The organism is Escherichia sp. E14S1 (assembly GCF_004211995.1).
Lineage (GTDB): Bacteria > Pseudomonadota > Gammaproteobacteria > Enterobacterales > Enterobacteriaceae > Escherichia.
In genome coordinates this window covers 1-115,343 of record NZ_RHJQ01000003.1, presented here as the reverse complement: position 1 = coordinate 115,343, position 115,343 = coordinate 1, and the positions used below count along the sequence as shown (strand labels likewise).

The 115,343-nt window shown below is 50.8% G+C and carries 110 protein-coding genes, 3 pseudogenes and 1 riboswitch (1 of these 114 running past the window's edge); of the genes and pseudogenes, 51 read left to right on the top strand and 62 right to left on the bottom strand.

Features of this window, described 5'->3' with window-relative positions:
- Both D9734_RS02845 and D9734_RS02840 read left to right on the top strand, forming a co-directional pair.
- Positions 1 to 1,134 carry the 3' portion of an SDR family oxidoreductase gene (locus tag D9734_RS02845; RefSeq protein ID WP_130205235.1) on the top strand. 297 nt of this gene lie to the left of the window's left edge, so the window shows 1,134 of its 1,431 coding nt (coding positions 298-1,431); its start codon lies off the left edge, out of view; the stop codon is at positions 1,132 to 1,134.
- Positions 1,135 to 1,233: 99 nt separating this feature from the next.
- Positions 1,234 to 2,247, top strand: coding sequence for an NAD(P)-dependent oxidoreductase (locus D9734_RS02840; RefSeq protein ID WP_130205719.1), 1,014 nt, complete (start codon positions 1,234 to 1,236; stop codon positions 2,245 to 2,247).
- On the opposite strand, the gene D9734_RS02835 is transcribed toward D9734_RS02840, so the two are convergent.
- Both D9734_RS02835 and D9734_RS02830 read right to left on the bottom strand, forming a co-directional pair.
- Positions 2,244 to 3,074, bottom strand: a complete 831-nt coding sequence (locus tag D9734_RS02835; RefSeq protein WP_130205233.1) for an N-acetylmuramoyl-L-alanine amidase — start codon at positions 3,072 to 3,074, stop codon at positions 2,244 to 2,246. The two genes, D9734_RS02840 and D9734_RS02835, sit on opposite strands and share 4 nt — an antisense overlap.
- Positions 3,071 to 3,394 carry a heavy metal-binding domain-containing protein gene (locus D9734_RS02830; protein WP_001160732.1) on the bottom strand — a complete coding sequence of 108 codons (324 nt, stop codon included), beginning with the start codon at positions 3,392 to 3,394 and terminating at the stop codon, positions 3,071 to 3,073. The genes D9734_RS02835 and D9734_RS02830 overlap by 4 nt, the downstream gene beginning before the upstream one ends.
- Positions 3,395 to 3,519: 125 nt before the next feature.
- On the opposite strand from D9734_RS02830, the gene D9734_RS02825 reads away from it, so the two are divergent.
- The 6 genes from D9734_RS02825 to artJ all read left to right on the top strand — a co-directional run bounded on the left by D9734_RS02825 (position 3,520) and on the right by artJ (position 8,129).
- Positions 3,520 to 4,035, top strand: coding sequence for a lipoprotein (locus D9734_RS02825; protein WP_130205231.1), 516 nt, complete (start codon positions 3,520 to 3,522; stop codon positions 4,033 to 4,035).
- 217 nt (positions 4,036 to 4,252) lie between these two features.
- Positions 4,253 to 4,981: an arginine ABC transporter ATP-binding protein ArtP gene (artP, locus tag D9734_RS02820; RefSeq protein ID WP_000027211.1), complete on the top strand. Its 729-nt coding sequence runs from the start codon at positions 4,253 to 4,255 to the stop codon at positions 4,979 to 4,981.
- A 17-nt stretch (positions 4,982 to 4,998) separates the two neighbouring features.
- Entirely contained in the window at positions 4,999 to 5,730 is a 732-nt protein-coding gene (gene artI / locus D9734_RS02815) for an arginine ABC transporter substrate-binding protein ArtI (protein WP_105454365.1), read from the top strand.
- 6 nt (positions 5,731 to 5,736) lie between these two features.
- On the top strand, positions 5,737 to 6,453 hold the full coding sequence (gene artQ / locus D9734_RS02810; RefSeq protein ID WP_130205229.1) for an arginine ABC transporter permease ArtQ: 717 nt from the start codon (positions 5,737 to 5,739) through the stop codon (positions 6,451 to 6,453).
- The gene (artM, locus tag D9734_RS02805; protein ID WP_130205227.1) at positions 6,453 to 7,121 is read left to right on the top strand and encodes an arginine ABC transporter permease ArtM; all 669 of its coding nucleotides are present in this window, start codon (positions 6,453 to 6,455) and stop codon (positions 7,119 to 7,121) included. The genes artQ and artM overlap by 1 nt, the downstream gene beginning before the upstream one ends.
- A 276-nt stretch (positions 7,122 to 7,397) precedes the next feature.
- Positions 7,398 to 8,129, top strand: coding sequence for an arginine ABC transporter substrate-binding protein ArtJ (artJ, locus tag D9734_RS02800; RefSeq protein ID WP_130205225.1), 732 nt, complete (start codon positions 7,398 to 7,400; stop codon positions 8,127 to 8,129).
- Positions 8,130 to 8,303: 174 nt separating this feature from the next.
- Here artJ and rlmC read toward each other — a convergent pair whose 3' ends face one another.
- The 10 genes from rlmC to D9734_RS02750 form a co-directional block, all read right to left on the bottom strand.
- Positions 8,304 to 9,431 carry a 23S rRNA (uracil(747)-C(5))-methyltransferase RlmC gene (gene rlmC / locus D9734_RS02795; protein WP_130205223.1) on the bottom strand — a complete coding sequence of 376 codons (1,128 nt, stop codon included), beginning with the start codon at positions 9,429 to 9,431 and terminating at the stop codon, positions 8,304 to 8,306.
- A 40-nt stretch (positions 9,432 to 9,471) separates the two neighbouring features.
- Entirely contained in the window at positions 9,472 to 9,960 is a 489-nt protein-coding gene (locus D9734_RS02790) for a YbjO family protein (RefSeq protein WP_130205221.1), read from the bottom strand.
- A gap of 59 nt (positions 9,961 to 10,019) precedes the next feature.
- Entirely contained in the window at positions 10,020 to 10,865 is an 846-nt protein-coding gene (potI, locus tag D9734_RS02785; protein ID WP_130205219.1) for a putrescine ABC transporter permease PotI, read from the bottom strand.
- On the bottom strand, positions 10,862 to 11,806 hold the full coding sequence (gene potH / locus D9734_RS02780; RefSeq protein ID WP_130205217.1) for a putrescine ABC transporter permease PotH: 945 nt from the start codon (positions 11,804 to 11,806) through the stop codon (positions 10,862 to 10,864). The genes potI and potH overlap by 4 nt, the downstream gene beginning before the upstream one ends.
- Positions 11,807 to 11,815: 9 nt before the next feature.
- Positions 11,816 to 12,949 (bottom strand): putrescine ABC transporter ATP-binding subunit PotG, encoded by a 1,134-nt coding sequence (gene potG / locus D9734_RS02775; protein ID WP_130205215.1) that lies wholly within the window; start codon positions 12,947 to 12,949, stop codon positions 11,816 to 11,818.
- 94 nt (positions 12,950 to 13,043) lie between these two features.
- On the bottom strand, positions 13,044 to 14,156 hold the full coding sequence (potF, locus tag D9734_RS02770) for a spermidine/putrescine ABC transporter substrate-binding protein PotF (RefSeq protein ID WP_130205213.1): 1,113 nt from the start codon (positions 14,154 to 14,156) through the stop codon (positions 13,044 to 13,046).
- 350 nt (positions 14,157 to 14,506) lie between these two features.
- Positions 14,507 to 14,983, bottom strand: a complete 477-nt coding sequence (locus tag D9734_RS02765; RefSeq protein WP_000203025.1) for a YbjN domain-containing protein — start codon at positions 14,981 to 14,983, stop codon at positions 14,507 to 14,509.
- Between the two features lie 87 nt (positions 14,984 to 15,070).
- Positions 15,071 to 15,973 carry a 30S ribosomal protein S6--L-glutamate ligase gene (gene rimK, locus D9734_RS02760; protein WP_130205211.1) on the bottom strand — a complete coding sequence of 301 codons (903 nt, stop codon included), beginning with the start codon at positions 15,971 to 15,973 and terminating at the stop codon, positions 15,071 to 15,073.
- Between the two features lie 60 nt (positions 15,974 to 16,033).
- The gene (gene nfsA / locus D9734_RS02755) at positions 16,034 to 16,756 is read right to left on the bottom strand and encodes a nitroreductase NfsA (protein ID WP_130205209.1); all 723 of its coding nucleotides are present in this window, start codon (positions 16,754 to 16,756) and stop codon (positions 16,034 to 16,036) included.
- The gene (locus tag D9734_RS02750; RefSeq protein ID WP_130205207.1) at positions 16,740 to 17,027 is read right to left on the bottom strand and encodes a DUF1418 family protein; all 288 of its coding nucleotides are present in this window, start codon (positions 17,025 to 17,027) and stop codon (positions 16,740 to 16,742) included. The genes nfsA and D9734_RS02750 overlap by 17 nt, the downstream gene beginning before the upstream one ends.
- A gap of 157 nt (positions 17,028 to 17,184) precedes the next feature.
- Here D9734_RS02750 and D9734_RS02745 point away from each other — a divergent pair, with 157 nt between their 5' ends.
- A complete protein-coding gene (locus tag D9734_RS02745; protein ID WP_130205205.1) occupies positions 17,185 to 17,442 on the top strand; it encodes a GrxA family glutaredoxin in 258 nt (85 codons plus the stop codon).
- A 31-nt stretch (positions 17,443 to 17,473) separates the two neighbouring features.
- Here D9734_RS02745 and D9734_RS02740 read toward each other — a convergent pair whose 3' ends face one another.
- Positions 17,474 to 17,851 (bottom strand): inner membrane protein YbjM, encoded by a 378-nt coding sequence (locus D9734_RS02740; protein WP_130205203.1) that lies wholly within the window; start codon positions 17,849 to 17,851, stop codon positions 17,474 to 17,476.
- A gap of 267 nt (positions 17,852 to 18,118) precedes the next feature.
- Here D9734_RS02740 and D9734_RS02735 point away from each other — a divergent pair, with 267 nt between their 5' ends.
- Entirely contained in the window at positions 18,119 to 19,804 is a 1,686-nt protein-coding gene (locus D9734_RS02735) for an aspartate:alanine antiporter (RefSeq protein ID WP_130205201.1), read from the top strand.
- Between the two features lie 135 nt (positions 19,805 to 19,939).
- Here the strand turns inward: D9734_RS02735 and rcdA are convergent, their stop codons facing one another.
- The gene (rcdA, locus tag D9734_RS02730) at positions 19,940 to 20,515 is read right to left on the bottom strand and encodes a DNA-binding transcriptional regulator RcdA (protein ID WP_130205199.1); all 576 of its coding nucleotides are present in this window, start codon (positions 20,513 to 20,515) and stop codon (positions 19,940 to 19,942) included.
- 83 nt (positions 20,516 to 20,598) lie between these two features.
- Here rcdA and D9734_RS02725 point away from each other — a divergent pair, with 83 nt between their 5' ends.
- The 3 genes from D9734_RS02725 (at position 20,599) to ybjH (ending at position 22,985) form a co-directional block, all read left to right on the top strand.
- A complete protein-coding gene (locus D9734_RS02725) occupies positions 20,599 to 21,807 on the top strand; it encodes an MFS transporter (RefSeq protein WP_130205197.1) in 1,209 nt (402 codons plus the stop codon).
- Positions 21,807 to 22,622, top strand: a complete 816-nt coding sequence (gene ybjI, locus D9734_RS02720) for a 5-amino-6-(5-phospho-D-ribitylamino)uracil phosphatase (protein WP_130205195.1) — start codon at positions 21,807 to 21,809, stop codon at positions 22,620 to 22,622. The genes D9734_RS02725 and ybjI overlap by 1 nt, the downstream gene beginning before the upstream one ends.
- A gap of 84 nt (positions 22,623 to 22,706) precedes the next feature.
- Positions 22,707 to 22,985 carry a protein YbjH gene (ybjH, locus tag D9734_RS02715; RefSeq protein ID WP_130205193.1) on the top strand — a complete coding sequence of 93 codons (279 nt, stop codon included), beginning with the start codon at positions 22,707 to 22,709 and terminating at the stop codon, positions 22,983 to 22,985.
- 41 nt (positions 22,986 to 23,026) lie between these two features.
- Here the strand turns inward: ybjH and mdfA are convergent, their stop codons facing one another.
- The gene (gene mdfA / locus D9734_RS02710; RefSeq protein ID WP_130205191.1) at positions 23,027 to 24,259 is read right to left on the bottom strand and encodes a multidrug efflux MFS transporter MdfA; all 1,233 of its coding nucleotides are present in this window, start codon (positions 24,257 to 24,259) and stop codon (positions 23,027 to 23,029) included.
- Between the two features lie 273 nt (positions 24,260 to 24,532).
- Here mdfA and ybjG point away from each other — a divergent pair, with 273 nt between their 5' ends.
- Both ybjG and deoR read left to right on the top strand, forming a co-directional pair.
- On the top strand, positions 24,533 to 25,129 hold the full coding sequence (ybjG, locus tag D9734_RS02705) for an undecaprenyl-diphosphate phosphatase (RefSeq protein ID WP_130205717.1): 597 nt from the start codon (positions 24,533 to 24,535) through the stop codon (positions 25,127 to 25,129).
- Between the two features lie 57 nt (positions 25,130 to 25,186).
- The gene (gene deoR, locus D9734_RS02700) at positions 25,187 to 25,945 is read left to right on the top strand and encodes a DNA-binding transcriptional repressor DeoR (RefSeq protein WP_130205189.1); all 759 of its coding nucleotides are present in this window, start codon (positions 25,187 to 25,189) and stop codon (positions 25,943 to 25,945) included.
- Positions 25,946 to 25,992: 47 nt separating this feature from the next.
- On the opposite strand, the gene dacC is transcribed toward deoR, so the two are convergent.
- Positions 25,993 to 27,195, bottom strand: a complete 1,203-nt coding sequence (dacC, locus tag D9734_RS02695; protein WP_130205187.1) for a serine-type D-Ala-D-Ala carboxypeptidase — start codon at positions 27,193 to 27,195, stop codon at positions 25,993 to 25,995.
- A gap of 246 nt (positions 27,196 to 27,441) precedes the next feature.
- On the opposite strand from dacC, the gene gstB reads away from it, so the two are divergent.
- Positions 27,442 to 28,068, top strand: a complete 627-nt coding sequence (gstB, locus tag D9734_RS02690) for a glutathione S-transferase GstB (protein WP_130205185.1) — start codon at positions 27,442 to 27,444, stop codon at positions 28,066 to 28,068.
- On the opposite strand, the gene D9734_RS02685 is transcribed toward gstB, so the two are convergent.
- The 3 genes from D9734_RS02685 to D9734_RS02675 all read right to left on the bottom strand — a co-directional run bounded on the left by D9734_RS02685 (position 28,065) and on the right by D9734_RS02675 (position 31,839).
- A complete protein-coding gene (locus tag D9734_RS02685) occupies positions 28,065 to 29,186 on the bottom strand; it encodes a PQQ-dependent sugar dehydrogenase (protein WP_130205183.1) in 1,122 nt (373 codons plus the stop codon). The genes gstB and D9734_RS02685 overlap by 4 nt on opposite strands.
- Positions 29,187 to 29,296: 110 nt before the next feature.
- Positions 29,297 to 29,680: a biofilm formation regulator BssR gene (gene bssR, locus D9734_RS02680; RefSeq protein ID WP_130205181.1), complete on the bottom strand. Its 384-nt coding sequence runs from the start codon at positions 29,678 to 29,680 to the stop codon at positions 29,297 to 29,299.
- Positions 29,681 to 29,784: 104 nt separating this feature from the next.
- Positions 29,785 to 31,839 carry a beta-galactosidase gene (locus D9734_RS02675; RefSeq protein WP_130205179.1) on the bottom strand — a complete coding sequence of 685 codons (2,055 nt, stop codon included), beginning with the start codon at positions 31,837 to 31,839 and terminating at the stop codon, positions 29,785 to 29,787.
- A gap of 233 nt (positions 31,840 to 32,072) precedes the next feature.
- Between D9734_RS02675 and D9734_RS02670 the strand changes: the two genes are divergently transcribed.
- From D9734_RS02670 to rimO, 3 genes are all read left to right on the top strand, one after another.
- On the top strand, positions 32,073 to 33,155 hold the full coding sequence (locus D9734_RS02670; RefSeq protein WP_130205177.1) for a LacI family DNA-binding transcriptional regulator: 1,083 nt from the start codon (positions 32,073 to 32,075) through the stop codon (positions 33,153 to 33,155).
- Between the two features lie 253 nt (positions 33,156 to 33,408).
- Positions 33,409 to 34,644: an oligosaccharide MFS transporter gene (locus D9734_RS02665; RefSeq protein WP_130205715.1), complete on the top strand. Its 1,236-nt coding sequence runs from the start codon at positions 33,409 to 33,411 to the stop codon at positions 34,642 to 34,644.
- Between the two features lie 127 nt (positions 34,645 to 34,771).
- A complete protein-coding gene (rimO, locus tag D9734_RS02660; RefSeq protein WP_130205175.1) occupies positions 34,772 to 36,097 on the top strand; it encodes a 30S ribosomal protein S12 methylthiotransferase RimO in 1,326 nt (441 codons plus the stop codon).
- 47 nt (positions 36,098 to 36,144) lie between these two features.
- Here rimO and D9734_RS02655 read toward each other — a convergent pair whose 3' ends face one another.
- The 7 genes and pseudogenes from D9734_RS02655 to iaaA form a co-directional block, all read right to left on the bottom strand.
- Positions 36,145 to 37,473: a GGDEF domain-containing protein gene (locus D9734_RS02655; RefSeq protein WP_130205173.1), complete on the bottom strand. Its 1,329-nt coding sequence runs from the start codon at positions 37,471 to 37,473 to the stop codon at positions 36,145 to 36,147.
- A gap of 7 nt (positions 37,474 to 37,480) precedes the next feature.
- Positions 37,481 to 39,828 (bottom strand): annotated as a pseudogene (locus D9734_RS02650) (EAL domain-containing protein).
- Positions 39,829 to 40,005: 177 nt separating this feature from the next.
- Positions 40,006 to 40,917, bottom strand: a complete 912-nt coding sequence (gsiD, locus tag D9734_RS02645; protein WP_130205171.1) for a glutathione ABC transporter permease GsiD — start codon at positions 40,915 to 40,917, stop codon at positions 40,006 to 40,008.
- A gap of 2 nt (positions 40,918 to 40,919) precedes the next feature.
- Positions 40,920 to 41,840, bottom strand: coding sequence for a glutathione ABC transporter permease GsiC (gene gsiC, locus D9734_RS02640; RefSeq protein ID WP_130205169.1), 921 nt, complete (start codon positions 41,838 to 41,840; stop codon positions 40,920 to 40,922).
- Positions 41,841 to 41,857: 17 nt separating this feature from the next.
- Positions 41,858 to 43,396, bottom strand: a complete 1,539-nt coding sequence (gsiB, locus tag D9734_RS02635) for a glutathione ABC transporter substrate-binding protein GsiB (RefSeq protein ID WP_130205167.1) — start codon at positions 43,394 to 43,396, stop codon at positions 41,858 to 41,860.
- A gap of 19 nt (positions 43,397 to 43,415) precedes the next feature.
- On the bottom strand, positions 43,416 to 45,287 hold the full coding sequence (gene gsiA / locus D9734_RS02630) for a glutathione ABC transporter ATP-binding protein GsiA (RefSeq protein ID WP_130205713.1): 1,872 nt from the start codon (positions 45,285 to 45,287) through the stop codon (positions 43,416 to 43,418).
- A complete protein-coding gene (gene iaaA, locus D9734_RS02625; RefSeq protein WP_130205165.1) occupies positions 45,274 to 46,239 on the bottom strand; it encodes a beta-aspartyl-peptidase in 966 nt (321 codons plus the stop codon). Before iaaA ends, gsiA begins: the two co-directional genes overlap by 14 nt.
- A gap of 203 nt (positions 46,240 to 46,442) precedes the next feature.
- On the opposite strand from iaaA, the gene moeA reads away from it, so the two are divergent.
- Both moeA and moeB read left to right on the top strand, forming a co-directional pair.
- A complete protein-coding gene (gene moeA, locus D9734_RS02620) occupies positions 46,443 to 47,678 on the top strand; it encodes a molybdopterin molybdotransferase MoeA (RefSeq protein ID WP_130205163.1) in 1,236 nt (411 codons plus the stop codon).
- Positions 47,678 to 48,427, top strand: coding sequence for a molybdopterin-synthase adenylyltransferase MoeB (gene moeB / locus D9734_RS02615; protein ID WP_130205161.1), 750 nt, complete (start codon positions 47,678 to 47,680; stop codon positions 48,425 to 48,427). Before moeA ends, moeB begins: the two co-directional genes overlap by 1 nt.
- Positions 48,428 to 48,615: 188 nt before the next feature.
- On the opposite strand, the gene fsa is transcribed toward moeB, so the two are convergent.
- Positions 48,616 to 49,278: a fructose-6-phosphate aldolase gene (gene fsa / locus D9734_RS02610; protein ID WP_130205159.1), complete on the bottom strand. Its 663-nt coding sequence runs from the start codon at positions 49,276 to 49,278 to the stop codon at positions 48,616 to 48,618.
- A gap of 129 nt (positions 49,279 to 49,407) precedes the next feature.
- On the opposite strand from fsa, the gene D9734_RS02605 reads away from it, so the two are divergent.
- From D9734_RS02605 to D9734_RS02590, 4 genes are all read left to right on the top strand, one after another.
- Positions 49,408 to 50,307 carry a glycyl-radical enzyme activating protein gene (locus tag D9734_RS02605; RefSeq protein ID WP_130205157.1) on the top strand — a complete coding sequence of 300 codons (900 nt, stop codon included), beginning with the start codon at positions 49,408 to 49,410 and terminating at the stop codon, positions 50,305 to 50,307.
- Between the two features lie 5 nt (positions 50,308 to 50,312).
- Positions 50,313 to 52,745: a glycyl radical protein gene (locus D9734_RS02600; RefSeq protein WP_130205155.1), complete on the top strand. Its 2,433-nt coding sequence runs from the start codon at positions 50,313 to 50,315 to the stop codon at positions 52,743 to 52,745.
- A 145-nt stretch (positions 52,746 to 52,890) separates the two neighbouring features.
- Positions 52,891 to 53,706 (top strand): sugar-phosphatase YbiV, encoded by an 816-nt coding sequence (gene ybiV / locus D9734_RS02595; RefSeq protein WP_130205153.1) that lies wholly within the window; start codon positions 52,891 to 52,893, stop codon positions 53,704 to 53,706.
- A 151-nt stretch (positions 53,707 to 53,857) separates the two neighbouring features.
- Positions 53,858 to 55,117, top strand: coding sequence for a DUF1479 domain-containing protein (locus tag D9734_RS02590; RefSeq protein ID WP_130205151.1), 1,260 nt, complete (start codon positions 53,858 to 53,860; stop codon positions 55,115 to 55,117).
- A 239-nt stretch (positions 55,118 to 55,356) separates the two neighbouring features.
- Here D9734_RS02590 and D9734_RS02585 read toward each other — a convergent pair whose 3' ends face one another.
- Complete coding sequence (locus D9734_RS02585) at positions 55,357 to 56,949, bottom strand: ABC-F family ATPase (RefSeq protein WP_130205149.1); 1,593 nt, start codon at positions 56,947 to 56,949, stop codon at positions 55,357 to 55,359.
- A gap of 218 nt (positions 56,950 to 57,167) precedes the next feature.
- Between D9734_RS02585 and ldtB the strand changes: the two genes are divergently transcribed.
- Positions 57,168 to 58,088: a L,D-transpeptidase gene (gene ldtB, locus D9734_RS02580; protein ID WP_001056384.1), complete on the top strand. Its 921-nt coding sequence runs from the start codon at positions 57,168 to 57,170 to the stop codon at positions 58,086 to 58,088.
- A 214-nt stretch (positions 58,089 to 58,302) separates the two neighbouring features.
- Here ldtB and D9734_RS02575 read toward each other — a convergent pair whose 3' ends face one another.
- On the bottom strand, positions 58,303 to 59,421 hold the full coding sequence (locus tag D9734_RS02575; RefSeq protein ID WP_130205147.1) for an anion transporter: 1,119 nt from the start codon (positions 59,419 to 59,421) through the stop codon (positions 58,303 to 58,305).
- Positions 59,418 to 59,885: a manganese-binding transcriptional regulator MntR gene (mntR, locus tag D9734_RS02570; protein ID WP_130205145.1), complete on the bottom strand. Its 468-nt coding sequence runs from the start codon at positions 59,883 to 59,885 to the stop codon at positions 59,418 to 59,420. Before mntR ends, D9734_RS02575 begins: the two co-directional genes overlap by 4 nt.
- 185 nt (positions 59,886 to 60,070) lie before the next feature.
- Here mntR and mntS point away from each other — a divergent pair, with 185 nt between their 5' ends.
- Together mntS and opgE are read left to right on the top strand one after the other, a co-directional pair.
- Positions 60,071 to 60,199, top strand: coding sequence for a manganase accumulation protein MntS (mntS, locus tag D9734_RS02565; RefSeq protein ID WP_001001761.1), 129 nt, complete (start codon positions 60,071 to 60,073; stop codon positions 60,197 to 60,199).
- Between the two features lie 268 nt (positions 60,200 to 60,467).
- Entirely contained in the window at positions 60,468 to 62,051 is a 1,584-nt protein-coding gene (gene opgE, locus D9734_RS02560; protein ID WP_130205143.1) for a phosphoethanolamine transferase, read from the top strand.
- Positions 62,052 to 62,100: 49 nt separating this feature from the next.
- Here opgE and ompX read toward each other — a convergent pair whose 3' ends face one another.
- Both ompX and D9734_RS02550 read right to left on the bottom strand, forming a co-directional pair.
- Positions 62,101 to 62,616, bottom strand: a complete 516-nt coding sequence (gene ompX / locus D9734_RS02555) for an outer membrane protein OmpX (RefSeq protein WP_105289445.1) — start codon at positions 62,614 to 62,616, stop codon at positions 62,101 to 62,103.
- Positions 62,617 to 62,668: 52 nt separating this feature from the next.
- Positions 62,669 to 62,734, bottom strand: a complete 66-nt coding sequence (locus D9734_RS02550) for a protein YliM (RefSeq protein WP_120795379.1) — start codon at positions 62,732 to 62,734, stop codon at positions 62,669 to 62,671.
- Positions 62,735 to 62,967: 233 nt separating this feature from the next.
- Between D9734_RS02550 and rhtA the strand changes: the two genes are divergently transcribed.
- The 6 genes from rhtA (at position 62,968) to ybiO (ending at position 69,779) form a co-directional block, all read left to right on the top strand.
- Positions 62,968 to 63,855 carry a threonine/homoserine exporter RhtA gene (gene rhtA, locus D9734_RS02545; protein WP_130205141.1) on the top strand — a complete coding sequence of 296 codons (888 nt, stop codon included), beginning with the start codon at positions 62,968 to 62,970 and terminating at the stop codon, positions 63,853 to 63,855.
- Between the two features lie 298 nt (positions 63,856 to 64,153).
- Positions 64,154 to 64,657, top strand: coding sequence for a DNA starvation/stationary phase protection protein Dps (gene dps / locus D9734_RS02540; RefSeq protein WP_064530112.1), 504 nt, complete (start codon positions 64,154 to 64,156; stop codon positions 64,655 to 64,657).
- Between the two features lie 403 nt (positions 64,658 to 65,060).
- Positions 65,061 to 65,807, top strand: coding sequence for a glutamine ABC transporter substrate-binding protein GlnH (gene glnH / locus D9734_RS02530; RefSeq protein WP_130205139.1), 747 nt, complete (start codon positions 65,061 to 65,063; stop codon positions 65,805 to 65,807).
- A gap of 107 nt (positions 65,808 to 65,914) precedes the next feature.
- Positions 65,915 to 66,574 carry a glutamine ABC transporter permease GlnP gene (gene glnP / locus D9734_RS02525; RefSeq protein WP_061090926.1) on the top strand — a complete coding sequence of 220 codons (660 nt, stop codon included), beginning with the start codon at positions 65,915 to 65,917 and terminating at the stop codon, positions 66,572 to 66,574.
- A complete protein-coding gene (gene glnQ / locus D9734_RS02520) occupies positions 66,571 to 67,293 on the top strand; it encodes a glutamine ABC transporter ATP-binding protein GlnQ (RefSeq protein WP_032302757.1) in 723 nt (240 codons plus the stop codon). Before glnP ends, glnQ begins: the two co-directional genes overlap by 4 nt.
- A gap of 260 nt (positions 67,294 to 67,553) precedes the next feature.
- Entirely contained in the window at positions 67,554 to 69,779 is a 2,226-nt protein-coding gene (gene ybiO / locus D9734_RS02515; RefSeq protein WP_130205138.1) for a mechanosensitive channel protein, read from the top strand.
- On the opposite strand, the gene rlmF is transcribed toward ybiO, so the two are convergent.
- Positions 69,776 to 70,702, bottom strand: coding sequence for a 23S rRNA (adenine(1618)-N(6))-methyltransferase RlmF (rlmF, locus tag D9734_RS02510; RefSeq protein ID WP_069913319.1), 927 nt, complete (start codon positions 70,700 to 70,702; stop codon positions 69,776 to 69,778). The two genes, ybiO and rlmF, sit on opposite strands and share 4 nt — an antisense overlap.
- Positions 70,703 to 70,977: 275 nt before the next feature.
- Between rlmF and mcbA the strand changes: the two genes are divergently transcribed.
- The 5 genes from mcbA to ybiJ all read left to right on the top strand — a co-directional run bounded on the left by mcbA (position 70,978) and on the right by ybiJ (position 75,370).
- The gene (gene mcbA / locus D9734_RS02505) at positions 70,978 to 71,238 is read left to right on the top strand and encodes a DUF1471 family periplasmic protein McbA (protein ID WP_130205133.1); all 261 of its coding nucleotides are present in this window, start codon (positions 70,978 to 70,980) and stop codon (positions 71,236 to 71,238) included.
- Between the two features lie 264 nt (positions 71,239 to 71,502).
- Positions 71,503 to 73,785 carry a catecholate siderophore receptor Fiu gene (locus D9734_RS02500; protein ID WP_130205131.1) on the top strand — a complete coding sequence of 761 codons (2,283 nt, stop codon included), beginning with the start codon at positions 71,503 to 71,505 and terminating at the stop codon, positions 73,783 to 73,785.
- 42 nt (positions 73,786 to 73,827) lie between these two features.
- The gene (ybiX, locus tag D9734_RS02495) at positions 73,828 to 74,505 is read left to right on the top strand and encodes a PKHD-type hydroxylase YbiX (RefSeq protein WP_130205129.1); all 678 of its coding nucleotides are present in this window, start codon (positions 73,828 to 73,830) and stop codon (positions 74,503 to 74,505) included.
- 73 nt (positions 74,506 to 74,578) lie between these two features.
- Positions 74,579 to 74,845, top strand: a complete 267-nt coding sequence (gene ybiI / locus D9734_RS02490; RefSeq protein ID WP_130205127.1) for a C4-type zinc finger protein YbiI — start codon at positions 74,579 to 74,581, stop codon at positions 74,843 to 74,845.
- Between the two features lie 264 nt (positions 74,846 to 75,109).
- On the top strand, positions 75,110 to 75,370 hold the full coding sequence (gene ybiJ / locus D9734_RS02485; protein ID WP_130205125.1) for a DUF1471 family protein YbiJ: 261 nt from the start codon (positions 75,110 to 75,112) through the stop codon (positions 75,368 to 75,370).
- A gap of 13 nt (positions 75,371 to 75,383) precedes the next feature.
- On the opposite strand, the gene ybiE is transcribed toward ybiJ, so the two are convergent.
- The 7 genes from ybiE to rhlE form a co-directional block, all read right to left on the bottom strand.
- The gene (ybiE, locus tag D9734_RS23460) at positions 75,384 to 75,443 is read right to left on the bottom strand and encodes a protein YbiE (protein WP_211180490.1); all 60 of its coding nucleotides are present in this window, start codon (positions 75,441 to 75,443) and stop codon (positions 75,384 to 75,386) included.
- Positions 75,444 to 75,523: 80 nt separating this feature from the next.
- The gene (gene hcxB / locus D9734_RS02480) at positions 75,524 to 76,594 is read right to left on the bottom strand and encodes a hydroxycarboxylate dehydrogenase HcXB (protein ID WP_130205123.1); all 1,071 of its coding nucleotides are present in this window, start codon (positions 76,592 to 76,594) and stop codon (positions 75,524 to 75,526) included.
- A gap of 140 nt (positions 76,595 to 76,734) precedes the next feature.
- Positions 76,735 to 77,697, bottom strand: coding sequence for a DNA-binding protein YbiB (gene ybiB, locus D9734_RS02475; protein WP_130205121.1), 963 nt, complete (start codon positions 77,695 to 77,697; stop codon positions 76,735 to 76,737).
- A 27-nt stretch (positions 77,698 to 77,724) separates the two neighbouring features.
- Entirely contained in the window at positions 77,725 to 79,875 is a 2,151-nt protein-coding gene (gene dinG / locus D9734_RS02470) for an ATP-dependent DNA helicase DinG (protein WP_130205119.1), read from the bottom strand.
- A gap of 170 nt (positions 79,876 to 80,045) precedes the next feature.
- The gene (locus tag D9734_RS02465; protein ID WP_130205117.1) at positions 80,046 to 80,327 is read right to left on the bottom strand and encodes a type II toxin-antitoxin system RelE/ParE family toxin; all 282 of its coding nucleotides are present in this window, start codon (positions 80,325 to 80,327) and stop codon (positions 80,046 to 80,048) included.
- Positions 80,327 to 80,767: a hypothetical protein gene (locus tag D9734_RS02460; RefSeq protein WP_001522657.1), complete on the bottom strand. Its 441-nt coding sequence runs from the start codon at positions 80,765 to 80,767 to the stop codon at positions 80,327 to 80,329. The genes D9734_RS02465 and D9734_RS02460 overlap by 1 nt, the downstream gene beginning before the upstream one ends.
- Before the next feature lie 155 nt (positions 80,768 to 80,922).
- Positions 80,923 to 82,287 carry an ATP-dependent RNA helicase RhlE gene (gene rhlE / locus D9734_RS02455; protein WP_130205115.1) on the bottom strand — a complete coding sequence of 455 codons (1,365 nt, stop codon included), beginning with the start codon at positions 82,285 to 82,287 and terminating at the stop codon, positions 80,923 to 80,925.
- Between the two features lie 228 nt (positions 82,288 to 82,515).
- Between rhlE and cecR the strand changes: the two genes are divergently transcribed.
- Genes cecR through D9734_RS02430 form a run of 5 tightly spaced genes read left to right on the top strand, consistent with a single transcriptional unit; the run spans position 82,516 to position 88,157 of the window.
- A complete protein-coding gene (cecR, locus tag D9734_RS02450; protein ID WP_024191852.1) occupies positions 82,516 to 83,187 on the top strand; it encodes a DNA-binding transcriptional regulator CecR in 672 nt (223 codons plus the stop codon).
- 2 nt (positions 83,188 to 83,189) lie between these two features.
- On the top strand, positions 83,190 to 84,185 hold the full coding sequence (hlyD, locus tag D9734_RS02445) for a secretion protein HlyD (protein WP_130205709.1): 996 nt from the start codon (positions 83,190 to 83,192) through the stop codon (positions 84,183 to 84,185).
- Complete coding sequence (locus D9734_RS02440) at positions 84,178 to 85,914, top strand: ATP-binding cassette domain-containing protein (protein ID WP_130205113.1); 1,737 nt, start codon at positions 84,178 to 84,180, stop codon at positions 85,912 to 85,914. Before hlyD ends, D9734_RS02440 begins: the two co-directional genes overlap by 8 nt.
- Complete coding sequence (locus D9734_RS02435; RefSeq protein WP_000070131.1) at positions 85,907 to 87,040, top strand: ABC transporter permease; 1,134 nt, start codon at positions 85,907 to 85,909, stop codon at positions 87,038 to 87,040. The genes D9734_RS02440 and D9734_RS02435 overlap by 8 nt, the downstream gene beginning before the upstream one ends.
- A 10-nt stretch (positions 87,041 to 87,050) precedes the next feature.
- Positions 87,051 to 88,157: an ABC transporter permease gene (locus D9734_RS02430; protein ID WP_000469031.1), complete on the top strand. Its 1,107-nt coding sequence runs from the start codon at positions 87,051 to 87,053 to the stop codon at positions 88,155 to 88,157.
- Here D9734_RS02430 and D9734_RS02425 read toward each other — a convergent pair.
- Positions 88,119 to 88,529 (bottom strand): YbhQ family protein, encoded by a 411-nt coding sequence (locus tag D9734_RS02425; RefSeq protein ID WP_077737778.1) that lies wholly within the window; start codon positions 88,527 to 88,529, stop codon positions 88,119 to 88,121. The two genes, D9734_RS02430 and D9734_RS02425, sit on opposite strands and share 39 nt — an antisense overlap.
- A gap of 132 nt (positions 88,530 to 88,661) precedes the next feature.
- On the opposite strand from D9734_RS02425, the gene D9734_RS02420 reads away from it, so the two are divergent.
- From D9734_RS02420 to D9734_RS02410, 3 genes are read left to right on the top strand one after another with little or no spacing between them, the layout of a single operon-like run.
- Positions 88,662 to 89,423: an endonuclease/exonuclease/phosphatase family protein gene (locus D9734_RS02420; protein WP_130205111.1), complete on the top strand. Its 762-nt coding sequence runs from the start codon at positions 88,662 to 88,664 to the stop codon at positions 89,421 to 89,423.
- Positions 89,420 to 90,661, top strand: coding sequence for a cardiolipin synthase ClsB (gene clsB, locus D9734_RS02415; RefSeq protein WP_130205109.1), 1,242 nt, complete (start codon positions 89,420 to 89,422; stop codon positions 90,659 to 90,661). Before D9734_RS02420 ends, clsB begins: the two co-directional genes overlap by 4 nt.
- Positions 90,661 to 91,617, top strand: a complete 957-nt coding sequence (locus tag D9734_RS02410; protein WP_130205107.1) for a YbhN family protein — start codon at positions 90,661 to 90,663, stop codon at positions 91,615 to 91,617. The genes clsB and D9734_RS02410 overlap by 1 nt, the downstream gene beginning before the upstream one ends.
- A gap of 35 nt (positions 91,618 to 91,652) precedes the next feature.
- Here D9734_RS02410 and D9734_RS02405 read toward each other — a convergent pair.
- From D9734_RS02405 to moaA, 7 genes and pseudogenes are all read right to left on the bottom strand, one after another.
- Positions 91,653 to 91,862, bottom strand: a pseudogene (locus D9734_RS02405) (BAX inhibitor (BI)-1/YccA family protein); the annotation flags it as partial.
- A gap of 98 nt (positions 91,863 to 91,960) precedes the next feature.
- Positions 91,961 to 92,665 (bottom strand): Bax inhibitor-1/YccA family protein, encoded by a 705-nt coding sequence (locus D9734_RS02400; RefSeq protein WP_130205105.1) that lies wholly within the window; start codon positions 92,663 to 92,665, stop codon positions 91,961 to 91,963.
- A gap of 135 nt (positions 92,666 to 92,800) precedes the next feature.
- Positions 92,801 to 93,253 carry a molybdopterin synthase catalytic subunit MoaE gene (gene moaE / locus D9734_RS02395; RefSeq protein ID WP_130205103.1) on the bottom strand — a complete coding sequence of 151 codons (453 nt, stop codon included), beginning with the start codon at positions 93,251 to 93,253 and terminating at the stop codon, positions 92,801 to 92,803.
- Position 93,254: 1 nt separating this feature from the next.
- Positions 93,255 to 93,500: a molybdopterin synthase sulfur carrier subunit gene (moaD, locus tag D9734_RS02390; protein ID WP_000598612.1), complete on the bottom strand. Its 246-nt coding sequence runs from the start codon at positions 93,498 to 93,500 to the stop codon at positions 93,255 to 93,257.
- Positions 93,493 to 93,978 (bottom strand): cyclic pyranopterin monophosphate synthase MoaC, encoded by a 486-nt coding sequence (moaC, locus tag D9734_RS02385; protein ID WP_000080885.1) that lies wholly within the window; start codon positions 93,976 to 93,978, stop codon positions 93,493 to 93,495. Before moaC ends, moaD begins: the two co-directional genes overlap by 8 nt.
- A 2-nt stretch (positions 93,979 to 93,980) precedes the next feature.
- A complete protein-coding gene (gene moaB / locus D9734_RS02380) occupies positions 93,981 to 94,493 on the bottom strand; it encodes a molybdenum cofactor biosynthesis protein B (protein WP_130205101.1) in 513 nt (170 codons plus the stop codon).
- 21 nt (positions 94,494 to 94,514) lie between these two features.
- Positions 94,515 to 95,504 carry a GTP 3',8-cyclase MoaA gene (gene moaA / locus D9734_RS02375; protein WP_001295301.1) on the bottom strand — a complete coding sequence of 330 codons (990 nt, stop codon included), beginning with the start codon at positions 95,502 to 95,504 and terminating at the stop codon, positions 94,515 to 94,517.
- A riboswitch (molybdenum cofactor riboswitch) is annotated at positions 95,492 to 95,636 on the bottom strand. It overlaps the preceding gene by 13 nt.
- Positions 95,637 to 95,901: 265 nt before the next feature.
- Between moaA and yvcK the strand changes: the two genes are divergently transcribed.
- Positions 95,902 to 96,810, top strand: a complete 909-nt coding sequence (gene yvcK, locus D9734_RS02370; protein WP_130205099.1) for a uridine diphosphate-N-acetylglucosamine-binding protein YvcK — start codon at positions 95,902 to 95,904, stop codon at positions 96,808 to 96,810.
- A 191-nt stretch (positions 96,811 to 97,001) separates the two neighbouring features.
- Here the strand turns inward: yvcK and uvrB are convergent, their stop codons facing one another.
- The 5 genes from uvrB to bioB all read right to left on the bottom strand — a co-directional run bounded on the left by uvrB (position 97,002) and on the right by bioB (position 103,204).
- Positions 97,002 to 99,023, bottom strand: coding sequence for an excinuclease ABC subunit UvrB (gene uvrB, locus D9734_RS02365; RefSeq protein ID WP_130205097.1), 2,022 nt, complete (start codon positions 99,021 to 99,023; stop codon positions 97,002 to 97,004).
- Between the two features lie 574 nt (positions 99,024 to 99,597).
- Positions 99,598 to 100,278 carry a dethiobiotin synthase gene (gene bioD, locus D9734_RS02360; protein ID WP_130205095.1) on the bottom strand — a complete coding sequence of 227 codons (681 nt, stop codon included), beginning with the start codon at positions 100,276 to 100,278 and terminating at the stop codon, positions 99,598 to 99,600.
- Positions 100,271 to 101,026: a malonyl-ACP O-methyltransferase BioC gene (bioC, locus tag D9734_RS02355; protein WP_130205093.1), complete on the bottom strand. Its 756-nt coding sequence runs from the start codon at positions 101,024 to 101,026 to the stop codon at positions 100,271 to 100,273. The genes bioD and bioC overlap by 8 nt, the downstream gene beginning before the upstream one ends.
- Positions 101,010 to 102,167 carry an 8-amino-7-oxononanoate synthase gene (gene bioF / locus D9734_RS02350; protein ID WP_130205091.1) on the bottom strand — a complete coding sequence of 386 codons (1,158 nt, stop codon included), beginning with the start codon at positions 102,165 to 102,167 and terminating at the stop codon, positions 101,010 to 101,012. Before bioF ends, bioC begins: the two co-directional genes overlap by 17 nt.
- Positions 102,164 to 103,204: a biotin synthase BioB gene (gene bioB, locus D9734_RS02345; RefSeq protein ID WP_000951213.1), complete on the bottom strand. Its 1,041-nt coding sequence runs from the start codon at positions 103,202 to 103,204 to the stop codon at positions 102,164 to 102,166. Before bioB ends, bioF begins: the two co-directional genes overlap by 4 nt.
- Before the next feature lie 86 nt (positions 103,205 to 103,290).
- Here bioB and bioA point away from each other — a divergent pair, with 86 nt between their 5' ends.
- The 3 genes from bioA to D9734_RS02330 all read left to right on the top strand — a co-directional run bounded on the left by bioA (position 103,291) and on the right by D9734_RS02330 (position 106,954).
- Complete coding sequence (bioA, locus tag D9734_RS02340) at positions 103,291 to 104,580, top strand: adenosylmethionine--8-amino-7-oxononanoate transaminase (protein WP_130205089.1); 1,290 nt, start codon at positions 103,291 to 103,293, stop codon at positions 104,578 to 104,580.
- A gap of 58 nt (positions 104,581 to 104,638) precedes the next feature.
- Entirely contained in the window at positions 104,639 to 105,115 is a 477-nt protein-coding gene (locus D9734_RS02335) for a kinase inhibitor (protein ID WP_000767391.1), read from the top strand.
- Between the two features lie 717 nt (positions 105,116 to 105,832).
- The gene (locus tag D9734_RS02330) at positions 105,833 to 106,954 is read left to right on the top strand and encodes a hypothetical protein (RefSeq protein WP_130205087.1); all 1,122 of its coding nucleotides are present in this window, start codon (positions 105,833 to 105,835) and stop codon (positions 106,952 to 106,954) included.
- A 58-nt stretch (positions 106,955 to 107,012) separates the two neighbouring features.
- Here D9734_RS02330 and D9734_RS02325 read toward each other — a convergent pair whose 3' ends face one another.
- The 9 genes and pseudogenes from D9734_RS02325 to D9734_RS02290 form a co-directional block, all read right to left on the bottom strand.
- Complete coding sequence (locus tag D9734_RS02325) at positions 107,013 to 107,762, bottom strand: HipA family kinase (RefSeq protein ID WP_130205084.1); 750 nt, start codon at positions 107,760 to 107,762, stop codon at positions 107,013 to 107,015.
- Between the two features lie 299 nt (positions 107,763 to 108,061).
- Positions 108,062 to 109,054, bottom strand: a complete 993-nt coding sequence (locus D9734_RS02320) for a zinc-dependent alcohol dehydrogenase family protein (RefSeq protein WP_016248370.1) — start codon at positions 109,052 to 109,054, stop codon at positions 108,062 to 108,064.
- A gap of 149 nt (positions 109,055 to 109,203) precedes the next feature.
- On the bottom strand, positions 109,204 to 110,094 hold the full coding sequence (locus D9734_RS02315) for a LysR family transcriptional regulator (protein WP_130205707.1): 891 nt from the start codon (positions 110,092 to 110,094) through the stop codon (positions 109,204 to 109,206).
- 218 nt (positions 110,095 to 110,312) lie between these two features.
- Positions 110,313 to 110,375: pseudogene (locus D9734_RS23770) on the bottom strand (capsid protein); the annotation flags it as partial.
- 27 nt (positions 110,376 to 110,402) lie between these two features.
- Complete coding sequence (locus D9734_RS02310; RefSeq protein ID WP_130205082.1) at positions 110,403 to 110,696, bottom strand: hypothetical protein; 294 nt, start codon at positions 110,694 to 110,696, stop codon at positions 110,403 to 110,405.
- Positions 110,697 to 110,738: 42 nt separating this feature from the next.
- Entirely contained in the window at positions 110,739 to 111,779 is a 1,041-nt protein-coding gene (locus tag D9734_RS02305) for a tail fiber domain-containing protein (RefSeq protein WP_130205080.1), read from the bottom strand.
- A 9-nt stretch (positions 111,780 to 111,788) separates the two neighbouring features.
- Positions 111,789 to 112,070: a hypothetical protein gene (locus D9734_RS02300; protein WP_130205078.1), complete on the bottom strand. Its 282-nt coding sequence runs from the start codon at positions 112,068 to 112,070 to the stop codon at positions 111,789 to 111,791.
- A complete protein-coding gene (locus D9734_RS02295) occupies positions 112,070 to 114,445 on the bottom strand; it encodes a prophage tail fiber N-terminal domain-containing protein (RefSeq protein ID WP_130205076.1) in 2,376 nt (791 codons plus the stop codon). The genes D9734_RS02300 and D9734_RS02295 overlap by 1 nt, the downstream gene beginning before the upstream one ends.
- 60 nt (positions 114,446 to 114,505) lie before the next feature.
- On the bottom strand, positions 114,506 to 115,343 hold an 838-nt coding region (locus D9734_RS02290; RefSeq protein ID WP_130205074.1), incomplete at its 5' end, for a DUF1983 domain-containing protein.

Below are 115,343 nucleotides of genomic sequence, written 5' to 3'. Positions count from 1 at the left end.
GAAGTGCCAGTTAAGCAATTAATCTTTCTCAGCTCGTTGCAGGCTCCGCCACATGAGCAGTCGGATCATCTGCGCGCCCGTCAGGCCACTGCGGATATTTTGCGTGAAGCCGGTGTGCCGATTACTGAATTGCGCGCCGGAATTATCGTTGGCGCAGGTTCAGCGGCGTTTGAAGTGATGCGCGATATGGTCTACAACCTGCCGGTATTAACGCCGCCACGCTGGGTCCGTTCACGCACCACGCCCATCGCGCTGGAAAACCTGCTGCACTATCTGGTGGCACTGTTAGATCATCCGGCCTGCGAACATCGGGTCTTCGAAGCCGCCGGGCCAGAGGTGCTCAGTTATCAACAACAATTTGAACATTTTATGACCGTGAGCGGTAAGCGCCGCTGGTTGATCCCCATCCCCTTTCCGACCCGCTGGATTTCGGTGTGGTTTCTCAATGTGATTACTTCCGTACCGCCCACCACCGCCAAAGCGTTGATTCAGGGGCTGAAACACGATCTGCTGGCAGATGACACCGCATTACGTGCACTCATTCCACAACCGCTGATCGCTTTCGATGATGCGGTACGTCGCACATTGAAAGAGGAAGAAAAACTGGTCAACTCCAGCGACTGGGGATATGACGCGCAGGCTTTTGCTCGCTGGCGACCAGAATACGGTTACTTCGCCAAACAAGCCGGTTTTACGGTTAAAACGTCCGCCAGCCTTCACGCGCTATGGCGGGTAGTCAATCAAATCGGCGGTAAAGAACGTTATTTCTTTGGCAATATTTTGTGGCAGACCCGGGCGCTAATGGACCGCGCGATCGGTCATAAACTGGCGAAAGGTCGCCCTGAGCGGGAATATTTGCAGACGGGAGATGCGGTAGATAGCTGGAAAGTGATTGTCGTTGAAGCGGAAAAACAACTTACGTTGTTATTTGGTATGAAAGCACCGGGACTGGGGCGGCTTTGTTTTACGCTGGAGGATAAAGGCAACTACTGCACCATAGACGTTCGCGCTTTCTGGCATCCGCACGGCATGCCAGGCCTGTTTTACTGGCTTTTCATGATCCCTGCGCATCTGTTTATTTTTCGCGGTATGGCAAAACGAATCGCCAGACTTGCAGAACAAATCACAGATTAATCGAAAAAAACCTGCGTGATTCTTTCATGTTTCCCATTGCATCAAGGGGGAAATCACGAAAGAATGCGCACGTCGTCTTATCAACAACAGTGGAATGATATGAAGGTACTGGTTACCGGCGCTACCAGCGGCTTAGGTCGAAACGCGGTTGAATTTTTATGCCAGAAAGGCATCAGCGTGAGAGCGACCGGTCGCAACGAAGCGATGGGCAAATTGCTGGAAAAACTGGGCGCAGAGTTTGTCCGGGCGGATCTGACCGAACTTGTCTCATCGCAGGCTAAAGTGATGCTCGCAGGCATTGATACGCTGTGGCACTGCTCCAGCTTTACTTCGCCGTGGGGAACGCAGCAGGCTTTCGATCTGGCCAACGTTCGCGCTACGCGTCGCCTGGGCGAATGGGCTGTTGCCTGGGGAGTGCGTAACTTTATTCATATTTCTTCGCCTTCACTGTACTTCGACTATCATCACCACCGGGATATCAAAGAAGATTTTCGCCCTCACCGCTTCGCTAACGAGTTTGCCCGCAGCAAAGCTGCCAGCGAAGAAGTGATTAATATGCTTTCGCAGGCGAATCCACAAACACGCTTTACTATTCTGCGTCCACAAAGTCTGTTCGGACCGCACGATAAAGTGTTCATCCCCCGCCTGGCGCATATGATGCACCACTACGGCAGCATTCTGTTACCGCACGGCGGCAGTGCGCTGGTCGATATGACCTACTACGAAAATGCCGTGCATGCCATGTGGCTGGCGAGCCAGGAAAACTGCGACAAACTGCCGTCCGGCAGGGCATACAACATTACCAATGGTGAGCATCGTACACTGCGCAGCATCGTGCAGAAGCTCATCGACGAACTGAATATTGATTGTCGTATTCGTTCAATTCCCTACCCGATGCTGGATATGATCGCCCGCAGCATGGAGCGTTTAGGCCGCAAATCAGCGAAAGAGCCGCCGCTAACCCACTACGGCGTCTCCAAGTTGAATTTTGACTTTACGCTGGATATTACGCGTGCACAGGAAGAGTTAGGTTATCAGCCTGTCATCACGCTGGATGAAGGGATCGAGAAAACTGCCGCCTGGTTACGCGACCACGGAAAACTGCCGCGCTAATCCTGACCGTATTTCTCCAGCAACGCTTGTGCAATTGCCAGAGTTTCTGCATCCGCTTCGCCGTTATATAACGTCGGGCGGAAGTGCATCTGGAACGCCATAATCACTCGTTGCTGTTCGCCAGGAGTCATTTCTGGTTTCACGTCATAGCCATAACGGGCCAACAGTTCCAGCAATGAGACGGTATCTACCGGTGTGTGCGGCGCGCGCCCGGCAAGATAAAAATTCACCCGCTGCGCATCAGGCCAGGCACCAATCCCCTCTTGTGCCAGTTGCTGCCAGGGAAATAATGGACCGGGATCATCTTTGCGCTGCGGCGCAATATCTGCATGAGCCACTACGTTTTCCGGTTTGATGTGATAGCGGGCGATAATATCCTTCGCCAGTGGAATGAGCGCCTGAATTTGTGTCGGTTCAAATGGCGCAAAATATTTCACCCCCGCTGATGTTTTCCAGCCGCGATTCTCCAGCTCAATACCTATAGAGATGTCGTTAAGGCGCGTTGCCCCGCGCCAGGCGCTAATCCCCGCATGCCAGGCCAGTTCCTGTTCCGGTACCAGTTGCCAGATACGCGGCTTGCCGTTGTAAAGTGGTGGCTCGGCAGGAACCAGGTAATGCGAACTTACGTGCTTATCGGTCAGTGTCGCCAGTGACGTATCAAAGTCCTCTGCGGTGTAGTGGATCACCAGCACTTTAATGCGCGGATACGCCGCCTGCGCCTGGCGTCGGGTATCAAGCTGGTATCCCTCTTTCTCGACAATGCCTTTTTCGCCTGCACACCCAGCCAGGAATAAAGCGGCGGCAACCAGCCAGAAGACTCTGCTCATCGACGCGTTTTCACCGCCGTTCCGCTGACGCTAACCATCAGCATACTGCCGTTTTGCCCGACCGTTTCGTAGTCGATATCAATGCCGACCACGGCGTCAGCCCCCAGCGCTCGCGCCTGCTCACCAAGTTCCTCAAAGGCTATCTCCCGCGCTTTACGCAGTTCTTTTTCATACGCACCGGAACGTCCGCCAACGATATCGCGGATCCCCGCAAAGAAATCGCGAAAAATGTTAGCGCCTAAAATCGCTTCGCCGGTCACCACACCGCAATATTCAACGATGGTCTGGCCTTCAAGTGTTGGGGTTGTGGAAAATTGCATGATCGATCTCCTTGTTTGCTAAGCCTTCGATCTTCAAAGCATTATCGGACTGATACGCTATTATTGAAAGGATATCATTATTATCGTAGAACGCTTTCAAGGTGTTCGCTTATAAGGAAATCATTATGCGCTACAGCAAATTGACTATGCTTATCCCTTGCGCACTGTTACTCAGTGCTTGTACCACCGTCACGCCTGCCTATAAAGATAATGGCCCCCGTACGGGATCTTGCGTTCAGGGCGGACCTGACAGCGTGGCCCAGCAGTTTTATGACTACCGCATTTCGCACCGCAGTAACGACATTACCGCTCTGCGTCCATATTTAAGTGACAAACTGGCAACTTTGCTGAGTAATGCCAGCCGCGATAACAGCCATCGTGAATTATTAAGCAGCGATCCGTTCTCCAGTCGCACCACTTTGCCTGACAGCGCACAAGTTGCCAGCGCCTCGACCATCCCAAATCGCGATGCGCGCAATATTCCGCTGCGGGTGAATCTGAAACAAGGCGACCAGAGCTGGCAGGATGAAGTGCTGATGATTCAGGAAGGACAGTGTTGGGTGATCGACGATGTGCGCTATTTAGGTGGCAGCGTACACGCACCTGCCGGCACTCTGCGCCAGTCCGTTGAGAACCGCTAAAACCTTGATTAAACGATAACCCCCATAAATTGTCTGGCATTCTGTGAAGAATGCCGACATTTATGCTCGCCGCCCTTCGCCGCCGTTATTTTGTGCTATGTTTATTGAATAATGCGCTTTGCTTTTAACTTTTAAAGCAGAAATATTGCATAATTATTCTGTCAAAGGTACTATCTTCGACTTCAATAGCTATCCGACTGCCAGTATACGAGTGTCAATGAGTATTCAATTAAACGGCATTAATTGCTTCTACGGCGCGCATCAGGCGCTGTTCGATATCACGCTGGATTGCCCGCAAGGCGAAACGCTGGTGTTACTTGGCCCCAGCGGCGCGGGGAAAAGCTCGCTGCTGCGTGTACTCAATCTGCTAGAGATGCCGCGCTCCGGTACGCTCAACATCGCAGGCAACCATTTCGATTTCACTAAAACGCCATCTGACAAAGCGATCCGCGAGCTGCGTCGTAACGTCGGGATGGTGTTTCAGCAATACAACCTATGGCCGCATCTGACGGTACAGCAAAACCTGATTGAAGCGCCCTGCCGCGTGCTGGGGTTGAGTAAAGATCAGGCACTGGCCCGTGCAGAAAAACTGCTGGAACGTCTGCGTCTCAAACCTTATAGCGATCGTTACCCGCTGCACCTGTCTGGTGGTCAGCAACAACGTGTCGCTATCGCCCGCGCGCTGATGATGGAACCGCAGGTACTGCTGTTTGATGAACCGACCGCCGCGCTGGATCCGGAAATTACCGCACAAATCGTCAGCATTATTCGTGAGCTGGCGGAAACGAATATTACCCAGGTGATCGTCACCCACGAAGTTGAAGTGGCGCGTAAAACCGCCAGCCGTGTGGTGTATATGGAAAACGGTCACATCGTAGAACAAGGCGACGCGAGCTGCTTTACCGAGCCGCAAACCGAAGCATTTAAAAACTATCTCTCTCACTAAGATTCGGGATAACAACAATGAAAAAAGTTCTGATTGCCGCGCTAATTGCAGGTTTTAGTCTTTCCGCCACAGCTGCCGAAACCATTCGTTTTGCTACCGAAGCCTCTTATCCTCCGTTTGAATCGATGGATGCGAATAACCAGATCGTCGGTTTTGACGTCGACCTGGCGCAGGCGCTGTGTAAAGAAATTGATGCGACCTGCACTTTCTCTAACCAGGCGTTTGACAGCCTGATCCCAAGCCTGAAATTCCGTCGCGTAGAAGCGGTGATGGCCGGGATGGATATCACCCCGGAGCGTGAAAAGCAGGTACTGTTTACCACCCCGTACTATGACAACTCCGCACTGTTTGTTGGTCAGCAGGGTAAATACACCAGCGTTGATCAGCTGAAAGGCAAAAAAGTCGGCGTTCAGAACGGGACGACGCACCAGAAGTTCATTATGGATAAGCATCCGGAAATCACCACAGTTCCGTATGACAGCTACCAGAACGCAAAACTGGATCTGCAAAACGGTCGTATCGACGGCGTATTCGGTGACACCGCTGTGGTCACCGAATGGCTGAAAGATAACCCGAAACTGGCGGCAGTGGGCGACAAAGTGACCGACAAAGATTACTTCGGTACTGGCCTCGGCATTGCGGTACGTCAGGGCAACACTGAACTGCAGCAGAAATTCAACACTGCGCTGGAAAAAGTGAAGAAAGATGGCACTTACGAAACCATCTACAACAAATGGTTCCAGAAGTAATTCCTGATGAATGAATTTTTCCCTTTAGCAAGCGCCGCCGGGATGACCGTCGGCCTTGCCGTTTGTGCATTGATTGTCGGGCTGGCGCTGGCGATGTTCTTTGCGGTGTGGGAGTCGGCAAAATGGCGTCCTGTCGCGTGGGCAGGTTCTGCGCTAGTGACGGTTCTGCGCGGCCTGCCAGAAATTCTGGTGGTGCTGTTTATCTATTTTGGCTCCTCACAGCTGCTGCTGACGCTTTCGGATGGCTTCACCATCAATCTTGGGATCGTACAGATCCCGGTGCAGATGGACATCGAGAACTTCGACGTTAGCCCGTTCCTTTGTGGTGTCATCGCTCTGTCGCTGTTGTATGCCGCCTATGCCTCGCAAACGCTACGCGGTGCTTTAAAAGCGGTGCCAGTTGGCCAGTGGGAATCCGGTCAGGCGCTGGGGCTGTCGAAATCGGCTATTTTTTTCCGCCTGGTGATGCCGCAGATGTGGCGTCATGCGTTGCCTGGCCTCGGTAACCAGTGGCTGGTGCTGCTGAAAGATACCGCGCTGGTCAGTTTGATTAGTGTGAATGATTTAATGCTACAAACCAAAAGCATCGCTACCCGTACCCAGGAACCATTTACCTGGTACATTGTGGCGGCGGCGATTTACCTGGTGATTACTCTATTGAGTCAGTACATTCTCAAACGCATTGACCTGCGCGCGACACGTTTTGAGCGGAGGCCCAGCTAATGTTTGAGTATTTACCCGAACTGATGAAAGGGCTGCACACCGGCCTGACGCTAACCGTTGCCTCGCTGATTGTAGCGCTGATTCTGGCGTTAATTTTTACCATCATTCTGACGCTGAAAACGCCAGTGCTGGTATGGCTGGTGCGGGGTTATATCACGCTGTTTACCGGTACGCCGCTGTTAGTGCAGATCTTCCTGATTTATTACGGGCCGGGCCAGTTCCCGACGTTGCAGGAATATCCGGCACTGTGGCATTTACTGTCAGAACCGTGGCTGTGTGCACTGATTGCGTTGTCGCTGAACAGTGCGGCGTATACCACGCAACTGTTTTACGGCGCGATCCGCGCGATCCCGGAAGGTCAATGGCAATCCTGTAGCGCCCTGGGAATGAGCAAAAAAGACACGCTGGCGATCCTGCTGCCGTATGCCTTTAAACGCTCACTCTCTTCGTATTCCAACGAAGTGGTGCTGGTGTTCAAAAGTACCTCTCTGGCTTACACCATTACGCTGATGGAAGTGATGGGTTACAGCCAGTTGTTGTACGGGCGCACCTACGATGTGATGGTATTTGGCGCGGCGGGGATTATTTACCTGATCGTTAACGGCCTGCTGACGCTGATGATGCGCCTGATCGAGCGTAAAGCGCTGGCGTTTGAGCGACGGAATTAATATGGCTGCGTGCTGATGCCGGATGCGGCGTACATTAGCTGGATGATTTGTAGGTCTGATAAGACGCGTCAGCGTCGCATCAAACACCAGCACATACCCCACATACTGCATAAATTCTTATAATGAAGACGGGCAACCCACTAAGTTGTCCGTCTTTTTTTATTCCATTTAAATTATTTAATCATATTTATTGCATATAAATTCACTTAATGGCATTGTTATCCCATGCCGCAGACACGGCCAAAAATCATAAGATTGACAGACGGGAGTTCCATCATGAAAAAGTTAGTTCTTGCCGCATTACTTGCATCCTGTGCGTTCGGCGCTTCTGCCGCGGAGAAAATCAATTTTGGCGTATCAGCGACCTATCCTCCGTTCGAGTCGATGGATGCCAATAACCAGATTGTCGGCTTTGATATCGACCTGGCAAAAGCCTTGTGCAAACAGATGCAGGCAGAATGTACTTTTACTAATCACGCGTTCGACAGCCTGATCCCGTCACTGAAATTCAGGAAATATGACGCCGTTATCTCCGGTATGGATATCACGCCAGAGCGTAGCAAGCAGGTATCGTTTACCACGCCCTACTATGAAAACTCAGCTGTCGTAATTGCCAAAAAAGATACCTACAAAACGTTTGCCGATCTGAAAGGTAAACGTATTGGGATGGAAAACGGCACCACGCACCAGAAATATATTCAGGATCAGCACCCGGAAGTGAAAACTGTCTCCTATGACAGTTATCAGAATGCCTTTATCGATCTGAAAAATGGCCGTATTGATGGGGTATTTGGTGATACAGCGGTGGTGAACGAATGGCTGAAAACCAATCCGCAACTGGGCGTTGCGACTGAGAAAGTGACCGATCCGCAATACTTCGGCACCGGCCTGGGTATCGCTGTACGTCCTGATAACAAAGCTCTGCTGGAAAAACTGAATAACGCACTGGCGGCAATTAAAGCGGATGGCACGTATAAGAAAATCAGCGATCAGTGGTTCCCGCAGTAATTGAGACTGATGACAAAAGTAAGATTGCCTGATGCACTACGCTTATCAGGCCCGCATCAACTCTACAATGTATTGATTTAGCATGATTTTGTAGGCCGGATAAGGCGTTCACGCCGCATCCGACATGAACAAATCGCACCTGATCAGTAATCTGAAGCCGCACCTGCGGCTTTTTTATTGCTTCACCAGCAGCGTCAGCACTTCATAGTGCGCGGTGTGCGGGAACATATCAAAAAGCTGTACCCGTTCAATGCGATAACCAGGCAGTTCGCGAATATCTTTCGCCATGGTTTGAGCGTTACAGCTGGAGTAAATGATAAAACGTGGTGCCATCGTTGAGAGATAATCACACAGCGGTTTACCAATGCCCCGGCGCGGCGGGTTAACCAGCACCAGCTCCGGCACCGCCCCCTGAGCGGTGGCAAATTGAGTGGAGTCCAGCGCCTGAAATTGCAGACGCGTTAAGCCCAGTTCAGAGGCTGACTGCTTCGCACAGGCAATGGCTTCTGGCGCAATTTCGATCCCGGTTAACTGCATGTCAGCCGTCGCGCAGTGTAAACCAAAGCCCCCCACGCCGCAGAACAGATCCCACATATGTTTGACCGGCAGCTGCCGTACCCAGTCGCGCGCGGTGGCATACAGCTGGCTGGCGACCGCCGGATTAGTCTGGAAGAAACTTTGCGGGCGGATCCACAGCGGCACATCGTTAAAACGCTCTGCCAGCGACTGTTGTTCCGTCAGGTAGATCTCCGTCTCCCCTTCCATAATCGCCATATGTACCGGCTGAATATTGACGGTAATGACTTTCAGCTGCGGCAATTGTGCCTGTAACCACGGCAATGCCTTACGCAGTTGTGCCAGTTTGGTTTCAGAACGCAGTACAAAGCGCAGCATCATGCCGCCATCACTCTGGCTTTCAGTCAGCAGAATGTATTTCAGTTCGCCACGCTTACGCGCCACGTTGTAGGGCGTTAACCCCGCACGGGCGATAAACGGTTTTAGCACCGCAAAAACGGGCGCAAATGAGGCAGGATAAAGCGGGCAATCGCAAAGATCTTCCGGCGTGCCGTCACGATGCAGCATTCCGAGCCGTGGTTTTTCAACACTGCCACTCACCACCATTTTGGCTTTATTACGAAACCCTTGTTCCGGGCCAGACACCGGCGCGCACCATTCCTCAACCGGAAAATCGGCCAGCAGATTCTTAAGATCGGCGGTTTTAGCGGAGAGTTGCTGTGGTATCGGCTGCGTTATCCACTGACAGGAACGACAGCGACCCGCGTCGTAAAGTGCGCACTGCATACATTGACCTTCACATCATCAGGGGCGACGATTATACACATTATTGCAACTGGAAGAACCGCCGACTGGTCGAGGGAACGAACAGCAGCATCAGGATGAGCATATCCGGCAGCTTCTGCAGCATCAGGCTATGGAAGATTTCACGTTTTGATTCACCGGGAATGCTGAACAACTCCGGATAACCATAACCCAGCGAAGCAGCCCACAAATAACTGGCGGCCGTGATTTGTGTCAGCAGATACAGCCAGCGCGCCCAGCGACGCCCTTTCACCAGCGAAAACGCACACCAGATCTCAATAAAAACCAGCGCCAGACTGCTTAAAAAGACCAGTGTTAAACTCCAGGTTTGTACGCTGCGATGAATGAACTCGCCAATACCGCGCACGCCTAATGTATTGAAAATCATCAACACGTCGAGGCCACGGATCATAATAATGGCGAGCGCCGCCACCTGCACCAGCGCAGGCACATTCAGGCGAGCATGTGATGAAGATGTTTTCTTAAAAAATCCCAACGGTTCGTCTTCCATGAAAACAATGCCGCGACATGCGCGGCATTATGTAGCCAGGTTGGCAAATTTTAGTGTCTTCAGCCACGTCTTGCACGCTGGATATCGCGTATCCGCTGCTTTTCTGCGCGAGCCATCAGATACCAGGCGATTAATCCGACAATTCCGACCGCACCGAGAATTAACGTTGCAAGTGCGTTAATTTCTGGATTCACCCCCATCCGCACGCTGGAGAAGACCAGCATCGGTAACGTGGTGGCTCCCGGCCCGGAAACAAAGCTGGCAATCACCAGATCATCAAGCGACAGGGTAAAAGCCAGTAACCAACCAGAAATGATCGCCGGCATGATCATCGGTAGCGTAATGACGAAAAACACTTTCAGCGGCATCGCACCGAGATCCATCGCTGCTTCTTCTATCGATCGATCCAGTTCCCGCAGACGCGACGAAATAACGACTGCCACATAAGCCGTACAGAAAGTGACATGCGCCAGCCAGATGGTGAGCATACCGCGGTCCGCAGGCCAGCCAATGGCATGAGCAAGCGCGACGAATAACAACAACAGCGACAAGCCCGTGATGACATCTGGCATCACCAGCGGCGCGGTGATCATAAAGGCAAAACCATTTGATCCGCGAAACCTGCCAAAGCGCACCAGCACCACCGCCGCAATTGTCCCGAGGATCGCCGCCGCCGTCGCCGCACAGGCCGCAATTGTCAGGCTTAAACCAACCGCACTCATCATTGCGTCATCGCGCAATAACTCACCGTACCAACGCGTTGACCAGCCCGCCCACACCGTCACCAGCTTCGAGCTGTTAAATGAATAGATAACCAGCATCAGCATTGGCGCATAAAGAAAGGTGAAGCCCAGCAGCAAAATCACAATCCGCCAGGGCGAACGAACGACCGGTAAATTATTCATCCGTGTTCTCCCACACTTTTTTGCTGATACTTGTGGAACCACATAATAGGCACGATTAGCAGCAACAACATGATAATCGCCACTGCCGAGGCGACAGGCCAGTCACGGTTATTGAAGAACTCCTGCCACAGCACGCGCCCGATCATGATGCTATCCGGACCGCCGAGCAGTTCCGGGATCACAAACTCGCCAACCGCAGGAATAAAGACCAACATCGATCCGGCAATAATTCCGCCTTTGGTGAGTGGCACGATCACGGTAAAGAACGTTTTCAGCGGTCGTGCACCGAGATCCAGTGCCGCTTCCACCAGCGAATAATCAATACGCATCAACGCGGTGTAGATTGGCAGCACCATAAACGGCACATAGGCGTAAACAATGCCAATATAGACCGCCAGGTTGGTATGCAGAATGGTCAGCGGTTGATCGATAACACCCAGCCACAGCAGGAAGTTATTCAGAACGCCATTGTTTTTTAATATTCCCATCCAGGCATAAACGCGGATCAGAAACGAGGTCCACGACGGCAGGATCACCAGCAGCAATAAGATATTGCGGGTCGAGGGTTTACTGTGCGCCACCGCCCACGCCAGCGGGTAGCCAAGCAATAAGCAGCAGATGGTCGAAATCGCTGCCACCTGTAACGACTGGAGATAAGCATCGAAATAGAGCGGATCGTCGGTAAGTTGCAGAAAATTACCGAGATTAAGAGTGATTGACAGTTGCCCGTCGGCCCACTCCATCAGTTCGGTATAAGGCGGAATAGCTCGCGCCATCTCTGCAAGACTTATTTTAAAGACAATCAGAAATGGCAGCAGGAATAGCAAAATTAACCAGATATACGGCAGGGCAATCACCAGTTTGCGCCCGTGCTTCATCTGCCACTGCGTAAGCCACTGTTTTAACCCGCCCGGCTGGACAGGAGGTTCAAGTGTACTCATCTTTGCTCCTTAAACCGTCAGCACCACACAACTGTCCACTTCCCAACATAAACGAACTTCATCACCCCAGGTCGGTAGCCCTTTGCGGTGACGGTGCGCGTTTTGTAGCTGGGCGCTAATCATCTGCCCGCTTTTCAGACGAACGTGATACACCGAAAGATCGCCGAGATAGGCAATGTGTATCACCTCCCCCACCGCGAAGTTACAACCATTGGCGGGCGGCTCCTCGCAAAGCATGATTTTTTCCGGTCGCAGCGCCACATGTACCGGCACGTTATCGACCACTGACGCCAGCGGATCGACTTTCAGCGGATGGACCAGCCCCGGTGAATCGAGCAACAGGCCGTCTTCCTGACGCTCTTTTAGTAGCCCTTCAAAGACGTTGACTGAACCAATAAACTCGGCGCTGTAGCGGGTAGTCGGATGCTCGTAAATCTCTTCCGGCTCGCCAATCTGAACAAATTTCCCGCGATTCATAATGGCGATACGCCCCGCCATGGTCATCGCCTCTTCCTGATCGTGAGTAACCATTACGCAGGTCACGCCGACACGCGCCAGAATATCCACCACTTCAAGCTGCATCCGGTCACGCAATTTTTTATCCAGCGCGCCCATCGGCTCATCGAGCAGTAATAGTTTCGGGCGCTTGGCAAGGCTTCGGGCCAGGGCTACACGCTGGCGTTGGCCACCGGAAAGCTGGTGCGGTTTGCGTTTGGCGAACTCCTGCATATGTACCAGTCCGAGCATCTCGTTGACCCGGCTGGCAATTTCCGCTTTTGGCAATTTGTCCTGCTTCAGGCCAAAGGCGATGTTCTGTTCCACGGTCATATGGGGAAACAACGCGTAAGACTGAAACATCATATTGATGGGGCGTAGATAAGGAGGAACCCGTGACAGGTCGACGCCATCAAGCATAATCTGCCCGGCAGAAGGTTGTTCAAAACCTGCCAGCATACGTAGCAGCGTGGATTTACCACAGCCGGATGCGCCCAGCAGTGCAAAGATTTCGCCTTTATAAATGGTCAGACTGACATCATCGACCGCATGTTGACCATCGTAGGATTTGGTCAAATTACGGATTTCTAATAGTGGTGTCAGCGACTTACGACTTTTCGCCTGCGGGCGAGGGATAGCGTCATTCACGGCTGCTCTCCGGCATTGAATGTGTGCAAGCGCACCATGATGGTGCGAATTGCCGGCGGGTGTGGTGCACCCGTCCGGCATCTACAACAGCAGATTATTTTCCGCTCTTCACTTTGGTCCAGGCGCGAGTGCGCACTCGATCGATTTTTGGATCCTGCACTTGTAGTGTGAACATTTTGGCGCGAACGTCCGCAGGCGGGTAAATTCCAGGGTTATCACGGACTTCCGCACTCACCAGCGGCGTGGCTGCTTTATTGGCGTTAGCATAGAACACATGGTCGGAGATATGCGCGACCACATCCGGACGCAGCAGGTAATTCAGGAACTGATAAGCTTCGTCTTTATTTTTGGCATCCGCAGGCATGGCGAATACATCAAAGAATGCCATCGCCCCTTCTTTCGGAATCGAGAAAGAGACATTCACACCGTTTTTCGCTTCTTTCGCGCGGTTTGACGCCTGCCACACATCGCCCGCCCAGCCAATAGCGACGCAAATATCGCCGTTTGCCAGATCGTTAATGTATTGAGATGAATGGAAATAACGAATATTTGGACGCAGCTTTAACAGCAGATCGGTTGCAGGGCCAGTGTAATCATCCGCTTTGGTGCTGTTGGGATCTTTGCCGAGATAATTCAGCACTGTGGCAAAAACTTCTTCCGGCGCATCGAGGAACGAGACTCCGCAGCTTTTCAGTTTTTCCAGATTTTCAGGTTTGAGGATCAAGTCCCAGCTATCGACGGGCGCGTTTTCGCCCAATACCGCTTTGACTTTATCGACGTTATAGCCAATTCCGGTGGTCGCCCACATATACGGCATGGCAAATTTATTGTCGGGATCGTGTTTTGCTACCAGCTTCAGCAGTTCTGGATCGAGATTCTTCCATTCTGGCAATTTGCTTTTATCCAACGGCTGGAATACACCAGCAGTCAACTGGCGTTCAAGAAAACTGGCTGATGGAACGACAAGATCAAAGCCGGTGCTCCCCGCCATTAACTTGCCTTCCAATACTTCGTTGGAATCGAAAACATCGTAGACGACTTTTATACCCGTCTCTTTTTCAAAATTTGCCACTGTATCCGGGGCGATATAATCAGACCAGTTATAGATGTGGAGTGTTTTTTGTTCAGCCGCGAGCGTGCCGACAGAGACGGCCATCAGAGCACCTGCAACCAGACCCGATAGCCATTTTTTATTTAAGGCGGTCATATCTCTTTCCTTCTGAAAGTTCGTTAACAAACGAACAAAAGTTGTCACACTGAAAGATATGCAATAAACGTGCATATTTTTTATCGGCGCGGCGCAAGAAAAGAGAACTCTCTCCCGGCCAGCATTGCTCGCTATATAAAAGCCTTGCAAGAATAACTTTAGCCAGGGTTTGAAACTATAGCTGTAATTAAAAAACAGTATTTAACAAATTTTTATGCGCATTTGCTCTATGTGATAAAGCAAATTCGGCATAAGACAAGTGAAAAAATCTTTAATGGAAGGTTAAATTTAGCAGGAAATATTATAATGCGCAGTCACTGCGGCAGCGACTGCGTGCTCAAAAAGAATTATCAGTGAAGGAAATAGTTTTCGGTAACGTTATTTTGCCCTTCATCGTCAGTCGGCAACAGCAGTTGATGGGCATTGGCTTCAAGGATGACCATCGAAATCTGCTCTTCACTCTGGCGTACGAACCATGCAAATTGTTCATAGGTTACGCCCTGCATAACGGATAAAGACTGGCAAACCACCAGCTTTGGCAGATTATCATCCTGCATATCAAGAAATGCTTTCACAGTCAGCGAACTGGCATTGATGGCCGACAAATCCGCCGCCAGCGGCAACACGGCTGAAGGTCTGACTTCCGCCATGGCAGAAAACAGGATCGTGTTATCAATCAGGTCGATTTTGGCATCAAAGACACCGTCAAAATTCTGCATATGCGGCAGATGTAGCGCCTGACAGTTATCACATTCAAAAAAACTCATCCCCAGGTCATCGAGCCATTGACGCAACGTATCCAGACCAGGAACGACCAGCGATGTCATAATTTTGTACAACCTCTTCCGATAAAAAGACTGGCACAGCTTACGCAAAAAGCGCAGGCAAAACCATGATCAGTCACGTTATTGCGACTAACCACCGGTTTTTAAGCAATATTCTGCCGTGGCGTGGCGCTCAATCCAGCGGATCATTTTACCCGCGATGTCGATACCGGTGGTTTTCTCTATCCCTTCCAGACCAGGCGACGCATTCACCTCCATCACTAACGGTCCGCGATTTGCACGCAGAATATCCACACCAGCAACATCCAGTGCCATCGTTCGTGCGGCTTTTATGGCGATTTCACGCTCCTGCGGCGTAATACTGGCAATGCTTGCCGCACCGCCACGATGCAAATTGGAACGAAAATCGCCCTCCTTCGCCTGCCGTTCAATTGCCGCGACCACTTCATCGCCAACGACCAGACAACGAATATCACGGCCTTTTGCTTCTTTTATATATTCCTGCACCAGAATATGCGCATTAAGACCGCGAAAAGCGTCAATTACGCTTTCTGCTGCCTGACGCGTCTCTGCCAGCACCACTCCAATCCCCTGCGTGCCTTCGACCAACTTGACCACCAGCGGCGCACCACCGACCATCTCGATTAAGTCGCTGGTATCATCCGGCGAATGCGCCATGCCTGTTACAGGCAGGTCAATGCCCTGTCGCGCTAACAGTTGCATGGAACGCAATTTGTCACGCGCACGGGCAATCGCGACCGATTCATTCAACGGATAGCTCCCCAGCATTTCGAACTGGCGTAACGCCGCCGTCCCATAAAAGGTAATGGCGGTGCCAATGCGCGGGATCACCGCGTCAAAATGGGGTAGCTTGCGGCCTTTATAATGAATAGAAGACGCCGCAGGATTAATGTTCATATAGCAAGAAAGCGGATCGAGAATTTCAACCAGGTGACCGCGCTGTATGGCGGCTTCACGCAACCGCTTACACGAATAGAGCGTTCCATCCCGGGACAATATGGCAATTTTCACCCTGCACCTCTCTGTCAGACCTGGTCAAAAGCCCGCGTATCATACATCGGCGTTACGGTTTTAGCGCGTCGCCCAACCTTGTTTATGCAAATAATCGAGAATAAAAGGACGGCTTTCTTTGATAATCGTCCGACGAATATGATCGCTCCAGGTATCCCGACGATTATTGCTGCCACGGGTGAGATAATATTCCGCCAGTTGCTCGTCATACTGCGCCAGAGCGTCTTTATCCAGCGGTTGATAGCTGTTTTCATGCACCACAATAGAGGCGGGTAAACGCGGTTTGAGATCCGGTTTATCCGCAGGCCAGCCAAGACACAGACCAAATAGCGGCAAAACATGCTTCGGTAACTTCAGCAGTTCCGTCACCGCTTCGATATTATTGCGTAGGCCACCAATATATACTCCGCCCAATCCCAGAGATTCCGCTGCAGTTAACGCATTTTGCGCCATCATCGCCGTATCAACGACACCGAGCAACAGTTGTTCCGCCAGGCCAAGTTGTGCATCCGGACAGATCTGTAAATGACGGTTAAAGTCGGCACAGAACACCCAGAACTCCGCCGCTTGCGCCACATGTTTTTGCCCGCCGGTCAGCGTTACCAGTTCTTCACGCAGCGTTCTATCGGTAATGCGAATAATGCTACTGCATTGCAAAAAACTAGAACTGGAAGTCGCTCGGGCGCTGTTGATAATCGCCTCACGCTGCGCCTCAGAAATGGGGTCATCAGTGAAATGGCGAATGGAGCGATGGCCACAAATAAGTTCAATGGTTGGCGTCATTATCTTTTTCTCTTTCTGAACGTGAAGATTCCAGTGGACGGTTCATCAGTTGTGGGGCAAGCCGTTTTGCCACCTGAAGAATAACCACCACCGCAGCGGGAAGCATGAGCAAAACACCGAGAAAAATCATCAGAATTTGTATCTCTGGCGTCGAAAACGGCACCGGAAGCGAAAGGTAATGGCTTAACGACAGCAGCGCCGTCACCAGTAACATCATGCCGATGAATTCCAGTATCAACACGCTTTTAGGTAATTTACCGATCGCGCGCATAAGCTTCCCTCTGCAAAGTGAATTGCTATTTTAAAACCTTTCGTTGCGTTGTGCTTCAGTTATAGCTTTAAGCAATCAATGCAACAGGTTAAACCTACTTTCAGCGAGTAAATTTTGGCGTAATCATGGCGGACATAAACAGATGAGGAGAGAAACAATGCAAACCGTTATTTTTGGTCGTCCGGGTTGCCCTTACTGCGTGCGTGCTAAAGAGTTGGCAGACAAACTAAGTAATGAACGCGATGACTTTGAATATCAGTATGTTGATATTCGTGCAGAAGGGATTAGCAAAGAAGATTTACAACAGAAAGCAGGTAAACCAGTAGAAACCGTACCGCAGATTTTTGTCGATCAGCAACACATCGGCGGCTATACCGATTTTGCTGCCTGGGTGAAAGAGAATCTTGAAGCCTGATTGCCGGATAAGCCCTCTCTGTTTGAGGGCTTTATTGATTTTTTCTGTGCTGTGACTTGAACAAACTACTAATAAACAAGAAACACAACGCCCCCAACGCACACCAGAATACGGCGCTCAATAACCATGCCAGCTCTTGCCAGAATGAGCGTGTTGGTGAAAAAAACAGACGCATAATTAACATAGAACACGGTGCCGCCAGCATTGCGCCAAACAGCGGTTTAAGGACTTCTCTACGCTGCGAAAAAAAGCTGGCAACCGCTCCAGGAAGAATGAAAAACAGCAAGCCGATTTCAGGATGCCCGGCAGCCCGAAAAGCGCCTTTCATTTGCGTCGCCAGGAACAGGCACACTACAATGAAGAGGACAAAACAGCAGATTGCCCCCGCCCAACGTTGTTTATGTTTCACTCGCTCCTCCTGACACTGCCTCTATCGAACACATTTTCGCCACTATGGCGTTCAGTAAGATAAAGCCGCTTCGCATTCCATGCTAATATAGGCCAACGCAATTTTTATAGCCGTTGGTACTTAATGTGATTACACTAGTAAAATATATTGTTTCTTTACTATTGCTTAAGTGCGCTGAATGAATTCGCGCCCTGATTTCAGGTAAAAACATTATCTTAAATTACCATTTCTTTCAACAGCTTACTCGTAAACAAGAAGTTAGTCTCCGTGAATATAAACGTCGCCGAATTGTTAAATGGGAATTACATTCTGTTATTATTTGTAGTCCTTGCGCTTGGACTATGTCTAGGAAAATTACGACTTGGTTCAATCCAACTGGGTAATTCCATTGGCGTTTTAGTCGTATCGTTACTATTAGGGCAACAACATTTCAGCATTAACACCGACGCGCTTAATCTTGGCTTTATGTTGTTTATTTTCTGCGTCGGGGTCGAAGCCGGACCCAACTTTTTTTCCATTTTTTTCCGCGATGGGAAAAATTACCTAATGTTAGCTCTGGTGATGGTTAGCAGTGCGCTGGCGATCGCCTTAGGGTTGGGTAAGCTGTTTGGCTGGGATATCGGTCTGACGGCCGGTATGTTGGCTGGCTCCATGACATCGACACCGGTTCTGGTCGGTGCTGGCGACACATTACGCCATTCCGGTATGGAAAGCGGACAGCTCTCCACAGCACTGGATAATCTAAGCCTTGGGTATGCGTTAACTTATTTAATTGGCCTGGTGAGTTTAATTGTCGGCGCACGTTATTTACCGAAGTTGCAACATCAGGATTTACAGACCAGCGCCCAACAAATCGCTCGCGAACGTGGCCTGGACACCGATGCCAGCCGAAAAGTTTATTTGCCGGTGATCCGCGCCTACCGTGTCGGCCCGGAGCTGGTGGCCTGGACCGACGGCAAAAATCTGCGTGAATTGGGTATTTATCGTCAAACCGGTTGCTACATTGAACGTATTCGTCGTAACGGGATTCTGGCAAATCCAGATGGCGACGCCGTACTGCAAATGGGCGATGAGATAGCGTTAGTGGGATATCCAGACGCCCATGCCCGCCTCGATCCCAGCTTCCGTAACGGTAAAGAAGTTTTTGATCGTGACCTTCTCGACATGCGTATCGTCACTGAAGAGGTAGTCGTCAAAAACCATAACGCGGTAGGTAAACGTCTGGCACAACTAAAGTTGACCGATCACGGTTGCTTCCTTAACCGCGTCATCCGCAGCCAGATTGAGATGCCAATTGATGACAACGTTGTGCTTAATAAAGGTGATGTTTTACAGGTGAGCGGCGATGCCCGTCGCGTGAAAACCATTGCTGACCGCATCGGCTTTATCTCGATTCACAGCCAGGTCACAGACCTGCTGGCATTCTGCGCGTTCTTTGTTATTGGCCTGATGATCGGGATGATTACCTTCCAGTTCAGTACATTTAGCTTCGGCATGGGTAACGCTGCTGGCTTGTTATTCGCCGGCATTATGTTGGGCTTTATGCGCGCTAACCACCCGACCTTCGGTTACATTCCGCAGGGGGCGTTAAGCATGGTGAAAGAGTTCGGCTTGATGGTGTTTATGGCAGGCGTTGGTTTAAGCGCCGGTAGCGGCATTAATAACGGCCTGGGCGCGATCGGTGGTCAGATGTTAATTGCCGGATTGATTGTCAGTCTGGTGCCGGTGGTTATCTGCTTCCTGTTCGGCGCTTATGTACTGCGTATGAACCGCGCACTCCTGTTCGGCGCGATGATGGGCGCGCGTACTTGTGCGCCGGCAATGGAGATCATCAGCGACACCGCACGCAGTAACATCCCAGCCTTAGGTTATGCGGGCACTTATGCAATAGCTAACGTACTGCTAACGCTGGCTGGGACAATCATTGTCATGGTATGGCCAGGACTCGGATAAAACTGAAGTTGCCCTGAAAATGAAATTTTTTTGTACAATCGGCGAACTTTTCTTTGGGGCATCAGTCTTAATTAGTGCCACTGCTTTTCTTTGATGTCCCCATTTTGTGGAGCCCATCAACCCCGCCATTTTGGTTCAAGGTTGATGGGTTTTTTGTTGCCTGAAATTTATCTCCTGCCCCGCCACTCGTGCCACCATCCGTAAAATCTCCTCGCGCGATAGCGGCTTACGGTCAGTGACAAAATGCAGCGTCATCCCTTCAATAAAAGCATCCAGAGCCCGGGCCGTTCCAGGTTCAAACCATTGTTCGAGTGTTTGCTGACTGCGCTGCATCCAGTTTTGCATCACTGTTTTTAATAACGGTTTTCGACTGGCCAGCGCGTAGAGTTGATACATCAGTTCCATGTTGTCCGGCGTTGCAACCTGCGAGCTGTAGATCATTTCTGTGATGGCCTGGCAGGCACTGGGGGCATCTCTGACATCGAGAAAAAATGCCTGATATTGCAGTGACATAGTCTGCGTAAAGCTACTGAACGCTTCCAGTAATAGCTCATCAATTCCTGAAAAATAGTAGGTCATCGACCCTAACGGTACCCCGGCAAGGGTAGCTATTTTACGGTGCGTCACGGCATGTATTCCGTAAAGTTTCACCGCCTCGAGAGTGGCCTGGATGATTTTTTCTCGCCGTTGTGGATCGTTAGCGCGACGCATGTCATTTCCTCTCTCTGCAATTGTGTACAAATGTACACAACCTTGCTAAGGTTGTCTTCTCTCTTCTTTTTTTGACGTGATCTATGACAGTAAATTCTTCACGTAATACATTGAAACGCCGTACCTGGGCGCTGTTCATGTTCTTCTTTTTGCCGGGCCTTCTAATGGCTTCCTGGGCAACCAGAACGCCCGCTATCCGCGACATTCTTTCTGTCTCTATCGCCGAAATGGGCGGAGTGCTCTTTGGTCTGTCAATCGGTTCGATGAGCGGCATTCTCTCCTCGGCGTGGTTAGTAAAACGCTTTGGGACGCGTAATGTCATCCTGGTCACGATGTCCTGCGCATTGATCGGGATGATGATATTAAGTCTGGCGCTCTGGCTGACATCTCCTGTGCTCTTTGCCGTTGGTCTTGGCGTTTTTGGCGCCAGTTTTGGTTCCGCAGAAGTGGCGATAAACGTTGAAGGTGCTGCCGTTGAGCGAGAAATGAATAAAACGGTTTTGCCGATGATGCATGGCTTCTACAGTCTCGGTACGCTGGCGGGGGCTGGTGTAGGGATGGCGCTGACGGCCTTTGGAGTTCCGGCAACTGTTCACATTTTGCTGGCGGCGCTGGTGGGCATCGCGCCTATTTATATCGCTATTCAGGCAATCCCTGACGGTACGGGAAAAAATGCTGCCGATGGCACGCAGCATAGTGAAAAAGGGGTTCCTTTTTATCGCGATATTCAGTTGCTATTAATTGGTGTCGTGGTGCTGGCAATGGCTTTTGCAGAAGGTTCTGCCAACGACTGGTTACCCTTATTAATGGTTGATGGCCACGGATTTAGCCCAACATCCGGCTCATTGATATACGCAGGTTTCACATTGGGGATGACCGTTGGACGTTTTACCGGCGGCTGGTTTATTGATCGCTACAGCCGCGTTGCCGTGGTACGTGCCAGTGCACTAATGGGTGCGTTGGGTATCGGGCTAATTATTTTTGTTGATAGCGCCTGGGTCGCCGGGGTATCTGTCGTTCTTTGGGGACTGGGTGCCTCGCTGGGCTTCCCGCTGACCATTTCAGCCGCCAGTGATACCGGCCCCGATGCGCCAACCCGTGTCAGCGTAGTGGCCACGACCGGTTATCTGGCTTTCCTCGTCGGGCCGCCACTGCTGGGCTATCTCGGCGAACATTATGGATTACGTAGTGCAATGCTGGTTGTACTGGCGCTGGTTATTCTCGCGGCTATCGTCGCAAAAGCCGTCGCCAAACCCAATACAAAAACGCAGACTGCGATGGAGAATAGTTGATGGGCATTAAATTAATTGCGGTAGACATGGACGGTACTTTCTTAAGCGATCAAAAAACCTATAACCGCGAGCGGTTTATGGCCCAATATCAGCAGATGAAAGCACAAGGTATTCGCTTTGTGGTTGCCAGCGGGAATCAATATTATCAGTTGATCTCATTCTTCCCCGAAATTGCCGATGAAATTGCTTTTGTGGCGGAAAATGGTGGCTGGGTAGTGAGCGAAGGCAAAGATGTTTTTAATGGTGAGCTATCGAAAGATGCTTTTGCCACTGTCGTGGCGCATTTGCTGACGCGCCCGGAAGTGGAGATTATTGCCTGCGGAAAAAATAGCGCCTATACCCTCAAAAAATATGACGATGCCATGAAAACCGTGGCGGAAATGTATTATCACCGTCTGGAATACGTCGATAACTTTGACAACCTAGAAGATATCTTCTTCAAGTTTGGCCTGAATCTTTCCGATGAACTGATTCCACAAGTGCAGAAAGCATTACATGAAGCCATCGGCGATATTATGGTGCCAGTGCATACCGGCAACGGCAGCATCGATTTAATCATCCCCGGCGTGCATAAAGCCAATGGCCTGCGTCAACTCCAGAAATTATGGGGAATAGACGACAGCGAAGTCGTGGTCTTTGGCGATGGCGGTAATGATATTGAGATGCTGCGTCAGGCAGGGTACAGCTTCGCAATGGAAAATGCCGGCAGCGCGGTTGTTGCAGCGGCGAAATATCGTGCAGGTTCCAATAACCGTGAAGGCGTACTGGACGTGATTGATAAAGTTCTTAAACACGAAGCGCCATTTAATCAATAAAACGGCAGCACGCCCGGCAACACAACGCCTGAATGAAGGCTGCATAATTCGCAGAAATTAACTCACCGGATTATTTCAGGCGAAATGATTATGAAGAATTATGTTTTGCTGGGCGCGTTTCTCATGAGCTTTGCCGGTGCAACGATGGCGCAAAGCGTTACCGTCGATGTGCCAAGTGGATACAAAGTGGTAGTGGTCCCTGATTCTGTCAGCGTTCCACAAGCCGTCAGTGTCGCTACTGTGCCGCAAACCGTCTATGTGGCTCCTGCTCCGGCTTACCGTCCACATCCGTATGTTCGTCACCTTGCCAGCGTTGGCGAAGGAATGGTTATCGAACATCAGATCGATGACCATCACCATTAATACGAAAATGCCTGATTGCATTGTGCAATCAGGCATTTTTTTTACCCTTCATGCGAATTTCCTACCTGTTTATCTTTTAAAAAGATAAACATCAGCAGCAGCCACAAAATTCCGTTGGCAAGGTTGAAGAGATTAAACAGACCATTGCCGCCGTTCAGATACGCGTGTTTACTGATCTCAATACCGACAGTGAAAATCAGCATTTGCAACATACCCATCGCCGCAGAAACCGTACCTTTACTCATATCGCTGGCAAACAACGTCAGACGCACCAGTCCTGCATTCGCCAGACCAATACCAAAAGCATAAATACTTAACCCAGCGGTCATCCACAAATACGCGTGCGATGAGATGACCGTTGCAGCAGCGGCGACCAACAGACCAATCATAATCGGCCAACCGCCCATAATGATCAGCGAACGTACGGTGCGACGCGAGGTCAGTCGCGCCAGCAGTAGGTTCCCCGCAATTAATGCGCCGAAAATGGGAACTTGCAGCAAACCATATTCATAGCTGCTCAACTGCTCGCCGGTTATGATAATAATCGGCGACTGGGCAATCCACGCCAGCAACGGCAGACTAACAAACCCCAGTGCCAGCGCCCCCGCAACAAAGCGACCATTCTTCAGCACCAGCTTGTAGTCACGCCCGAGCTCTTTCAGCGACAGTTTCTCACCTATACGCGTGGCGGTTTCTGGCATGGCACGTTGCAGACCGAAGAAGGAGATCGTTGCCAATGCGGCAAATAATACAAACATCCCTTCCCAGGGCAGCACATGGATCCACGCCGCCCCCACCAACGGGCCGAGTAGCGGAGCAATCAGCGCCACGTTCGCCATCAGCGCGGTGATCTTGATACAAACCGCCTCTTCGAAGGATTCCTGAATTGCGGCGTAACCCACAGCGCCAATGAAACAGAGGCTTATGCCCTGCAAGAAGCGCAACAGCGTGAATTGTTCAATGTTTTGCGCCAGTAATATCGCCAGACAAGTGATGATAAACCACACTACGCCCGCCAGCATCACCGGACGGCGACCAATACGATCCGACAATGGCCCCAGCAGCCACTGTAAAAACATCCCACCCGCAAGGTACGCGGTCATCGAGGTAGGAACCCAATCAATGCCCGCCTGGTACTGTTCCACCACGGCCAACATACCGGGCTGAATCATATCGTTACCGATATAGGTTGAGAATTCGTAGAGCACCAGACAGAGAGGGAAAAGTAATGCCTGACGTCCAAGTCTGGCACCATTAGCTAATCTATTTTGCATGCAATTTCTTCGCCAAGAATAATCGCGCAAAGTTTAATAAAAGCGTGGCTAACGAGAAAGCAATTTTTGCTCCTTAAGCACATTCTTACATTAATCGGCGATTAGATTCTCTTTTTTAAGCTTTATTTAACTACCGCGCGTTACCATTACTTCACGTAATACGGGCCGCTTATGAGAAATAAGACGATGCCGCTTTACCCTGTTTAACATGCACCTTATTCTCACCGCCTTGCCTGACGGCTCCCCATTAAACACCTTATGAGTCTGGAAGTTATGCTGGAAAATCTCAATTACTCATTATTCTCTCTAATTAATGCCACGCCAGATTCTTCTCCGTGGATGATCTCGTTGGCGATTTTTATTGCCAAAGATTTGATTACTGTGGTGCCGCTACTGGTCGGGGTACTTTGGCTGTGGGGACGTACGGCGCAACGGCAGATAGTGATAAAAATAGCGATCGCACTGGCTGTAAGTCTGTTTGTTTCCTGGTGGATGGGTCATTTATTTCCACATGACCGCCCGTTTGTCGAGAATATCGGCTATAACTTCCTGCACCATGCGGCGGATGACTCTTTCCCGAGCGATCACGGCACGGTGATCTTCACCTTCGCTCTGGCATTTTTAATCTGGCATCGTTTGTGGTCCGGATCGCTTCTCATGGTGCTGGCCGTAATTATTGCCTGGTCGCGGGTCTACCTTGGCGTCCACTGGCCACTGGATATGCTTGGTGGGTTGTTGGCGGGAATGATTGGTTGCCTTAGCGCGCAGATTATCTGGCAAGCTGCGGGGGCGATGCTCTACCAGCGGCTGCAATCGTGGTATCGCTTCTGTTTCGCCTTACCGATCCGTAAAGGCTGGGTACGTGGCTGATTTCGGATAAAACGTGTAATATCAGGCGGCTCGCTTCAATAACTATTCAGAGGGAATATGGAAACACGTCGCGAAGAGCGCATCGGGCAATTACTCCAGGAATTAAAACGCAGCGATAAGTTACATCTGAAGGACGCCGCCGCCCTACTTGGGGTTTCAGAGATGACGATTCGTCGCGACCTGAATAACAACAGCGCCCCCGTCATATTACTCGGCGGCTATATCGTTCTCGAACCACGCAGCGCCAGCCATTACCTGCTAAGCGACCAAAAATCCCGTCTGGTGGAAGAAAAACGCCGCGCTGCGAAACTGGCCGCGACGTTGGTAGAACCCGGTCAGACCCTCTTTTTTGACTGCGGCACCACTACGCCCTGGATTATTGAAGCGATTGATAATGAAATCCCTTTCACCGCCGTTTGTTATTCACTGAATACCTTTCTGGCGCTGCAAGAGAAACCACATTGCCGGGCGTTTCTTAGTGGTGGAGAATTTCACGCCAGCAACGCCATCTTCAAACCTATCGATTTTCAACAAACGCTGAATAATTTTTGTCCGGATATCGCTTTTTATTCCGCTGCGGGTGTACATATCAAAAAAGGCGCAACCTGTTTTAATCTTGAAGAGTTGCCGGTAAAACACTGGGCTATGTCGATGGCGCAAAAGCATGTGCTGGTTGTCGACCACAGTAAGTTTGGTAAGATACGTCCGGCACGCATGGGCGACCTGAAACGCTTTGATATCGTAGTAAGCGATCGTTGTCCGGAAGATGAGTATGTGAAGTACGCGCAAACGCAGCGTATTAAGTTAATGTATTAATTAAGCATCGCCGGATGACGTCAACGCGCCATCCGGTCATCTAAAGATTAAGAGAACCAGCTACCAAACCACTGATGGAATTTCATCATCACGAAATCCCACATCCGACCAAAGAATCCACCCTCTTCCACATTCTCCATTACGATCAGCGGACGCTGTTCAATAGATTTACCGTTAAGCTGGAAATCAATGGTTCCGACGACCTGGCCTTTTTTCAGCGGTGCGGCGAGCTGCGGTTCGGTTAATGTATAACTGGCTTTCAGGTTTTTCAGTTGTCCACGCGGAATAGTCACCGATCCGCCTTCGCCAGCACCGAGATTCACTTCACTCTTATCGCCAAACCAGACTCGCTGGGTCACAAAGGTGGCATCAGGTTTAATTGGTGTCACGGTTTCAAAGAAACGGAAGCCCCAGGTGAGCAACTTTTCGGACTCATTAAAACGGATACGATCGGTTTTCGCTCCCAGTACCACAGAGATCAAACGCATGTCGCCCTGGGTCGCGGAGGCCACCAGGTTGTAACCGGCACCTGCCGTAGTACCGGTCTTCATACCATCGACATTGACATTACTACTCCACAGCAGACGGTTACGGTTAGGCTGGCGAATCTTGTTGAAGGTAAATTCCTTCTCTTTATGAATGGCGTACTCTTCCGGTACATCGTGGATTAACGCTTTGCCCAGCAAGGCCATATCGCGTGCGGTACTGAACTGCCCCGGAGCGTCAAGACCGTGCACCGTCTGGAAGGTGGTGTTGGTCAGGCCCAATTTTTTAGCATAACCATTCATCAAGCCAATAAATGACTCCTGACTGCCCGCGACGTAATCTGCCAGCGCAATACAGGCGTCATTACCGGACTGAATAATCACGCCTTTGTTTAAATCGGCCACCGAAACCTGATCGCCCGGTTTGAGGAACATCACCGATGAACCGCGCAGCGCCGGATTCCCCGTCGCCCAGGCATCTTTACCGACCGTCACCATATCGGTGAGTTTAATCTTATCGGCCTTGAGCGCCTGCCCAACCACATAGCTGGTCATGATTTTGGTCAGACTGGCTGGGTCCAGTTTCTCATCCGCATTACCTTCAGCCAGCACTTTTCCGCTGGCGTAATCCATTAAAATCCATGCACGCGCATCCACGCTCGGCGCGTCAACGGTCTGTTCCGCCGCGAATGCCGTTGGGGCAAAAAGAAATAAAAATGCAGAACCCGCTGCAAGACCACGAAGGAGAGAGGAGTATTGCGTCATAAATGCCACCCGAGTATCCATTCAAAAAAAATACGTTATATCGCCGTATGATAAGTTCGGTGATTAATAACGCACACACAAACTTAAAGAAACCGTAAGTTGGTAAAGTTTTTAAAGTTTATGCAATATCCTGCCGCTTCGCTGCTTCTGGCGTCATTTTTTTACCAACTGTTGCTTAAAAGTTAACTTTACTCCACCATCAGAGTCCTGTTCAGCCTGTGGCTGCCTGTGTAAAAAGGGGTGAGTATGATTACGCTGTGGGGTCGGAATAATTCAACCAACGTAAAAAAAGTGTTGCTGACGCTCGAAGAACTGGATCTGCCTTATGAGCAAATTCCCGCGGGCCGTGAGTTTGGAGTAAACCATGACGCCGACTTTCTGGCGATGAATCCCAACGGGCTGGTGCCGCTGTTGCGCGACGACGAAAGTGATTTAATTCTCTGGGAATCGAACGCCATTGTCCGCTACCTGGCAGCACAGTACGGGCAAAACCGCTTGTGGATCGACTCGCCAGCACGTCGTGCAGAAGCGGAAAAATGGATGGACTGGGCAAACCAGACGCTCAGTAATGCCCATCGCGGGATCCTGATGGGATTGGTCAGAACACCGCCTGAAGAGCGCGACCAGGCCGCCATTGATGCCAGTTGCAAGGAATGCGACGCTCTGTTTGCCCTTCTTGATGCGGAACTGGCAAAAGTGAAATGGTTCTCTGGTGATAAATTTGGCGTGGGTGATATCGCTATTGCACCGTTTATCTACAATTTGTTTAACGTCGGTCTGACCTGGACACCGCGTCCAAATCTGGAGCGCTGGTATCAACAGCTCACTGAACGCCCCGCAGTGCGTAAAGTGGTGATGATCCCCGTTAGCTAATTATTACGTGGACTTACTTTCAGTAATTCGCCATTGGACTCGTCGGTCAATACGTACAAATAACCGTCGGGCCCAGTGCGAACATCACGAATTCGCTGCCCTCTGTCCGTTAATATGCGGCCATCTTCCGTTACCTGATTGCCTTTGACGCTCATCACGATGACATCTTTGTCTTTTAACGCGCCAATAAATAATTTTTGCTGCCACTGGGGGAATTTGTCGCTGTTATAGAAGGCCATACCGCTCACGGCGGGCGAATCTTTCCAGTAGAAAATCGGTTGTTCGGTACCGGCAACGATTCCCCCTTTCGCTTCCGGTATTTTAAGTCCCGAGTAATTGATGCCCCAGGATGCCAGCGGCCAGCCGTAATTTTTGCCTTTTTCCGGGATATTAATTTCATCACCACCGCGCGGACCATGCTCATTCAGCCACAGCGCATTGCTCCACGGATTCATCGCCATCCCTTGCGGATTACGAATGCCGTAAGACCAGATCTCAGCGCGTGCACCGGATTCTTCCTTTACAAAAGGATTATCATCCGGGATCTCGCCCTGGTCGGTCAGACGCACCAGTTTGCCCTGTAATTTATCCAGATCCTGCGCCGTCGGGCGCTGATTGTTTTCCCCCAGACCAATAAACAAATAACCTTTGCCGTCAAACACCAACCGTCCGCCAAAATGGTTACCGGTAGAAAGCTTAGGCATCTGACGAAAAACGGTGCGGAAATCCGTTATTTTTGTCAGATCATCGCTCAAACGGCCATAACCTACGGCAGTACCGGCTTTGTCATCATCTCCCTGTTCTGAATAACTTAACCAGATGCGGCGAGACTGGGCAAAATCAGGCGCTAAAGCTACATCCAACAAGCCTCCCTGCCCGTGTGCCCAGACTTCCGGCACACCAGCCAGCGGCGCAGATAATCCTTTTCCTTCTTGCCAGTGGCGTAACTCGCCACCACGCAGCGTGATTAACATACCGTGATTATCGGGTAAAAAGGCCAGCGCCCAGGGATGGTCGAGTTTGTCTTGCAATACCTCGACATTTACCGTTGCAGGCGCCGCCCAGAGAGCGGAAGAAACACAGAAAAGGGTCACAAGGAAAAGGGATTGTCGATGCATAACGCCTCCGGATTGACTCTGGCTTAAAGCGTAGTCAGTCAAAAGCGCAACAAATGCATTTTTACATAAACTTAAACATGAAGGGGGAGATGCATTCTCCCCCTTAGTTTTCAGGCCTTCTCAAGCATGGCGTGCTTCTGCAGGCTCTGGATACTCAGCGTTAAGCTCATCAGACAATTTTCAAGCTTATCGGCGTTGACGGTAATAAAATTTGGGCAATCATGATACCCACTCATCAAACATACTGCGGCTGTCGCTAATGCTTCTTCAGCATGATGAAGAGCATCCCACTCTTCCTTATCCAGATGAAGATTCAACCGCAGCGATTTATCGTGCAATTCGCGATGCAGTTTAAAAAAGTTATCTCGTAGATGATTGCTTTCGCTGACGGACATGTATCCTTTGGCCTTCCTCAGATGCACGTATGCAGCGAGGTCAACTTGTGCGTCTTTCAACCGGTTCAGCAGGTCGCTTCGCTGTCTGTCAACGAACATACTTCGATCCTCCTCTTTCCAACCTTGTTGCAATTAAATAGTATGGCTATTTTTTGAGCAAAATGCTGTCAAGGATCAATACTTCACATCTTATTAATATTAATTTACATTATTTCTCTTTCCAGTACCTCACATCCCCACGGCGCCAGTTCTAATTCTTGTGAACAAGCCTTGCCCGTTTCCGCCACTCGCCACGCTCCAGGAAGCACAACATTTTGTACATGAGCAGTGTAATTTTGTACAAAAACCCATTCCTGATCGCCGTCTGTCCGACGCGTTGCAATAACGCCAACAGGAAGTTCAGTAGCAAGTGCTTTTGGGAGATGAAGTGTGTTGATCAACATCGCGGCAAACGCTTGATGAAATGACGCATCATTACGCGAAGCCACATAAAAAGCACGACCTTGTCCGACGTGATTTACCGTTAACGCAGGTGTACCCGCATAAAAATCCTCACCATAGCGCGCCAGAACCTGAGCACCTTCGGCGTGAATAACCGCACATAATTCCCGTGCCTGCCATTGCCCCTGCAGTCCATACGCATTCGGCTCGCAGATAACTTCGTTATGCTGATAATCATTAAGACTATCAATCTCTTCAGCCCATACGCCCATCAGGTCACGCAACGGGCCAGGGAACCCACCCAGGTGACATAAATCGGTTTCATTAACAATCCCGGACCAGTAAGTGGTGACAAAATTGCCACCAGCTTCGACATAGGCACGAGCACGCGCAGCAAATCCATCGCGAACCATATAGAGCATTGGGGCGATAACTAACTGATAACCCGTAAGATCACAATCAGCATTGATAATATCGACCGCCACGCCCTGCTCCCAGAAAGGTCGGTAATGCTCCACTACCGTTTGTTCGTAGTGGATACCGCAATTGCGCGGCCCGGCAGCATCATTGACCGCCCAGCGGTTTTCCCAGTCGAAAATAATGGCAACTTTGGCCTGCGTTTTCGTCCCAACCAGTTGTTTAAGATGAGCCAGCCGTTGCCCCAGTTGTATGACTTCGCGCCCGGTACGCGTCTCCAGATGACCGACGTGATCAACCACCGCACCATGAAACTTCTCCACGGCACCACGACTCTTACGCCACTGAAAATAGTGCACGCCGTCTGCGCCGTGAGCGACGGCCTGTAAGGAAGAAAGAATATTCATTCCCGGCTTTTTCAATTTGCTGGTTGGCTGCCAGCTTGTCTGGCTGGGCGTGGATTCCATCAGAATAAACGGTTTATTTTTCAAGGTACGCATCAGGTCGTGATACATCGCAGTTTTACAGGCTACGGCGCGTTCATCTTCCTGTTTGTGCCACATGGGGTAGCTATCCCAACTCACAAAATCAACCACTTCGGCTAATGCCCAGTAGTTGTAGTCATTGAAATACCACATAAAATTGGTCGTCGCAGGTAAATCGGGGCGTTCTGCTTTTAACGGCGCGATTTCCATTTGATAGAACTCTTTTACCTGCGATGTGACAAAGCGCCGCCAATCAAGATTCAAACCGTGGTTGGACATTTCACCTATTGGGGAAGGAGATTCAATTTGTGACCAGTCACTGTATGTATGACTCCAGAAGCCAGTCCACCATGCCTGATTAAGCGCCTCAAGAGTGGTGTAACGCGTCTGCAACCAACGGCGAAACGCCTGTTGGCATCCATTACAATGACACTCTCCGCCATACTCATTACTGATATGCCATCCCAGAACCGCCGGATGATTGGCGTATCGCTGCGCCAGCTTACGGTTAATTTGCGTCACTTTATCTTTATACACTGGCGAAGAAAGGCAGTGATTATGGCGACCACCGTGAAGCATTTTCTCGCGTGAGGCGCTAACTCTCAGAACCTCTGGATAACGAGCAGCAAGCCAGGCGGGTTTGGCTCCGCTTGGTGTTGCGAGGAAGACAGAGATCCCACCAGCATGAAGTTTATCGAGCACCTCATCCAGCCAGTCAAAGCGATACTCACCCTCTGTGGGTTCCAGCATTGACCAGCTAAAAATGCCCACCGACATGGTGTTACAACCAGCCTGTTGCATCATAGCGATATCTTTTTCCAGAATCCCAGGGACATGTAACCATTGCTCCGGATTGTAATCAGCGCCATGAAGTAACCATGGGGCTCTGGGGATGATCGGTGGGTACTTGTCCATGTTGACTCCTGAATTGTTTTAAACAGACAAAAAATGTTATTCGTTCACAATAATGTCATCTAGTAATTTATTGCTTCGTTATGCAAGGAATGTCCGGCAGGAATGTGATCAAGTACGCGTTTTTCCCTTCAAACAGGTTCGTCGGTTCAGCTTACCGGCACTGAGACAGGTGAGCGTGATACGTATGACATTCACTGCGGTATACTGTGACAAATCTTTTAGCCGGGGCGAATATGAAAACCAAAGCTGCAACCCTTGCCGATGTTGCTCGTCATGCCAATGTTTCTTATCAGACAGTGTCACGGGTGCTTAACAATTCAGCGAACGTGTCTGCTAAAACACGTCAAAAAATTGAACAAGCCATTGCCGAACTTAAGTACGTTCCAAATCGCGTAGCTCAACAGTTGGTAGGGAAAGAGAGCAAAACGGTCGGGCTGGTTACAACTTCACTTGCCCTGCATGCCCCCTCGCAAATTGCGGCAGCAGTGAAAAAATATGCCGGAGAACAGGGATATCAGGTGCTGATATCCATGATTGACGATGTTGATATTAAAGGTATTCAGGCTGCAATTAATGAATTAAAAGCACAACGGGTAACAAAGATTATTATCAACGCACCGCTGGAAACGGCATTGGCTGAAACACTGGTTGCTGAAAACAGCGATGTATTGTGTTTGTTTCTCGACGTGGACCCTTATAGCCCGGTATTTAACGTCACTTTTAATCCCGCAGAAGGTGCACGCGCCAGCGTGAAACATCTTTACGATTTGGGGCATCGTCAATTTTGCTTGATCTCTGGCCCTGAAAATTCAGTACCAGCGCGGCTACGACTCAATACCTGGCGCGACACCCTCGCTTCACTCCAACTGACGCCGCTGGCCATTCATTATGGTCGTTGGGACGCTCAAAGCGGCTATCTGGCGACGTTACAAATGCTACGTGAAACACCACAGGTAACCGCTCTTCTGATCGCCAATGATCAGATGGCATTGGGGGCATTAAGCGCCTTACATCAACAAAAACGTAAAATCCCGCAAGATATTTCTGTCATAGGCTATGACGACACCTATGAGAGTGCATTTTTTGAACCTTCGCTAACGACGGTCGCAATCGACTTTGATTTACAAGGGAAAATTGCCGTTCAACAAATTTTACAGCCGGACGATGAACACGCGATGCTCCGCTCTTCAACCATCCTTCCCAGTCGCCTGGTCGTGCGTAACTCTGCTGGTCCCCTGCACTCACCACAGACTGATCTGATGAATATTGCTGAACACCTTCGCACACTGGCAGATGAGCTAACACGAAAGGCATAAAAGTAATACGTTCTCATAAAAAGATTTAGTGATCTGTTTCGCTAAATCTTTTTTATTATCAGCAATAATTGTGATGTAAATCTCAAACATTCATTTAACACATTGCCTAATCATCGCGGTCAGGGTCAGAGTAAAAATGAAATTGTTAACGTATGACATTTCCGGAGATGCATACCAAAACAATAACCAGTAAGCACAGCTAATGCCTGTGCCAACGGTAAATGACCCAACGCCAGTGATTGAGGATATGGCTATGTTATTGCCCGGTAAACGTAATTATATTTTGCTCAGTATTTTCGATTTTCTGTACCTCTTCGCCTGGTCGGCAACGATGGCATTTTTTGTCATATGGACGACACAGCATCTGGAAATTACCGCCACACGCACAGGATTGCTTTATTCCGTTAATGCTTTCATTGCGTTATTAATGCAGCCGTTCTTCGGTTTCATCTCCGATAAATTTGGTCTTAAGAAACAACTCATCTGGCTCCTCGTCGCATTATTACTTCCCGTAGGCCCATTCTTTATTTATGTGTATGCCCCGCTTCTGGTTCATAACTTCTGGCTGGGCGCTGTTTTGGGTGGCATTTACCTGGGGATCATTTTTAATTCTGGCTGTGGCGTTCTGGATTCCTGGATAGATAAAGTTTCGCGCCGTTATCATTTTGAATATGGTCGCGTAAGAATGTGGGGCTCTCTGGGATGGGCCGCTGCCGCGTGGATTGTGGGTAAATACATTGATACCAGCCCTAATCTCTCTTTCTGGCTGGCAAGCTGTGCCATTGTGATCGCCGCAATCTGCTTTATGTTTACCAAAATTGAACTGACCGAGGCGGAAATTGAAAAAACCAATTCGCTGAAAGCTATCCATGCGCTTGAACTGGCGAAAAATAGTCAGTTCTGGTTTTTATTGATGTTCACTCTGTTCGTAACGCAAATTTATGACACCTACGATCAACAATTCGCACAATATTTTTCGCTGCAATTCCCGACGCCAGAAGAAGGCAATCGCTGGTACGGGATTCTGGCTTCTGTCCAGGTCTGTGGAGAAACCTTATTTCTCTGTCTGATGCCGTGGTTTGTTAACCGCACTGGCGCCAAATGGGCATTAGTGATTGCCGGAACCATTATGTCGCTACGCATTGCCGGTTCTGCTATCCAACTGGGGCCAGTGTGGATTGCGGCCGTTAAAATGATGCACGCCATCGAAAAACCACTGATCCTGGTGTCTGTGTTTAAATTTATCGCGGCTAACTTTGATCATAAACTCTCTTCGACGGTATACCTGCTGGTGCTTTTTGTGGCATCCATCGCCACGGCAATCTATTCACCCATTGCCGGCTATCTGTATGACACCATTGGCTTTGCTGAAACCTATCTAATCTTGGGGGCGATTGCCGGTTGCTTCACACTTATTTCGGTCTTTACGCTGCGGGACAAATCCAGCAGCCAGCCTGCGGAGGCGCTAACTGAAAACCCAGTAGCATGACAATCATTTGCGCCCCGATATTTGGGGCGTTTTCCTCGCCTGTTGACCAGATTACGATACAAATTTTATCCAGAACTCTGTAGAATCCCTGCCCTGACCTTTCCTGTAACTGAATATTTTTTAAGCTATGAGCAAAGTAACTCCCCAGCCGAAAATCGGCTTTGTTTCCCTCGGCTGTCCGAAAAACCTCGTCGATTCAGAGCGCATTCTGACCGAACTGCGTACTGAAGGTTATGACGTAGTACCGAGCTATGACGACGCAGATATGGTGATCGTCAACACCTGCGGCTTTATTGACAGCGCGGTGCAAGAATCTCTGGAAGCCATTGGCGAAGCGTTGAATGAAAACGGCAAGGTGATTGTGACTGGTTGTCTGGGAGCAAAAGAAGATCAGATCCGCGAAGTTCACCCGAAAGTGCTGGAAATCACCGGGCCTCATAGCTACGAGCAGGTTCTGGAGCACGTTCATCACTACGTGCCAAAACCGAAACACAATCCGTTCCTGAGCCTGGTGCCGGAACAGGGTGTTAAGTTGACCCCGCGTCATTATGCCTATCTGAAGATTTCCGAAGGTTGTAACCACCGCTGCACCTTCTGCATTATTCCTTCAATGCGCGGCGATCTGGTGAGCCGCCCGATTGGCGAAGTATTAAGCGAAGCGAAACGTCTGGTGGATGCGGGCGTTAAAGAGATTCTGGTGATCTCACAGGATACTTCCGCCTATGGCGTTGATGTAAAACACCGTACTGGCTTCCACAACGGCGAGCCGGTAAAAACCAGCATGGTCAGCCTGTGCGAACAGTTATCGAAACTGGGGATCTGGACACGTCTGCACTACGTTTACCCTTATCCGCACGTGGACGACGTCATCCCGCTGATGGCTGAAGGCAAAATCCTGCCATATCTGGATATTCCGCTGCAGCATGCCAGCCCGCGCATTCTCAAACTGATGAAGCGCCCAGGTTCGGTGGATCGCCAACTGGCACGTATCAAAAAATGGCGTGAAATCTGCCCGGAACTGACCCTGCGTTCAACCTTTATTGTCGGCTTCCCTGGCGAGACGGAAGAAGATTTCCAGATGCTGCTCGACTTCCTGAAAGAAGCACGTCTGGATCGCGTTGGCTGCTTTAAATACAGCCCGGTTGAAGGCGCAGATGCCAATGCTCTGCCGGACCAGGTCCCGGAAGAAGTGAAAGAAGAACGCTGGAATCGCTTCATGCAACTGCAACAACAGATTTCCGCCGAGCGCCTGCAGGAGAAAGTTGGCCGTGAAATTCTGGTGATCATCGACGAAGTGGATGAAGAAGGCGCGATTGGCCGCAGTATGGCTGATGCGCCGGAAATCGACGGCGCGGTCTATCTTAACGGTGAAACCAAGGTTAAGCCGGGCGACATCCTGCGTGTGAAAGTCGAGCATGCCGATGAGTACGATTTGTGGGGTAGTCGAGTTTAATTAATGCCAGGCCGGGCAAATTTATTTTCCCGGCCTGCTAATAAACATTATTGCCAGCTAATCTGCGCCCTGCCGTTTTTCTTACTCTTATACAGTCGCTCATCTGCCAGCATTTTCAGCCGTTCAACGGTGGTACATTCATTTGAATGCGCTACGCCGATACTGGTGCTTAAATTAATGCTTCCCACCTGGAAATGAACGATTTCTTTTAATATCGATAGCAACTCTTCCAGCGTTCCACCTGTATAAATCACCGCAAATTCGTCGCCGCCAAAACGATAGACTTTGCCTTTATCCACCGGAATTTGTGATTTAAGGATTTTCACAACCTTAATCAACACTTCATCGCCCAACAAATGACCGAAGGTGTCGTTAATGTTCTTGAATTTATCGACGTCAAACAGGCACAAATATCCGCCTTTTTCCGGCAAGGCTTTTAAGTCTTCGTCAAAGGATTTTCTGCCCATCGCTTTCGTCAGGTCGTCAAGAAACGCTGAGTTATACATACTGTAGAGTTTTTTGACATCCGCCGCCGAGAAGAAAAGCCCACCGTCCAGCACACGGTCAAAATGGTTATTAATAATGGCTTCTTTTTCAACAATGCCCTGATTGATCACTCTGCGTACCAGATAGAGGCAGCTGGCCCCTGATATAACCGCCACCAATGCGGCAAAGAAGATGATCAACGTACATACCTGAAAATAAACGTCTTTTTTATAGGCAAACACATACAATCCTGTTGGCAAATAGGAGAAGTGCTCCATCGCTTCCGAAACAGTGAAGATGGCGTTTTTGGCGTTATATTCATCACCAGTAACCGATTTGCCATTCTTAAAAAGTGAGAACATCAGGTTATCGCTGTCCATTGCCAGTGATTTTGACAGTAAAGAAAAGCGCTCCAGCCCAAGCAAAAATATCAGACTACGATTATGGCTAACCGGGTAGAGATAATAGACGAAGGTTTTACCGTCAAAAGAGATAAACCCCGTATTCTTAACATGCAAATACTTAACCACCTGCATGATATTTGTACAATAGTTATTCTCGTACTCCTTTACCTGAATACACTCATCACTGGAAATCAGATAAGGTCCAACATCATACAAATAAGAAGGAGAAACCGAATCGGCATAGGCTGTGCGTAAGCCAACCAGCAATTGTTCTTCCGTAGGGTTTAGCGTATTGATGAGATCAATTGCCACACTACGCCGATATTCAGCAATATTCGCCACCGCAAAAGCAGTATCAATAACGGACTGTTTCAGGCCATACACCCGTTCTTTCACCATTTGAGTGTAGATCCCGCAGGCAACTGCCGAAATCATAATAAAAATCAGCAGACTGACTGTAAGTACGAATTTATTGATTCTGGACATACCTAAACTACTCTTTTACTAACTTTCCACTTTTATCCCAGGCAGAGAATGGCATAGGCTTCTGGTACAGATACCCTTGGGCCTGAACACAGCCTAATTTGATTAATTCACGCGCAACCTCTTCGCTCTCAACACCTTCTGCAATCACCGGAATCTGGTTATAGCGTGCCAGGTCGAAGATAATGCGTACAATTTTTCCCGCGGTGCCGAAAATATCGCCGGTAAATTGCGAATCTACTTTTATGCTGTCAGGGTTAATTTCATAAAAACGTTTCAGGTTTGACAGCCCTGTGCCAAAGTCATCAATCGATATCCCTACCCCTTGTTTACGCAGTTGTGCAATATTGAGATAAAAATGTTCATTAATTCGTTCGATCACTGTTTCAGTGATCTCAATACAGATACTATTCGCCTGCAGATCATGTTCTTTCATGATAGTTGTAAAATGCTCATGAAAGTGTGGTTCGTTTAGCTGCCAGGGTGACACATTAATATGCAGTAAGAAACCGTCCTTCAGGGCCGCACGCTGGCTAAAATGCCTGAATTCACGCATTGCGGTTTTAATAATTTGATAGCCAAGCTCATTGATAAACCCAATATCTTCAGCAATCGTAACAAACTTCAGCGGTGAGATTATTCCTCGTTCCGCAGAGATCCAGCGGCATAATGCTTCTGCGCCGATAATGTCTCTGGTTTTCATATCAACAATCGGTTGATAGACTAAAAACAATTCACCTATTTCCATTGCATGGCGAATATTACGCGCAATCCAAATATTCTCTTCAATTTCGTTGAGTTTCGCGTCATCACAGAAAATAAACTCAGAGAACATATGGTCACGGATACTGGAAATCGCCAGTTTCAGTTTTTCGGCATAACTCCAGGCATTTTCACCTTTCAAAGGTTCACAAATGGCAGATTTGTGTATACGCAGATTACGATAACCAAAGCTGCTGTCAAAATCATTTTCCATCGCTATCTTGCGGGTAAACGTCTGTACATTTTCCCGGCACAATAATAAATAGAGATCGGCATTGAATGTCACTATATCGCAGCATTGCGCATATTTCTCGGCAATTCGCTGACACAGTTTCCTGACGATTTTATTGCGTTCCTCGACGCCAAACACAGCTTCGACGGCTTCCAGTCCGCACAGTTTGATGATCCCGACGGCCAGATATTGGTTATTATTAGATTCAATAATCGCCAAGTTTTTGATAAAACCACTCTCCTGATCGTAGGAGATTAGCGAGAGCAGTTTATTCGAACGTTCAATTTCGGCATCTTTCATTTCCGCTATGGAATTTTTGATGCTAATAATCTCTTTCGCATCGCCTTCACGGATTTTCAGCGCCTGCATTTGTTCAGTAGAATCGGGCAAAAACTCCAGCGTATTGACCAGTTCTGTCATTTCGGAAAATTGTCGACGAAACACACGCGTGGTCATTAAGTAAACCAACAGCAGTACGATAATAATAAATACAAATGGTAGATAAAAGAGTTTATCTGATGCGTTAAATAAATTACCTGTGGGATAATAAAAATATATTTCGAACAACGCGTTATTTGGAACTTCTGATGTTCTTGCGATATATTCCGTATCGAAAGAATCAATAATGTTATAATTTCCTTCGCTATTATAAATAATCAGTTTTTCACGGGCGAGTTGGTTTTTGGCGATGATCTCATGGCCTTGTTTCAAAAACAGCACTTCATCAGTCGAACTGATTTGATCAAGATATTCATTCAGATAGCGCCAGTTTAAGTCAACATGAATTTTGTTAACCGCCAGTAAGTCACGGTCTTTTCCATTAATTCGTAGGGTAAAAGAGATACACTTTTTCCCTGGTCGATCAAAGCAATTGTAGGCCGGATTCCAACTACTGACCGAGTTGTCTGATGCCACCGACCAGGGCCGCTGCGACGGGTTAAAGTCGGCAAAGATGACGCGTCCTGCCTCATCGACAAGCGGCCCATTTACTTTTTCCTGATGGTAAACAATGATTTTATCATTCGCCCGACGTGAAAAGAGATAATATTTATTATCATCCAGTACCAATCCTACCGAATCCAGAAATGGCATCATTTCCATTTTCAGAATGACGGCACGTTTAATTTCTTCACTGTTTTTTAATAAATACAACGAGTCCTTTAACGTTAAGGCAGAACGCTCAATATCTTTAAAAAAATAACCTACGTTTTTTGAATAAGTTCAAAGCGGCTATCGGCACGTTTTACCGCCCTTTCCGATACCAACTGATAGTTAATGATGAAAAAAAGACCAATAAATGACAGCGTAGCCAACAAAAATAAAATAATCAGTCTTATCTTTATCTTTTCGTATAAACTAAGCATGTTAATACACGTAACAAAATAACTATCAGTACGCTGCCCTGCTGCATAAATAGACTTTTACAGCAGCATATTTACCCAATTACCTGATTCTACAAAATCGGCAGAAAGTTACAACATTTGCGTATAGCAATAATTTCCTATGACGCCATTACATTTTTAAGCAATATTCTGCCGTGGCTATGCTTTAATTTTCGGGTCCAGCGCGTCGCGTAAACCATCGCCCAGCAAGTTGAAAGCCAGCACGGTAAGGAAGATAGCGAGTGCCGGGAAAACCGCCACATGCGGCGCGATGACCATATCCGCTCGCGCTTCATTGAGCATAGCCCCCCATTCTGGTGTCGGCGGCTGCGCCCCCAGGCCAAGAAATGAAAGGCTGGCAGCCGAGATGATCGAAGTGCCAATACGCATTGTGAAAAAGACGACAATGGAAGAGACAGTCCCGGGCAAGATATGGCGCAACAAGATGGTCATGTCGCTGGCACCAATACTGCGCGCCGATTCAATAAAAGTTTGCTGTTTCAACACCAGCGTGTTGCCGCGCACCAGACGGGCAAAAGCCGGAATGGAAAAGATGGCGACTGCGATAATTACGTTGGCAATACCGCTTCCTAACACCGCAACAACAGCAATCGCCAGTAAAATACCCGGGAAGGCAAACAGCACATCGCAAATACGCATAATCAATCGGTCCCACCAGCCTTCGTAATATCCCGCCAGTAAGCCCAATAGCGTACCGATCGCCGCACCAATAAAGACAGCAAACACACCCGCCGCCAGCGAGATTTGCGCGCCGACCAGGACACGGCTGAAAATATCACGCCCCAGCGAGTCGACACCAAACCAGTGTTGCAAAGAAGGGCCGTTATTCAGGTTGTCATAATCGAAAAAATTTTCGGCATCATAGGGGGCGATCCAACGGGCAAAAATTGCCACCACAATCAGCAAAATGACGAACAGTGCGGCGGCCATCGCCATATGCTGACGGCGAAAACGTCGCCAGAACTCATGCCACGGTGTACGTACCTGGTCAGGTTTTACCAGTGGCATAGCGTTTAACACCGCCTGACGTCGCCAGTTAAATAGTCGCATCCTTACTTGTACCTGATAGCCGGGTTAATGGCGGCGTAAAGCACATCCACCACTAAGTTGATAAGAATAAACTCCAGCGAGAAGAGCAGAATTTCTGCCTGAATCACCGGGTAATCACGCATTTCTACGGAGTCAACGAGTAAGCGTCCAAGTCCGGGCCAGTTGAAAACTTTCTCCACCACAATGGAACCACCGAGCAAAAAGCCAAACTGCAATCCCATCATGGTGACCACAGGGATCATGGCGTTGCGTAAACCATGCTTGAGGACAACCCAGGTTTCGCTTACCCCTTTTGCCCTCGCGGTACGCATATAATCCTCACTTAAAACATCAACAAACGAGGCGCGGGTAAAACGCGCCATCACTGCCGCCACCGCCGCGCCGAGCGTCAGAGAAGGTAATATGTAATGCTGCCAACTGTCTGCACCTACGGTAGGCAACCAGCCCAGTTCAACAGAGAAAACCTGAATCAGCAGTATTCCGAGCGCAAATGCCGGAAATGAAATCCCTGATACTGCGATGGTCATACTTAATCGATCCGGCCAACGGTTACGCCAGACGGCGGCGATAATACCCGCCGCCATGCCGAACAGCACCGCCCATGTCATACTGGTAATGGTCAACCACAGCGTAGGCATGAAACGGCTGGCGATCTCCTCGGCAACCGGACGACGCGACACCATCGACAGACCAAAATCCCCCTGCACGGCATTGCTGATATAGTGCCAGAACTGGTGATACAGCGGCTGATCCAGCCCCAGTTGCTGACGCACCAGTTCGATGACCTGCGCATCGGCTTCTGGACCGGCAATCAATCGCGCCGGGTCGCCGGGTAGCATATGGACAAACAAAAACACCAGCACCGAGACAATAAACAGCGTCGGAATCAGCCCCAGCAAGCGTTTGATAACGTAATTAAGCATTCCTCTCCCTGCGCTACTTATTGCAAATCCGCATCTTCAAAGCTAAAGCCAGTGTCTGGCATAATCCAAAAACCGCTCAGTTTTTTGCTGTGTGCCGACACCAGTTTTTCTACCACCAGCGGGATCCACGGCGACTCTTGCCAGATGGTATCCTGCGCCGCCTTATACAAGCGCGCCTTTTCCGCCGGATCGTTGGTTTTCAGCGCCTGGGCAAGCTCGTCATCCACCTGCTTATTGCTGTAAAACGCAGTATTAAACAGCGTCGGTGGCCAGTTCTGCGAGGCGAACAGCGGCGATAGCGCCCAGTCAGCTTCACCGGTCGAGGCCGACCAGCCAGTATAGAACATTCGCACGCCGCTCTCTTTCTGCCCTTTACCTTCAACTTCTGCCGCCCGCTGCCCGGCATCCATCGCCGTCACCTGGGCTTTAATCCCCACCTGCACTAGCTGTTGCTGGGTAAATTGCAGCACTTTCTGCGCGGTGCTGTGATTATGTGATGACCACAATGTGGTACTGAAACCGTTGGGATATCCCGCCTCTTTTAATAGTTCGCGCGCTTTAGCCGGATCGTAAGGCCACGGTTTATAACTTTGCGCGTAGGCAATACTCGGTGGCACCACACCAGTGGCAGGAACTGCATATCCCGCGAAGGCCACTTTCACCAGTGCCTGACGGTTGATGGCGTAATTCAGCGCCTCACGCACTTTTGGGTTATCGAATGGTTTCTGCGTCACGTTCATACTGATATAACGCTGCATAATCGACGGGCTGGCCATCAGCTCGATATTTTTGTTCTTGTCCAGTAGCGCAGCTTGTTCATAAGGGATGGGGAAAGCAAACTGCGCTTCCCCGGTTTGCAGCATTGCCGCGCGGGTATTGTTGTCCGCCACTGGACGCCAGGTGATGCTGTCCAGTTTGGGCAAGCCAGGCTGCCAGTAACCCGCGAATTTTTTAACCTTCACAAAATCGGTCTGGTTCCAGGTATCCAGTTCATACGGTCCAGTTCCGACCGGATGAAAACCAATCTCCTTGCCATATTTTTCCAGCGCCGCCGGTGAAATCATCGCGGTCGCCGGGTGAGCGAGGATGTTAATAAACGCGGAGAACGGTTGCTTGAGCGTAATCTTCACCGTTGTCGGATCGACCGCTTCAGTTTTGGCAATATTTTTGTACAGGTTATAGCGTTTTAGATGATTTGCCGGATCGCTGGCTCGGTCCAGATTCGCTTTGACGGCTGCGGCGTTAAAGTCGGTGCCGTCCTGAAACTTAATCCCTTCGCGCAATTTCACGATGTAAGTGAGGCCGTCATCGGAAACGGTATAACTCTCCGCCAGCACGTTTTTCAGTTTCATCTCTTTATCCAGACCGAACAGTCCCTGATAAAAAGATTTCGCTACGGCCTGAGATAACGTGTCATTCGCGTCATACGGATCGAGCGTAGTGAAATTCGATCCCACTGCCACAACCACATCTTTGGCAGCGAATGCACAAGGTGCCATCAACGCTGCGGCAATGCTCAGCGCCACTAACCCACTACGGTGTACAGCTCTTGCCATTTTATTCTCCGCCTGAATGTTATCTACGCAAAAATGCGTACTCTGATTGTGGTTGTGCGACGTAATGCCCCGGCCCGACGCATTGCAACGAGACGGCGGCAACCTCTTCGCCACGCAGATGAATATTGCTGGGAAGATCATCCGACAGCAGCACGCGCTGCGGTCGTAGTCGGGACGGTTCAGCGACCGGAACTGCCGCCAGTAATTTACGTGTATAAGGGTGCTGCGGATTTTCAAAGACCGCACGCCGTGGACCAATTTCAACGATTTGCCCAAGATACATCACCGCCACACGATGACTAATCCGCTCTACAACGGCCATATCGTGGGAGATAAACAGAAAGGCGATGCCAAACTCGCGCTGGAGATCGAGCAACAAGTTGATGATTTGCCCACGGATAGAAACATCCAGCGCCGAGACAGCTTCATCGGCAATAATGACTTTGGGATTCAACGCCAACGCGCGAGCAATGCAGATGCGCTGACGCTGACCGCCGGAAAACTCATGCGGGTAACGCCACGCATGTTCAGGTAACAGGCCAACGCGTTCCAGCAACCACGCAACGCGTGCAGCAGCTTCTTTACCTTGCAATAAACCGTGTACGCGCAGCGGTTCAACAATCGAATCACCAATGGTCTGTCGTGGATCCAGCGAGGCGTAAGGATCCTGAAAAATAAACTGAATATCGCGACGCAATGCCTGAAGTTTGCCTGGTGAAAGGGTATCGATTCGCTGCCCTTTGAAGATGATTTCGCCGCCCTGGGATTCAACCAGGCGCAGCAACGCCCTACCGGTGGTTGATTTGCCACTCCCGGACTCTCCCACCAGCGACAACGTTTCGCCCGGCCAGAGATCAAAACTAACCTTCTCAACCGCATGCACTTCTCGCGTAACGCGATTCAATAAGCCACTACGTAAAGGGAAACGGGTCACTAGATTACGCACCTGTAAAACAGGGTCGCCATCAACCACCGTTTTCTGCTCGACAGGTCGTTCCTGTTTAGCCGGATGTTCAAGTGATATCAGCGGGAAACGGCGAGGATAATCTTGCCCTTTCATCGCCCCCAACTGCGGCACGGCAGCCAACAGCGCGCGGGTATAAGGATGCTGTGGCGCATGAAAAATCTGTTCAACGCTGCCTGTTTCGACCGCTTCGCCCTGATACATCACCAGCACCCGATCGGCAATCTCTGCCACCACGCCCATGTCGTGAGTGATAAAGATGACGCCCATCGACATCTCTTTTTGCAATACTTTGATTAATTGCAGGATCTGCGCCTGAATCGTGACATCCAGTGCGGTGGTCGGTTCATCCGCAATCAGCACCGCCGGGCGACATGACAGCGCCATTGCAATCATCACTCGCTGGCGCATCCCACCGGAGAGTTGATGCGGATAACGCGAAAGAATGGTTTGGGCTTCCGGGATGCGAACCTGATCCAGCATCCGCTTCGCCTCTACCATCGCCTGTTCACGACTGGCGTTTTGATGCAAACAGATCGACTCGGCAATCTGCTCACCCACAGTAAATACCGGATTCAGCGAGGTCATCGGCTCCTGAAAAATCATCGCGATATCTGCGCCGCGCACATGCTGTATTTGACTGGCACTCTGCTCGTTAAGCTCAATCACTTCACGACTGCGTCGCCGCAACAGCATTTTATCGCACTGCACCAGACCGCCTGCTTGTTCCAATAGACGCATCAATGCCAGTGCTGTGACAGATTTACCGGAACCTGATTCCCCGACAATGGCCAGCGTCTCGCCGCGTCGCAGCCGAAAAGAAAGATTGCGCACCGCAGCCACTTTCTGCTGGTCCTGCATAAAGGCAATGTTGAGATTATCGACCGCCAGGACATCACCGGCATCAAGTTCATCACTGTGTGGCAACGGTGTCCCCTTTTTCGCGGTAGATACCAGTGGTTGGTGTATCGCCTGCATAGCCCCAGGCGCGATACATTCCTTCGGTGTTAAACGGTAGTGCGACGTTACCTTCGTGGTCGATAGCGATTAAACCACCGCTGCCGCCAAGCGCCGGGAGTTTTTCCATCACCACCCGCTCGCAGGCTTCCGCGAGGCTTAGACCGCCATAATCCATTAACGCGCCGATGTCATACGCCGCCAGCGCGCGGATGAAGACTTCGCCCGTACCAGTACAAGAAACCGCCACACTGGCGTTATTGGCGTAGCATCCAGCACCCACTAAGGGACTATCGCCCACTCGTCCGGGTAATTTATTGGTCATTCCGCCCGTGGACGTGGCGGCCGCCAGATTGCCGTGTAAATCCAACGCCACGGCGCCCACCGTGCCCATTTTTTGTTTTTCATCCAGCGGAGCGCCGCTATGGTCGAGGACGGTTTCCCCACACTCACGCGCCGCCAGCAGCTGTTCATAACGCAAAGGCGTGGAGAAAATCTCCGGCGAGACGCGCTCCATGCCATGAGAAAAAGCAAAGTTTTCCGCCCCCTCACCAATCATCATCACATGCGGGCTTTGCTCCATCACCAGACGAGCGGCAAGAATTGGGTTGCGCAGATGGCTAATGCCCGCCACCGCCCCCGCTTTCAGTGTGTTGCCATCCATCACGCAGGCGTCCAGTTCATGCGTTTCATCACGCGTAAAGACGGCGCCAATTCCGGCGTTAAAGAGCGGACACTCTTCCAGCAGGCGCACCGCTTCTGTCACCACATCCAGCGCGCTTTCGCCCGCTTCGAGCATTTGCTGTCCGGTTTCAACAATGGCAGACAGCGCCTCAATGTAGCGTAATTCCTGTTGCAGACTCATCTGTGCGCGGCTAATTGCGCCTGCGCCGCCGTGGATTGCAATGACTGCTTTGCCCATAGTCTTCGTCCATTAAGGGTGGCTCGCCACTTTTGCTATAAATATCAGAATTTTTATGAATTACTCATTCAATTTTTGAATATAGAAAGATGTATATGGCATGTAAAGGAGAGCGTCTGCTCTACGACCGAGGTGGCATACAGTCTGTGGCGTTTTTCTGACATAATAGGCAAATTCGATTTTGCCTCCGCAGGAGTGTTTTCATGGAATTTACCACCGGATTGATGTCGCTCGACACCGCGCTTAATGAGATGCTTTCTCGCGTTACCCCACTGACCGCCCAGGAAACGCTGCCACTGGTACAGTGTTTTGGCCGTATTCTGGCGAGCGATGTGGTTTCGCCGCTGGATGTCCCAGGGTTTGATAACTCCGCAATGGACGGTTACGCGGTACGTTTGGCCGATATCACCTCCGGACAACCGCTGCCCGTTGCCGGGAAGTCGTTTGCCGGTCAGCCTTATCATGGCGAGTGGCCCGCTGGCACCTGCATCCGCATTATGACTGGCGCACCAGTACCGGAAGGCTGCGAAGCAGTGGTCATGCAGGAACAGACTGAACTAACGGACAATGGCGTACGTTTTACCGCTGAAGTGCATAGCGGGCAAAATATTCGCCGTCGCGGTGAAGATATCTCTGCGGGCGCGGTTGTTTTTCCGGCAGGTACTCGCCTGACTACCGCTGAACTGCCAGTGATTGCTTCGCTAGGGATTGCCGAAGCTCCGGTGATTCGTAAAGTGCGAGTGGCGCTATTTTCCACGGGTGATGAGTTGCAGTTACCCGGTCAGCCTCTGGGCGATGGGCAAATTTACGATACCAACCGCCTCGCGGTGCATTTGATGTTAGAACAGCTGGGTTGTGAAGTAATCAACTTAGGGATTATTCGCGACGATCCACATGCCCTGCGCGCCGCGTTTATTGAAGCCGACAGCCAGGCGGATGTGGTGATCAGTTCCGGTGGTGTTTCGGTTGGTGAGGCGGATTACACCAAAACCATTCTCGAAGAACTGGGCGAAATTGCTTTCTGGAAACTGGCGATTAAACCGGGTAAACCGTTCGCGTTTGGTAAACTCGCGAATAGCTGGTTCTGCGGCCTGCCGGGCAATCCGGTTTCTGCGACGCTGACCTTCTATCAATTAGTACAACCTTTGCTGGCCAAATTAAGCGGCAATACCGCCAGTGGCCTACCCGCGCGCCAGCGCGTACGCACGGCATCTCGTCTGAAGAAATCCCCTGGACGTCTTGATTTCCAGCGCGGCGTGCTGCAACGCAACGCCGACGGCGAACTGGAAGTCACGACCACCGGGCATCAGGGTTCACATATATTTAGCTCCTTTAGCCTCGGCAACTGCTTTATCGTGCTGGAGCGCGATCGCGGCAATGTTGAAGCGGGCGAATGGGTGGAAGTCGAGCCATTTAATGCGTTGTTCGGAGGCCTGTAATGGCGGAACTCAGCGATCAGGAGATGCTGCGCTACAATCGGCAAATCATCCTGCGTGGTTTTGATTTTGACGGTCAGGAAGCATTGAAAGATTCCCGCGTGCTGGTCGTTGGCCTGGGCGGCCTCGGCTGCGCAGCCTCGCAGTATCTGGCAAGCGCCGGTGTCGGCAACCTGACGCTGCTCGACTTCGACACGGTTTCGCTCTCAAATTTACAGCGCCAGACGCTGCACAGTGATGCCACGGTCGGGCAACCGAAGGTAGAATCAGCCCGTGACGCACTGGCGCGGATCAATCCACATATCGCGATTACGCCGATAAACGCGTTGCTTGATGACGCTGAACTGGCTGCGTTGATTGCTGAACACAATCTGGTGCTCGACTGTACGGATAACGTTGCGGTACGTAATCAACTGAACGCGGGCTGTTTTGCCGCGAAGGTGCCGCTGGTTTCCGGCGCGGCTATTCGCATGGAAGGGCAAATCACGGTCTTTACTTATCAGGACGGTGAGCCGTGCTATCGCTGCCTTAGCCGTTTGTTTGGCGAGAACGCGTTAACCTGCGTGGAAGCGGGCGTAATGGCACCGTTGATTGGGGTGATTGGTTCGTTGCAGGCAATGGAAGCGATCAAACTGCTGGCAGGTTATGGCAAACCTGCCAGCGGGAAAATCGTGATGTACGATGCGATGACTTGTCAGTTTCGCGAAATGAAACTGATGCGTAATCCGGGGTGTGAGGTGTGCGGGCATTAATTGCCAGCTCCGGGCCTGATAAGATGCGGCAAGCGGCGCATCAGGCATTTGATCCAGACGCCAGATGCGGCGTGAACGCCTTATCTGGCCTACGGTTCGGGCGCAGATTTCCAGGTCTGATAAGACGCGGCAGGAATCAGTGCACTCCGCCACGTCAACAGCAATTTATGAGGATGACAAGCGCCCTGTTAAATCGACGTTCTGCCAAACGCCCCCTGCCAGTCCTGCTCAAACTTCGCCACAGCGGCATCAACTGCCGGATAGCTAATCATCTGTTGCGCGACATCCAGCGGCAGTGTGATTGATTCGCATCCTGCCAATAAGCAGTCCAGCGCCTGACGCGGGGTTTTGAAACTGGCTGCCAGCACTTTCGCCTGTGGCGCGTGCATTTTCAGTAACTGGTGTAAGTCGGTCACCGTCTGAATACCACTCCCGCCCTGGGCATCAATTCGGTTGACGTAAGGCGCAACATACTCTGCCCCCGCCAGCGCCGACAGCAGCCCTTGCGCCGCGCCATACACCGCCGTACCCAACGTCGGAATACCTTCCGCTTTTAATAGCTTAATCGCTGCCAGCCCCTCGGCAGTCACAGGTACTTTAACCACGATATCCGCAATAATAGAACGCAGTTTACGCGCATCGTTCACCATACCTTCAGCAGTAGTAGACATGACCTGCGCAAACAAACGCCCCTGTCCGCCCATCGCCTCATGTAACTCAGGAAGTAAAACTTCCAGAGGCTTCTTACCTGCCGCCACAATACTTGGATTAGTGGTCACACCCACCAACGGAAAAACACGAGCCAGCGTCTTCACTGCAGCGACGTCTGAAGTATCCAGATACAGTTCCATAGTCATCCTCTAAATCTACTTTTGTATGAAATCAGACTATCACGAAAAAACTCTCTGAACAGTTGATGCACATCAATCTAACTTTCATTCGAAAGTATTTTAATGTTTGAACGAAAAAGAGGGGCATCTATGATTTTCAACATTCAGCGCTATTCGACCCACGACGGTCCCGGTATCCGCACGGTAGTTTTCCTTAAGGGGTGCTCGCTGGGCTGCCGCTGGTGTCAGAACCCGGAAAGCCGCGCCCGCACGCAAGATCTGCTGTATGACGCACGACTGTGTCTGGAAGGCTGCGAACTATGCTCAAAAACCGCTCCGGAAGTGATTGAGCGCGCGCTGAATGGTTTACTCATTCACAGGGAAAAGTTAACGCCTGAACATCTGACGGCGCTGACCGACTGCTGTCCGACTCAGGCATTAACCGTGTGCGGTGAAGCGAAAAGCGTTGAGGAGATCATGGCGACCGTTCTGCGCGATAAACCATTTTACGATCGCAGCGGCGGCGGCTTAACGCTTTCCGGTGGTGAGCCGTTTATGCAGCCGGAAATGGCGACGGCGCTGCTGCAAGCCAGCCACGAGGCCGGTATTCATACTGCGGTAGAAACCTGTCTGCATGTGCCGTGGAAATATATCGCCCCTTCTCTGCCCTATATCGATCTGTTTCTTGCCGATTTAAAACACGTTGCCGACGCGCCGTTTAAACAGTGGACTGACGGCAGCGCCGCCAGAGTGCTGGATAATCTGAAAAAACTCGCCGCAGCGGGCAAAAAAATCATTATTCGCGTGCCGCTGATTCAGGGCTTTAATGCCGATGAAGCCAGTGTGAAAGCCATTACTGATTTTGCCGCCAGTGAACTGCACGTTAACGAAATCCATTTCTTGCCCTACCACACGCTGGGCATCAACAAATATCACTTACTTAATCTGCCCTATGACGCCCCGGAAAAACCGCTTGATGCGCCAGAACTGCTCGACTTTGCCCAGCAGTATGCCTGCCAGAAAGGGTTAACCGCGACCTTACGAGGATAACAACCATGACCACACTGAAACTGGACACGCTCAGCGACCGCATTAAAGCGCACAAAAATGCGCTGGTGCATATTGTGAAACCGCCGGTCTGTACCGAGCGCGCACAGCACTATACTGAGATGTATCAACAACATCTCGACAAGCCAATCCCGGTACGTCGCGCGCTGGCGCTGGCGCACCACCTGGCTAATCGCACCATCTGGATCAAACACGATGAGTTAATCATCGGCAACCAGGCCAGTGAAGTCCGCGCCGCGCCGATCTTCCCGGAATATACCGTCTCCTGGATCGAAAAAGAGATTGATGATCTGGCGGATCGTCCGGGTGCTGGTTTTGCGGTCAGCGAAGAGAACAAACGTGTTCTGCATGAAGTGTGCCCTTGGTGGCGCGGTCAGACGGTACAGGATCGCTGCTACGGCATGTTTACCGATGAGCAAAAAGGCCTGCTGGCGACTGGCATCATTAAAGCGGAGGGCAATATGACCTCCGGCGATGCGCACCTGGCGGTCAATTTCCCGCTGCTGTTGGAAAAAGGGCTTGATGGTCTGCGTGAGAAAGTGGCAGAGCGCCGCTCACGTATCAACCTGACTGTGCTGGAAGATTTGCACGGCGAGCAGTTCCTGAAAGCGATTGATATCGTACTGGTGGCAGTCAGTGAACACATTGAACGTTTCGCTGCTCTGGCGCGAGAAATGGCCGCCACCGAATCCCGCGAAAGTCGTCGCGATGAACTGCTGGCGATGGCAGAAAACTGCGACATCATCGCCCACCAGCCGCCGCAAACTTTCTGGCAGGCGCTGCAACTGTGCTACTTCATCCAGTTGATTTTGCAGATTGAATCTAACGGTCACTCGGTGTCGTTTGGTCGTATGGATCAGTATCTCTATCCGTACTATCGCCGCGACGTTGAACTCAACCAGACGCTGGATCGCGAACACGCTATCGAGATGCTGCATAGCTGCTGGCTGAAACTGCTGGAAGTGAACAAGATCCGCTCCGGCTCGCACTCAAAAGCCTCTGCGGGAAGTCCGCTGTATCAGAACGTCACCATTGGCGGGCAAAATCTGGTTGATGGTCAGCCGATGGACGCGGTGAATCCACTCTCTTACGCACTCCTCGAATCTTGCGGTCGCCTGCGTTCAACTCAGCCTAACCTCAGCGTGCGTTACCATGCGGGAATGAGCAACGATTTCCTCGATGCCTGTGTGCAGGTGATCCGCTGCGGCTTCGGGATGCCTGCGTTCAACAACGACGAAATCGTGATTCTGGAATTTATTAAACTCGGTATTGAACCGCAGGACGCTTACGACTACGCAGCGATTGGTTGTATCGAAACCGCCGTCGGCGGTAAATGGGGCTATCGCTGCACCGGCATGAGCTTTATCAACTTCGCTCGCGTGATGCTGGCGGCGCTGGAAGGTGGTCGTGATGCCACCAGCGGCAAAGTGTTCCTGCCACAAGAAAAAGCGTTGTCAGCGGGTAACTTCAACAACTTCGATGAAGTCATGGACGCGTGGGATACGCAAATCCGTTACTACACCCGCAAATCAATCGAAATCGAATATGTCGTCGACACCATGCTGGAAGAGAACGTGCACGATATTCTCTGTTCGGCGCTGGTGGATGACTGTATTGAGCGAGCGAAAAGTATCAAGCAAGGCGGCGCGAAATATGACTGGGTTTCTGGCCTGCAGGTCGGCATTGCCAACCTCGGCAACAGCCTGGCGGCAGTGAAGAAACTGGTATTTGAACAGGGCGCGATTGGTCAGCAACAACTGGCTGCCGCACTGGCGGAAGACTTCGACGGTCTGACTCACGAGCAGTTGCGTCAGCGTCTGATTAACGGCGCGCCGAAGTACGGCAACGACGATGATAGCGTCGATACGCTGCTGGCTCGTGCTTATCAGACCTATATCGACGAACTGAAACAGTATCATAACCCACGCTACGGTCGTGGCCCGATCGGCGGCAATTATTACGCAGGTACATCATCTATTTCCGCCAACGTACCATTCGGCGCGCAGACTATGGCAACGCCGGACGGACGTAAAGCGCATACCCCGCTGGCAGAAGGCGCAAGCCCGGCCTCCGGCACCGACCATCTCGGCCCAACGGCGGTCATCGGCTCAGTGGGTAAACTGCCTACCGCAGCGATTCTCGGCGGTGTGTTGCTCAACCAGAAACTGAACCCGGCGACGCTGGAGAACGAATCTGACAAGCAGAAACTGATGATCCTGCTGCGCACCTTCTTCGAAGTGCATAAAGGCTGGCACATTCAGTACAACATCGTTTCCCGCGAAACATTGCTGGAAGCGAAAAAACATCCGGATCAATACCGCGATCTGGTGGTGCGCGTAGCAGGTTATTCCGCCTTCTTCACTGCGCTCTCTCCAGACGCGCAGGACGATATCATCGCCCGTACCGAACATATGCTGTAACTCTTCCGCCCGGCGGCCACCGTCGCCGGGCTATATCATTCACAGTATCAATTTCTCGCTCAATTACATTCGAAATAAATTTGTGCCCTGCGTCACATTGTTATTACACTGTGGCGGTTTGCATTCATTGCCAGGAGCACTTCTTATGAGCGTAAAAGTTATCGTCACAGACATGGACGGTACTTTTCTAAACGACGCCAAAACGTACAATCATGAGCGTTTTATGGCGCAATATCAGGAACTGAAAAATCGCGATATTGAGTTCGTTGTCGCCAGCGGTAACCAATATTACCAGCTCATTTCCTTCTTCCCTGAGCTAAAAGATGAAATCTCTTTTGTTGCAGAAAACGGCGCTCTGGTTTACGAACACGGCAAGCAGCTTTTTCACGGCGAACTGACCCGACATGAATCGCGGATTGTTATTGGCGAGTTATTGAAAGATAAACAACTGAATTTTGTCGCCTGTGGTCTGCAAAGTGCATACATCAGTGAAAATGCCCCGGAATCATTCGTTGCATTGATGGCAAAACACTACCATCGCCTGAAACCTGTAAAGGATTACCAGGACATTGACGACGTACTGTTCAAGTTTTCTCTGAACCTGCCGGATGAACAGATCCCACAGGTGATAGACAAACTGCACATTGCACTCGACGGCATTATGAAACCGGTGACCAGTGGTTTTGGGTTTATTGACCTGATTATACCTGGCCTGCATAAAGCGAACGGTATTTCGCGGTTACTGAAACGCTGGGATCTGTCGCCGCAAAATGTGGTAGCGATTGGCGACAGCGGTAACGATGCGGAGATGCTGAAAATGGCGCGTTATTCCTTTGCGATGGGCAATGCTGCGGAAAATATTAAACAAATCGCTCATTACGCTACCGATGACAATAATCATGAAGGCGCGCTGAATGTGATTCAGGCAGTGCTGGATAACATCGCTCCTTTCAATCGTTGATCTTCCCCCGGGCCGGAGTGACCACTTCGGCCTCTCGCCTTTTTGCTCGCTTTGTGCGGTGACTCAAGATCTTTATCTTGCGTTAACTTATTTTTAACTTAAAGTATCAATCGTAATCATTTTACTTTCGAACGAAAGATGAGAGGTTGATATGACTTTTTCCTGTGAGACGCTGCCCACAGATGCGAAAGCGGCTATCCGAGAAATGAAAGCTGCGCTGCGGGAACAGCTCGGTGATGTACAACAGGTTTTCGATACACTCTCTGCAAAAATCGAAACGCGTGTTGCTGAAATCGATGCCCTAAAAGCGCAAGGGCTGCCGGTTTGGCCGGAAGTTTCTTATAGCGATATTGCCGCAGGGACAGTAAGCGATGTCACTCGCAATGAAATTAAACGTCGCGGCTGTGCAGTAATAAAAGGTCATTTCCCTCGCGAGCAGGCGCTGGCGTGGGATCGTGCCATGCTCGATTATCTCGATATCAATCATTTTGATGATGTTTATAAAGGCCCTGGCGACAGTTTTTTCGGCTCACTGGAGGCTTCTCGTCCCGAAATCTATCCCATTTACTGGTCACAAGCACAGATGCAGGCGCGGCAGAGCGAAAATATGGCTGCTGTGCAATCTTTCCTGAACCGCCTGTGGAAGCCTGAAAGCAACGGCAAGCAGTGGTTTGATCCTGATATCAGTGTGATTTACCCGGACAGGATCCGTCGCCGTCCTCCAGGTACTACATCTAAAGGTCTGGGCGCGCATACCGATTCTGGTGCGCTGGAACGGTGGTTATTGCCCGCTTATCAGCGCGTTTTTGCCAATGTGTTCAATGGTAATTTCGATGATTACGATCCCTGGGATGCTGCACACCGGACCGATGTCGAAGAGTACACGGTGGATAACACGACCAAATGTTCAGTGTTCCGCACGTTTCAAGGCTGGACTGCGCTCTCTGATATGATATCGGGTCAGGGATTGTTGCATGTGGTGCCTATCCCGGAAGCGATGGCGTATGTTTTATTGCGCCCGCTGCTGGATGACGTACCGAACGATGAACTGTGCGGGGTTGCACCTGGCAAAGTTCTTCCCATTTCAGAGAAATGGCATCCACTATTGATTAAAGCGCTGACATCCATTCCCGCGATAACAGCAGGGGATTCCGTCTGGTGGCACTGCGATGTGATTCACTCCGTCGCGCCAGTAGACAATCAACAGGGTTGGGGCAACGTGATGTATATCCCTGCTGCGCCAATGTGCGAGAAAAATCGGGCTTATGCACACAAAGTCAAAATGGCGCTGGAAAAAGGCGCATCACCGGGCGACTTCCCGCGGGAAGATTATGAAGCAAACTGGGAAAGCCGCTTTACACTGGATGATCTGAACATTCACGGTAAGCGCGCACTGGGCATGGACGTGTAAGAGTTGATGGATTATTGGAAGTGAGGTTAAGGAAGTAGGTTCGATGTTGCTCAGATTGCTGACAAAGTGCGCTTTGTTCATGCCGGATGCGGCGTTACCGCCTTATCCGACCTAAAACGGCTTGCAGATTCAATACATTGCAGATCCTGCGTAGGCCTGATAAGCGTAGCGCATCAGGCAATCCTGCGTTTGTCCTCAGCCACCGTCACCCCGACTGTATCGGGGTGACGGGCAATAACTTACTCGATCCCTCTGCTACGCAGATAATCTTCGTAATTACCGCTAAAGTCGATCACGCGTTCCGGGGTGATTTCCAGAATGCGGGTCGCCAGTGAACTTACAAACTCACGGTCGTGAGAAACAAAGATCAGCGTACCCTGATACAGTTCCAGCGCCATGTTCAGTGACTCGATGGATTCCATATCCAGGTGGTTAGTCGGTTCGTCCATGATCAGAATGTTCGGCTTCTGCATCATTAACTTACCAAACAGCATCCGCCCTTTTTCCCCACCGGAAAGCACTTTCGCTGGCTTTTTGATGTCGTCCTGGCTGAACAGTAAACGACCGAGAATGCTGCGCACCGCTTGCTCATCATCGCCTTCCTGCTTCCACTGACTCATCCATTCGAACACGGTCAGATCATTTTCGAACTCATATTCGTGGTCCTGGGCATAGTAACCAATGCGCGCGTTCTCAGACCATTTTACAGTGCCGCTGTCCGGTTGCAGATCGCCCACCAGCGTTTTTAACAGAGTCGATTTACCGACGCCGTTGGTACCCAGTACCGCCAGTTTTTCACCGACTTCCAGCAGCAGGTTAAGATTTTTAAACAGCGGACCGTTATCAAACCCTTTGGTCAGACCTTCCACTTCCAGCGCGTTACGGAACAGTTTCTTATCCTGCTCAAAACGAATGAACGGGTTCTGACGACTGGAGGCTTTTACCTCTTCCAGTTTGATTTTATCAATCTGACGCGCGCGCGAAGTCGCCTGGCGAGATTTCGAGGCGTTGGCGCTAAAGCGGCTAACGAAGGATTGCAGCTCAGCAATCTGCGCTTTCTTCTTGGCATTATCAGCCAGCAGACGTTCACGCGCCTGGGTCGCGGCCGTCATGTACTCATCGTAGTTGCCCGGATAAACGCGCAGTTCGCCGTAGTCCAGATCTGCCATGTGGGTACAAACCATGTTGAGGAAGTGACGGTCGTGCGAAATGATGATCATGGTACTGTCACGCTCGTTCAGCACCTGCTCCAGCCAGCGAATGGTGTCGATGTCCAGGTTGTTGGTCGGTTCGTCGAGCAGGAGAATGTCCGGGTCAGCAAACAGCGCCTGCGCCAGCAGCACACGCAGCTTCCAGCCAGGAGCAACTTCACTCATCGGGCCGTAGTGTTGTTCCAGTGGAATACCGACGCCAAGCAACAATTCCCCCGCACGCGATTCTGCAGAGTAACCGTCCATTTCGCCGTATTTCACTTCCAGATCGGCCACTTTGTAACCATCTTCTTCGCTCATTTCCGGCAAAGCATAGATGCGGTCGCGCTCTTGCTTCACTTCCCACAACTCTTTATGCCCCATGATCACCGTATCCAGCACGGTGTACTCTTCAAAGGCAAATTGATCCTGGCGCAGCTTACCAATGCGCTCATTCGGATCGAGGGAAACGTTGCCCAGCGTCGGCTCAAGGTCGCCGCCGAGGATTTTCATAAAGGTGGATTTACCACTACCGTTCGCGCCAATCAGGCCGTAACGGTTGCCGCCGCCAAATTTGACGGAAATGTTTTCAAACAACGGCTTACTGCCGAACTGCATGGTGACGTTACTGGAAACTAACACAGGCGTATCCTGAAAAGAGATATGACAAACCGCGCATTATGCCATAAGTCTGAAAGAAGATCCCGTCCGTCGCTCAAGGTCTACACTCTTCCCAAAGGCAAAAAATGTGATTTAGTACACATCTGATTTCACTGTTAGCTGGAATGAACATATAATGCGCTTCCAATACTCTAATATTCTCAACCTAATGGCCTGCCAGGCACTAAATCTCGCTTAACATGAATATGAAATTGAAAACATTATTCGCAGCGGCCTTCGCTGTTGTCGGCTTTTGCAGTACCGCCTCTGCGGTAACTTATCCTCTGCCAACCGACGGGAGTCGCCTGGTTGGTCAGAATCAGGTGATCACTATCCCTGAAGGTAACACTCAGCCGCTGGAGTATTTTGCTGCCGAGTACCAGATGGGTCTTTCCAACATGATGGAAGCTAACCCTGGTGTGGATACCTTCCTGCCGAAAGGCGGCACCGTACTGAACATTCCACAGCAGTTGATCCTGCCAGATACCGTGCATGAAGGTATCGTCATTAACAGCGCAGAGATGCGTTTGTACTACTATCCGAAAGGGACCAACACCGTTATCGTGTTGCCGATCGGGATTGGTCAGTTAGGTAAAGACACACCTATCAACTGGACCACCAAAGTAGAGCGTAAGAAAGCAGGCCCGACCTGGACACCGACCGCCAAAATGCACGCAGAGTACCGCGCAGCGGGCGAACCGCTTCCGGCTGTCGTTCCGGCTGGCCCGGATAACCCGATGGGGCTGTATGCACTGTACATCGGTCGCCTGTACGCTATCCACGGCACCAACGCTAACTTCGGTATCGGTCTGCGCGTAAGCCACGGCTGTGTGCGTCTGCGTAACGAAGACATTAAATTCCTGTTCGAGAAAGTGCCAGTCGGTACTCGCGTGCAGTTTATTGATGAGCCGGTAAAAGCGACTACCGAGCCAGACGGCAGCCGTTATATTGAAGTCCATAACCCGCTGTCTACCACCGAAGCCCAGTTTGAAGGTCAGGAAATTGTACCAATTACTCTGACGAAGAGCGTGCAGACAGTGACTGGTCAGCCAGACGTTGATCAGGTTGTTCTGGATGAAGCGATTAAAAACCGTTCCGGGATGCCGGTTCGCCTGAATTAATCGTTAAAACTTAAGCAAAAGGCGGAGTGATAATCCGCCTGAGGCTGCTCATGGCAATACATAATTGCCTGATGCGCTACGCTTATCAGGCCTACGCAGAACCTGCAATATATTGAATCCGCAAGTTTTTGTAGGCCGCATCCGGCATGAACAAAGCGCGTATTACCAACACTCAGAGGCGGACTAATAATCCGCCTTTTTAATTTGTCAGACCTTACCCCGCCGGGATCATAACCAACAAAACATATCCCACCAGCGCCGCCCACAACAGCATCGGTATTGAATAGAGATGGAAACGCCACCAGATACGGCGATCGTTCGCCATCCGTAGCGCAATCAAATTTGCCAGCGATCCGGGTAATAAACCAAAGCCACCTACATTTACCGCCCATGCCAGTAGTAAAGACGGTGGCACATAATTGAGCAGCAAAATCGTGCCCGGCACGTTACTGATTACCTGCGATAAACCAATCGCCGTCAGCCATAATCCAGGTTCAGATAAATGACTCACGTTGCTCAACACGCCCTGTAATACCGGAAGTTGGGTCAGTAAATGGACGTCGATAAACATCGCCATAAACACCAGCAGCAACGTCCAGTCCACGCTCAGCACCACGCGACGCGCCAGAAGCGCAAAGCCCGCCGCCACAATCACCAACCCCCACAGCTCTTGTTTCAACTCCAGCGCCATAAGGAAGACGATATACAGCCCCAGACAACTCCACACCAGCCGAGGCTTCCACTCCGGCATCTGCGAACCAGTATGGTATTGCAGCGCCTTTCCAGGGAAACAACACCAACACAGCAGCAGTAGTGTCAGCATCATCGCACCAGCCAGCGGGGCCATTTGGGCAATAAAACCGACAAACGAAAGATCAGAACGTCCCCAGATTAGGATATTTTGCGGATTGCCAATCGGCGTCAGCAACGATCCGGCATTTACCGCCAACGCCTCGAAAATAATCAGCCGATTAACCGGGATCTCACACAGTCTTTTTAGCGTGATGGTCAGCGGAACAACAATAAACAGCGCGACGTCGTTGGTCAGAAACGTAGAAAGCAGCGCCGCTGCCAGCACCATAAACATCGCCAGTCGACGCTCAGTAGCAAAACGGCGCACCATTTTGCGCCCAAGCACATCAAAATAGCCGCTTAACTCGACGCCTTTGGTCAGCAGCATCAGGCCACTTAAGGTGATGATGGTGTGCCAGTCAATAGCGCCAGGCCAGGACTTAGGTGTGAAAGGAACGAAAAAACTTAATCCGATGCCAACGAGAATTAATAACTGAAAAAAGCGATCGCCTTGCAGCGAGCGTAAAAAAGGCAGGCTCATTTAGCACCGTGTTTCTGGGTAAACAGACGAAAGGCGTCCAGCGTCTCCTCACTGACATGGTGCTCCATGCCTTCCGCGTCGCGACGGGCGATTTCCGGGCTAATGCCCAACACCAACAAGAAATTTTCGACGACCTGATGACGCTCGCGACTTTCCTGCGCCAGCTTCTCTCCTTCTGCCGTTAAAAACACGCCACGCCAGGGGATCATTTCAATCAATCCCATTGTTGCCAGTCGCTTAAGCATTTTAGCCACCGTAGGTTGAGAGACTCCCAGACGGGCGGCCATATCAACCTGGCGCGCTTCTCCCACCTCCATCATCAGGTCAGAAATCAGCTCAACGTAATCGTCGATAAGTTCACGGCGATGTGCCTCTCTGACCTGGCGGAATCCTTCAACGTGCTCTTCCACGTTCACTAACTGCGTCACTTTTTTTGCTGTTGGCGTACCTGCGCGACGACTCATTGTGCTTCCTCATTATGGTGACACATACATAGCGTTCTCATTTCGTGCGCACATTGTAAACCAGAGTTGCGAAGGTACAAAAAATTAACGTTTTAGCAATAGCTATATAATATAGCCTGTGCTATATCTGTATGTAATGCAATCATCCCTCATGGAACGACGGGATTAGCAAGTCAGGAGGTCTTATGAATGAGTTCAAGAGGTGTATGCGCGTGTTTAGTCACTCTCCCTTTAAAGTACGGTTAATGCTGCTCTCGATGTTGTGCGATATGGTCAACAACAAACCGCAGCAAGATAAACCTTCCGATAAATAGCGGCGTCGCGGTACGCCGCTTTACTCCTGCTTTATTGCAGGCATAGATTGTTCTGGATTGCCCCCCCACTTTTTATCGGATTTGCTATTCTCTTCGCAAAAGATTTGTTCCTCAGTAGTTGACCTGAACGGCAGCTCGCTCTATCTTCTTGCAGCCCTGCGTATATTGCGGCTCGCAGATGCGGACCCTTCCCCCTCTTCACGCACTCTTGCAGGTATTGACCCTTGACGCCAGGGTAAGCACATGGCGTTTGTTACGATAGTGGCATATGAACTTAACCCTTAAAGAATCGCTTGTTTCCCGTAGCCGGGTTTTTAGCCCGTGGACTGCGTTCTACTTTTTACAGTCGCTATTGATTAACCTTGGTTTAGGTTATCCCTTTAGTTTTCTCTATACCGCCGCTTTTACTGCCATTTTGCTTTTGTTATGGCGGATGTTGCCGCGCGTGCAAAAAACCTTAATAGGCGTCTGTTCGCTGGTGGCGGCCTGTTATTTCCCTTTTGCTCAGGCGTATGGTGCGCCTAACTTCAATACATTGCTGGCGCTGCATTCCACCAATATGGAAGAGTCGACCGAAATTCTTACGATCTTCCCGTGGTATAGCTATCTGGTCGGCTTATTTATTTTTGCGCTCGGCGTGATTGCGATCAGGCGGAAAAAAGAGAATGAAAAAGCACGCTGGAATAAATTCGACAGCCTGTGTCTGGTATTCAGTGTGGCGACATTTTTTGTCGCTCCGGTTCAAAATCTCGCCTGGGGCGGCGTATTTAAACTTAAAGACACCGGTTATCCGGTATTTCGTTTTGCCAGGGATGTCATCGTCAACAATAACGAGGTGATTGAAGAGCAGGAACGGATGGCGAAACTTTCCGGGATGAAAGATACCTGGACAGTCACCGCAGTTAAACCCAAATATCACACTTATGTGGTGGTCATTGGCGAAAGCGCACGCCGCGATGCCCTCGGTGCCTTTGGCGGTCACTGGAACAATACCCCGTTTACCAGCAGCGTTAACGGCCTGATTTTTTCTGATTATATTGCTGCCAGTGGCTCCACGCAGAAATCTCTCGGATTAACGCTTAACCGCGTAGTCGATGGCAAGCCACAGTTTCAGGATAACTTTGTGACCCTGGCCAACCGAGCAGGATTCCAGACCTGGTGGTTTTCTAATCAGGGGCAAATAGGCGAATACGATACAGCTATCGCCAGCATCGCTAAACGTGCAGATGAAGTGCAATTCCTGAAAAACGGTAATTTTGAAGCAGATAAGAACGCTAAAGACGAAGAGCTACTGACAATGACCGCTCAGGTATTGGCGGAAGAACACTCGCAGCCGCAACTGATTGTTTTGCATCTGATGGGCTCACATCCTCAGGCCTGTGACCGGACACAAGGCAAATACGAAACCTTTGTACAATCGAAAGAAACATCGTGCTATCTCTACACCATGACGCAAACTGACGATTTACTGCGCAAACTGTACGACCAGTTACGCAACAGCGGCAGCAGTTTCTCCATGGTTTATTTTTCAGACCACGGTTTAGCCTTTAAAGAACGCGGAAAAGAAGTGCAATACCTGGCCCACGATGATAAATATCAGCAGAATTTCCAGGTGCCTTTTATGGTCATTTCCAGCGACGATAAAGCGCATCGGGTGATTAAAGCCCGCCGTTCAGCCAATGATTTCTTAGGTTTTTTCTCACAGTGGACGGGAATTAAAGCGCAGGAAATCAACATCAACTACCCGTTTATTTCCGAGAAGAAAGCCGGGCCAATCTACATCACCAACTTCCAGTTACAGAAGGTGGACTACAACCATCTCGGAACCGATATTTTCGACCCGAAATCCTAAGATAAAAAAATCCGCCCCGAGGGGCGGATTTTTTATATCACCGAAGTGATTAGAAGCGGTAACCAACACCGGCGATCCAGGTGCCTACGTCAACGCTACGAATACGGCTCTGCTCGTAAGAGAAGTCCAGAGCAACGTTTTCGATCGGGTTGAACTGCAGACCTGCGCCGTAGGAGAAACCGTAGTCGCTGGTGTCGTGTTTATAGGTCGGGTAGTTGGTGTCCTGGAATTTACCGTAGCCCACACCTACAACACCGTAGATGCTCGCCCAGTCGTTGATGCGGTATGCCGGACCAGCAGTGATGCCGTAGTACTGGGTTTTGTTGTAATCGCCTGCACTGTTAGTACGACTTTTTTCAGTGTAAGTGAAAGAACCGATCACACCCAGCGGGCTGTTGTCTTCTTCATAGCGGTATTTCAGGTTGAAACCGCCCATTTTGTTCATTTTGCCCTGAGCGTCGCTCTGAGCGTAACCGCCAGTTACGGTAGAAGTAGCAGCTACGGAAGTACCTGCGGTGAAAGCCAGAACTGCGGCCAGTGCTGAAAGACATGCAATTTTTTTCATAACCACCTCAAATGTGATTCAAATAAGTCCTAAGCTTTAAATATATCAAAAATTAATGGGAAACTCTTCGCGATTTGTGATGTCTAACGGGCCATTTCATGTAACAGAACGTTTCCACATGCCGCTATCCATCTAAATTTACATCATTTTTTCAGTAAACTGCGTAAGTATTACGCATATTTTCACTGTCGTTCATCCAGATTATTCCTAATCACCAAGCTGATGAATCAATCAATCCTGGCGCATTTTAGTCAAAACGGGGAAAAATTTTTCAACAAATGCTCAACCAGTTTTAGTTATATCCAGTACACTCCTCGCTTTACCTGACTATACAAATTTATGGGGGAACGGATGCCAGGGACATTACGTAAAATGCCGGTCTGGTTACCGATATTATTATTGCTCGTTGCCATGGCGTCTATTCAGGGCGGGGCCTCATTAGCAAAGTCGCTTTTTCCACTGGTCGGCGCGCCGGGCGTGACTGCACTGCGTCTGGCGCTGGGAACACTGATTCTTATCGCATTCTTTAAACCGTGGCGACTGCGGTTTGCCAAAGAACAGCGCTTGCCGCTGTTGTTTTACGGCATCTCACTGGGTGGAATGAACTATCTTTTTTATCTTGCTATTCAGACCGTACCACTTGGGATTGCGGTGGCGCTGGAGTTCACCGGACCACTGGCAGTGGCGCTGTTCTCTTCACGCCGCCCCGTAGACTTTGTTTGGGTTGTGCTGGTGGTACTCGGCCTGTGGTTCCTGCTGCCGCTGGGGCAGGATGTTTCGCATGTCGACCTAACCGGCTGTGCGCTGGCGCTCGGTGCCGGTGCTTGTTGGGCTATCTACATATTAAGTGGGCAACGCGCCGGTGCGGAACACGGCCCGGCGACGGTGGCAATCGGTTCGCTGATTGCGGCGCTTATTTTCGTGCCGATTGGCGCATTCCAGGCCGGAGAGGCGCTCTGGCACTGGTCGGTTGTTCCATTGGGTCTGGCTGTCGCTATCCTCTCTACCGCTCTGCCCTATTCGCTTGAGATGATTGCCCTCACCCGTCTGCCGACCCGGACATTTGGTACGCTAATGAGTATGGAACCTGCACTGGCTGCCGTTTCCGGAATGATTTTCCTCGGTGAGACATTGGCGCCAATACAACTGCTGGCCCTCGGCGCGATTATTGCCGCCTCAATGGGCTCAACGCTGACAGCGCGCAAAGAGACTAAAATTAAAGAATTAGATATTAATTAAAGCTAGCTTTCTGCATGGTTATGCATAACCATGCAGAATATTACACGACTCTTCATCCCTGCCCTTTTTATATATCTTGTTATCCTAAAACCTATTCTCTCTGAATAGCTCGCGTAAAAAAGAAAATAAGAATCGCCTCCAGCAATATACATAACTATGTGAATTTATATGGTTTTTATTTTTCACGCTTGTTACCGCTATTAGTGTGATAGGGACAGCCAGAATAGCGGAACACCAGGGTGGTGCTATACTTAGTCTCGTTAATTACTGGGACACAACATCAAGAGGATATGAAATTATGAGTACCGCTAAATTAGTTAAAGCAAAAGCGACAAATCTGCTTTATACCCGCAACGATGTCTCTGACAGCGAGAAGAAAGCGACAGTTGAGTTGCTGAATCGCCAGGTTATCCAGTTTATTGATCTCTCTTTGATTACCAAACAAGCGCACTGGAACATGCGCGGCGCTAACTTCATTGCCGTACATGAGATGCTGGATGGTTTCCGTACCGCACTGACCGATCACCTGGATACTATGGCAGAGCGCGCGGTGCAACTAGGCGGCGTTGCCCTTGGTACCACTCAAGTTATTAACAGCAAAACCCCGCTGAAAAGCTACCCGCTGGACATCCACAGCGTTCAAGATCACCTGAAAGAGCTGGCTGACCGTTACGCGATTGTTGCCAACGACGTGCGCAAAGCGATTGGCGAAGCGAAAGATGACGACACCGCAGATATCCTGACCGCCGCTTCCCGCGACCTGGATAAATTCTTGTGGTTTATCGAATCTAATATCGAATAAATCCATCGCAGATGGTGCAAAACTTAAGTAAGCGATAAAGGCGGCTTCCTGACAGGAGGCCGTTTTGCATTGCTGCCCGCCTCTACGCACTTTTTTAGTGCAACTCATCGTCTTTCCCGCCTGTCAAAGTAAAACATTTGTATCAACAACATCACACAATCGTTACATAAAGATTGTTTTTTCATCAGAATTTACGCTAAATAACCTATGTGTTGAGTGCACTATTTTTGCGCACCACTTTGGCGCCCCAATATGGTGCAGACCGGAGATGTTGCCCCATAAATTGTGCAACCCGTTTTAACTGCTCCTATAAAAATCAAAGAGTTGTAAAACTGGCACGATTTTTTCATATACGTAAATGTCACGCAGGGGATCGTCCCGTGGATAGAAAAAAGGAAATGCTATGAAGTCTGTATTAAAAGTTTCACTGGCTGCACTGACCCTGGCTTTTGCGGTTTCTTCTCATGCCGCGGATAAAAAACTGGTTGTGGCGACGGATACCGCCTTCGTTCCGTTTGAATTTAAACAGGGCGACAAATACGTTGGTTTTGATGTGGATCTGTGGGCTGCTATCGCCAAAGAACTGAAGCTGGATTACGAACTGAAACCAATGGATTTCAGCGGCATCATCCCAGCACTGCAAACCAAAAACATCGATCTGGCGCTGGCGGGCATTACCATTACCGACGAGCGTAAAAAAGCGATCGATTTCTCTGACGGCTACTACAAAAGCGGCCTGTTAGTGATGGTGAAAGCCAACAATAACGATGTGAAAAGCGTGAAAGATCTCGACGGTAAAGTGGTTGCTGTGAAAAGCGGCACCGGCTCCGTTGATTACGCAAAAGCGAACATCAAAACCAAAGATCTGCGTCAGTTCCCGAACATCGATAACGCCTATATGGAACTGGGTACCAACCGCGCAGACGCCGTCCTGCACGACACACCAAACATTCTGTACTTCATCAAAACCGCCGGGAACGGTCAGTTCAAAGCGGTAGGTGACTCTCTGGAAGCACAGCAATACGGTATTGCGTTCCCGAAAGGTAGCGACGAGCTGCGTGACAAAATCAACGGCGCGTTGAAAACCCTGCGCGAGAACGGCACATACAACGAAATCTACAAAAAATGGTTCGGTACTGAACCGAAATAATGATTGCCTTTAATTTATGGCCCGGTGGCCTTTTGCATACCGGGCCAGCGTTTCGCCCCGCCAGCCTTCTGGCTCGGGTATTTACACCACGGTAACAGGAACAACATATGCAGTTTGACTGGAGTGCCATCTGGCCTGCCATTCCGCTTCTGATTGAAGGCGCCAAAATGACCCTGTGGATTTCGGTCCTCGGTCTGGCTGGCGGCCTGGTTATCGGACTGGCGGCAGGTTTTGCACGCACCTTCGGTGGTTGGATAGCCAACCACGTCGCGCTGGTCTTTATTGAAGTGATCCGCGGCACACCTATCGTCGTCCAGGTGATGTTTATCTACTTCGCCCTGCCGATGGCGTTTAACGACTTACGCATCGACCCGTTTACTGCGGCGGTGGTCACCATCATGATCAACTCCGGCGCGTACATTGCGGAAATCACGCGTGGTGCGGTGCTGTCAATCCACAAAGGTTTTCGTGAAGCAGGACTGGCGCTCGGCCTTTCACGTTGGGAAACCATTCGCTACGTGATTTTACCGCTGGCACTGCGCCGCATGCTGCCGCCGCTGGGTAACCAGTGGATCATCAGCATTAAAGATACATCGCTGTTTATTGTTATCGGCGTGGCGGAACTGACCCGTCAGGGGCAAGAAATTATTGCCGGTAACTTCCGCGCCCTTGAAATCTGGAGCGCCGTGGCGGTGTTCTATCTGATTATTACCCTGGTGCTGAGCTTTATTCTGCGTCGTCTGGAAAGAAGGATGAAAATCCTGTGATTGAATTTAAAAACGTCTCCAAGCACTTTGGCCCAACCCAGGTGCTGCACAATATCGATTTGAATATTGCCCAAGGCGAAGTCGTGGTGATTATCGGGCCGTCCGGTTCCGGTAAATCGACCCTCCTGCGCTGCATCAACAAACTGGAAGAAATCACCTCCGGCGATCTGATTGTCGATGGCCTGAAGGTTAACGATCCGAAAGTTGACGAGCGCCTGATTCGCCAGGAAGCGGGTATGGTGTTCCAGCAGTTTTACCTTTTCCCGCATCTGACGGCGCTGGAAAACGTCATGTTTGGCCCGCTACGCGTGCGTGGCGCGAACAAAGAAGAGGCGGAAAAACTGGCACGTGAACTGCTGGCGAAAGTCGGTCTGGCAGAACGTGCACATCACTACCCTTCCGAACTTTCTGGTGGTCAGCAGCAGCGTGTGGCGATTGCCCGCGCGCTGGCGGTGAAACCGAAAATGATGTTGTTTGATGAACCGACTTCCGCTCTTGACCCGGAACTGCGCCATGAAGTGCTGAAGGTTATGCAGGATCTGGCTGAAGAAGGCATGACGATGGTGATCGTGACCCACGAAATCGGTTTTGCCGAGAAAGTAGCTTCGCGCCTGATCTTTATCGACAAAGGCCGGATTGCGGAAGATGGCGATCCGCAGGCGTTGATCAAAAATCCGCCGAGCCAGCGCTTGCAGGAATTTTTACAGCACGTCTCTTAATAAGACACATTGCCTGATGCGCTACGCTTATCAGACCTACAGGATATATGGCAACTTATTAAAATTGCATGAACTTGTAGGACGGATAAGGCGTTCACGCCGCATCCGGCAAAAAAGCCCGCACGTTGTCAGCAACCGGCTTAATATCCCTTCCTCCCTTTCACCCGAAAGGGAGGCACACCAGATTCCTCTCATTTAAAATCGCCCCTCCCCCAGCATCTATACTTATCTTTTTGCTCTGTTTTCTCACTGGAGGAGTCATGCGGTGGATCCTGTTCATCCTCTTCTGCCTACTGGGCGCACCTGCCCACGCGGTATCCATACCCGGCGTTACAACCACAACGACAACGGACTCAACGACTGAACCGGCCCCGGAACCGGATATCGAACAAAAAAAAGCGGCCTATGGCGCACTGGCGGATGTGCTGGATAATGACACCTCGCGTAAAGAGTTGATCGACCAGTTGCGCACCGTCGCCGCGACGCCCCCTGCGGAACCGGTCCCGAAGATCGTGCCGCCTACGCTGGTTGAAGAGCAAACCGTGCTGCAAAAGGTCACCGAAGTCAGCCGCCATTATGGTGAAGCCCTTTCCGCCCGCTTCGGGCAACTTTATCGCAATATCACCGGCTCCCCGCATAAGCCGTTTAATCCACAAACCTTCAGCAATGCGCTGACCCATTTTTCAATGTTAGCGGTTTTAGTGTTTGGTTTTTACTGGCTGATTCGCCTGTGCGCACTGCCGCTGTATCGCAAAATGGGCCAGTGGGCGCGGCAAAAAAATCGTGAGCGCAGTAACTGGTTGCAGCTTCCGGCAATGATTATCGGGGCGTTTATTATCGACCTGCTGTTACTGGCTCTGACATTATTTGTCGGTCAGGTTTTAAGCGACAACCTGAATGCGGGCAGTCGCACCATCGCTTTCCAACAAAGTTTGTTTCTCAACGCCTTTGCCCTGATTGAATTTTTCAAAGCCGTACTACGCCTGATTTTTTGCCCAAACGTGGCGGAGCTGCGCCCGTTCACGATTCAGGACGAGAGCGCCCGTTACTGGAGTCGCCGCCTTAGCTGGTTAAGCAGTTTGATAGGCTATGGCCTGATTGTGGCAGTGCCGATTATCTCTAATCAGGTGAATGTACAAATTGGCGCGCTGGCAAACGTGGCAATCATGCTGTGCATGACCATCTGGGCGCTGTACCTGATCTTTCGTAATAAAAAAGAGATTACCCAGCATTTGCTCAACTTTGCGGAGCATTCGCTGGCCTTTTTCAGCCTGTTTATCCGCGCCTTTGCGCTGGTCTGGCACTGGCTGGCAAGCGCCTATTTTATCGTGCTGTTTTTCTTTTCGTTGTTCGATCCGGGCAACAGCCTGAAATTTATGATGGGTGCAACGGTGCGCAGCCTGGCGATTATTGGTATCGCAGCGTCTGTTTCCGGTATGTTTTCCCGCTGGCTGGCGAAAACCATCACCCTCTCGCCACATACTCAGCGTAACTATCCGGAGCTGCAAAAACGGCTGAATGGCTGGCTTTCGGCGGCACTGAAAACGGCGCGTATTCTGACAGTCTGCGTGGCGGTAATGTTGCTGTTGAGCGCATGGGGATTGTTCGATTTCTGGAACTGGCTGCAAAACGGTGCGGGGCAAAAAACGGTAGATATCCTGATCCGTATCGCGCTCATTCTTTTCTTCTCAGCGGTTGGCTGGACGGTGCTCGCCAGTTTGATCGAAAACCGACTGGCCTCGGATATCCATGGTCGCCCGCTGCCCAGCGCCCGCACGCGTACCCTGCTGACGCTGTTTCGTAACGCGCTGGCAGTGATCATCAGTACCATCACCATCATGATTGTGTTGTCGGAAATCGGCGTCAACATTGCGCCGCTGCTGGCAGGTGCAGGGGCGTTGGGGCTGGCTATCTCTTTCGGTTCGCAAACGCTGGTGAAAGATATTATCACCGGGGTATTTATTCAGTTTGAAAACGGTATGAACACCGGAGATTTAGTGACCATCGGGCCGTTGACGGGTACGGTGGAACGAATGTCGATTCGATCCGTTGGCGTGCGCCAGGATACCGGGGCGTATCACATCATTCCGTGGTCTTCGATTACCACCTTTGCCAACTTTGTCCGTGGCATTGGTTCAGTGGTGGCAAATTACGATGTTGATCGCCATGAAGATACTGATAAAGCCAATCAGGCGCTGAAAGATGCGGTAACGGAACTGATGGAAAACGAAGAAATTCGCGGGCTGGTTATTGGTGAACCGAACTTTGCCGGGATTGTCGGCTTAAGCAATACCGCGTTTACACTGCGTGTGTCGTTCACCACGCTGCCACTCAAACAGTGGACGGTACGCTTTGCCCTCGACAGCCAGGTGAAAAAGCATTTCGACCTGGCGGGTGTTCGCGCGCCAGTGCAGACTTATCAGGTGCTGCCGGCTCCGGGCGCGGCCCCGGCAGAACCGCTGCCACCGGGGGAGCCAACGCTTTAACGCTGGCGATTGACAAAACGGCGACGCTGCTCGTCGTTCATAAAGGTCCAGGCAATAAAGCGACTCTGCTTTTGCCCCTGGGCCATCTCTTTTTTTACCACCTTCACCGCGCCCACGTCCGTCAGTGCACGATACAACGGCGGTAAGTTTTCACCACGAGATACCAGCGAGGTAAACCACATCACTTGCTTCGCGAAGCCTTTGCTCTCTTCAATCATCTTTTTGATAAAGGCGACTTCACCGCCTTCACACCACAGCTCTTGTTGCTGACCACCAAAGTTCAGCGCATCGTCTTTATTCAGCCCAAGGTTACGGCGTTTACGCTCACTACCTGCCCGTGCCGCAGCGGCGGAATCGTGGAATGGCGGGTTACACAAGGTCGCGTCGTATTGCTCGTTTTTGTGGATGATACCGTTAAAAATCGCCCCGCTCTCTTTCTGCCGACGCAGACGAATGGCGCGGTTAAGCCCCGGATTAGCACTGATGATCGCCTGCGCACTGCTTAACGCCTGGCTGCTGGTTTCGCTGCCGGTAAAACGCCAGCCATATTCATGTACGCCAATCAGCGGGTAAATACAGTTCGCACCAACGCCGATATCCAGAATGCTGGCATTAGCTGGAATTGTTCCGCTTGCTTCTGCCAGTAAATCGGCAAGGTGATGAATATAATCCGCCCGGCCCGGTACTGGCGGGCAGAGAAAACCGTCCGGAATGTCCCAGTTCGCTACGGCGTAAAAATGGGCCAGCAACGCCTTATTGAGCGCCTTCACCGCCAGCGGATTGGCAAAGTCTACGCTTTGCTCCCCGGCGGGTGTAAGCGTGAGGAATTGCTTGAGTTCAGGATTGACCTGACAAAGCGTGGCGAGATCGTAGCGGCTGTGATGACGGTTGCGCGGATGCAACCCCGGTTTCTGGGCGGACATAGCATTCTCCTTTAAGCAGCGGCGTAAGATACCCGCATAACGCGACAGGGTAAATATCTGGCTGCATTTATCATTCCCCAAAACCTTAACATGACTATGGTTTATGGCAATTCACCATAAAAATCAGCATCATGCATGTCATTGATTTGTCTTATTTTGTAAAAATATATCGTTCAAAAAACAAGCACATCTCTGTCAATTTTTTGCGTCATTTGCATCGCACAGGCGACCTACACTTATCAGGCACTACTCGTTGTATTTCTGAGGATGTCATTATGAAAAAGTGCCTCGCACTACTGATTGCCACCGTCCTGAGCGGAATCTCTCTCACGGCTTATGCCGCGCAGCCTCTGAGTAACCAGGACAGCGGTCAGCTACGGCCCGCCGGTACCGTTTCGGCGACCGGCGCATCAAACCTAAGCGATCTGGAGGATAAATTGGCAGAAAAAGCGCGCGAACAAGGCGCGAAAGGTTATGTCATTAATTCCGCAGGCGGAAATGACCAGATGTTCGGTACTGCAACCATCTACAAATAACCCCACCAACGTAACTGCATTCGCCTCTGGATGCAGTTTTCGTCTGTTTTGTAATCAAAAAACATCAAATATGAACGCAATGTAAATAAATGTATTTCTTTTTCGCGCAATGGGTGATAGAAAATCGCTCCAAGTGATAATGCTTATCAAAATTATTATCACTTTCACGAATACTATTACGGGATTAACAGTGGCATCGCATCCGCAGAGATGCTTTCTCGTGACAGTGAAAACTTAAACATATAAGAAAAAGTCACCTGCTAAATGGAAAACAATCGCAATTTCCCTGCCAGACAATTTCATTCGCTCACGTTCTTTGCCGGTCTTTGTATTGGCATCACGCCTGTGGCACAGGCACTCGCCGCCGAAGGGCAAACTAACGCGGATGACACGCTGGTTGTCGAAGCATCAACGCCTTCGCTTTATGCGCCACAACAATCTGCCGATCCGAAATTCTCGCGTCCGGTAGCGGATACGACCCGCACGATGACGGTGATTTCTGAACAGGTGATTAAAGATCAGGGCGCGACTAACCTTACCGACGCACTCAAAAACGTCCCCGGCGTAGGCGCATTTTTTGCTGGTGAGAACGGTAACTCCACCACTGGCGACGCCATTTATATGCGCGGTGCCGATACCTCTAACAGTATTTATATTGATGGCATTCGCGATATCGGCAGCGTCTCGCGCGACACCTTCAATACCGAGCAGGTCGAAGTGATTAAAGGGCCGTCCGGCACCGACTACGGGCGCAGCGCGCCGACGGGCTCGATCAATATGATCAGCAAGCAGCCGCGCAATGATTCCGGCATTGACGCCTCCGCCAGTATTGGCAGCGCCTGGTTCCGCCGCGGCACGCTGGACGTCAATCAGGTGATTGGCGATACCTCCGCGGTGCGTCTGAATGTGATGGGCGAAAAAACGCACGATGCCGGACGCGACAAAGTCAAAAATGAGCGTTACGGCGTCGCCCCTTCTGTCGCTTTTGGCCTTGGCACAGCGAATCGTTTGTATCTTAATTATCTGCATGTCACCCAGCACAACACGCCAGACGGCGGCATTCCGACCATCGGTTTGCCGGGCTATTCCGCCCCATCTGCGGGAACAGCGGCACTGAATCATTCCGGAAAAGTAGATACGCATAACTTTTATGGCACGGATTCCGATTACGACGATTCGACCACCGATACCGCCACCATGCGTTTTGAGCACGACATCAACGATAACACCACCATTCGCAATACGACTCGTTGGTCGCGCGTAAAGCAGGATTACCTGATGACGGCGATTATGGGCGGGGCGTCGAATATTACCCAGCCCACCAGCGATGTGAATACTTGGACCTGGTCACGTACGGCGAACACCAAAGATGTGAGTAATAAAATTCTCACCAACCAGACCAACCTGACTACCACATTTTATACCGGCTCTGTCGGTCATGATGTCAGTACTGGCGTGGAATTTACCCGTGAAACGCAGACCAACTACGGCGTTAATCCGGTGACGTTACCGGCGGTGAATATTTATCATCCTGACAGCAGCATTCATCCCGGCGGCCTGACGCGCAACGGCGCAAACGCCGATGGTCAGACGGATACCTTCGCAATTTATGCCTTCGATACGCTGCAAATCACCCGTGATTTTGAGCTGAACGGCGGGATCCGCCTGGATAATTATCATACTGAATATGACAGTGCCACCGCCTGCGGCGGCAGTGGACGCGGCGCAGTCACCTGCCCTGCTGGCGTGGCAAACGGTTCTCCGGTCACCACCATCGACACTGCCAAGTCGGGCAATCTGGTGAACTGGAAAGCCGGGGCGCTGTATCACCTGACGGAAAACGGCAATGTCTATATTAACTATGCCGTTTCCCAGCAGCCGCCAGGCGGCAACAACTTCGCCCTTGCGCAGTCTGGCAGCGGTAACAGCGCCAGCCGCACCGACTTTAAACCGCAAAAAGCCAACACCAGTGAGATTGGCACCAAATGGCAGGTGCTGGATAAACGCCTGTTGCTTACCGCCGCGCTGTTCCGTACTGATATCGAAAATGAAGTTGAGCAAAACGATGACGGGACTTACTCGCAATACGGTAAGAAACGCGTCGAAGGCTATGAGATATCCGTGGCCGGGAATATCACGCCCGCGTGGCAGGTGATTGGCGGATATACTCAGCAAAAAGCGACCATTAAAAATGGCGCGGACGTGGCTCAGAATGGTTCATCATCACTGCCATATACGCCGGAGCACGCCTTTACCTTATGGAGCCAATATCAGGCAACCGATGATATTTCCGTTGGCGCGGGCGCGCGTTACATCGGCAGTATGCATAAAGGTTCAGACGGCGCGGTGGGAACGCCAGCATTTACCGAAGGTTATTGGGTCGCCGATGCCAAACTGGGGTATCGGGTTAATCGCAATCTCGACTTCCAGCTAAACGTCTACAACCTGTTTGATACCGATTACGTCGCCTCGATCAACAAGAGCGGCTACCGTTATCACCCGGGCGAACCAAGAACGTTCCTGCTCACCGCCAATATGCATTTCTGATTCAGATGTGGGGCGCACGGCCCCACTTTTTGGAGAACTTGTATGATGTACCACATTCCTGGCGTGCTATCGCCACAGGACGTCGCCCGGTTTCGCGAACAACTGGAACAAGCCGAATGGGTTGATGGACGCGTCACCACCGGTGCACAAGGCGCACAAGTTAAGAGCAATCAGCAAGTGGACACCCGTAGCGCCCTGTACGCCGCACTGCAAAATGAGGTGCTGAACGCGGTTAACCAACATGCTTTGTTCTTTGCCGCTGCCTTGCCGCGTACCCTTTCCACACCGCTGTTTAATCGCTATCAGAACAATGAAACTTATGGTTTTCATGTGGATGGCGCAGTACGCAGTCATCCACAAAACGGCTGGATGCGCACTGACCTTTCAGCCACGCTGTTTTTGAGCGATCCACAAAGCTACGACGGCGGCGAACTGGTCGTTAATGACACCTTTGGACAACATCGGGTAAAACTTCCGGCAGGCGATCTGGTGTTGTACCCCTCCAGCAGCCTGCACTGCGTGACACCCGTCACCCGCGGCGTGCGAGTGGCATCATTTATGTGGATCCAGTCGATGATCCGCGATGATAAAAAGCGCGCCATGCTGTTTGAACTGGACAACAATATTCAGTCGCTGAAAAGCCGCTATGGCGAAAGTGAAGAGATCCTGTCGCTGCTCAATCTTTATCATAATCTGCTGCGGGAATGGTCGGAGATCTGACGCTTGAACTGCCCGAGTTCGTCCCTATATTAGCTACACTTAACTGTACAAGCATTGATATGGGGAGGACGATATGGCATCCGGTTGGGCTAACGATGACGCCGTCAACGAACAGATCAACAGTACAATTGAAGATGCGATTGCTCGCGCTCGGGATGAAATTCCGCGTGGCGAAAGCCTGTATGAATGTGAAGAGTGTGGCGCCCCCATCCCGCAGGCCCGTCGGGAAGCCATTCCTGGCGTGCGCTTATGCATTCATTGCCAGCAGGAGAAAGATTTACAAAAACCAGATTATACGGGATATAATCGCAGAGGTTCGAAAGACAGCCAGTTACGTTAACTGCAACTGGCGCGATGCATAGCGAGTATAATTTGTATTTTGCGTGGCATTCCGTGCCTTTAACGCTATCGTGACTGCCACGCGATATAAAACGGGTCCATAAGTACAACAAATAAATGGTTTATCAATATGTTAGATATCAATCAATTTATTTGAACAAGGCGGTCAATTCTCTTCGATTTTATCTCTCGAAAAAAAACGTGATACTCATCACATCGACGAAACAACGTCACTTAAACAAAAATCACCTGCGAGAGATTAATTATGAAAACTATCAATACTGTTGTTGCTGCTATGGCTCTTTCAACTCTGTCATTTGGCGTGTTCGCCGCGGAACCGGTAACGGCATTCCAGGCACAGAGCATGAACAAAATCGGCGTAGTTTCTGCCGATGGCGCATCCACCCTCGATGCCCTGGAAGCGAAACTGGCTGAGAAAGCTGCGGCAGCCGGTGCTAGTGGATACAGCATTACTTCCGCCACCAACACTAATAAATTAAGTGGTACCGCGGTAATTTATAAGTAATTCGTAAGCCGGATCAAGCGTTTACGCTACGTCCAGCACAAGTATTTCCCTGTCTGTTTGCCGACAGACGCATATGCTCTAACCCTCATTGATCCTATATTACCCTTGTTTGCCCGTCCGTCACTGGACGGGCTTTTTTTAGCTGGCTAATTGTTAGCAGAAAGCCTGCAACGTCTCTTCTGACATACCAACCTGTCGCGCCGCATCACAAATGGCCTGCCAGCTCCCGGCATCCAGCGGGATCCCAAACTCCTGCCGTTCACGGCGCATATTCACTTCCCACTCGCCCGGTAGCAAAATCGGCTTATCTTCATCATGCGGCGAGGCTTTCACCCACTCGGCAAAGGCTTCGGTCTGCGCGCTACAATCCGGTGCGCCGAAGAGTTCCGGGTTGATGATGATAGTGGTCATGCAGTTAAAAATGGCATCGGGACTGGTTTGTAACGTTTCCTGATGCGTCGTTTTACCACCGGAAAGCGCCCCGCTAAGAATTTCACACATCACCGCCAGCGCGTAGCCTTTATGTTCGGCAAAGGTCAACAGCGCCCCCAACGGCGACTCCTGCATTACCGCCGGATTGGTCGTCGGCGCACCGTTAACATCAATCAGGCAGCCTGGTGGAACGGGGACGCCTTTATGCCAGGCGACACGGGTTTTGCCAAATGCGATGGCGCTGGTGGCGTAATCGAGCAATAGAGGGAAGTCATCTTTACGTGGGAAAACCACGCAGAACGGATTGGTGCCGAAGCGACTGTCATGACCGTGGAACGGCGCGACCATTGGAATACCGACCACGTTAACAAAGTGGATAGAGACAAACCCCGCCGCCGCGCACTGTTCCGCCCAATAACCGATACGCCCGATATGATGTGAGTTATGTAGCGCCACGGCGGCAATACCGTGCTGATGCGCTTTCTCAATCCCCAGCGCCATCGCTTCGTGTGCCGCGACCTGACCAAATGCGCGATCGCCATCGAGCGTGACCGCCGCCCCCGCCTCTTTAACAATTTTGGCATGATGGTTAATTTGCAGATGCCCCTGACTCCAGGAGCGCACATAGCTTGGGATCATGCCAATACCATGTGAATCATGTCCTGCCAGATTTGCCGCGATTAAATGATCGGCAACTAATTTCGCTTCTTGTTCCTCGCTACCCATCTGACGAAATACAGCCTGAATAAAACTGTGCAGCGTCTGAGCATGAAAGCGATGACCACTTTCCATGGTTAACTCCTGTTTATGTTTTGTGTTTGTTGTTTTTTTATGCTGCACGCCGGACGCGGGAAGGTCAATAAAGATGCAGGAATTTCATATTGCGGTGGGGTAAAGGCCGGATGACATTGCTCATCCGGCGGAGAAAAAAATTAAAATGCCTGATTAACGCGCGCCAGACCGTCGTTAACGGTTGCCACTTCACCCGCCGCCAGCAGGCAGCAAGCCATCTGGATTTTCAGCGATTCAGGAATCGGTTCGCTGCCAGCCAGGCAACGCTCAATCCACTTCGCCGTGGTTTCCGGGTCTTTTGCTTGTGGCAGTAGCTCGTTGCCAGCAGTGTCCTGTTTTTCATACAGCACCCGCATCCCTTCACGGTCGATCAAATTGATTTGCGGGCAGCGTTGCGGATTAGCATAAACTTCACCTTCGGTGCCATGCATTAACAGCGCTCGTCCGCCAATATCGCTAAAGAATTTTGCGACTCGCCCGATATATTCCGGATGCGAAACGCTGGAAAGACGCAGCGCCTCACCTTCGGCAAATGGCGTCGCCAGTTTCGCCAGGGTATGCGCACTGTTACGCACGCCCATCCGCCAGCGCATCGCCAGTTGTTTTTCCAGCGGCGGGCAAAACGCGCCTACAGGCATAAACACCAGTTGATGTTCGTCGAGCTTCGCCTGCGCCTGCCCGGCATGTAGCGTTGGCGTAATACCCATCAGTTCGAAAATGGTTTCGGTCAGCACGCGGGTTGGATCTTCGCTAACGCCGTGAACCACCACAGGAAAACCGAGTTTGTGTAGCAGAAGTGCCAGCAACGGCGTCAGGTTGGCCTGTTTACGCGCACCGTTGTAACTGGGGATGACAATGGGCATCGGCTTGCCGGTAGGCGGCGTCAGCTTGATGGTGTGATTTTGCATGGCTTCGTAAAAGCCGAGCATCTCTGCTTCCCCTTCCCCTTTGATACGCAGCGCAATCAATACGCCGCCCAGCTCGAGGTCAGGGACTTCACCGTTGAGCATATGGGCATACAGACCGCGCGCAGTATCCCGGTCTAAATCGCGCGCGTGGTTTTTCCCGCGCCCGATCTCTTTAATGATTTTGCGATAGTCCATTTACGACTCCTTACCTGACTCACATCATTAACGCCGCCGACGGCGTGGGGATTTCGCTTTTTCTTTCTTTTTAACTATACCTTCAGGGACTTCCGGTTGCTCAATCGGAAATACCGGTAATGCATCCAGTAGTCGCTTGCCATAGTTTTTGGTCAGCAAGCGTTTATCGTAAATCACCACTTCCCCCCAGCAGCCGTGGCTTCGGATCAAACGCCCAACCTGCTGGATCAGGTTAAACGAGGCGCTCGGCAGGCTTTGCACCTCAAACGGATAGCGGTTGAGGCTTTTCAGCCATTCTCCTTCGGTGATCACCACCGGGCTGTCAATAGGCGGAAAAGCGATTTTGTGGATATGCACCTGGCTGAGAAGATCGCCTTTCAAATCCAGCCCTTCGGCAAAAGATTGTAAGCCCACCAGTACGCTGCGCTCACCGTTGGCGACGCGTTTGCGATGCAGTTCAACTAAACGGTAACGCGGCTGATCGCCCTGCACCAGCAGTATCAGACGTAAATCCGTCACATAGTCGAGAAACCGCTGCATCGCACGCCCACTGGCAAACAGCACTAACATACCGAGATGTTTTTTATTCTCTACCTGCTCACGGAAGAACGCCGCCATTTCAGCAATGTGCTGTTCTTCGTTGTCAATGGAAGGCTCAAAGCGCATCCGAGGAATAACAATTTTGCCCTGTTCGCAGTGGTTGAAGGGAGAATCCAGCGCCACAAAGCGGTCGCCCGCTTTCTCTTTCAGCCCGCTCATCTCCTGCAAACGCGAAAAACTGTTCAGCGATCGCAAGGTCGCGGAGGTGACAATAATGTGCGGAATGCTGCGCCACAGCAGCCTTTCCAGCTGATCGCTAACACGTATTCCCACGCAGTGAAACCAGAGATGCAGCTGCCCGTCGCGCTCTTCCCGCGTCGCCCATTTGGTCACGGGCGCACCGGAAGATTGCGCCAGCGAGGCCAGCCGCCAGAGTTTGCTTTGCGCCTCAAACATCCCCAGCGCGCGGTTCATCTGCAAAATCAAACGGTGCAGACGCACAATGTCATGAGTACCAGTTTTCTCGCTTAAATCGTTAAGAAATAACTCCGCCAGACCACGCAGCATCTCGGTGAGTTTTGCCAGCCGCTGGCAGATCTCCAGCACTTCCTCAGGCAGTTCGCCCATCGCAAAACGGTGCTCTGCCTCCTGCCCGGCAGGCATGTAGAGATTGAGAATGTTGTTTAACGAGGCGATAAGCTCATACAACTCTTCACAATGCGCATTCAAACGCTCGGGGATCGCCAGCGGTGGGATCGTCTTCGGGCGAAACTGTTCCATGCAGGTAGCGACCAGTTTGGTGAACAAGTCCAGCTGTAGCCGATACCACGGTGCGGTGATTTCGGCGCTCATCTCCAGCGCATCCCGCGCTACATCCGGCAGGTGATGACCTTCGTCCAGCACCAGCAGCAGATTTTTCGGGTCAGGTAATACGGCTTCGCTTTCCATCGCCGCCATCACCAGCGCATGGTTTGCCACCACCACTTCCGCTTCCTGAATTTCCCGACGAGCAACAAAAAACGGGCATTCGCGATAGTAATAACAGTTGCGGTTAAGGCAACTGGCCTTATCGGTACTCAAACGACGCCAGAGATCGTCATCTATAGCGATATCAGTATGATCGCGCAGACCGTCCCATTTATAAGTGTCGAGATCGCCCTTCAGCTTCGCACAACGTTTTTGCTCTTCCTGATTATTTGGCGTCAGTTCGTCGTCAAGAAACGCCAGCAGATCCTGTTGCGTGGGTTCAGTGCTGGCGAGCGCCGTCAGATTACGCGGGCAAACGTAGCGCCCACGCCCAAAAGCGGCAGTGAATTTAAGATCGGGAATGATCTTTTTCAGCAGCGGTAAATCTTTGCTGTAGATCTGATCCTGCAACGCCACGTTGGCGGTACTCACCACCAGCGTTTTTTGCTCTTCGCGGGCAATGGCGATGCCGGGAATCAAATAGGAGAGCGTTTTCCCAACGCCGGTGGGCGCTTCAATCGCCAGATGCCGCCCTTCTTCTCCGGCCAGCGTTTTGGCGACGTCCGCAATCATCTGCCGCTGCGGCGCACGGGGAATAAAGTCGGGGATCTGTTCCTGAAGCGCCTTATACCAGGCGGCGATTTGCGCTTTAAGCGCGGCGGTTAATGCCATGAGAAAACCTGAAATACTGTATAAACAGCCAATATTGTGGCATTTTTCGGTTTTCAGGGGTAATGGTTTTTCTGTTTCTGGAAAGCGGCTCGCAATAACGTTTACTGGAGGTGAGATTTTCCCGCAGCAGAAGAAGCATCATTGCGTAGTAAAAGACAATGCACGCAGGCTTATTGCGCTGGCGGCCATTGCAGGGCGGTATGTAAAACACGCAATACCGAGAGCGTATAGCCCTCCACTTGATAGATAAGCACATAATGCGGCCTGACAACGGCTTCATGTGTACCAGCGACTCGTCCGGCACGATACATCTCCGGGCGTTCACAGGCCTGTTCCGCAATGGTTTCAAATTGATTATCAAGGGCAATTGCCGCTTGCGGATTATCTTTACTGGTGTATTCCATGATTTGCTCCCTGTCAGACAGGGACATTGGCTTCCATTCCAGACGCATTAATCCCCCTTCAACAAGGCTTTTTTACGGGCAGCAAATAGACTTTTGGCCTCTTCATGAGAGAGCGCCGGGCGTGGATCGTCAATGGCGGCCTGCACCTGTTCACGAAACCAGGCATCATACGCGGCAGCTTCATGAGCTCGTTTTAATGCCTCTGCCCTGTCAGGTCGGGTCGTTTTCTTCTGACCGTCCGGGTCGTAATTAGAGGCGTCGACTTCAAACCGGGCAATACCAACATCTTTCAGGTAGTTGACAACCGTTTCCAGCCGTTTAAACAAGCGAATTTGCCGACTGCGTTGTGCTGCAAGAGGCCGTTCAGTGTGGCCGTATTTCACGGTCAACGACCAGCCTCCCTGGGTGCCAATAACGTGTGCTGCATCCACTACGCCAGATTCAACCAGTTTATGTAAGGTTGAGTGATCGATCGTTTCTGGTGCCATAATGCGCTAACCTTTTTGTATATGTCATGCAATTTATAATTAAAGATAGCGCAATTAATAATAAATTGCATTTTTTGATCGTAAATTGTCCAGGGTGAAATTGCGGTAGAAAGAGACTTGTTGCGAAGATGCCGGGCATAGCCCGGCATAAAAGATTACTGCGCAGCGGCAGGTTTACGCGGACGGCGACGACGTTGTTGCTCGCCTGCCGGTTTGGCATCGCCGAGGCGACGAGACGGTTTTTCTGCGGGCTTCGCATTACCAGACTTCGCACCACCTTCAGCGCGGCGTGGTTGCTGTTGACCGCGACCACCACCTTGCCCACGACCGCCGCCACCACGTTGCTGGCGACCATTCTGGATTGGTTCCGCTTTGATTGACGGGTCCGGCTCATAGCCAGGAATCGCAATGCGCGGGATCTCTTTTTTCAGCAGTTTTTCGATATCACGCAGCAGCTTGTGTTCATCAACACATACCAGCGACAACGCTTCACCGGTAGCTGCGGCACGACCGGTACGCCCGATACGGTGGACATAATCCTCTGGTACGTTTGGCAGTTCATAGTTGACGACGTGCGGCAACTCTTCGATATCCAGACCGCGCGCAGCGATGTCAGTTGCCACCAGTACGCGAATATCGCCCGATTTAAAATCGGCCAGCGCACGAGTACGCGCACCTTGCGATTTATTACCGTGAATCGCCGCACTACGGATGCCATCTTTATTGAGCTGTTCCGCCAAATGGTTAGCGCCATGTTTGGTACGGGTAAACACCAGCACCTGCTGCCAGTTCCCTTTACCAATCATATGCGACAGCAATTCGCGTTTGCGTTTCTTATCGACAAAGTGAACGTGCTGGGTCACCTGATCAGACGCGGTATTGCGGCGTGCCACTTCGATTTCCAGCGGGTTGTGTAGCAGCTTTTCTGCCAGCGCTTTAATGTCGTCAGAGAAAGTGGCGGAGAACAGCAGGTTCTGGCGCTTCGCTGGCAGTTTTGTTAACACACGACGAATATCGTGGATAAAGCCCATGTCGAGCATGCGGTCAGCTTCATCGAGGACGAGGATTTCTATCTGGTCCAGCTTCACCGCATTCTGATGTTCCAGGTCCAGCAAACGCCCCGGCGTTGCCACCAGCACATCAACGCCGCCACGCAGTTTCATCATCTGCGGGTTAATGCTCACACCACCAAACACCACCAGCGAACGAATGTTCAGGTATTTGCTGTAATCACGGACATTTTCGCCAATCTGCGCCGCCAGTTCACGGGTCGGGGTAAGAATGAGCGCACGTACCGGACGACGCCCTTTGGCGTGCGGCTCGCGGGAAATCAGGTGTTGTAGTAGCGGCAACGTAAAGCCCGCTGTTTTGCCCGTGCCGGTCTGGGCACTGGCCATCAGGTCGCGGCCTTCCAGCACCGCAGGGATCGCCTGCTGCTGAATAGGGGTGGGTTCACGGTAACCTTGCTCGGCAACGGCGCGCAGGATATCAGGGCTTAAACCCAAAGAATCGAAAGACATAACTACTCCGAACCGCCCCGACCGTTACCGGTGTAGTTTTCAGGGAGATACTGAAAAGGAAAATGACAAAAACCACAATGTCATGAGGGAGCGGAGTGTAGCAGTTTTTGTGACGCAGCGCATAAATTATCCCTGTGACTGGCGTTGCTAAAATTCCTGGCCATACTGGACAACGCTAAAAATGAGTCATAATCTTAATCAATCATTTGATTAAGAATGGGCTGTGCTATGAATAGTCCTGCCATGACAACCAAAGGTGAACAGGCGAAAAAACAGCTGATTGCTGCGGCACTGGCACAGTTTGGTGAGTATGGAATGAACGCCACCACCCGCGATATCGCCGCCCAGGCCGGGCAGAATATCGCTGCCATTACCTATTACTTCGGTTCGAAAGAAGATTTGTACCTCGCCTGCGCCCAGTGGATTGCCGATTTCATTGGCGAGCAGTTCCGTCCGCACGCCGAGGAAGCCGAACGCTTGTTCGCACAACCACAGCCGGATCGCGCCGCTATCCGCGAACTGATCCTTCGCGCCTGCAGGAACATGATCCAACTGCTCACCCAGGATGACACCGTCAACCTCAGCAAGTTTATCTCCCGTGAACAGCTCTCTCCCACGGCGGCCTACCATCTGGTGCATGAACAGGTGATTAGCCCGCTACACAGCCACCTGACACGCCTGATTGCCGCCTGGACCGGCTGCGACGCCAATGACACCCGCATGATCCTTCATACCCATGCGTTGATTGGTGAGATTCTGGCGTTTCGTCTCGGCAAAGAAACGATTCTGTTACGTACCGGCTGGACCGCGTTCGATGAAGAAAAGACCGAACTGATTAACCAGACGGTAACCTGTCATATCGACCTGATTTTGCAAGGATTATCGCAAAGGAGTTTGTAGTGATGAAAAAACCTGTCGTGATTGGACTGGCGGTAGTGGTACTTGCCGCCGTGATTGCCGGAGGCTACTGGTGGTATCAAAGCCGCCAGGATAACGGCCTGACGCTGTATGGCAACGTGGATATTCGCACCGTAAATCTGAGCTTCCGTGTCGGTGGTCGCGTTGAATCGCTGGCGGTGGACGAAGGTGATGCGATCAAAGCGGGTCAGGTGCTGGGCGAGCTGGATCACAAGCCATATGAGATTGCGCTGATGCAGGCGAAAGCGGGCGTTTCGGTGGCGCAGGCGCAGTATGACCTGATGCTTGCCGGGTATCGCGATGAAGAAATCGCTCAGGCTGCCGCCGCTGTAAAACAGGCACAGGCCGCTTATGACTATGCGCAGAACTTCTATGCCCGTCAGCAAGGATTGTGGAAAAGCCGCACCATTTCGGCAAATGACCTGGAAAATGCCCGCTCCTCGCGCGACCAGGCGCAAGCCACGCTGAAATCAGCACAGGATAAATTGCGTCAGTACCGTTCCGGTAACCGTGAACAGGACATCGCCCAGGCGAAAGCCAGCCTCGAACAGGCACAGGCGCAACTGGCGCAGGCGGAACTGAATTTACAGGACTCAACGCTGGTAGCTCCGTCTGATGGCACGCTGTTAACCCGCGCGGTAGAGCCTGGCACGGTGCTCAATGAAGGTGGCACAGTGTTTACCGTTTCACTAACGCGTCCGGTGTGGGTACGTGCCTATGTTGACGAACGTAATCTCGACCAGGCCCAGCCAGGTCGCAAAGTGCTGCTTTATACCGATGGTCGCCCGAATAAGCCCTATCACGGACAAATTGGCTTTGTCTCGCCAACCGCTGAATTTACGCCGAAAACCGTCGAAACGCCGGATCTGCGTACCGACCTCGTCTATCGCCTGCGTATTGTGGTGACCGACGCCGATGATGCGTTACGCCAGGGAATGCCGGTGACGGTACAATTCGGTAACGAGGCAGGACATGAATGATGCCGTTATCACGCTGAACGGCCTGGAAAAACGCTTTCCGGGCATGGAAAAGCCCGCCGTCGCGCCGCTCGATTGTACCATTCATGCCGGTTATGTGACGGGGCTGGTGGGGCCGGACGGTGCGGGCAAAACCACGCTGATGCGGATGCTGGCGGGATTACTGAAACCCGACAGCGGCAGCGCCACGGTGATTGGCTTTGATCCGATCAAAAACGACGCTGCGCTGCACGCCGTTCTCGGCTATATGCCGCAGAAATTCGGTCTGTATGAAGATCTGACGGTGATGGAGAACCTCAATCTGTACGCGGATTTGCGCAGCGTCACCGGTGAAGCACGTAAACAGACTTTTGCTCGCCTGCTGGAGTTTACGTCTCTTGGTCCGTTTACCGGACGGCTGGCGGGCAAGCTCTCCGGCGGGATGAAGCAAAAACTCGGCCTGGCCTGTACCCTGGTGGGCGAACCGAAAGTGTTGCTGCTCGATGAGCCCGGCGTCGGCGTTGACCCTATCTCACGGCGCGAACTGTGGCAGATGGTGCATGAGCTGGCAGGCGAAGGGATGTTAATCCTCTGGAGCACCTCGTATCTCGACGAAGCCGAACAGTGCCGCGATGTGCTGCTGATGAATGAAGGCGAGTTGTTGTATCAGGGAGAACCGACGGCCCTGACGCAAACCATGGCCGGACGCAGCTTTCTGATGACCAGCCCGCACGAGGGCAACCGCAAACTGCTACAACGCGCCTTGAAACTGCCACAGGTCAGCGACGGCATGATTCAGGGGAAATCGGTACGCCTGATCCTCAAAAAAGAGGCCACGCCAGACGATATTCGCCATGCCGACGGGATGCCGGAAATCGACATCAACCCAACCACGCCCCGCTTTGAAGATGCGTTTATTGACTTGCTGGGCGGTGCCGGAACCTCGGAATCGCCGCTGGGCGCAATATTACATACGGTGGAAGGCACACCTGGCGAGACGGTGATCGAAGCGAAAGAACTGACCAAGAAATTTGGTGATTTTGCCGCCACCGATCACGTCAATTTTGCCGTTAAACGTGGGGAGATTTTTGGTTTGCTGGGGCCAAACGGCGCGGGGAAATCCACCACCTTTAAGATGATGTGTGGTTTGCTGGTGCCGACCTCTGGTCAGGCGCTGGTACTGGGGATGGATCTGAAAGAGAGTTCAGGTAAAGCGCGCCAGCATCTCGGCTATATGGCGCAAAAGTTTTCGCTCTACGGCAACCTGACGGTCGAACAGAATTTACGCTTTTTTTCTGGTGTTTATGGCTTACGCGGTCGGGCGCAGAACGAAAAAATCTCCCGTATGAGCGAGGCATTTGGCCTGAAAAGTATTGCCTCACACGCCACCGATGAACTGCCATTAGGTTTTAAACAGCGGCTGGCACTGGCCTGTTCGCTGATGCATGAACCGGACATTCTGTTTCTCGATGAACCAACTTCCGGCGTTGATCCCCTCACCCGCCGTGAATTTTGGCTGCACATCAACAGCATGGTAGAGAAAGGCGTCACGGTGATGGTCACCACCCACTTTATGGATGAAGCGGAATATTGCGACCGCATCGGCCTGGTGTACCGTGGGAAATTAATCGCCAGCGGCACGCCGGATGATTTGAAAGCGCAGTCGGCTAACGATGAGCAACCCGATCCCACCATGGAGCAAGCCTTTATTCAGCTGATCCACGACTGGGATAAGGAGCATGGCAATGAGTAATCCGATCCTTTCCTGGCGTCGCGTGCGGGCGCTGTGCGTCAAAGAGACGCGGCAGATCGTTCGCGATCCGAGTAGCTGGCTGATTGCGGTGGTGATCCCACTGCTACTGCTGTTTATTTTTGGATACGGCATTAACCTCGACTCCAGCAAGCTGCGCGTCGGGATTTTACTGGAACAGCGTAGCGAAGCGGCGCTGGATTTCACCCACACCATGACCGGTTCGCCCTACATCGACGCCACCATCAGCGATAACCGTCAGGAACTGATCGCCAAAATGCAGGCGGGAAAAATTCGTGGTCTGGTGGTGATTCCGGTGGATTTCGCCGAACAGATGGAGCGCGCCAACGCCACCGCACCGATTCAGGTGATCACCGACGGCAGTGAGCCGAATACCGCTAACTTTGTGCAGGGGTATGTCGAAGGGATCTGGCAGATCTGGCAAATGCAGCGAGCGGAGGATAACGGGCAGACTTTTGAACCGCTTATTGATGTACAAACCCGCTACTGGTTTAACCCGGCGGCGATAAGCCAACACTTTATTATCCCCGGTGCGGTGACCATTATCATGACGGTCATCGGCGCGATTCTCACCTCGCTGGTGGTGGCGCGAGAATGGGAACGCGGCACCATGGAGGCTTTGCTCTCTACGGAGATTACCCGCACGGAACTGCTGCTGTGTAAGCTGATCCCTTATTACTTCCTCGGTATGCTGGCGATGTTGCTGTGTATGCTGGTGTCGGTGTTTATTCTCGGCGTGCCGTATCGCGGGTCGCTGCTGATTCTGTTTTTTATCTCCAGCCTGTTTTTACTCAGTACCCTGGGGATGGGGCTGCTGATTTCAACGATTACCCGCAACCAGTTCAACGCCGCTCAGGTCGCCCTGAACGCCGCGTTCCTGCCGTCGATTATGCTTTCCGGCTTTATATTTCAGATAGACAGTATGCCCGCGGTGATCCGCGCGGTGACGTACATTATTCCCGCACGTTATTTCGTCAGCACCCTGCAAAGCCTGTTCCTTGCTGGGAATATTCCAGTGGTGCTGGTGGTGAACGTGCTGTTTTTGATCGCTTCGGCGGTGATGTTTATCGGCCTGACATGGCTTAAAACCAAACGTCGGCTGGATTAGGGAGAAGAGCATGTTTCATCGCTTATGGACGTTAATCCGCAAAGAGTTGCAGTCGCTGCTGCGCGAACCGCAAACCCGCGCGATTCTGATTTTACCCGTGCTGATTCAGGTGATCCTGTTCCCGTTCGCCGCCACGCTGGAAGTGACCAACGCCACCATCGCCATCTACGATGAAGATAACGGCGAGCACTCGGTAGAACTTACTCAACGTTTTGCCCGCGCCAGCGCCTTTACCCATGTGCTGCTGCTGAAAAGCCCACAGGAGATCCGCCCGACCATCGACACACAAAAGGCGTTACTCCTGGTGCGTTTCCCGGCTGACTTCTCGCGCAAACTGGATACCTTCCAGACCGCGCCGTTGCAGTTGATCCTCGACGGGCGTAACTCCAACAGTGCGCAAATTGCCGCTAACTACCTGCAACAGATCGTCAAAAATTATCAGCAGGAGCTGCTGGAAGGAAAACCGAAACCCAACAACAGCGAGCTGGTAGTACGCAACTGGTATAACCCGAATCTCGACTACAAATGGTTTGTGGTGCCGTCGCTGATCGCCATGATCACCACTATCGGCGTAATGATCGTCACTTCACTTTCCGTCGCCCGCGAACGTGAACAAGGTACGCTCGATCAGCTACTGGTTTCGCCGCTCACCACCTGGCAGATATTCATCGGCAAAGCCGTACCGGCATTAATTGTCGCCACCTTCCAGGCCACTATTGTGCTGGCGATTGGTATCTGGGCGTATCAAATCCCCTTCGCCGGATCGCTGGCGCTGTTCTACTTTACGATGGTGATTTACGGTTTATCGCTGGTGGGATTCGGTCTGTTGATTTCATCACTTTGTTCAACGCAACAGCAGGCGTTTATCGGCGTGTTCGTCTTTATGATGCCCGCCATTCTGCTTTCCGGTTACGTTTCGCCGGTGGAGAACATGCCAGTATGGCTGCAAAACCTGACGTGGATTAACCCTATTCGCCACTTTACGGACATTACCAAGCAGATTTATTTGAAGGATGCGAGTCTGGATATTGTGTGGAACAGTTTGTGGCCGCTACTAGTGATAACGGCCACAACCGGGTCAGCGGCGTACGCGATGTTTAGACGTAAGGTGATGTAACTTCTTATCTTTCGCCAGCAAAGATACTACCGCCGGGCCGGCAAGGATTGCCAGCCCTGCAATCGCCAGCAAAAAGTTGTTTTCCAGTACGCGGGACAGCAGCCACAGCACAATCAGCGCCGCGCCAAAATACCAGGTGGTGGTCAGCTCTTCCAGCACATCCGCCACCTCACGCCAGCGTTGCTCGGGGTGACGCTGAAACACCAGCATCATTACCACGGTGACACAATACAGCACGCATAATCCCACGCCGACGTGAACCAAAGTTTTACTCATCCAGCCCACCACCAGCAGCGCCACTACCAGTAAATGCAACATAATCTGCCAGCAACTTAGGCCAGTTGCGACACGAACACGTTGTTGCCACTTCATGGCTTCTCTCCTGAAGAATTTATCTCTACTTACTCAGAGTACCGAACTTTACGGAAAATTCCGTAAGACCGCACCTTTTTGTGACGCCGACTACACTATTTCAATGAGATAAGAGGCCAAAACGGGAAAATTATGCCCGACCAAACACAACACTTTTCGTTCAAGGTACTCACCATCAATATTCACAAAGGCTTTACCGCGTTTAACCGACGCTTCATTTTGCCGGAACTTCGCGATGCCGTGCGTACCGTCAGCGCCGATATTGTTTGCCTGCAGGAAGTGATGGGCGCGCACGAAGTTCATCCGCTACATGTGGAAAACTGGCCCGATACCTCGCACTACGAGTTTCTCGCCGACACAATGTGGAGCGATTTTGCCTACGGTCGCAATGCTGTGTATCCGGAAGGGCATCACGGCAACGCCATACTGTCACGCTATCCCATTGAACATTATGAGAATCGTGATGTTTCGGTCGATGGTGCGGAAAAGCGCGGCGTGCTCTACTGCCGCATTGTTCCGCCGATGACCGGGAAAGCGATTCATGTGATGTGCGTACATTTGGGCCTGCGTGAGGCGCACCGTCAGGCGCAGATTGCGATGCTCGCCGAATGGGTGAATGAGCTGCCGGACGGCGAACCGGTATTGGTGGCGGGTGATTTCAACGACTGGCGGCAAAAAGCTAATCATCCGTTAAAAGTGCAGGCCGGGCTGGATGAGATATTTACCCGCGCCCACGGGCGCCCGGCGCGCACGTTTCCGGTGCAATTTCCTCTACTACGACTGGACAGGATCTACGTCAAAAATGCCAGCGCCAGCACGCCAACCGCGTTGCCGCTGCGGACATGGCGACACCTTTCTGATCATGCCCCTTTAAGTGCGGAGATTCATTTATGAAATGTAGCTGGCGCGAAGGCAATAAGATCCAGTTGCTGGAAAATGGCGAGCAATATTATCCCGCGGTGTTTAAAGCAATTGGCGAAGCGCAAGAACGCATCATTCTTGAAACGTTTATCTGGTTTGAGGATGACGTCGGCAAACAGCTGCATGCGGCGCTACTGGCAGCAGCGCAACGCGGAGTAAAAGCGGAAGTCTTGCTGGATGGCTACGGTTCGCCGGATCTCAGCGATGAGTTTGTCAATGAACTGACGGCGGCTGGCGTGGTGTTCCGCTACTACGATCCCCGCCCTCGCCTTTTTGGTATGCGCACCAATGTGTTTCGCCGGATGCATCGCAAAATTGTGGTGATCGACGCGCGTATCGCCTTTATTGGCGGGCTGAATTACTCCGCTGAGCATATGTCCAGCTACGGTCCAGAGGCTAAACAGGATTACGCGGTACGCCTCGAAGGGCCGATTGTTGAAGATATTCTACAATTTGAACTGGAAAACCTGCCGGGACAGAGCGCGGCACGACGCTGGTGGCGACGTCATCATAAAGCGGAAGAAAACCGCCAGCCGGGAGAAGCGCAGGTATTGCTGGTCTGGCGCGATAACGAAGAACATCGCGATGATATCGAACGTCACTATCTGAAAATGCTCACTCAGGCGCGGCGGGAAGTCATTATCGCCAACGCCTACTTCTTCCCCGGCTATCGATTTTTACACGCCTTACGTAAAGCGGCGCGGCGCGGGGTGCGGATCAAACTGATCATTCAGGGCGAACCGGATATGCCCATTGTCAGAGTCGGCGCACGCTTGCTGTATAACTATCTGGTTAAAGGCGGCGTTCAGGTGTTTGAGTACCGCCGCCGCCCGCTACATGGCAAAGTCGCATTGATGGACGATCACTGGGCAACGGTGGGTTCCAGTAATCTCGACCCGCTCAGTTTGTCGCTGAATCTCGAAGCAAATGTCATCATCCACGATCGAAACTTTAACCAGACGCTGCGAGACAATCTTAACGGCATTATCACCGCCGATTGCCAGCAAGTGGATGAAAGTATGCTGCCAAAACGGACCTGGTGGAACCTGACCAAAAGCGTGCTGGCGTTCCACTTTTTACGCCACTTCCCGGCGCTGGTGGGCTGGCTTCCGGCGCACACGCCACATCTGGCGCAAGTTGATCCCCCCGCACAACCGGCAATGGAAACGCAGGATCGGGTCGAAACTGAAAGTTCGGGGATGAAGCCCTGATGAGTAAATCACATCCGCGCTGGCGCTTAGCAAAGAAGATCCTCACCTGGCTGTTTTTTATCGCGGTGATTGTGTTGCTGGTGGTCTACGCCAAAAAGGTGGACTGGGAAGAGGTCTGGAAGGTCATCCGCGACTACAATCGCGTTGCGCTGCTCAGTGCGGTCGGGCTGGTGGTCATCAGTTATCTGATTTACGGCTGCTATGACCTGCTCGCCCGCTTTTACTGCGGTCACAAACTGGCGAAACGCCAGGTGATGCTGGTGTCGTTTATCTGCTATGCCTTCAACCTGACACTCAGTACCTGGGTCGGCGGCATTGGTATGCGCTATCGTTTGTACTCCCGACTAGGGTTACCGGGCAGCACTATTACACGAATTTTCTCGCTCAGTATTACCACCAACTGGCTGGGCTATATTTTACTGGCAGGGATTATCTTTACCGCAGGCGTGGTGGAGCTGCCGGACCACTGGTATGTCGATCAAACCACGCTGCGCATTCTCGGCATTGGCTTACTGATGATTATCGCGGTTTATTTGTGGTTTTGCGCTTTCGCGAAGCACCGCCATATGACCATCAAAGGGCAAAAGCTGGTGCTGCCTTCATGGAAATTCGCCCTCGCCCAGATGCTGATTTCCAGCGTTAACTGGATGGTCATGGGGGCGATTATCTGGCTGTTACTCGGTCAAAGCGTGAACTATTTCTTTGTACTGGGCGTGTTGCTGGTTAGTAGTATTGCTGGCGTCATCGTGCATATTCCGGCGGGAATTGGTGTGCTGGAAGCGGTGTTTATCGCGCTACTGGCTGGGGAGCATACCTCCAAAGGCACAATTATCGCCGCCCTGCTCGCTTACCGTGTGCTGTATTACTTTATCCCGCTGCTGCTGGCGCTGATCTGTTACCTGTTGCTGGAAAGCCAGGCGAAGAAGCTACGGGCGAAAAATGAAGCGGCGATGTGAAGTTCGGTTAAGTTCTTTAGTATGTGCATTTACGACTAATGAAAAAACCGCGTATGCCTTTGCCAGACAAGCGTTATCGCTATTGCTGCAAGTATCCCAAAGAGGCCGATAAAATAGTAATAGAGTGTTAATGCACCTGTAACAGCGCAACGAACCGGACTCCATAATTCTTCACTATGGCATTTTCCCGCCAGTGCAAGGAGCTTATTTCGTCCATGAAAGATGGATGCGAAAAACACAACCACCACGCCATAAATTGCTTTTTATACCAGACTCTTGTTTGTTATCGTTTTAAATAAAAAAATCCCGACACATGGCCGGGATATTGGTGGTGAAAAAAGAATTAACGACGATTGCCAAAAATTCGCAGCAACATCAGGAACAGGTTGATGAAGTCCAGATACAAGGTTAATGCGCCAAGAATGGAGTATTTACGCAGGTTCGACGCGTCACGGGTATCAATCTGCTCACCCATATTTTTCAATTTCTGAGTGTCATACGCCGTCAATCCGACAAAGACAATCACGCCGATGTAGGTGACCGCCCACATCAACGCTTCGCTTTTCAGCCAGAAGTTGACCAGCGATGCCAGCACAATGCCGATCAACGCCATAAACAGCATATTGCCGAAGCCGCTTAAATCGCGTTTGGTGGTGTAACCGTACAGGCTCATTGCGCCGAACATCCCGGCAGTAACGACGAAGGTGCTGGCGATAGAGGCAGCGGTATAGACAATGAAAATACTGGAAAGCGTCAGGCCCGTCAGCGCTGAATAAAGCATAAAGAGCATGGTTGTCACACCTGCACTCAGCTTTTGAATCATCGCTGATAACACAATAACCAGAGCTAATTGTGCTATTACCAGACCAATTAAAAAGATGCGGTTGGTGAATAACAGCTCCATAACGGCGGCGGAATTGGCCGCATACCAGGCAACAAACGCGGTAAGCAGCAAGCCTACCGTCATCCAGCCATAGACCTGTGCCATATAGGTTTGCAGGCCAGCTCGGGTTTGTACGATTGAATCAGAACGTGGGAATCTGTCCATGACTTTCTCCTGAAGATATAAGGAATATCTTAAGGATACTGCAAATGATGGGGCTGTGCATCGACGCAGCGTAAACGCATGTACTGAGCGGTGAAATTGCCGGATGCAGCTGTGCGGTATCCGGCCTGCTAAAAACTACCAGCGTTTTGCCGCCTGCTGATCGCTCTCCCGAGCTTCGACCCAGCGGTCGCCTTCCGGCGTGGCTTCGCGCTTCCAGAACGGCGCGCGGGTTTTGAGATAGTCCATAATAAACTGCCCGGCTTCGAACGCACTGCTGCGATGCGCACTGGTAACACCGACAAAAACAATTTCATCACCCGGCCATAATTCACCAATGCGGTGAATTACCGTGACGCGCCCCAGCGGCCAGCGGTTACGCGCTTCATCAACGATTTCCGCCAGTGCTTTTTCTGTCATTCCCGGATAGTGTTCGAGGGTTAATGCTTTGACGCTGTCTCCCAGGTTATGATTGCGCACCTTACCGGTAAACGTGACCACTGCACCGTCTTCGTCACGCTCCGCCAGCCACGGGTACTCTTCCCCTACACTGAACGACTGCGGGCCGACAACAATTTTGGTTTCTGCCATTTTAACCTCCGGTTACCGGCGGGAAGAAAGCCACTTCGTCGCCGTCAGTCAGCGGATGGTCAAAACTCACCAGCGTCTGGTTGACGGCAGCCAGCAATTTGCCATCTTCCAGCGCCAGCGCCCAGCGATCGCTCTGCGCAGCCAGGTGCTGGCGTAACGCTTCAACGGTTGGGAAATCCGCAGCCACTTCGGTTGCATCCGTTCCCACCAACTCGCGTACCTGGGCGAAAAAAAGAACTTTAATCATCCGCTTCCACCTTAAAGTCACCTGATTTGCCGCCGCTCTTTGCCAGCAAACGTACCGGACCAATCACCATATCTTTTTGCACCGCTTTGCACATGTCATAAATGGTCAGCGCCGCCACGGAGGCCGCGGTTAACGCTTCCATTTCAACGCCGGTTTTCCCGGTCAGTCGGCATAAGGTTTCTATACGCACCCGATTGTGCTCCGGCTCGGCCTGTAAATTGACTTCGACTTTACTGAGCATCAACGGATGACACAGCGGGATCAGATCCCAGGTGCGTTTTGCCGCCTGAATACCGGCAATACGCGCTGTGGCAAACACGTCGCCTTTATGGTGGCGACCATCGATGATCATCGCCAGCGTCTCGCTACGCATGGTGACAAAGGCTTCCGCCCGCGCTTCACGTACAGTTTCCGCTTTGGCGGAGACATCCACCATGTGCGCTTCGCCAGCGGCGTTGATATGGGTCAGTTGCGACATACTTATTTCTTCAAATGTGGATGGAAATTACACGGACGCGTACGGGCATCCAGCTGCGGCGCGATGATATTTTCCCACGCGGTGCGGCACGCTTTGGTCGAACCCGGCATGGCGAAAATCAGTGTCTTATTCGCTACGCCCGCTACCGCACGGGATTGCAACGTTGCTGTGCCAATCTCTTCGAACGACAGCATACGGAACACTTCGCCGAAACCTTCGACTTCACGGTCGAACAGCGGCAGCAATGCTTCGGGAGCCTGATCGCCTTCCGTCAGGCCAGTGCCGCCAGTAATCAACACCACTTGTACATCGTCACTGGCTATCCACGCAGATACCTGAGCGCGAATAGCGTAGCGGTTTTCTTTGACAATGGCTTTATCGACAACGTGATGGCCCGCTTCCTGCGCCGTATCGCGCAGATAGTGACCGGAGGTATCGTCTTCTTCACCGCGACGATTAGAAACCGTAAGAATAGCAATACGGGTCGGGATAAATTCAGTGCTTACCTGACTCATCTGATCTCTCCTTTTGACGTTTTATCCGCCAATGTACGATAAGTTTTGCGTAATACCGGTATTGTTTTGATGCAGGAAATGGGTCTGTTTTTTCTCCCGCAGCGCCGCTGAAATACGCGCTTCCAGCGCCTGTTGCTGGGTATCGTCTTCCAGCAGATCGCGCAGGTTAACGCCGCCTTCACCAAACAGGCAGAGATGGAGTTTACCAATGGAGGAGACACGCAGGCGGTTGCAAGTGGCGCAGAAGTCTTTTTCATACGGCATAATTAGGCCAATCTCTCCGGCGTAATCCGGATGACAAAAGACTTGCGCGGGACCGTCGCTACGTTGACGTAATTGGTGGATCCAGCCGCGACGCAGTAGCTCGTCACGCAGAACCTGACCAGAGATGTGATGTTTACGGAAGAGCTCGCTGCCCTCGCCCGTTTCCATCAGTTCGATGAAACGCAGCTGGATAGGACGATGTTGGATCCAGTTCAGAAAGGTGTCGAGCTGGTGATGGTTGACATCGCGCATCAGCACGGTATTGACTTTGACCTTCTCAAAGCCCGCCTCAAATGCAGCATCGATGCCAGCCATGACCTGATTGAATTTATCCTGGCCGGTAATGGCATGAAACTGACGAGCGTCGAGACTATCAACACTGACGTTAATGCCCGTCAGTCCGGCATCGCGCCAGTTCGCCACGTCGCGTTCCAGACGGTAACCATTAGTGGTGACCGCAATCTGACGGATGGCGTCATTTTCCCGCACTGCGGCGATGATATCGGTAAAGTCGCGACGTAAAGACGGCTCTCCGCCTGTCAGACGAACTTTTTCGGTGCCCAGACTGGCAAAGGCGCGCGTAACCCGGCGAATTTCATCGACGGTCAGAAAGCCTTTATTGGTGACGCCGCTCGGCTTGTAGCCATCCGGCAGGCAATATGTGCAACGAAAGTTACACACATCGGTAATCGACAGGCGCAAGTAATAAAACTTACGCGCAAATGCATCAGTCAGTTGTGAAGCCATGTACACCTTTCCAGATACGGGAGGCGAAGTCATTTCTTCCTTCGCCCTGGTGGCAACCTTTCAAAGCATTGTCACGGCCAAAGCACCATATCAGTTGACCCAGGTGCAGAGGCTAGAGTGTTTAGTGGTTATGCCGATACTAGCGCGTAAATGAGATTTTTACCATTCACCCTTTTCGCTATGTAATCATGTATATAGCGTCATGATCGGCCTATTTCGCTACAGAATAAGGGAAAATGGCGGTTTTACTTTGATATACATCATCAGGGACGCAGAGCGAATATTGTCCTTTGGGGGTAGAAAACCATGAGTTGTATCCTCAATATTGGCAGGCTAATTGCTGTTTCCCCGTAATTTGCGCTACTGTAGCGCGGATAATCTGACTTCAGGAATGTATATGCGCAATCGTACGCTGGCTGACCTTGATCGTGTCGTTGCTCTCGGCGGGGGGCATGGACTGGGACGCGTTCTCTCATCACTTTCGTCTTTAGGCTCTCGCTTAACGGGTATCGTCACCACCACGGATAACGGTGGCTCGACGGGACGTATTCGTCGCTCGGAAGGCGGTATTGCCTGGGGCGATATGCGCAACTGTCTCAACCAACTGATAACGGAACCGAGCGTCGCCTCCGCGATGTTTGAATACCGTTTTGGCGGCAATGGCGAGCTTTCCGGTCATAATCTCGGAAACTTGATGTTAAAGGCGCTGGATCACCTTAGCGTGCGGCCTCTGGAAGCCATCAATTTAATTCGTAATCTGTTGAAAGTGGACGCGCAATTAATTCCGATGTCAGAGCATCCCGTTGATCTGATGGCCATTGACGATCAGGGACATGAAGTTTACGGCGAGGTCCACATCGACCAGCTAACTACGCCGATTCAGGAACTACTGTTAACCCCCAACGTACCTGCCACCCGTGAAGCGGTGCTGGCAATTAATGAGGCTGACCTGATAATCATCGGGCCAGGCAGTTTTTATACCAGCCTGATGCCAATCCTGCTGCTTGAGGAAATGGCGCAGGCACTACGCCGCACGCCAGCCCCGATGGTTTATATTGGCAATTTGGGAAGAGAATTAAGCCTGCCTGCGGCGAATCTGAAGCTTGAAAACAAGCTGGCGATTATGGAGCAGTATGTCGGTAAAAAGGTGATTGATGCGGTGATTGTTGGGCCGAAGGTCGATGTTTCTACAGTTAACGACAGATTAGTCATTCAGGACGTACTGGAGGCCAGCGATATCCCCTATCGTCATGACCGCCAGTTGTTACATAACGCACTGGAAAAAGCATTACAGGCTTTAGGTTAACGTGAAGTCGAAAGAAAATTCCGGCTTCCTATTGAAGACAAAGTACACGTTGTTCATGCCGGATGCGGCGTGAACGCCTTATCCGGACTACAAACCGCGCAAATTCAATGTATTGCAGAGATCATGTAGGCCTGATAAGCGTAGCGCATCAGGCAATTTTGCCTTTGCCATCTCTCTTCTTCGTTATCCTGTCACGAAGCCGCAATAAACAACTCACGCAGCTGATGCAACTGGTCACGAATTTGCGCCGCCTCTTCGAACTCCAGATTTTGCGCGTGTTGCATCATCAGCCCTTCCAGTTCATGGATTTTCTGCTGCAACGCTTTAGGCGACATATCCATCGGTACATTATCCGGCTCAACAATCGGGCGCGATTTTCCTCTGCCCTTCGCTTTGGTTTTGGCAATGTTCTGCCCCAGCGCCAGGATATCGACCACTTTCTTGTTCAGCCCTTGCGGCGTAATTCCGTGTTCCTCGTTGTACTTCTGTTGTTTCTCGCGGCGACGTTCGGTTTCGCCAATCGCTTTCGCCATTGATGGGGTGATCTTATCGCCGTAGAGAATCGCTTTACCGTTGACGTTACGCGCCGCGCGACCAATGGTCTGAATCAATGAACGTTCGGAACGCAGGAAGCCTTCTTTGTCTGCGTCGAGGATCGCCACCAGCGAAACTTCTGGCATATCCAGACCTTCGCGCAGTAAGTTGATCCCCACCAGCACATCAAACTCGCCCAAACGCAAGTCGCGGATGATTTCCATACGCTCGACGGTGTCGATATCCGAGTGAAGATAACGCACGCGTTCACCGTGTTCTTCCAAATATTCGGTGAGATCTTCCGCCATCCGCTTAGTCAACGTCGTGACCAGTACGCGTTCGTTAATTGCCGCTCGCAGGCGAATTTCTGAGAGAAGATCATCAACCTGGGTCGCTACCGGGCGCACTTCGATAATCGGGTCCAGCAGCCCTGTTGGACGCACGACCTGATCCACCACGTCGCCACCGGATTTCTCCAGCTCGTAATTACCGGGTGTTGCAGAAACATAGATGGTTTGCGGCGCTAATGCTTCGAACTCTTCGAATTTCAGCGGACGGTTATCCAGCGCCGAGGGCAGACGGAAACCGTACTCCACCAGCGTCTCTTTACGCGCCCGGTCGCCTCGATACATGCCGCCAATTTGCGGAATAGTCACGTGGGATTCATCGACCACCAACAGGCCATCGGCGGGGAGATAATCAAACAGCGTCGGCGGTGGCTCACCGGGTCCACGACCGGAAAGAAAGCGCGAATAGTTTTCAATGCCTGAGCAATAACCGAGCTCGTTCATCATCTCCAGATCAAACTGGGTACGCTGAGTCAGGCGTTGTTCTTCCAGCAGCTTGTTATTTGCCAGCAGCACTTTGCGCCGATCGGCCAGCTCTTCTTTGATCTCTTCCATCGCCTGCACAATACGTTCACGCGGGGTAACGTAGTGTGTTTTCGGGTAAATGGTAAAGCGGGGAATGGTTGAGATAATCTGCCCTGTTAACGGGTCGAAAAGCGACAACCGCTCTACCTCTTCGTCGAACAATTCAACACGTAGCGCAACGTCGTCGGACTCCGCCGGAAAAATATCAATCACTTCCCCGCGAACACGGAAAGTCCCGCGCTGGAACGCCTGGTCGTTACGGGTGTATTGCAGTTCCGCCAGGCGCCGCAGAATCGCGCGCTGATCGATAATCATGCCGACCGTCAGATGCAGCATCATCTTAAGATATAAGTCAGGGTCGCCCAGACCGTAGATGGCTGAAACAGAGGCGACCACCACCACATCGCGCCGCTCCAGCAAAGCTTTGGTCGCTGAAAGCCGCATCTGTTCAATATGTTCGTTTACCGAGGCATCTTTTTCAATGAAGGTGTCCGAGCTCGGCACATAGGCTTCCGGTTGATAGTAGTCGTAGTAAGAGACGAAGTATTCCACCGCATTTTCCGGGAAAAATTCTTTCATCTCGCCGTACAACTGGGCTGCCAGCGTTTTGTTGGGCGCCAGCACCATCGTCGGGCGCTGAAGGTCGGCAATGACGTTAGCAATGGTAAATGTTTTCCCGGAGCCCGTTACGCCGAGTAGAGTCTGGTGAGCCAGGCCATCTTCAAGCCCTTCTTCGAGGCGTCGAATTGCCTCAGGCTGATCGCCAGAAGGTTTAAAAGAGGAATTCAGTTTGAACGGTTTACTCATGAGTCGCTACCTGAAGGAGTGGGCGGGCAGGTATGTAATTTTACTCGTCGTGTTTAATAATGCCAACAAATTATACTGGATAAAAAAACAGTTTCACGCCATATTATTTCTGTTACACCGTCAACGAAGGTATCAATCATGAGCATAATTTGCTCAGTGACGAGATAAAACTCCAGGATTGCGGGGTTATCCCCAAAGCAACGGCTTTTTTAACAATTGTCAAGATGGCTGATGACGGATTTATGGCAAGAGATGTCACTTTCATGACTGCCATTGCTTTTATATAATTAATTGAAAAATAACAAATATTTCCTTAAGCCTTCTTTCGCGTCAATTCGCGTGCAAGCCGCGTATTCTCTCGCTTGCATCGCGTTTTCTAACTCTAATGCACATGGTTATCCACAGGAATAGTGGATAACTGCCTGCAGCCCGTATGCCCTGCCGCCTGGGCAATTCCCACACTAACCGCATATTGTGGGGGTAAATATTTTTTCTCAATTCTTTTGAAATTTAATTGGTTGAATTGCAGGCAGCAGACGACGCGATCTCGCTCGCAATTTAACCAAATATATTGCTACAACAATGCGGTGAGATTGAGGTACTTTCCGGTTAGCGCGTTTTCAGGGGGTTCATCAAGCCATGGGATCTCCCCAAGCAGCGGTGCGGAAATCATCCGCTTGAGCGTGGCCATATATTCAGCGTGACGTTTGCCCGGTGGAGTGACATCGTTTGCTACCCACCCTGCAAGGGTAAGTCCGGCTTGCTGTACAGCCTGTGCGGTCAGCATCGCGTGATTAATACAGCCGAGTTTCACGCCCACAACCAGTATCACTGGCAGTTGTTCTTGCGTTACCCAATCCGCGAAAGTGAAAGACTCAGAAAGCGGCGTAAACCAGCCTCCTGCACCTTCTACCAGTACCCAGTTTGCCTGCTGTGCCAGCGCGTGTAATCCGGCGCTCATAACCACGGGGTCGATGGGTCTGCCCTCTTCCGTACTGATGATATGCGGCGAGGTCGGTTCTGCGAAGGTGTAAGGGTTTACCGTGGCGTAATCCAGCTGCAGGCTACTGTTGCGTTGCAACGCCAGTGCGTCGCAATTACGTAAGCCTTCTACTGTCATTTCGCTGCCGGAAGCAACAGGTTTGTAACCTGCCGTCCGGTAGCCTGCCGCCTTCGCGGCCTGTAAAAGCGCACAACTGGCGACGGTTTTCCCTACTTCGGTATCCGTTCCGGTGACAAAATAACGTTTACTCACGAGCAATCACTCCCAAAAAAAGATGATACGTCAGAGGATATCGCCCCTGTTGTTGCGGCCAGGCTAGTTGCAATCGCTGCAACTGCGAACGCGTTAATATTCGCGGGTCGCGCCCTTCATGAAGATGCGTTGCGCCAATGCCTTTGAGCGAGCGCATGGCACTGAGCGCATCATCAAACCACAGTGTGACGGGCTGCATATTGTATTGATAACGAAAGTCTTTCAGCGCCTGTTCAATTTCTGCTGGCGGTAAAAAGCGATTAGCATGCGGGCGTTCGTCTACCGCCAGCCACGCCTGATGCAGTTCGGGTAACGATCCCTGCGCCAGCGTGGTAAACGCGACCATGCCTCCGGGGCGCACCACCCGATACAGCTCGCGGAGTGCCGTGGATAAATTACCGCACCACTGCACCGCGAGATTGCTCCATGCAAGATCGAACGTCGCATTCGCCAGCGGTAAGGATTCGATATCGCCCGCCAGATAATGATCTGCGGCATCTTGTTGGCGTGCCTGCGCAAGCATAAGTGGCGAGAGATCTAAGGCCGTCACCTGCGAGTGACGTTCGCGCCAGTGGCGGCTCATCCAGCCTGGTCCACAGCCAGCATCCAGTACGTGGGGGTATTTACGCTGTGGGAGCATTGCCAGTAAGGCATCGGCACTCTGGCGCTGTAGATTTGCGTGTTCCTCGTATTGCGCGGCTGCCCGACCAAATGCCGCCGCAATGGCTTGTTTATTGACCGTTGCCATGCAGCACCTCCAGCAGGCGGTCGATATCCTGTGTTTCATGTGCCGCAGTCAACGTCAGGCGCAGTCGCGCAGTGCCGACGGGTACGGTTGGCGGGCGAATCGCCGTGACCCAGCAGTCTTGCTGGCGCAGTTTTTCTGCCAGTTGTAACGCACGGCTGTTATCACCGACGATTAATGGCTGGATGGCGCTACGTGAATCCGCAAGCGTAAACGGCAAACCCTGCACTCCGGCACGAAAACGCGTAATGAGTGCCGCCAGTTTTTCGCGCCGTGCATCACCCTCATCACTACGAATGACCGCCAGCGATGCACGTAATGCCTGCGCCTGAGCGGGCGGCATACTGGTGCTGTAGATAAGATGGCGGGCGAATTGCAGCAGATAATTCGCCACGCTATCAGAACAAAGCACCGCCGCGCCGCTGACGCCAAATCCTTTGCCAAAAGTGACTACCAGCAGTTCCGGCTTCACCTTTTGCTGCCAACAACTGCCTCGCCCCTGTTCACCGATAACGCCCGTGCCGTGGGCATCATCGACCATCAACCAGCCATTGTGCTGTTGCGTTACCTGTTGAATTTCCGTAAGCGGCGCGCTATCGCCGTCCATGCTGAACACGCCTTCTGTCACCACCAGTTGCTGCCCCAGACAGGAGGCAGCAAGCAGACGTTCCAGATGAGCGACATCGTTATGAGTAAAACGGCGAAGCTGCGACGGGCTTAAACTGGCAGCCTCCAGCAAGGAAGCGTGGCTAAGCCGGTCGGCAACAATACGATCCTCTTTCACCATCATCGCAGTAATGACCGCCTGATTAGCGGCAAAACCAGAGATAAACAACAGCGCCCGCGAATAGCCCTGCCACTCGGCCAACTCTTCTTCCAGCGACTGATGCGCCACGCTATAACCGCTGACATGACCGGAACCGCCGCTACCGACGCCAAATTGTTCCGCCCCCTGCTGCCAGGCACTGATAATTTGCGGATGATGGCTTAAACCGAGGTAATCATTGCTGGAAAAGTTCAGATACTGGCGCTCGTCCGCCACCAGCCAGCGTCCGGCTCCTTGCGCCACCGGATAACGGCGACGCAGGGCATCGGCAGCACGCCGCGCATCGAGCGCCGCGTTGATTTTCTCCTGCCAGCTCATAGTGCTGCCGCGTTGTAATATTCGTCGGTGTCTGGGGTCATCAGCGCCTGCTCCAGACGCTGTTGTTGCTCGTTATCGCCCGCCAGAACGGCGGTTTGCTGCGGATTCAGCCCCAGTTTGCGGAACAGTTGCAGGTCTTTATCTTCTTCCGGATTCGGCGTAGTCAGCAGTTTGCAGCCGTAGAAAATCGAGTTTGCGCCAGCCATAAAGCACATTGCCTGAGTCTGTTCGTTCATCTGCTCACGTCCGGCAGAAAGGCGCACGTAAGAGGTCGGCATCATGATCCGCGCTACGGCAATGGTGCGAATAAAATCAAAGGCATCGACATCATCGTTATCGGCCAGAGGCGTGCCTTTCACCTTCACTAACATGTTGATTGGCACGCTTTCCGGCGGCGTCGGCAGGTTTGCCAGTTGCAGCAATAATCCGGCGCGATCTTTTACTGTTTCGCCTAAGCCGACAATGCCGCCAGAACAGACTTTGATCCCGGCATCGCGCACTTTTTCCAGCGTATCGAGACGTTCCTGATAAGTGCGTGTGGTGATGATATTGCCGTAAAACTCCGGCGAGGTGTCGAGGTTGTGGTTGTAGTAATCCAGCCCGGCATTCGCAAGGCGCTGCGCCTGAGATTCACTCAACGTACCCAGCGTCATACACGCCTCCAGGCCCATCGCTTTTACCCCCTGCACCATTTGTTCCAGGTACGGCATATCGCGTTCGTGGGGATTCTTCCACGCCGCGCCCATACAGAAACGCGTCGATCCCGCCGCTTTCGCTTTGCGCGCCGACTCCAGTACCTGTTCGACTTCCATCAACCTCTCGGCTTCCAGTCCGGTTTTGTAGCGCGAGCTTTGCGGGCAATATTTGCAATCTTCCGGACAAGCTCCGGTTTTAATCGACAGCAAAGTGCTGACCTGCACCTGACGAGGATCAAAATGCTGACGATGCACCTGCTGCGCTTCAAACAGCAGATCCAGCAACGGTTTTTCAAATAATTCTGTGACTTGCGACAATGTCCAGCGTGGGCGGTGAGCCATGGGGCTTCTCCAAAACGTGTTTTTTGTTGTTAATTCGGTGTAGACTTGTAAACCTAAATCTTTTCAATTTGGTTTACAAGTCGATTATGACAACGGACGATCTTGCCTTTGACCAACGCCATATCTGGCACCCATACACATCCATGACCTCCCCGCTGCCGGTTTATCCGATGGCGAGCGCCGAAGGTTGCGAGCTGATTTTGTCTGACGGTAGACGCCTGGTTGACGGTATGTCGTCCTGGTGGGCGGCGATCCACGGCTACAATCATCCGCAACTCAATGCCGCGATGAAGTCGCAAATTGATGCTATGTCGCATGTGATGTTTGGCGGTATCACCCATGCGCCAGCCATTGAGCTGTGCCGCAAACTGGTGGCAATGACGCCACAACCGCTGGAATGCGTTTTTCTCGCGGACTCCGGTTCCGTGGCGGTGGAAGTGGCGATGAAGATGGCGTTGCAGTACTGGCAGGCCAAAGGCGAAGCGCGCCAGCGTTTTCTGACCTTCCGCAATGGTTATCATGGCGATACCTTTGGCGCGATGTCGGTGTGCGATCCGGACAACTCAATGCACAGCCTGTGGAAAGGCTATCTGCCAGAAAACTTGTTTGCTCCGGCTCCACAAAGCCGTATGGATGGCGAATGGGATGAGCGCGATATGGTGGGCTTTGCCCGCCTGATGGCAGCGCATCGCCATGAAATCGCGGCGGTGATCATTGAACCGATTGTCCAGGGCGCAGGCGGGATGCGCATCTACCATCCGGAATGGTTAAAACGAATCCGCAAAATGTGCGACCGTGAAGGTATCTTGCTAATTGCTGACGAGATCGCCACCGGATTTGGTCGTACCGGCAAACTGTTTGCCTGCGAACATGCAGAAATCGCGCCGGACATTTTGTGCCTCGGTAAAGCCTTAACCGGCGGCACGATGACCCTTTCCGCCACGCTTACCACGCGTGAGGTTGCGGAAACCATTAGTAACGGCGAAGCCGGTTGCTTTATGCATGGGCCAACGTTTATGGGCAATCCGCTGGCCTGCGCAGCAGCAAACGCCAGCCTGGCGATTCTCGAATCTGGCGACTGGCAGCAACAGGTGGCGGCTATTGAAGTACAGCTGCGCGAGCAACTTGCCCCCGCCCGTGATGCCGAAATGGTTGCCGATGTGCGCGTGCTGGGGGCAATTGGCGTGGTCGAAACCACTCGCCCGGTGAATATGGCAGCGCTGCAAAAATTCTTTGTCGAACAGGGCGTCTGGATCCGGCCTTTTGGCAAGCTAATTTACCTGATGCCGCCCTATATTATTCGCCCTGAACAGTTGCAGCGCCTGACCGCAGCGGTTAACCGTGCGGTACAAGATGAAACATTTTTTTGCCAATAACGAGCAGTCAGCCTGAAGGTTTCTGGCTACACTTTCTGCAAACAAGAAAGGAGGGTTCATGAAACTCATCAGTAATGATCTGCGCGATGGCGATAAGCTGCCGCATCGTCATGTCTTTAACGGCATGGGTTACGATGGCGATAATATTTCGCCGCATCTGGCGTGGGATGATGTTCCTGCTGGAACCAAAAGTTTTGTTGTCACCTGCTATGACCCGGATGCGCCAACCGGCTCCGGCTGGTGGCACTGGGTAGTGGTTAACTTACCCGCTGATACCCGCGTATTGCCGCAGGGGTTTGGCTCTGGTCTGGTAGCAATGCCAGACGGCGTTTTGCAGACGCGTACCGATTTTGGTAAAACCGGGTACGATGGCGCCGCGCCGCCGAAAGGCGAAACGCATCGCTACATTTTTACCGTTCACGCGCTGGATGTAGAACGTATTGATGTCGATGAAGGTGCCAGCGGCGCGATGGTCGGGTTTAACGTCCATTTCCACTCTCTCGCCAGCGCATCGATTACCGCGATGTTCAGTTAATCACTCTGCCAGATGGCGCAATGCCATCTGGTATCACTTAAAGGTATTAAAAACAACTTTTTGTCTTTTTACCTTCCCGTTTCGCTCAAGTTAGTATAAAAAAGCTGAATGAGAAACAAGAAAAATCATCAATATCAATATGTTATGATGGCTTTGGTCTAAATAATAGACTACATAATACTGCAAAACACAGCATGTGCAGTCACTATGAATCAACTACTTAGATGGTATTAGTGACCTGTAACAGAGCATTAGCGCAAGGTGATTTATTGTCTTCTTGCGCTAATTTTTTGTCATGAAAAAATGTCGCACTCCAGAGAAGCACAAAACCTTGCAATCCAGTGCAAAGCTTTGTGTGCCTCCCACTACGGCCTGCATAACCAGTCAGAAGATAGCAGTGATGTCAAACGACGCAGCTGACTTCTTTTCTTTCACGACTTCCCCACACCCAGCATGCATACCTTTCTGCCATAACTGTAGTGAATGTCTGCTATGAGCGAGAAGCGGAAGTTTATGATTGTCCTCACCTATGGCGATTTACTAGTACAAACTTGTGTTAACCATTACTGGCAATCTTTAAACTTGTACCGCCCCCTAAAGGGGAAATTATATTCTGTCATTTTTACTTAATATGCACTGCAATTAAGGAACAGCAGAACTTGATGAGGTATCTTTAGTAGTTACCAATGTATTACACATTGAATTAAAAGAGATTCTTTGAACAAGGTCGAACATCTTATGTATTCATCTTTCGATTCAGCCGTTGGAGAATCCGTTAGCCGGATTAGCCATTATATTGAGTTGCATCGGGGATTTCCCCACGTGTCTTTCTCCGATCACATTAAAAGGCGACGTAGTGAAAGAGCCGCCCGCGCGAGATCGCTTAAACTGATTTATCTTGATACGAACGCATGGAAGTGCGTATCGGACTTCAGACTGAACAAGGCGAGTCTCACACCCGCAATGAAGACGTTTGGGACAAGTATTGAACGAGCTGTTCAAACGGGGCGATTTGTTTTTCCCATCGGTCTTCCGACATACTTTGAGCTGGACTCGATGACAGACCCGGAGACAAGAGAAACACTTACTCGACTGGTTGATGAACTTTCCCAAGGGATCTGCATCACTCCCTTTCCCGAGCGCGTCGGATCTGAGTTGCGCAAACTGCGTATGAGTAAGCTGGACGAACCTGAAGGGCTAGAAGACTTCTTATGCAGTCCCATCGAGTTGATGGGAGTACCGACGATTTCCACACTCGGGTATCTCGAATCGTATGTAGATAAAGAAACCTTTAACAAGGCTGTCTTTGATGCCCTGTCAGAACTGCCATTTTCATTTCAGTTAGAAATTGCACGCACTTCTCTTGGGGCGAAGTGGGATAACTCTCGTGGAATTACAGAACTCAATGACGGAAAGGCCAAACATCAATCAGAGATAGCGAACCTTAACACCGCCATATTTATTGAATTAACTGGCGGCATCACTGCATGGTTTAGAGAGGAAGGGATACCCATTTCTTTATTAGATATCAAACGATACGCACTTGAGGCCCAATACTACTGGCATAAGATGCCAGACTCACGAGCAATGCCAACGCTAAGGGTATTGAGTTCATTGTATGGGTTGATGCGATACGATCCGCAACGCCGTTACAAGAACGGCGATCCAAACGACTTTATGGTGGCAGCATCCGCACTTCCTGTAGCGGATGCTCTTTATACTGACAGAAAACTCGCCAACCTTCTGTCCGATAAAAGAATTGAGCTGAACAGATTCTCAGACTGCACTGTGGTCAGTGGGTTTGAGAACATGGCGGCACATCTCGAGGAACAACTTTAATTTTAAAAACGTCCGCTTCTGGCACAAGGCGGACGTTCCGCGTAACATTTTACCATTATTACTGGTTTTTCATTTCCCACTCAATACAGTCAGTCATCATAGGAATAAAAACTTTACAAGATGAAGAAAAAATATCGACAAATTTTGATTTGTAACTTTCTGGAACATGCCAATCTTGAGGGATGCTATCTACGATAGATTGATAATAATCAACTGGTATTTCACATATTCTATTCATCCACAATGAATACCCTTCTAAAGCATGGAGATTTCCGCGATGATATGGCGATGATTCAGTAAATAATTGATTAGGAGTCCAGATAAGACCATCCTCACCCCATGTACTACCATCGTTATCTACAAAGGCAATGCCAGCATCCATAAATAGCAATTTATCATTTAACAACTTGCAAGTATCATTTTTTACATCACCTATCGATAACCAATTATCAAAAATTGATTTCCCATACAGGTCACTCAACTGGTCGTTGCTATATTGATAATTTTCAGGTAACTCTTGTATATCATGTATAAACTCATATGCAATAACACATGAAATTGATGTTTTCAGTTCACTTCTTACATTTTCAGAAAGTTGCGCAATATGGCCTTTTGGCCAAGGCAACTCTATTTTTCCAGCTAATTTAAAAGCCACATACTCATTAAATAATGCTTTAAATTCATGCCCGGATTCATTTAAATATGTTTTTACAAACCACTCTGCCCCTAACTCATCAGTACCTATAAAAGGATGAGAATGACTTATCGACTTTTCCAGTTTATCGCTAATAACATTAATTGTTATCACGGGAATCTCAAATAATCATAAAATGATACATGGATTATAATTGGATAACCAAGAGCAGTCCAAACAATTTCTTGCGATTAGTTGATTACCTGCATATTAGCGTTTTGTTGATTTTTGATGTCCGCTTCTGGCACCAAGCGGACAGCCTCTTGGATCTGAAGGTCCCCCTTTAAGCGAGAAAAGGACATTTAATTTTCAAGTCGTGGAAATCGAAGGCAGTACCTGCCGGAGCCATTGCATCGAAGCCTGGATAATATCCAGGCTTCACCAGGCTCATTTATAAAATGCTGTGGTAAGGATTACTCAACGGTCACGACTATTTTGCCTACCTGGCCATTGGCCTCCATATAGCGCTGGGCGTCTGCAATCTCTTCGAACGGAAACGTTTTATCGATGACCGGTTTCAGTTTGCCAGCTCGTAAGCCTTCTGTGATGAAGGATTTTGCGCGCGCCATTTTTTCAGAGTCAGTCGTGATTTCAAACAGCTCATATCCACGCAGAGTGAGATGCTTACCGAGAATATTAAATACAGGCACAAGCATGTCACGGCTATCGAGCGCGCCATACTGGAAAAACATGCCCTGTGGTGCCATCACCTGCGTCAGTTTTGCCACGTCCGGCCCGCCGACGGGATCAAAAACAATATGGGCACCTACGCCATCTGTTGTTCGATTGATTTCAGCAACCATATCCAGCTCTGCAGTAGCAATGACGGCAGCTGCGCCAGCTTTCAGTAGCATTTCACTTTTTTCAGAGGTCCGAGTGAGTGCAATTGGGTTTGCACCCAGCATGTTAGCTATCTGTATGGCAGCCAGACCTACGCTGCTTGATGCTGCGCGGATCACAACATTCTGACCAGCCTGAAGATTGCCATATTCAACCAGCGCACCATAAGCGGTGACATACATCATCCAGCTTGCAGCGGCTTCCTCAAAAGAAAGGTTTTCAGGATGCTTCACGATAGCATGCACAGGTGCATTGACCACTTCACCGTACATACCGTATTCATTAAACATAAATGAAGGGATAACGCTGACCAGATCTCCAATGGTAAACTCATCAACATTCTCACCTACGGCCTGCACAACGCCAGCCGCTTCATAACCAAGACGTGCCGGAAATTCCGGCTCAATAACATACTGGCCGTTGCGGTACATGATTTCTGCACGGTTGATACCTATCGCATGTACGCGGATCTGCACTTCACCCGCTGTCGGCGCAGGCACCTGTACATCAACAAATTCCAGCACTTCCGGGCCTCCGGTACGGTTAAAGGTAATAACTTTAGACATATTCAGCTCTCTTCAGTTAAAGGCACTCCTTCAGAATAATGCCGAAGGGATGCCCGAATCATTTGTGAACAATCTACGTTGTTACAAACACACCAGAAATAGCTGAGAGGGAACTTCAGTATTAATTATCCATTAACAATCCGCCTGCTTCAGCGGATCTGCGCGGCCAGAACATCACTGAACCAGTCGATAAAGACGCGCACTTTTGGAGAAAGGTAGCGCCTGTCGGGATACATCACTGACACGGGCTTTGACACCGATGGGTATTGCGGCAGAATCTCTTCAAGAGCGCCGGAAGCAATATGGGGAGCAACGGCATCATAGGTAGCTTGGATAATGCCCAGACCAGCCAGAGCACAGGAAAGCAGAATATCGGAATTATCAACCAGCAGGCTGCCCGCAGGACGTAGCGAAACAATGCTCCCGTTTTCGATAAACTTCCATTCCATGACGTCACGACTGTGGTCGCTAAAAAAGTTAATTGCCCGATGTTTATCCAGATCCGCAAGTGTTTCTGGCCGCTCATGCTGCTGCAGGTAAGACGGGGCTGCACAGGTAACCATCCGGATGTCACCAAGACGTCTGGATATAAAACTAGAATCCTGAAGCGCACCCAGGCGGATAAGGCAATCTACGCCTTCCGTGATCAAATCAGTTTTTTTATCCGAAGAAACCAGCACAACTTCAATACCTGGATACAGTGTCTGAAAATGCCTAAGATTAGGGATCAATATGGAATGCGCCAGCGCCAGGGGCACATCAAGTCTCAGGCGTCCTCGCGGTGGAAGAGTCGGTGAAAAACTGGCCATCATGTCATTAACTTCGGCCAGGACATGCCTGGCATGATGATAGAACTCATCCCCTTCAGCAGTAACGCTCAGCTTTCGGGTTGTGCGATAAATGAGTTTTACACCCAGATCATGCTCTATCTGCTGTATTGCTTTGCTCACGGTGGGGCGATGGATCTGAAGTACATCAGCAGCTTTAGTGAAGCTACCCTGCTCAACAACCTGTATGAAAATATTTAGGTATTCAATCATGTTGGCATGCACGTGATCACCTGTTTTGTAGGCTGTTTAAAACTGACATTGTAAAGTAAACCATCCCAACGACATTATTTTTTTCGTTCAGATAAGGGCTTCCTGGCTGTCACAATGTCCGCTTCTGGCACATAACAGCCCTAGAAATGGTGGCGTATAGTCATAGATGGTCGGTGGGAGGTGGTGCAAATCCTCTCATGCAAAAAAATACGTAAAATCTATAATGGCTGGAAATCATTCCATACTCGCACTATCGATAGCTCACCAGCCAGCCGCAGTATTCCGCCATGACAAGTTGCTGCGACTTTTTATGTTGAACGGATAAATACCCAGACCAGCAGACACGCCACCACCGGCACAGAAAAATCCATCAGGCTTGCTACATCCCACGCGCGTGGATCAAAACCGCCCCACCACGGCATGTTAATCCGCTTGCCATGCCCGAACATTTCAATCCAGCGATATTCTGCCTGGGTGTGTTCACGCGCAATGAAGAACGTACAACCGGCTATCGCTCCGTAAGCCCAGTTCCCGGTAAAAAGACCAATCAGTAGCTGCGCAGCCACAGCACAAAGCGCATGAAGGAAAGGTGTTATATCCATTTTCATCCTACCCAATAAAACGGGGCGCTCGGCCCCTTAATATTATTTAGACGCAAGCGCCGCCTCAATTGCAGATAACCTTTGTCTTAATTCTGCGTTTTCTTCTTCCAGTGCTGTTATTCTGTCGTCTGACTCTCTGGCTACCTGAACAAGCAAGCCAGTAACACCAGAATAATCTACAGTGTAATACCGTTCACCTTCTTCTCCATCTAATCCACTCCCACCGTCTGGATATTTCATCATAGACCCTACGGCTTCGGGGATGGCTTCCAGAGCTTCCTGTGCAATGACACCAGCATAGGGCATACCGTTTTCTTTAAGCGTGTATGTATAGCCGTTCATTTTACGGATGCGGTCAGTTGCATTATCGATCACCTGAATGTTGTCTTTCAGATCCCGGTCAGAGCCTTGATTAAATGCACTTGCATTGCACGCGCCGTTAACCGTTAATTCGTAGGTATTGCTGGTAGTTTTCTGTGCGTAGAACATATACAGAGCCTCATCTACGCCAACTTCATAAACAACCGGACGGCTAGAATTGCCCCATAGTCGAGTTGTTACGCCAGCGTGAGCGGTTCCCTGTGTGTTTAATGTCATGGTTGACCCATGATTAGCGTATTTGATTTGTAATGTGTCTGTATTATCAAACTTAATAAGCGCGTTACTTCCCCGCACACCATACGACATGAGACAGTTCCCCATTTTCAGATAACCTGAAGTACCAGGGAAGATCATTGTTCCGCCGTAAAGGTTGGTAAAATCCCAGCAAATATTTTCACCGTTATCGTTCAGGTTAAGGCGCGCCATTGCGTTCCCTGGGCTGTCTATCCATTTTTTAAGGTATAGTTCGCAATACGCATCCTCAACACCTGCCGTCCTGTGAGTTGAGCGAAGTTTTCGCCCAAATATAGCTCCGCTAGTTGGCAGTACCTGCTGATACCATGCAGCAGACCAGTCATTAACGGTTTCATTTTTGCTGTCTACATATGATTTTGTTACGTAGCTTCCTTGATCGTTTTTTAATTTGCTAACATCGGATTTTAGCGTTTTGATGTCATCAGGAATTACTGTCGATGTAGCCATTTTTCTTCCTCACATCCAGCCACGAAGTTGATGCTCAACAGCAACCGCGTATTCATCGAATAATGACGATATTTGCGAATCATTAATGATGCGCACGTTTACAAAATATCCGTCTTCCTTAACACATACCGGCTCGCCATCTTCAGTAAGTTCGCCTGTTTCTTTGTATACGTCACCTATTACATCAATGAGAACATCGTTCTGCATCATCTCGTCATCATAATAACCAATGCTATCCATAAAGGCCGAAAAGTCGGCCTTGTCTGTGAATTTGATAATTAAATCTCGCATTATATTACCTCTCCCATTTGCGCATCGGTTAATTCTTTATGCCATATTCTAAAATTCCTGATATGACCAAATAAATGACGTAAGCCGGCTGTAGTCTGACCTCCAATCCTTATACCTGTAGCACCATTAACACTCTTCCACGTTGTTGATGCTGGTGTTGATAAAACCCCATTGCAGCCAGCCTGAAACTTGCCATCGCTTTTTATTCTATATACAGCGATAATCTTTCTTGGGTAATTTCCAGGTGGAAATGATATTGGATTACCAAATTGAACATATGGAGTTCCTACACTACCTGCTGTATTTCTGAATGCAAAAACAAAAGCGTCGTCTTTTGTTTTAAATCCTGTTATATCATAAATTCTAGGCGCGGAATTTGGTGCTATAGACCAATTTTTATTCACTTCAACCATGCAGGTTAAAGGTTTGCTGGTCATGTTATTTTTGCAAGGCAATGTAACAATATCGCTTGCTCGCGTTGATGCAACTGTATCGGAAATGATAAAAGATGATGCGCATGAGCCGCCTTCAAATTGTGGTGTCGTAACATCCAAATATTCCCCGCCCAAATAAGTTCCAGGTGAAACAGGTGGAGCAATTTGGATCTGAGAGCCAACCATATTATCAATAGCTTCAGATTGATATGTAACCTCGAAATAAATCCATCCATTAGATTCTTTCTCCGCTCGGGCGGTTATTCTTGCAGCCCCTCCTCCCGTTTTTCTAATGGACATATCTGTTATATTAAGATATGCATCTGCCAGATAAAAATATGCGGACCCGTCATATCTTTCAAATCTTATACGACATTGTATATTAGCACTATCGCTTTTTACACGACATGATGTTGTAACATACTTTTCAGTTCCAGTAACATCGACACCTCTTCCTCCTGAAACCGCAGCGATATTCATTGTCGTATTTGTCCCAATTTTTTCGTCCTTTATTTGAAACCGCCCATAAGTAAAGCCAAACTCATCAACACCACTTTCTGTTATAGTTACACTTGTTGTAGCTCCCCACTTAGATGGTGTAAGTGAATTAAGATGATAGTTGGTTCTTTGTCCTTCAATCAGCAAACCTTCTCGTTCAAATCGCGGTTCGTCAACTTCAGCAACGGTTAATACTCCTGATTTATTAATGTATGTTGCACCTGATGCGCGTTTGAAGCTAACAACCTTATCGGATGGCATTTTAATAACATCATAACCTACAGTTATTTGCTTATAACCAGGCGAAAAGCCAGCAAGCATATCCAGTGAATCGTTAAACGGTATCCACACATCGGGAAGCGGCTGCAAAACTTGTTTATACGGCTCCGCAGCCTGGCTTGCATACTCTCTGGCTGCGTCTTCACTTGCTTTTGCAGCCGTCTGGCTTGCAGCGGATGCTTTCGCCGAGTTAGCCGCCGCAGTCTCGCTCGCCTTTGCGTTGTTTTCACTGGTTTTTGCTGCTTTTTGACTGTTGGCTGCTGCAGTGGCAGAAGCAGCAGCCGCACTTGCAGAACCAGCTGCGGCACTCTCGCTTTGGGCCGCTGCATCCTGACTGCTTTTCGCCGCAGTTTCACTGGCTTTAGCATTCGTTTCGCTGATCTTCGCTGCCGTCTGGCTGGACTTTGCGTTAGTTTCGCTCGTCTTCGCAGCTTTCTGGCTGTTAGCCGCAGCAGTTGCTGATCCGGCTGCTGAAGTCGCAGAACCGGCCGCCGCACTCTCGCTTTCAGCTGCTGCATCCTGACTGCTTTTCGCCGCAGTTTCACTGGCTTTGGCATTCGTTTCGCTGGTTTTCGCTGCCGTCTGGCTGGACTTTGCGTTGGTTTCGCTCGTCTTTGCGGCTGTCTCGCTGTTTTTCGCGTTGGTTTCTGATTTTTTGGCTGCTGTCGCGGAGTTTGCCGATGCAGTCTGCGAGGACGCTGCCGCCTGTGCGCTGTTAGCTGCATTCGTTTCTGAGGTTTTCGCCGCGTTCTTCGATGAAGCCGCTGCAGTTTCGGATTTCTTTGCCGCCGCTGCGCTCTGAGAGGCGGCTTCGGCGTTGCGTGCCGCTTCTTCCACCATTTCCTCAAAACGACGCAATGCCTCCGGCATGACATCCTCTTCCGTCATGGCACCGAGAAAATCATTCAGCGTACCTGGTCTGGAACCTTCATAGACGGTAATGGTCCCGGCATGTGAAGGCGGAAAACCTTCAACCAACAGGGTGACGCTGTACTGGCCATACTCAACATCCATGCTGTAACGCCCGGCTTCATCAGGATTTTCAGAGGCCACCGTGTTCACCAGTACCGTGGTGCTGTTACGCTTTGCCTTCAGTTGAATAGTGCAGTTCTGTATTGGTTTTCCCGCACCATCTTTCAGCACACCTGAAATCTGTACTGCCATACTCACTCCACAAATAAAAAAGGCGCCATTTCTGGCGCCCGTATTGGGGTTATAAATATTTCAACGGATACTGATACCGGAAGCAGCTTTTTTGGTCACAATCACCGTACAGTCTGTGATGTTACCTGCGCCCTGATTGCCTTTCTGGAAAATCTTAAACTCCAGAGTGACGCTACCACCACCACTCGGCATATCAATAACCGCACTGTAACTACCGGGAATGGCCCCTTTAGTTTCTCTGGATGCGATTAATACGCCGTTTTTGCGAACTTCAAAACCATAACCCGTGTATCGCGTACCTCCCGGGTTATTACCGCTCCCCGGATCGTCATACGCCATACCGTTAAAAATAATGGGCGGAATAATGATTTGGCGGTCAAAGTTATGATCATCGTAAATGGTGACTGTAACCGTCCCGCCTGGTGTTTCCGTATTGCCCCACGAGCCAGTTTTTTTCGGGAATGGCTTAGATACAGCTTTAACGAAGTCACCTTTGACCTGAGTAGCCTCGAGCATTCCCTTAATCGTACAGTTCTCATTTATCGTGACGTTGTTGAGCGTCCCGGAGTTCGCATTCACGTTACCGCTGATATCGGCATTTTTCGCCGTCAACCGCCCGTCCGGTGTCAGGGAAAATACCGGCGGATTGCCGCCGCTGGTAATGGTGGGAGCCGTCAGATACTTCAGGAACACTTCGTTCATGAATATCTGGTTGCCCTGCGCTACAAACATTGGCGTTTCATTCCCGTTTGCCGGGTCAATAAACGCGATACGGTTAGCGGCAACCAGGAACTGGCTCAGTTTGCCTTCCTCTGTATCCTCCATGCTGAGGCCAAGCCCCGCGACATAATGCCTGCCGTCTTCGGTCTGCTCAATTTTGTAGTGGATCGGTAATTCA

Coding starts and splice junctions, on each gene's coding strand:
- D9734_RS02840 (WP_130205719.1), top strand. CDS start 1,234: ATGAAGGTACTGGTTACCGGCGCTACCAGCGGCTTAGGTCGAAACGCG.
- D9734_RS02835 (WP_130205233.1), bottom strand. CDS start 3,074: ATGAGCAGAGTCTTCTGGCTGGTTGCCGCCGCTTTATTCCTGGCTGGG.
- D9734_RS02830 (WP_001160732.1), bottom strand. CDS start 3,394: ATGCAATTTTCCACAACCCCAACACTTGAAGGCCAGACCATCGTTGAA.
- D9734_RS02825 (WP_130205231.1), top strand. CDS start 3,520: ATGCGCTACAGCAAATTGACTATGCTTATCCCTTGCGCACTGTTACTC.
- artP (WP_000027211.1), top strand. CDS start 4,253: ATGAGTATTCAATTAAACGGCATTAATTGCTTCTACGGCGCGCATCAG.
- artI (WP_105454365.1), top strand. CDS start 4,999: ATGAAAAAAGTTCTGATTGCCGCGCTAATTGCAGGTTTTAGTCTTTCC.
- artQ (WP_130205229.1), top strand. CDS start 5,737: ATGAATGAATTTTTCCCTTTAGCAAGCGCCGCCGGGATGACCGTCGGC.
- artM (WP_130205227.1), top strand. CDS start 6,453: ATGTTTGAGTATTTACCCGAACTGATGAAAGGGCTGCACACCGGCCTG.
- artJ (WP_130205225.1), top strand. CDS start 7,398: ATGAAAAAGTTAGTTCTTGCCGCATTACTTGCATCCTGTGCGTTCGGC.
- rlmC (WP_130205223.1), bottom strand. CDS start 9,431: ATGCAGTGCGCACTTTACGACGCGGGTCGCTGTCGTTCCTGTCAGTGG.
- D9734_RS02790 (WP_130205221.1), bottom strand. CDS start 9,960: ATGGAAGACGAACCGTTGGGATTTTTTAAGAAAACATCTTCATCACAT.
- potI (WP_130205219.1), bottom strand. CDS start 10,865: ATGAATAATTTACCGGTCGTTCGTTCGCCCTGGCGGATTGTGATTTTG.
- potH (WP_130205217.1), bottom strand. CDS start 11,806: ATGAGTACACTTGAACCTCCTGTCCAGCCGGGCGGGTTAAAACAGTGG.
- potF (WP_130205213.1), bottom strand. CDS start 14,156: ATGACCGCCTTAAATAAAAAATGGCTATCGGGTCTGGTTGCAGGTGCT.
- D9734_RS02765 (WP_000203025.1), bottom strand. CDS start 14,983: ATGACATCGCTGGTCGTTCCTGGTCTGGATACGTTGCGTCAATGGCTC.
- nfsA (WP_130205209.1), bottom strand. CDS start 16,756: ATGACGCCAACCATTGAACTTATTTGTGGCCATCGCTCCATTCGCCAT.
- D9734_RS02750 (WP_130205207.1), bottom strand. CDS start 17,027: ATGCGCGCGATCGGTAAATTACCTAAAAGCGTGTTGATACTGGAATTC.
- D9734_RS02745 (WP_130205205.1), top strand. CDS start 17,185: ATGCAAACCGTTATTTTTGGTCGTCCGGGTTGCCCTTACTGCGTGCGT.
- rcdA (WP_130205199.1), bottom strand. CDS start 20,515: ATGCGTCGCGCTAACGATCCACAACGGCGAGAAAAAATCATCCAGGCC.
- D9734_RS02725 (WP_130205197.1), top strand. CDS start 20,599: ATGACAGTAAATTCTTCACGTAATACATTGAAACGCCGTACCTGGGCG.
- ybjI (WP_130205195.1), top strand. CDS start 21,807: ATGGGCATTAAATTAATTGCGGTAGACATGGACGGTACTTTCTTAAGC.
- ybjH (WP_130205193.1), top strand. CDS start 22,707: ATGATTATGAAGAATTATGTTTTGCTGGGCGCGTTTCTCATGAGCTTT.
- mdfA (WP_130205191.1), bottom strand. CDS start 24,259: ATGCAAAATAGATTAGCTAATGGTGCCAGACTTGGACGTCAGGCATTA.
- ybjG (WP_130205717.1), top strand. CDS start 24,533: ATGCTGGAAAATCTCAATTACTCATTATTCTCTCTAATTAATGCCACG.
- deoR (WP_130205189.1), top strand. CDS start 25,187: ATGGAAACACGTCGCGAAGAGCGCATCGGGCAATTACTCCAGGAATTA.
- dacC (WP_130205187.1), bottom strand. CDS start 27,195: ATGACGCAATACTCCTCTCTCCTTCGTGGTCTTGCAGCGGGTTCTGCA.
- gstB (WP_130205185.1), top strand. CDS start 27,442: ATGATTACGCTGTGGGGTCGGAATAATTCAACCAACGTAAAAAAAGTG.
- D9734_RS02685 (WP_130205183.1), bottom strand. CDS start 29,186: ATGCATCGACAATCCCTTTTCCTTGTGACCCTTTTCTGTGTTTCTTCC.
- bssR (WP_130205181.1), bottom strand. CDS start 29,680: ATGTTCGTTGACAGACAGCGAAGCGACCTGCTGAACCGGTTGAAAGAC.
- D9734_RS02675 (WP_130205179.1), bottom strand. CDS start 31,839: ATGGACAAGTACCCACCGATCATCCCCAGAGCCCCATGGTTACTTCAT.
- D9734_RS02670 (WP_130205177.1), top strand. CDS start 32,073: ATGAAAACCAAAGCTGCAACCCTTGCCGATGTTGCTCGTCATGCCAAT.
- D9734_RS02665 (WP_130205715.1), top strand. CDS start 33,409: ATGTTATTGCCCGGTAAACGTAATTATATTTTGCTCAGTATTTTCGAT.
- rimO (WP_130205175.1), top strand. CDS start 34,772: ATGAGCAAAGTAACTCCCCAGCCGAAAATCGGCTTTGTTTCCCTCGGC.
- D9734_RS02655 (WP_130205173.1), bottom strand. CDS start 37,473: ATGTCCAGAATCAATAAATTCGTACTTACAGTCAGTCTGCTGATTTTT.
- gsiD (WP_130205171.1), bottom strand. CDS start 40,917: ATGCGACTATTTAACTGGCGACGTCAGGCGGTGTTAAACGCTATGCCA.
- gsiC (WP_130205169.1), bottom strand. CDS start 41,840: ATGCTTAATTACGTTATCAAACGCTTGCTGGGGCTGATTCCGACGCTG.
- gsiB (WP_130205167.1), bottom strand. CDS start 43,396: ATGGCAAGAGCTGTACACCGTAGTGGGTTAGTGGCGCTGAGCATTGCC.
- iaaA (WP_130205165.1), bottom strand. CDS start 46,239: ATGGGCAAAGCAGTCATTGCAATCCACGGCGGCGCAGGCGCAATTAGC.
- moeA (WP_130205163.1), top strand. CDS start 46,443: ATGGAATTTACCACCGGATTGATGTCGCTCGACACCGCGCTTAATGAG.
- moeB (WP_130205161.1), top strand. CDS start 47,678: ATGGCGGAACTCAGCGATCAGGAGATGCTGCGCTACAATCGGCAAATC.
- fsa (WP_130205159.1), bottom strand. CDS start 49,278: ATGGAACTGTATCTGGATACTTCAGACGTCGCTGCAGTGAAGACGCTG.
- D9734_RS02605 (WP_130205157.1), top strand. CDS start 49,408: ATGATTTTCAACATTCAGCGCTATTCGACCCACGACGGTCCCGGTATC.
- D9734_RS02600 (WP_130205155.1), top strand. CDS start 50,313: ATGACCACACTGAAACTGGACACGCTCAGCGACCGCATTAAAGCGCAC.
- ybiV (WP_130205153.1), top strand. CDS start 52,891: ATGAGCGTAAAAGTTATCGTCACAGACATGGACGGTACTTTTCTAAAC.
- D9734_RS02590 (WP_130205151.1), top strand. CDS start 53,858: ATGACTTTTTCCTGTGAGACGCTGCCCACAGATGCGAAAGCGGCTATC.
- ldtB (WP_001056384.1), top strand. CDS start 57,168: ATGAATATGAAATTGAAAACATTATTCGCAGCGGCCTTCGCTGTTGTC.
- D9734_RS02575 (WP_130205147.1), bottom strand. CDS start 59,421: ATGAGCCTGCCTTTTTTACGCTCGCTGCAAGGCGATCGCTTTTTTCAG.
- mntR (WP_130205145.1), bottom strand. CDS start 59,885: ATGAGTCGTCGCGCAGGTACGCCAACAGCAAAAAAAGTGACGCAGTTA.
- mntS (WP_001001761.1), top strand. CDS start 60,071: ATGAATGAGTTCAAGAGGTGTATGCGCGTGTTTAGTCACTCTCCCTTT.
- opgE (WP_130205143.1), top strand. CDS start 60,468: ATGAACTTAACCCTTAAAGAATCGCTTGTTTCCCGTAGCCGGGTTTTT.
- ompX (WP_105289445.1), bottom strand. CDS start 62,616: ATGAAAAAAATTGCATGTCTTTCAGCACTGGCCGCAGTTCTGGCTTTC.
- rhtA (WP_130205141.1), top strand. CDS start 62,968: ATGCCAGGGACATTACGTAAAATGCCGGTCTGGTTACCGATATTATTA.
- dps (WP_064530112.1), top strand. CDS start 64,154: ATGAGTACCGCTAAATTAGTTAAAGCAAAAGCGACAAATCTGCTTTAT.
- glnH (WP_130205139.1), top strand. CDS start 65,061: ATGAAGTCTGTATTAAAAGTTTCACTGGCTGCACTGACCCTGGCTTTT.
- glnP (WP_061090926.1), top strand. CDS start 65,915: ATGCAGTTTGACTGGAGTGCCATCTGGCCTGCCATTCCGCTTCTGATT.
- ybiO (WP_130205138.1), top strand. CDS start 67,554: ATGCGGTGGATCCTGTTCATCCTCTTCTGCCTACTGGGCGCACCTGCC.
- rlmF (WP_069913319.1), bottom strand. CDS start 70,702: ATGTCCGCCCAGAAACCGGGGTTGCATCCGCGCAACCGTCATCACAGC.
- mcbA (WP_130205133.1), top strand. CDS start 70,978: ATGAAAAAGTGCCTCGCACTACTGATTGCCACCGTCCTGAGCGGAATC.
- D9734_RS02500 (WP_130205131.1), top strand. CDS start 71,503: ATGGAAAACAATCGCAATTTCCCTGCCAGACAATTTCATTCGCTCACG.
- ybiX (WP_130205129.1), top strand. CDS start 73,828: ATGATGTACCACATTCCTGGCGTGCTATCGCCACAGGACGTCGCCCGG.
- ybiI (WP_130205127.1), top strand. CDS start 74,579: ATGGCATCCGGTTGGGCTAACGATGACGCCGTCAACGAACAGATCAAC.
- ybiJ (WP_130205125.1), top strand. CDS start 75,110: ATGAAAACTATCAATACTGTTGTTGCTGCTATGGCTCTTTCAACTCTG.
- hcxB (WP_130205123.1), bottom strand. CDS start 76,594: ATGGAAAGTGGTCATCGCTTTCATGCTCAGACGCTGCACAGTTTTATT.
- ybiB (WP_130205121.1), bottom strand. CDS start 77,697: ATGGACTATCGCAAAATCATTAAAGAGATCGGGCGCGGGAAAAACCAC.
- dinG (WP_130205119.1), bottom strand. CDS start 79,875: ATGGCATTAACCGCCGCGCTTAAAGCGCAAATCGCCGCCTGGTATAAG.
- D9734_RS02465 (WP_130205117.1), bottom strand. CDS start 80,327: ATGCGTCTGGAATGGAAGCCAATGTCCCTGTCTGACAGGGAGCAAATC.
- D9734_RS02460 (WP_001522657.1), bottom strand. CDS start 80,767: ATGGCACCAGAAACGATCGATCACTCAACCTTACATAAACTGGTTGAA.
- rhlE (WP_130205115.1), bottom strand. CDS start 82,287: ATGTCTTTCGATTCTTTGGGTTTAAGCCCTGATATCCTGCGCGCCGTT.
- cecR (WP_024191852.1), top strand. CDS start 82,516: ATGAATAGTCCTGCCATGACAACCAAAGGTGAACAGGCGAAAAAACAG.
- hlyD (WP_130205709.1), top strand. CDS start 83,190: ATGAAAAAACCTGTCGTGATTGGACTGGCGGTAGTGGTACTTGCCGCC.
- D9734_RS02440 (WP_130205113.1), top strand. CDS start 84,178: ATGAATGATGCCGTTATCACGCTGAACGGCCTGGAAAAACGCTTTCCG.
- D9734_RS02435 (WP_000070131.1), top strand. CDS start 85,907: ATGAGTAATCCGATCCTTTCCTGGCGTCGCGTGCGGGCGCTGTGCGTC.
- D9734_RS02430 (WP_000469031.1), top strand. CDS start 87,051: ATGTTTCATCGCTTATGGACGTTAATCCGCAAAGAGTTGCAGTCGCTG.
- D9734_RS02425 (WP_077737778.1), bottom strand. CDS start 88,529: ATGAAGTGGCAACAACGTGTTCGTGTCGCAACTGGCCTAAGTTGCTGG.
- D9734_RS02420 (WP_130205111.1), top strand. CDS start 88,662: ATGCCCGACCAAACACAACACTTTTCGTTCAAGGTACTCACCATCAAT.
- clsB (WP_130205109.1), top strand. CDS start 89,420: ATGAAATGTAGCTGGCGCGAAGGCAATAAGATCCAGTTGCTGGAAAAT.
- D9734_RS02410 (WP_130205107.1), top strand. CDS start 90,661: ATGAGTAAATCACATCCGCGCTGGCGCTTAGCAAAGAAGATCCTCACC.
- D9734_RS02400 (WP_130205105.1), bottom strand. CDS start 92,665: ATGGACAGATTCCCACGTTCTGATTCAATCGTACAAACCCGAGCTGGC.
- moaE (WP_130205103.1), bottom strand. CDS start 93,253: ATGGCAGAAACCAAAATTGTTGTCGGCCCGCAGTCGTTCAGTGTAGGG.
- moaD (WP_000598612.1), bottom strand. CDS start 93,500: ATGATTAAAGTTCTTTTTTTCGCCCAGGTACGCGAGTTGGTGGGAACG.
- moaC (WP_000080885.1), bottom strand. CDS start 93,978: ATGTCGCAACTGACCCATATCAACGCCGCTGGCGAAGCGCACATGGTG.
- moaB (WP_130205101.1), bottom strand. CDS start 94,493: ATGAGTCAGGTAAGCACTGAATTTATCCCGACCCGTATTGCTATTCTT.
- moaA (WP_001295301.1), bottom strand. CDS start 95,504: ATGGCTTCACAACTGACTGATGCATTTGCGCGTAAGTTTTATTACTTG.
- yvcK (WP_130205099.1), top strand. CDS start 95,902: ATGCGCAATCGTACGCTGGCTGACCTTGATCGTGTCGTTGCTCTCGGC.
- uvrB (WP_130205097.1), bottom strand. CDS start 99,023: ATGAGTAAACCGTTCAAACTGAATTCCTCTTTTAAACCTTCTGGCGAT.
- bioC (WP_130205093.1), bottom strand. CDS start 101,026: ATGGCAACGGTCAATAAACAAGCCATTGCGGCGGCATTTGGTCGGGCA.
- bioF (WP_130205091.1), bottom strand. CDS start 102,167: ATGAGCTGGCAGGAGAAAATCAACGCGGCGCTCGATGCGCGGCGTGCT.
- bioB (WP_000951213.1), bottom strand. CDS start 103,204: ATGGCTCACCGCCCACGCTGGACATTGTCGCAAGTCACAGAATTATTT.
- bioA (WP_130205089.1), top strand. CDS start 103,291: ATGACAACGGACGATCTTGCCTTTGACCAACGCCATATCTGGCACCCA.
- D9734_RS02335 (WP_000767391.1), top strand. CDS start 104,639: ATGAAACTCATCAGTAATGATCTGCGCGATGGCGATAAGCTGCCGCAT.
- D9734_RS02320 (WP_016248370.1), bottom strand. CDS start 109,054: ATGTCTAAAGTTATTACCTTTAACCGTACCGGAGGCCCGGAAGTGCTG.
- D9734_RS02315 (WP_130205707.1), bottom strand. CDS start 110,094: ATGATTGAATACCTAAATATTTTCATACAGGTTGTTGAGCAGGGTAGC.
- D9734_RS02310 (WP_130205082.1), bottom strand. CDS start 110,696: ATGGATATAACACCTTTCCTTCATGCGCTTTGTGCTGTGGCTGCGCAG.
- D9734_RS02305 (WP_130205080.1), bottom strand. CDS start 111,779: ATGGCTACATCGACAGTAATTCCTGATGACATCAAAACGCTAAAATCC.
- D9734_RS02300 (WP_130205078.1), bottom strand. CDS start 112,070: ATGCGAGATTTAATTATCAAATTCACAGACAAGGCCGACTTTTCGGCC.
- D9734_RS02295 (WP_130205076.1), bottom strand. CDS start 114,445: ATGGCAGTACAGATTTCAGGTGTGCTGAAAGATGGTGCGGGAAAACCA.